At 71.9% G+C, this 112,015-nt stretch carries 111 protein-coding genes, 7 tRNA genes, 2 pseudogenes and 1 riboswitch (1 of these 121 cut by a window edge); of the genes and pseudogenes, 74 read left to right on the top strand and 46 right to left on the bottom strand.

What is annotated here, in order from left to right; all coding sequences use genetic code 11:
* Positions 1-513 carry the 5' end (the start) of an acyl-CoA dehydrogenase family protein gene (locus JT1_RS05850; RefSeq protein WP_369407437.1) on the bottom strand. It extends 1,023 nt beyond the left edge of the window, so 513 of the gene's 1,536 nt are visible here — the first part of the coding sequence; it begins with the start codon at positions 511-513; the stop codon falls past the left edge of the window.
* Positions 514-522: 9 nt separating this feature from the next.
* Positions 523-654, bottom strand: a complete 132-nt coding sequence (locus JT1_RS19135) for a hypothetical protein (RefSeq protein ID WP_255218268.1) — start codon at positions 652-654, stop codon at positions 523-525.
* 123 nt (positions 655-777) lie between these two features.
* On the opposite strand from JT1_RS19135, the gene JT1_RS05845 reads away from it, so the two are divergent.
* The 6 genes from JT1_RS05845 (at position 778) to JT1_RS05820 (ending at position 2,430) form a co-directional block, all read left to right on the top strand.
* Positions 778-853, top strand: a tRNA-Gly gene (locus JT1_RS05845).
* 1 nt (position 854) lies between these two features.
* A tRNA-Val gene (locus JT1_RS05840) sits at positions 855-929 on the top strand.
* A 134-nt stretch (positions 930-1,063) separates the two neighbouring features.
* Positions 1,064-1,870, top strand: a complete 807-nt coding sequence (locus JT1_RS05835; RefSeq protein WP_068324570.1) for a UbiA family prenyltransferase — start codon at positions 1,064-1,066, stop codon at positions 1,868-1,870.
* Between the two features lie 295 nt (positions 1,871-2,165).
* Positions 2,166-2,238, top strand: a tRNA-Gly gene (locus JT1_RS05830).
* A gap of 21 nt (positions 2,239-2,259) precedes the next feature.
* Positions 2,260-2,330 (top strand) — tRNA-Cys (locus tag JT1_RS05825).
* Between the two features lie 28 nt (positions 2,331-2,358).
* Positions 2,359-2,430 (top strand) — tRNA-Val (locus JT1_RS05820).
* A gap of 13 nt (positions 2,431-2,443) precedes the next feature.
* Here the strand turns inward: JT1_RS05820 and JT1_RS05815 are convergent.
* The 4 genes and pseudogenes from JT1_RS05815 to JT1_RS05800 form a co-directional block, all read right to left on the bottom strand.
* Positions 2,444-3,997, bottom strand: a complete 1,554-nt coding sequence (locus tag JT1_RS05815; protein ID WP_068324567.1) for an ABC transporter permease — start codon at positions 3,995-3,997, stop codon at positions 2,444-2,446.
* Positions 3,998-4,023: 26 nt separating this feature from the next.
* Positions 4,024-4,716: pseudogene (locus JT1_RS05810) on the bottom strand (ABC transporter ATP-binding protein); the annotation flags it as partial.
* Positions 4,717-4,817: 101 nt separating this feature from the next.
* Positions 4,818-6,194, bottom strand: a complete 1,377-nt coding sequence (locus JT1_RS05805) for an NAD-dependent succinate-semialdehyde dehydrogenase (RefSeq protein WP_068324564.1) — start codon at positions 6,192-6,194, stop codon at positions 4,818-4,820.
* 39 nt (positions 6,195-6,233) lie between these two features.
* A complete protein-coding gene (locus JT1_RS05800; protein WP_068324561.1) occupies positions 6,234-8,483 on the bottom strand; it encodes an MMPL family transporter in 2,250 nt (749 codons plus the stop codon).
* A 70-nt stretch (positions 8,484-8,553) separates the two neighbouring features.
* On the opposite strand from JT1_RS05800, the gene JT1_RS05795 reads away from it, so the two are divergent.
* From JT1_RS05795 to JT1_RS05780, 4 genes are all read left to right on the top strand, one after another.
* A complete protein-coding gene (locus tag JT1_RS05795; RefSeq protein WP_068324558.1) occupies positions 8,554-9,852 on the top strand; it encodes an ATP-grasp domain-containing protein in 1,299 nt (432 codons plus the stop codon).
* A 2-nt stretch (positions 9,853-9,854) separates the two neighbouring features.
* Entirely contained in the window at positions 9,855-11,900 is a 2,046-nt protein-coding gene (locus JT1_RS05790) for a CocE/NonD family hydrolase (RefSeq protein WP_255218267.1), read from the top strand.
* 16 nt (positions 11,901-11,916) lie between these two features.
* Positions 11,917-13,383 (top strand): FAD-dependent oxidoreductase, encoded by a 1,467-nt coding sequence (locus JT1_RS05785; RefSeq protein WP_068324556.1) that lies wholly within the window; start codon positions 11,917-11,919, stop codon positions 13,381-13,383.
* A 92-nt stretch (positions 13,384-13,475) separates the two neighbouring features.
* Positions 13,476-15,698: a catalase gene (locus JT1_RS05780; protein WP_068324553.1), complete on the top strand. Its 2,223-nt coding sequence runs from the start codon at positions 13,476-13,478 to the stop codon at positions 15,696-15,698.
* A 7-nt stretch (positions 15,699-15,705) separates the two neighbouring features.
* Here the strand turns inward: JT1_RS05780 and JT1_RS05775 are convergent, their stop codons facing one another.
* Positions 15,706-16,803, bottom strand: a complete 1,098-nt coding sequence (locus tag JT1_RS05775; RefSeq protein WP_169701874.1) for an FUSC family protein — start codon at positions 16,801-16,803, stop codon at positions 15,706-15,708.
* A 104-nt stretch (positions 16,804-16,907) separates the two neighbouring features.
* On the opposite strand from JT1_RS05775, the gene JT1_RS05770 reads away from it, so the two are divergent.
* The gene (locus JT1_RS05770) at positions 16,908-17,219 is read left to right on the top strand and encodes a flavodoxin family protein (RefSeq protein WP_174522857.1); all 312 of its coding nucleotides are present in this window, start codon (positions 16,908-16,910) and stop codon (positions 17,217-17,219) included.
* Between the two features lie 7 nt (positions 17,220-17,226).
* On the opposite strand, the gene JT1_RS05765 is transcribed toward JT1_RS05770, so the two are convergent.
* Positions 17,227-17,895: a GAF and ANTAR domain-containing protein gene (locus tag JT1_RS05765; protein ID WP_068324547.1), complete on the bottom strand. Its 669-nt coding sequence runs from the start codon at positions 17,893-17,895 to the stop codon at positions 17,227-17,229.
* 71 nt (positions 17,896-17,966) lie between these two features.
* A complete protein-coding gene (locus JT1_RS05760) occupies positions 17,967-18,293 on the bottom strand; it encodes a PRC-barrel domain-containing protein (protein WP_082807499.1) in 327 nt (108 codons plus the stop codon).
* Between the two features lie 195 nt (positions 18,294-18,488).
* Between JT1_RS05760 and JT1_RS05755 the strand changes: the two genes are divergently transcribed.
* Positions 18,489-19,280, top strand: a complete 792-nt coding sequence (locus JT1_RS05755) for a SigB/SigF/SigG family RNA polymerase sigma factor (protein WP_082807498.1) — start codon at positions 18,489-18,491, stop codon at positions 19,278-19,280.
* Between the two features lie 185 nt (positions 19,281-19,465).
* On the opposite strand, the gene JT1_RS05750 is transcribed toward JT1_RS05755, so the two are convergent.
* The 3 genes from JT1_RS05750 to JT1_RS05740 all read right to left on the bottom strand — a co-directional run bounded on the left by JT1_RS05750 (position 19,466) and on the right by JT1_RS05740 (position 22,695).
* A complete protein-coding gene (locus JT1_RS05750) occupies positions 19,466-19,969 on the bottom strand; it encodes a hypothetical protein (protein ID WP_068324537.1) in 504 nt (167 codons plus the stop codon).
* 336 nt (positions 19,970-20,305) lie between these two features.
* A complete protein-coding gene (locus JT1_RS05745) occupies positions 20,306-20,953 on the bottom strand; it encodes a response regulator (protein WP_422388937.1) in 648 nt (215 codons plus the stop codon).
* Between the two features lie 68 nt (positions 20,954-21,021).
* Positions 21,022-22,695, bottom strand: coding sequence for a GAF domain-containing sensor histidine kinase (locus JT1_RS05740; RefSeq protein WP_068324530.1), 1,674 nt, complete (start codon positions 22,693-22,695; stop codon positions 21,022-21,024).
* A gap of 171 nt (positions 22,696-22,866) precedes the next feature.
* Here JT1_RS05740 and JT1_RS05735 point away from each other — a divergent pair, with 171 nt between their 5' ends.
* Positions 22,867-23,466, top strand: a complete 600-nt coding sequence (locus JT1_RS05735) for a DoxX family membrane protein (protein WP_068324526.1) — start codon at positions 22,867-22,869, stop codon at positions 23,464-23,466.
* A 67-nt stretch (positions 23,467-23,533) separates the two neighbouring features.
* Here JT1_RS05735 and JT1_RS05730 read toward each other — a convergent pair whose 3' ends face one another.
* Positions 23,534-24,385, bottom strand: a complete 852-nt coding sequence (locus JT1_RS05730) for a helix-turn-helix domain-containing protein (RefSeq protein WP_068324523.1) — start codon at positions 24,383-24,385, stop codon at positions 23,534-23,536.
* Between the two features lie 236 nt (positions 24,386-24,621).
* On the opposite strand from JT1_RS05730, the gene JT1_RS05725 reads away from it, so the two are divergent.
* The 5 genes from JT1_RS05725 to JT1_RS05705 all read left to right on the top strand — a co-directional run bounded on the left by JT1_RS05725 (position 24,622) and on the right by JT1_RS05705 (position 27,647).
* Positions 24,622-25,014, top strand: a complete 393-nt coding sequence (locus JT1_RS05725) for an MmcQ/YjbR family DNA-binding protein (RefSeq protein WP_346006982.1) — start codon at positions 24,622-24,624, stop codon at positions 25,012-25,014.
* Between the two features lie 16 nt (positions 25,015-25,030).
* Complete coding sequence (locus JT1_RS05720; protein WP_068324517.1) at positions 25,031-26,053, top strand: chorismate-binding protein; 1,023 nt, start codon at positions 25,031-25,033, stop codon at positions 26,051-26,053.
* Positions 26,050-26,898, top strand: coding sequence for an aminotransferase class IV (locus tag JT1_RS05715; protein WP_068324514.1), 849 nt, complete (start codon positions 26,050-26,052; stop codon positions 26,896-26,898). The genes JT1_RS05720 and JT1_RS05715 overlap by 4 nt, the downstream gene beginning before the upstream one ends.
* A 26-nt stretch (positions 26,899-26,924) precedes the next feature.
* Positions 26,925-27,470 carry a PGPGW domain-containing protein gene (locus JT1_RS05710; protein ID WP_169701873.1) on the top strand — a complete coding sequence of 182 codons (546 nt, stop codon included), beginning with the start codon at positions 26,925-26,927 and terminating at the stop codon, positions 27,468-27,470.
* Between the two features lie 100 nt (positions 27,471-27,570).
* Positions 27,571-27,647 (top strand) — tRNA-Val (locus tag JT1_RS05705).
* A 52-nt stretch (positions 27,648-27,699) separates the two neighbouring features.
* Here JT1_RS05705 and JT1_RS05700 read toward each other — a convergent pair.
* Positions 27,700-27,879 carry a hypothetical protein gene (locus JT1_RS05700; RefSeq protein ID WP_169701872.1) on the bottom strand — a complete coding sequence of 60 codons (180 nt, stop codon included), beginning with the start codon at positions 27,877-27,879 and terminating at the stop codon, positions 27,700-27,702.
* Positions 27,880-27,952: 73 nt separating this feature from the next.
* On the opposite strand from JT1_RS05700, the gene JT1_RS05695 reads away from it, so the two are divergent.
* Positions 27,953-29,065, top strand: coding sequence for a methyltransferase (locus tag JT1_RS05695; protein ID WP_068324506.1), 1,113 nt, complete (start codon positions 27,953-27,955; stop codon positions 29,063-29,065).
* Here the strand turns inward: JT1_RS05695 and JT1_RS05690 are convergent.
* Entirely contained in the window at positions 29,058-30,173 is a 1,116-nt protein-coding gene (locus JT1_RS05690; RefSeq protein WP_068324503.1) for a cysteine desulfurase family protein, read from the bottom strand. The two genes, JT1_RS05695 and JT1_RS05690, sit on opposite strands and share 8 nt — an antisense overlap.
* A 30-nt stretch (positions 30,174-30,203) precedes the next feature.
* Here JT1_RS05690 and JT1_RS05685 point away from each other — a divergent pair, with 30 nt between their 5' ends.
* The 3 genes from JT1_RS05685 (at position 30,204) to JT1_RS05675 (ending at position 33,067) form a co-directional block, all read left to right on the top strand.
* The gene (locus JT1_RS05685) at positions 30,204-31,046 is read left to right on the top strand and encodes a PhzF family phenazine biosynthesis protein (protein WP_068324500.1); all 843 of its coding nucleotides are present in this window, start codon (positions 30,204-30,206) and stop codon (positions 31,044-31,046) included.
* A 30-nt stretch (positions 31,047-31,076) separates the two neighbouring features.
* Positions 31,077-31,310 (top strand): superinfection immunity protein, encoded by a 234-nt coding sequence (locus JT1_RS05680; RefSeq protein WP_068324497.1) that lies wholly within the window; start codon positions 31,077-31,079, stop codon positions 31,308-31,310.
* Between the two features lie 71 nt (positions 31,311-31,381).
* Positions 31,382-33,067, top strand: coding sequence for an ABC-F family ATP-binding cassette domain-containing protein (locus tag JT1_RS05675; RefSeq protein ID WP_068324495.1), 1,686 nt, complete (start codon positions 31,382-31,384; stop codon positions 33,065-33,067).
* A 17-nt stretch (positions 33,068-33,084) separates the two neighbouring features.
* Here JT1_RS05675 and JT1_RS05670 read toward each other — a convergent pair whose 3' ends face one another.
* The 4 genes from JT1_RS05670 to JT1_RS18265 form a co-directional block, all read right to left on the bottom strand.
* A complete protein-coding gene (locus tag JT1_RS05670; RefSeq protein ID WP_169701871.1) occupies positions 33,085-35,019 on the bottom strand; it encodes an acyl-CoA dehydrogenase family protein in 1,935 nt (644 codons plus the stop codon).
* 95 nt (positions 35,020-35,114) lie between these two features.
* The gene (locus JT1_RS05665) at positions 35,115-36,542 is read right to left on the bottom strand and encodes an MFS transporter (RefSeq protein WP_068324492.1); all 1,428 of its coding nucleotides are present in this window, start codon (positions 36,540-36,542) and stop codon (positions 35,115-35,117) included.
* The gene (locus tag JT1_RS05660; RefSeq protein ID WP_255218266.1) at positions 36,539-37,912 is read right to left on the bottom strand and encodes a M20/M25/M40 family metallo-hydrolase; all 1,374 of its coding nucleotides are present in this window, start codon (positions 37,910-37,912) and stop codon (positions 36,539-36,541) included. Before JT1_RS05660 ends, JT1_RS05665 begins: the two co-directional genes overlap by 4 nt.
* 22 nt (positions 37,913-37,934) lie before the next feature.
* A complete protein-coding gene (locus tag JT1_RS18265) occupies positions 37,935-38,609 on the bottom strand; it encodes a TetR/AcrR family transcriptional regulator (RefSeq protein ID WP_068324486.1) in 675 nt (224 codons plus the stop codon).
* Positions 38,610-38,691: 82 nt separating this feature from the next.
* Between JT1_RS18265 and JT1_RS05650 the strand changes: the two genes are divergently transcribed.
* The 4 genes from JT1_RS05650 (at position 38,692) to JT1_RS05635 (ending at position 42,627) form a co-directional block, all read left to right on the top strand.
* The gene (locus JT1_RS05650) at positions 38,692-39,981 is read left to right on the top strand and encodes an acetyl-CoA C-acetyltransferase (RefSeq protein ID WP_068324484.1); all 1,290 of its coding nucleotides are present in this window, start codon (positions 38,692-38,694) and stop codon (positions 39,979-39,981) included.
* A 32-nt stretch (positions 39,982-40,013) separates the two neighbouring features.
* Entirely contained in the window at positions 40,014-41,351 is a 1,338-nt protein-coding gene (locus tag JT1_RS05645; protein ID WP_068324481.1) for a 3-oxoacyl-ACP reductase, read from the top strand.
* Positions 41,351-42,196 carry a MaoC/PaaZ C-terminal domain-containing protein gene (locus JT1_RS05640; protein WP_068324478.1) on the top strand — a complete coding sequence of 282 codons (846 nt, stop codon included), beginning with the start codon at positions 41,351-41,353 and terminating at the stop codon, positions 42,194-42,196. Before JT1_RS05645 ends, JT1_RS05640 begins: the two co-directional genes overlap by 1 nt.
* A gap of 65 nt (positions 42,197-42,261) precedes the next feature.
* Positions 42,262-42,627, top strand: a complete 366-nt coding sequence (locus JT1_RS05635) for a VOC family protein (protein WP_068324474.1) — start codon at positions 42,262-42,264, stop codon at positions 42,625-42,627.
* Here JT1_RS05635 and JT1_RS05630 read toward each other — a convergent pair.
* The 3 genes from JT1_RS05630 to JT1_RS05625 all read right to left on the bottom strand — a co-directional run bounded on the left by JT1_RS05630 (position 42,600) and on the right by JT1_RS05625 (position 44,870).
* Complete coding sequence (locus JT1_RS05630; protein ID WP_082807496.1) at positions 42,600-43,358, bottom strand: MOSC domain-containing protein; 759 nt, start codon at positions 43,356-43,358, stop codon at positions 42,600-42,602. The two genes, JT1_RS05635 and JT1_RS05630, sit on opposite strands and share 28 nt — an antisense overlap.
* Before the next feature lie 33 nt (positions 43,359-43,391).
* Positions 43,392-43,691, bottom strand: coding sequence for a hypothetical protein (locus tag JT1_RS17725; RefSeq protein WP_174522856.1), 300 nt, complete (start codon positions 43,689-43,691; stop codon positions 43,392-43,394).
* Positions 43,692-43,763: 72 nt separating this feature from the next.
* On the bottom strand, positions 43,764-44,870 hold the full coding sequence (locus tag JT1_RS05625; RefSeq protein WP_068324468.1) for a sterol desaturase family protein: 1,107 nt from the start codon (positions 44,868-44,870) through the stop codon (positions 43,764-43,766).
* 149 nt (positions 44,871-45,019) lie between these two features.
* Here JT1_RS05625 and thrS point away from each other — a divergent pair, with 149 nt between their 5' ends.
* From thrS to JT1_RS05610, 3 genes are read left to right on the top strand one after another with little or no spacing between them, the layout of a single operon-like run.
* A complete protein-coding gene (gene thrS / locus JT1_RS05620; RefSeq protein WP_068324465.1) occupies positions 45,020-47,065 on the top strand; it encodes a threonine--tRNA ligase in 2,046 nt (681 codons plus the stop codon).
* 29 nt (positions 47,066-47,094) lie between these two features.
* Positions 47,095-47,556 (top strand): GNAT family N-acetyltransferase, encoded by a 462-nt coding sequence (locus JT1_RS05615; RefSeq protein ID WP_068324462.1) that lies wholly within the window; start codon positions 47,095-47,097, stop codon positions 47,554-47,556.
* 13 nt (positions 47,557-47,569) lie between these two features.
* Positions 47,570-48,127: an HIT family protein gene (locus JT1_RS05610; protein WP_068324459.1), complete on the top strand. Its 558-nt coding sequence runs from the start codon at positions 47,570-47,572 to the stop codon at positions 48,125-48,127.
* Here the strand turns inward: JT1_RS05610 and JT1_RS05605 are convergent.
* Positions 48,048-48,926 carry an HTTM domain-containing protein gene (locus JT1_RS05605; RefSeq protein ID WP_174522855.1) on the bottom strand — a complete coding sequence of 293 codons (879 nt, stop codon included), beginning with the start codon at positions 48,924-48,926 and terminating at the stop codon, positions 48,048-48,050. The two genes, JT1_RS05610 and JT1_RS05605, sit on opposite strands and share 80 nt — an antisense overlap.
* The gene (locus JT1_RS05600; protein WP_068324456.1) at positions 48,923-49,384 is read right to left on the bottom strand and encodes a hypothetical protein; all 462 of its coding nucleotides are present in this window, start codon (positions 49,382-49,384) and stop codon (positions 48,923-48,925) included. Before JT1_RS05600 ends, JT1_RS05605 begins: the two co-directional genes overlap by 4 nt.
* A gap of 64 nt (positions 49,385-49,448) precedes the next feature.
* On the opposite strand from JT1_RS05600, the gene pgsA reads away from it, so the two are divergent.
* Genes pgsA through JT1_RS05575 form a run of 5 tightly spaced genes read left to right on the top strand, consistent with a single transcriptional unit; the run spans position 49,449 to position 53,234 of the window.
* Positions 49,449-50,087 carry a phosphatidylinositol phosphate synthase gene (gene pgsA, locus JT1_RS05595; protein WP_068324453.1) on the top strand — a complete coding sequence of 213 codons (639 nt, stop codon included), beginning with the start codon at positions 49,449-49,451 and terminating at the stop codon, positions 50,085-50,087.
* The gene (locus JT1_RS05590; protein ID WP_068324450.1) at positions 50,084-51,019 is read left to right on the top strand and encodes a phosphatidylinositol mannoside acyltransferase; all 936 of its coding nucleotides are present in this window, start codon (positions 50,084-50,086) and stop codon (positions 51,017-51,019) included. The genes pgsA and JT1_RS05590 overlap by 4 nt, the downstream gene beginning before the upstream one ends.
* On the top strand, positions 51,016-52,191 hold the full coding sequence (locus tag JT1_RS05585; RefSeq protein WP_068324447.1) for a glycosyltransferase family 4 protein: 1,176 nt from the start codon (positions 51,016-51,018) through the stop codon (positions 52,189-52,191). Before JT1_RS05590 ends, JT1_RS05585 begins: the two co-directional genes overlap by 4 nt.
* Positions 52,188-52,760, top strand: a complete 573-nt coding sequence (locus tag JT1_RS05580) for a hypothetical protein (RefSeq protein ID WP_068324444.1) — start codon at positions 52,188-52,190, stop codon at positions 52,758-52,760. The genes JT1_RS05585 and JT1_RS05580 overlap by 4 nt, the downstream gene beginning before the upstream one ends.
* 45 nt (positions 52,761-52,805) lie before the next feature.
* Complete coding sequence (locus tag JT1_RS05575; RefSeq protein WP_068324441.1) at positions 52,806-53,234, top strand: hypothetical protein; 429 nt, start codon at positions 52,806-52,808, stop codon at positions 53,232-53,234.
* A 4-nt stretch (positions 53,235-53,238) separates the two neighbouring features.
* On the opposite strand, the gene JT1_RS05570 is transcribed toward JT1_RS05575, so the two are convergent.
* Positions 53,239-54,570 (bottom strand): aminotransferase class I/II-fold pyridoxal phosphate-dependent enzyme, encoded by a 1,332-nt coding sequence (locus JT1_RS05570; RefSeq protein WP_068324438.1) that lies wholly within the window; start codon positions 54,568-54,570, stop codon positions 53,239-53,241.
* A 126-nt stretch (positions 54,571-54,696) separates the two neighbouring features.
* Here JT1_RS05570 and pdxS point away from each other — a divergent pair, with 126 nt between their 5' ends.
* Positions 54,697-55,593, top strand: a complete 897-nt coding sequence (gene pdxS / locus JT1_RS05565) for a pyridoxal 5'-phosphate synthase lyase subunit PdxS (RefSeq protein WP_068324435.1) — start codon at positions 54,697-54,699, stop codon at positions 55,591-55,593.
* Positions 55,594-55,668: 75 nt separating this feature from the next.
* Here pdxS and JT1_RS05560 read toward each other — a convergent pair whose 3' ends face one another.
* A complete protein-coding gene (locus JT1_RS05560; RefSeq protein WP_068324432.1) occupies positions 55,669-56,001 on the bottom strand; it encodes a hypothetical protein in 333 nt (110 codons plus the stop codon).
* A gap of 83 nt (positions 56,002-56,084) precedes the next feature.
* Between JT1_RS05560 and pdxT the strand changes: the two genes are divergently transcribed.
* From pdxT to JT1_RS05510, 10 genes are all read left to right on the top strand, one after another.
* On the top strand, positions 56,085-56,696 hold the full coding sequence (pdxT, locus tag JT1_RS05555; RefSeq protein ID WP_068324429.1) for a pyridoxal 5'-phosphate synthase glutaminase subunit PdxT: 612 nt from the start codon (positions 56,085-56,087) through the stop codon (positions 56,694-56,696).
* A 44-nt stretch (positions 56,697-56,740) separates the two neighbouring features.
* Positions 56,741-57,502, top strand: coding sequence for a YebC/PmpR family DNA-binding transcriptional regulator (locus JT1_RS05550; protein ID WP_068324426.1), 762 nt, complete (start codon positions 56,741-56,743; stop codon positions 57,500-57,502).
* Positions 57,503-57,594: 92 nt separating this feature from the next.
* Positions 57,595-58,125 (top strand): crossover junction endodeoxyribonuclease RuvC, encoded by a 531-nt coding sequence (gene ruvC / locus JT1_RS05545; protein WP_439645743.1) that lies wholly within the window; start codon positions 57,595-57,597, stop codon positions 58,123-58,125.
* Positions 58,122-58,715, top strand: coding sequence for a Holliday junction branch migration protein RuvA (gene ruvA / locus JT1_RS05540; protein ID WP_068324423.1), 594 nt, complete (start codon positions 58,122-58,124; stop codon positions 58,713-58,715). Before ruvC ends, ruvA begins: the two co-directional genes overlap by 4 nt.
* Positions 58,712-59,833: a Holliday junction branch migration DNA helicase RuvB gene (gene ruvB, locus JT1_RS05535; RefSeq protein ID WP_068324420.1), complete on the top strand. Its 1,122-nt coding sequence runs from the start codon at positions 58,712-58,714 to the stop codon at positions 59,831-59,833. The genes ruvA and ruvB overlap by 4 nt, the downstream gene beginning before the upstream one ends.
* A 141-nt stretch (positions 59,834-59,974) precedes the next feature.
* Positions 59,975-60,283: a preprotein translocase subunit YajC gene (gene yajC, locus JT1_RS05530; protein ID WP_068324417.1), complete on the top strand. Its 309-nt coding sequence runs from the start codon at positions 59,975-59,977 to the stop codon at positions 60,281-60,283.
* A gap of 1 nt (position 60,284) precedes the next feature.
* Positions 60,285-62,156: a protein translocase subunit SecD gene (secD, locus tag JT1_RS05525; RefSeq protein WP_068324414.1), complete on the top strand. Its 1,872-nt coding sequence runs from the start codon at positions 60,285-60,287 to the stop codon at positions 62,154-62,156.
* Entirely contained in the window at positions 62,153-63,370 is a 1,218-nt protein-coding gene (gene secF / locus JT1_RS05520; protein ID WP_255218265.1) for a protein translocase subunit SecF, read from the top strand. Before secD ends, secF begins: the two co-directional genes overlap by 4 nt.
* 11 nt (positions 63,371-63,381) lie before the next feature.
* Positions 63,382-63,897 (top strand): adenine phosphoribosyltransferase, encoded by a 516-nt coding sequence (locus JT1_RS05515; protein WP_068324405.1) that lies wholly within the window; start codon positions 63,382-63,384, stop codon positions 63,895-63,897.
* Positions 63,898-63,906: 9 nt separating this feature from the next.
* On the top strand, positions 63,907-66,195 hold the full coding sequence (locus tag JT1_RS05510) for a RelA/SpoT family protein (protein ID WP_068324402.1): 2,289 nt from the start codon (positions 63,907-63,909) through the stop codon (positions 66,193-66,195).
* Between the two features lie 8 nt (positions 66,196-66,203).
* On the opposite strand, the gene JT1_RS05505 is transcribed toward JT1_RS05510, so the two are convergent.
* Entirely contained in the window at positions 66,204-67,577 is a 1,374-nt protein-coding gene (locus tag JT1_RS05505; protein ID WP_255218263.1) for a DUF349 domain-containing protein, read from the bottom strand.
* 56 nt (positions 67,578-67,633) lie between these two features.
* On the opposite strand from JT1_RS05505, the gene JT1_RS05500 reads away from it, so the two are divergent.
* Positions 67,634-68,338 (top strand): MBL fold metallo-hydrolase, encoded by a 705-nt coding sequence (locus tag JT1_RS05500; RefSeq protein WP_068324399.1) that lies wholly within the window; start codon positions 67,634-67,636, stop codon positions 68,336-68,338.
* The gene (gene hisS / locus JT1_RS05495) at positions 68,335-69,696 is read left to right on the top strand and encodes a histidine--tRNA ligase (protein ID WP_068324396.1); all 1,362 of its coding nucleotides are present in this window, start codon (positions 68,335-68,337) and stop codon (positions 69,694-69,696) included. Before JT1_RS05500 ends, hisS begins: the two co-directional genes overlap by 4 nt.
* Positions 69,697-69,706: 10 nt before the next feature.
* Here the strand turns inward: hisS and JT1_RS05490 are convergent, their stop codons facing one another.
* Entirely contained in the window at positions 69,707-70,114 is a 408-nt protein-coding gene (locus tag JT1_RS05490) for a helix-turn-helix domain-containing protein (RefSeq protein WP_169701870.1), read from the bottom strand.
* A 417-nt stretch (positions 70,115-70,531) separates the two neighbouring features.
* A complete protein-coding gene (locus JT1_RS05485) occupies positions 70,532-71,143 on the bottom strand; it encodes a hypothetical protein (RefSeq protein WP_068325391.1) in 612 nt (203 codons plus the stop codon).
* Positions 71,144-71,272: 129 nt separating this feature from the next.
* On the opposite strand from JT1_RS05485, the gene JT1_RS05480 reads away from it, so the two are divergent.
* The 9 genes from JT1_RS05480 to JT1_RS05440 all read left to right on the top strand — a co-directional run bounded on the left by JT1_RS05480 (position 71,273) and on the right by JT1_RS05440 (position 79,094).
* Positions 71,273-72,184, top strand: a complete 912-nt coding sequence (locus tag JT1_RS05480) for a site-specific tyrosine recombinase XerD (protein WP_068324390.1) — start codon at positions 71,273-71,275, stop codon at positions 72,182-72,184.
* 73 nt (positions 72,185-72,257) lie between these two features.
* Positions 72,258-73,133 (top strand): ParA family protein, encoded by an 876-nt coding sequence (locus JT1_RS05475; RefSeq protein ID WP_245634684.1) that lies wholly within the window; start codon positions 72,258-72,260, stop codon positions 73,131-73,133.
* A gap of 5 nt (positions 73,134-73,138) precedes the next feature.
* Positions 73,139-74,017: a segregation and condensation protein A gene (locus tag JT1_RS05470; protein ID WP_255218262.1), complete on the top strand. Its 879-nt coding sequence runs from the start codon at positions 73,139-73,141 to the stop codon at positions 74,015-74,017.
* Positions 74,010-74,633 (top strand): SMC-Scp complex subunit ScpB, encoded by a 624-nt coding sequence (scpB, locus tag JT1_RS05465; RefSeq protein WP_068325388.1) that lies wholly within the window; start codon positions 74,010-74,012, stop codon positions 74,631-74,633. The genes JT1_RS05470 and scpB overlap by 8 nt, the downstream gene beginning before the upstream one ends.
* Positions 74,630-75,541 carry a pseudouridine synthase gene (locus tag JT1_RS05460; RefSeq protein WP_068324385.1) on the top strand — a complete coding sequence of 304 codons (912 nt, stop codon included), beginning with the start codon at positions 74,630-74,632 and terminating at the stop codon, positions 75,539-75,541. Before scpB ends, JT1_RS05460 begins: the two co-directional genes overlap by 4 nt.
* The gene (locus tag JT1_RS05455; protein ID WP_082807494.1) at positions 75,538-76,665 is read left to right on the top strand and encodes a prephenate dehydrogenase; all 1,128 of its coding nucleotides are present in this window, start codon (positions 75,538-75,540) and stop codon (positions 76,663-76,665) included. The genes JT1_RS05460 and JT1_RS05455 overlap by 4 nt, the downstream gene beginning before the upstream one ends.
* Before the next feature lie 22 nt (positions 76,666-76,687).
* Entirely contained in the window at positions 76,688-77,386 is a 699-nt protein-coding gene (gene cmk, locus JT1_RS18875; RefSeq protein WP_068324382.1) for a (d)CMP kinase, read from the top strand.
* A gap of 36 nt (positions 77,387-77,422) precedes the next feature.
* Positions 77,423-78,943, top strand: coding sequence for a ribosome biogenesis GTPase Der (der, locus tag JT1_RS05445; protein WP_439645742.1), 1,521 nt, complete (start codon positions 77,423-77,425; stop codon positions 78,941-78,943).
* Between the two features lie 77 nt (positions 78,944-79,020).
* Positions 79,021-79,094, top strand: a tRNA-Pro gene (locus tag JT1_RS05440).
* 443 nt (positions 79,095-79,537) lie between these two features.
* On the opposite strand, the pseudogene JT1_RS19130 reads toward JT1_RS05440, so the two are convergent.
* The 3 genes and pseudogenes from JT1_RS19130 to JT1_RS05430 form a co-directional block, all read right to left on the bottom strand.
* A pseudogene (locus JT1_RS19130) lies at positions 79,538-79,624 on the bottom strand (integrase core domain-containing protein); the annotation flags it as partial.
* Positions 79,625-79,649: 25 nt separating this feature from the next.
* Complete coding sequence (locus JT1_RS05435; RefSeq protein WP_032491516.1) at positions 79,650-80,912, bottom strand: ISL3-like element ISTesp2 family transposase; 1,263 nt, start codon at positions 80,910-80,912, stop codon at positions 79,650-79,652.
* 228 nt (positions 80,913-81,140) lie between these two features.
* Entirely contained in the window at positions 81,141-82,418 is a 1,278-nt protein-coding gene (locus JT1_RS05430; protein ID WP_439645745.1) for an IS256 family transposase, read from the bottom strand.
* Between the two features lie 717 nt (positions 82,419-83,135).
* On the opposite strand from JT1_RS05430, the gene JT1_RS17715 reads away from it, so the two are divergent.
* Genes JT1_RS17715 through JT1_RS18865 form a run of 3 tightly spaced genes read left to right on the top strand, consistent with a single transcriptional unit; the run spans position 83,136 to position 84,550 of the window.
* Positions 83,136-84,038, top strand: coding sequence for a hypothetical protein (locus tag JT1_RS17715; protein ID WP_082807493.1), 903 nt, complete (start codon positions 83,136-83,138; stop codon positions 84,036-84,038).
* Positions 84,039-84,059: 21 nt separating this feature from the next.
* Positions 84,060-84,350: an NAD(P)-binding domain-containing protein gene (locus JT1_RS18870; protein ID WP_255218261.1), complete on the top strand. Its 291-nt coding sequence runs from the start codon at positions 84,060-84,062 to the stop codon at positions 84,348-84,350.
* A gap of 14 nt (positions 84,351-84,364) precedes the next feature.
* Positions 84,365-84,550 (top strand): NAD(P)-binding domain-containing protein, encoded by a 186-nt coding sequence (locus JT1_RS18865; protein ID WP_255218260.1) that lies wholly within the window; start codon positions 84,365-84,367, stop codon positions 84,548-84,550.
* 4 nt (positions 84,551-84,554) lie between these two features.
* Here JT1_RS18865 and JT1_RS05420 read toward each other — a convergent pair whose 3' ends face one another.
* A complete protein-coding gene (locus JT1_RS05420) occupies positions 84,555-84,803 on the bottom strand; it encodes a DUF3775 domain-containing protein (protein ID WP_068324374.1) in 249 nt (82 codons plus the stop codon).
* Between the two features lie 144 nt (positions 84,804-84,947).
* Between JT1_RS05420 and JT1_RS05415 the strand changes: the two genes are divergently transcribed.
* Both JT1_RS05415 and JT1_RS05410 read left to right on the top strand, forming a co-directional pair.
* On the top strand, positions 84,948-86,348 hold the full coding sequence (locus JT1_RS05415; RefSeq protein ID WP_068324371.1) for a MoxR family ATPase: 1,401 nt from the start codon (positions 84,948-84,950) through the stop codon (positions 86,346-86,348).
* Positions 86,338-88,350 carry a vWA domain-containing protein gene (locus JT1_RS05410; protein WP_068324368.1) on the top strand — a complete coding sequence of 671 codons (2,013 nt, stop codon included), beginning with the start codon at positions 86,338-86,340 and terminating at the stop codon, positions 88,348-88,350. Before JT1_RS05415 ends, JT1_RS05410 begins: the two co-directional genes overlap by 11 nt.
* A gap of 208 nt (positions 88,351-88,558) precedes the next feature.
* Here the strand turns inward: JT1_RS05410 and JT1_RS05405 are convergent, their stop codons facing one another.
* Genes JT1_RS05405 through JT1_RS05395 form a run of 3 tightly spaced genes read right to left on the bottom strand, consistent with a single transcriptional unit; the run spans position 88,559 to position 90,818 of the window.
* Positions 88,559-89,443 carry a 5-oxoprolinase subunit C family protein gene (locus JT1_RS05405; RefSeq protein WP_068324365.1) on the bottom strand — a complete coding sequence of 295 codons (885 nt, stop codon included), beginning with the start codon at positions 89,441-89,443 and terminating at the stop codon, positions 88,559-88,561.
* Positions 89,440-90,045 (bottom strand): 5-oxoprolinase subunit B family protein, encoded by a 606-nt coding sequence (locus JT1_RS05400; protein ID WP_218005572.1) that lies wholly within the window; start codon positions 90,043-90,045, stop codon positions 89,440-89,442. Before JT1_RS05400 ends, JT1_RS05405 begins: the two co-directional genes overlap by 4 nt.
* Before the next feature lie 5 nt (positions 90,046-90,050).
* The gene (locus tag JT1_RS05395) at positions 90,051-90,818 is read right to left on the bottom strand and encodes a LamB/YcsF family protein (RefSeq protein ID WP_068324359.1); all 768 of its coding nucleotides are present in this window, start codon (positions 90,816-90,818) and stop codon (positions 90,051-90,053) included.
* A 247-nt stretch (positions 90,819-91,065) separates the two neighbouring features.
* Between JT1_RS05395 and JT1_RS05390 the strand changes: the two genes are divergently transcribed.
* Together JT1_RS05390 and JT1_RS05385 are read left to right on the top strand one after the other, a co-directional pair.
* The gene (locus JT1_RS05390; RefSeq protein ID WP_218005558.1) at positions 91,066-91,755 is read left to right on the top strand and encodes a GntR family transcriptional regulator; all 690 of its coding nucleotides are present in this window, start codon (positions 91,066-91,068) and stop codon (positions 91,753-91,755) included.
* A gap of 55 nt (positions 91,756-91,810) precedes the next feature.
* Complete coding sequence (locus JT1_RS05385; RefSeq protein WP_068324356.1) at positions 91,811-92,713, top strand: SDR family oxidoreductase; 903 nt, start codon at positions 91,811-91,813, stop codon at positions 92,711-92,713.
* A 7-nt stretch (positions 92,714-92,720) separates the two neighbouring features.
* Here the strand turns inward: JT1_RS05385 and nhaA are convergent, their stop codons facing one another.
* The 4 genes from nhaA to JT1_RS05370 all read right to left on the bottom strand — a co-directional run bounded on the left by nhaA (position 92,721) and on the right by JT1_RS05370 (position 96,346).
* Entirely contained in the window at positions 92,721-94,001 is a 1,281-nt protein-coding gene (nhaA, locus tag JT1_RS05380) for a Na+/H+ antiporter NhaA (RefSeq protein ID WP_068324353.1), read from the bottom strand.
* 62 nt (positions 94,002-94,063) lie between these two features.
* Complete coding sequence (locus tag JT1_RS18255; RefSeq protein WP_169701868.1) at positions 94,064-94,234, bottom strand: hypothetical protein; 171 nt, start codon at positions 94,232-94,234, stop codon at positions 94,064-94,066.
* Between the two features lie 78 nt (positions 94,235-94,312).
* A complete protein-coding gene (locus JT1_RS05375; RefSeq protein WP_068324351.1) occupies positions 94,313-95,731 on the bottom strand; it encodes an MFS transporter in 1,419 nt (472 codons plus the stop codon).
* A gap of 123 nt (positions 95,732-95,854) precedes the next feature.
* The gene (locus tag JT1_RS05370; RefSeq protein WP_068324349.1) at positions 95,855-96,346 is read right to left on the bottom strand and encodes a DUF6328 family protein; all 492 of its coding nucleotides are present in this window, start codon (positions 96,344-96,346) and stop codon (positions 95,855-95,857) included.
* Positions 96,347-96,436: 90 nt separating this feature from the next.
* Here JT1_RS05370 and JT1_RS05365 point away from each other — a divergent pair, with 90 nt between their 5' ends.
* Entirely contained in the window at positions 96,437-96,991 is a 555-nt protein-coding gene (locus JT1_RS05365; RefSeq protein ID WP_068324348.1) for a type 1 glutamine amidotransferase domain-containing protein, read from the top strand.
* Positions 96,992-96,995: 4 nt separating this feature from the next.
* Here JT1_RS05365 and JT1_RS05360 read toward each other — a convergent pair whose 3' ends face one another.
* Positions 96,996-97,625, bottom strand: coding sequence for a cysteine hydrolase family protein (locus tag JT1_RS05360; protein ID WP_068324345.1), 630 nt, complete (start codon positions 97,623-97,625; stop codon positions 96,996-96,998).
* A gap of 106 nt (positions 97,626-97,731) precedes the next feature.
* Here JT1_RS05360 and JT1_RS05355 point away from each other — a divergent pair, with 106 nt between their 5' ends.
* The gene (locus tag JT1_RS05355; RefSeq protein WP_068324342.1) at positions 97,732-98,001 is read left to right on the top strand and encodes a DUF7218 family protein; all 270 of its coding nucleotides are present in this window, start codon (positions 97,732-97,734) and stop codon (positions 97,999-98,001) included.
* Positions 98,002-98,073: 72 nt separating this feature from the next.
* Here the strand turns inward: JT1_RS05355 and JT1_RS05350 are convergent, their stop codons facing one another.
* The 4 genes from JT1_RS05350 to JT1_RS05335 all read right to left on the bottom strand — a co-directional run bounded on the left by JT1_RS05350 (position 98,074) and on the right by JT1_RS05335 (position 101,353).
* Complete coding sequence (locus JT1_RS05350) at positions 98,074-98,463, bottom strand: ectoine synthase (protein WP_068324338.1); 390 nt, start codon at positions 98,461-98,463, stop codon at positions 98,074-98,076.
* A 43-nt stretch (positions 98,464-98,506) separates the two neighbouring features.
* A complete protein-coding gene (ectB, locus tag JT1_RS05345; RefSeq protein WP_068324336.1) occupies positions 98,507-99,787 on the bottom strand; it encodes a diaminobutyrate--2-oxoglutarate transaminase in 1,281 nt (426 codons plus the stop codon).
* 54 nt (positions 99,788-99,841) lie between these two features.
* Positions 99,842-100,348 (bottom strand): diaminobutyrate acetyltransferase, encoded by a 507-nt coding sequence (gene ectA / locus JT1_RS05340; protein ID WP_439645741.1) that lies wholly within the window; start codon positions 100,346-100,348, stop codon positions 99,842-99,844.
* 105 nt (positions 100,349-100,453) lie between these two features.
* Entirely contained in the window at positions 100,454-101,353 is a 900-nt protein-coding gene (locus JT1_RS05335) for an aminotransferase class I/II-fold pyridoxal phosphate-dependent enzyme (protein ID WP_255218259.1), read from the bottom strand.
* A gap of 294 nt (positions 101,354-101,647) precedes the next feature.
* Here JT1_RS05335 and JT1_RS05330 point away from each other — a divergent pair, with 294 nt between their 5' ends.
* The 9 genes from JT1_RS05330 (at position 101,648) to gcvP (ending at position 109,777) form a co-directional block, all read left to right on the top strand.
* Positions 101,648-102,646, top strand: a complete 999-nt coding sequence (locus JT1_RS05330; protein ID WP_068324333.1) for a DUF881 domain-containing protein — start codon at positions 101,648-101,650, stop codon at positions 102,644-102,646.
* Positions 102,643-102,975 carry a small basic family protein gene (locus JT1_RS05325; RefSeq protein WP_068324330.1) on the top strand — a complete coding sequence of 111 codons (333 nt, stop codon included), beginning with the start codon at positions 102,643-102,645 and terminating at the stop codon, positions 102,973-102,975. The genes JT1_RS05330 and JT1_RS05325 overlap by 4 nt, the downstream gene beginning before the upstream one ends.
* Positions 102,972-103,751, top strand: coding sequence for a DUF881 domain-containing protein (locus JT1_RS05320; RefSeq protein WP_068324327.1), 780 nt, complete (start codon positions 102,972-102,974; stop codon positions 103,749-103,751). The genes JT1_RS05325 and JT1_RS05320 overlap by 4 nt, the downstream gene beginning before the upstream one ends.
* Before the next feature lie 22 nt (positions 103,752-103,773).
* Positions 103,774-104,163, top strand: coding sequence for a glycine cleavage system protein GcvH (gcvH, locus tag JT1_RS05315; RefSeq protein ID WP_068324324.1), 390 nt, complete (start codon positions 103,774-103,776; stop codon positions 104,161-104,163).
* Positions 104,164-104,249: 86 nt separating this feature from the next.
* Positions 104,250-104,699: an FHA domain-containing protein gene (locus tag JT1_RS05310; protein WP_068324321.1), complete on the top strand. Its 450-nt coding sequence runs from the start codon at positions 104,250-104,252 to the stop codon at positions 104,697-104,699.
* A gap of 18 nt (positions 104,700-104,717) precedes the next feature.
* Complete coding sequence (ftsR, locus tag JT1_RS05305) at positions 104,718-105,419, top strand: transcriptional regulator FtsR (protein WP_068324318.1); 702 nt, start codon at positions 104,718-104,720, stop codon at positions 105,417-105,419.
* 32 nt (positions 105,420-105,451) lie between these two features.
* On the top strand, positions 105,452-105,940 hold the full coding sequence (locus tag JT1_RS05300) for a bifunctional nuclease family protein (RefSeq protein WP_082807490.1): 489 nt from the start codon (positions 105,452-105,454) through the stop codon (positions 105,938-105,940).
* Between the two features lie 143 nt (positions 105,941-106,083).
* The gene (locus JT1_RS05295; protein ID WP_068324315.1) at positions 106,084-106,665 is read left to right on the top strand and encodes a MerR family transcriptional regulator; all 582 of its coding nucleotides are present in this window, start codon (positions 106,084-106,086) and stop codon (positions 106,663-106,665) included.
* Between the two features lie 43 nt (positions 106,666-106,708).
* A riboswitch (glycine riboswitch) is annotated at positions 106,709-106,801 on the top strand.
* 72 nt (positions 106,802-106,873) lie between these two features.
* On the top strand, positions 106,874-109,777 hold the full coding sequence (gene gcvP / locus JT1_RS05290) for an aminomethyl-transferring glycine dehydrogenase (RefSeq protein WP_068324312.1): 2,904 nt from the start codon (positions 106,874-106,876) through the stop codon (positions 109,775-109,777).
* Positions 109,778-109,872: 95 nt separating this feature from the next.
* Here gcvP and JT1_RS05285 read toward each other — a convergent pair.
* Positions 109,873-112,015: SbcC/MukB-like Walker B domain-containing protein (locus tag JT1_RS05285; protein ID WP_068324309.1), on the bottom strand; the 2,143-nt coding region annotated here is incomplete at its 5' end.

Raw genomic sequence — 112,015 nt, 5'->3', positions numbered from 1 at the left:
ACCGGTGAGCCGATAGGTCTCGCCGGTGAGCGGGCCGCCGGGACTGCGCACCGCGAGGGTCGAGTTGGCACGGACGTCCGAGCCGCCCTGCTTCTCGGTCATGCCCATGCCGGCGATGGCGCCGGCCTTGGTCTGCACCTCGCGCAGCCCGAAGTCGTACTCGCGGGAGGCGAGCCTGCCCTCCCAGCGTGCGGCCAGCTCGGGGGAGTGGCGAAGGGCGGGGACTGCCGCGTTGGTCATGGTGATGGGGCAGACGTGGCCGGCCTCGACCTGGCTCCAGGTGACGAAGCCCGCGGCCCGGCGCACGTGCGCGCCCGTCCCGACCGGCTGGGTCCACGGGACGGCCGTGAGCCCGGCGCCGGCCGCCACGGTCATCAGCTCGTGCCACGCGGGGTCGAACTCGACCTCGTCGACACGGTGGCCCCACCTGTCGTGCGTGACCAGCCGAGGGGTGTTGCGCTGGGCGAGGTCGGCCCAGCGCCCGGCCTCGTCGGAGCCGGCGCGCACCCCCAGGGCGGTGAGCTAGGCCACAGCCGGCTCGCGCTGCCCGGCCGGGACCCAGCGGTCGACCCCCTCGACGAGGACCTGGTCGGTCGCGAAGACGTCGTGCCCGCCGTAGGGCGGGACCTGGTTGGTGACCTCGTGCGTCGGCATGCGGGCACCCTACGACCCCGATGGGGCGGCCTGCCGGGCGGCTGTTCACCCCCGGTTTGGATTCTGGTGAGACTGTGGGCTAATCTCGCTCAGCGCGGTCACCGCAGTGCGGGGACAGCGAGTGCGGATGTAGCTCAGTTGGTAGAGCGCAACCTTGCCAAGGTTGAGGTCGCCGGTTCGAACCCGGTCATCCGCTCCACGGGCGATTGGCGCAGCGGTAGCGCGCTTCCTTGACACGGAAGAGGTCACTGGTTCAAACCCAGTATCGCCCACCAGCAGGAAAGGCCCCTGACCCGCGGAGACGCCGGGTCAGGGGCCTTCCTCGTGCGTGACGCGCCTGCATCGGCACGTCGCGGAGGTGCTGGCCTCGGCGCCGCCCTGGTCAACCGTGCCGGGATAGGGTCGCGGTATGCCTGACCCGCGGGTCCCGGCACTCCTCCGGGCGGCTCACCCCCTGCCGACGACGGCGGTGACGGTGCTGGCTGCGGTACTTGCCCTCGCGACCCTCTCGGGTCCGGGGAGGGCGGTCCTCGTGACGGCCGCCGTGCTCAGCGGGCAGCTGTCGATCGGTTGGGGCAATGACCTGATCGACGCCCCCCGGGATCGCGCGGTCGGTCGTGTCGACAAGCCGCTGGCGACCGGCGAGCTCCCGACGTCGACCACCCGGGCCGCCTGCGTCGCGGCGCTCGTGGGCACGGTGGTCCTCTCCCTGGCCTGCGGGATCGTTGCGGGGATGGTGCACCTCGTGTGCGTCGCGGCGGGATGGTCGTACAACCTGGGCGTCAAGGCGACAGTGGTGTCCTTCCTCCCGTACGCCATCGCCTTCGGGGGTCTGCCGCTCTTCGTCGCGCTCGTCGAGCCGGGCGCGACACTCCCGCAGTGGTCGACCGTCGTCGCGGGCGCGCTCCTCGGGGTCGGTGCCCACCTGGTCAACGTCCTGCCAGACCTGGTCGACGACGAGGCGACCGGCGTCCGCGGGCTCGCGCACCGCATCGGGCCCCGAGCGGCGACTCTGCTGGCGGTGGGCAGTCTGACCGCGGCGACCGCAGTCATCGCGGTGGGCGCGGGTGCTGTCCCCGCCGGTGTCCTGGTGCTGGTCGTGGCCGCAGTCGTCATCTTGGCTGGTGTCGCCCTGTTCGGCAGCGGCCGGGCGCCGTTCCGCGCGGCGATAGGGATCGCGGTGCTCGACGTGCTGCTGCTCGTGGTCGCCAGATGACGCCGGTGAGCGAGCCGGGCGGCGGGTGGCCCCGGTCGCACCAGCTGGAAGGAGCGGCTGCTGAGGCACCACCTGCGCGCAGCCGCCACCCCGGATCGCGTGCGAGATCTGCTGATCAAGGGCCGGCTGCTGGCCGTCGGTGTGCCGCCGGTGCGCTGGCGGCCAGGTCACCGGCGACCGGCGCCCGGTCGCGCTGGCGACCCTCATGGCGGTCGCTCGTGCTCGGTTGGGAGACTGGACGGTCGATGGGCTAATGTCTCTTCGTGCCCTCGGCGTGAGCAACGCTCGGGGCCGCGCGGATGTAGCTCAGTTGGTAGAGCGCAACCTTGCCAAGGTTGAGGTCGCCGGTTCGAACCCGGTCATCCGCTCGGAAGGTATGACACCTTCGTGGTGGAGTGGCCGAGAGGCGAGGCAACGGCCTGCAAAGCCGTCTACACGGGTTCAAATCCCGTCTCCACCTCGACCATGCAGGACATCTGCATGCACCCGGGCGATTGGCGCAGTGGTAGCGCGCTTCCTTGACACGGAAGAGGTCACTGGTTCAAACCCAGTATCGCCCACCGACCACAGTGACTACTCGACGTCCCCTGCGCGGAAGACGAACCACGCGAGGGACACGAGGAGCGCGGCGAGCGCCGTCAGGACGAGCAGCGGGGGCCACCGCCACGGCTCGATCGGGTACATCGGTACCGCGGAGTACGGCGACAGGTCCTGCAGCCAGACCGGCAGCTCCAGCAGCTCCCCGACGAGCGTCAGCGTGAGCGACAGGACGAAGAAGGCCCACCCCAGCCAGGGCCGACCGACCGCGAGGCCGAGCAGGGCCACCCCGCCGACCACGCCCACTGCGGGGATCCAGCCGAGAGCAGCCGTCATGGCAGACGGCGCGTCGCCACCGCCGGCAGCCCCGTAGCCGATCGAGAGACCGAGCGCGCAGACGATCAGCAGGAACGCGCTGCCGGCCAGGGCGACCCCCGCGATGGCACCGAACCAGCGTGCTCGCGAGACGGCCGTGGCCAGCACGAGCCCGGTGCGTCCTTCGACCCGGTCGTGGTGTGCCGCGGCGACGACGGAGATCGCGAAGGGGGTGACGAGGACGGCGGTGACCGAGAGCAGGGCGCCGATGAAGGACCCGCCGAGCCGGTCGATGAGCTCCTCGCCGCCGGAACCGGCGAGCAGGTCGTCGAAACCCGGGGCCATGGCGCCGAAGGCCAGTCCCATGGCTGCCACACCCACGGTCCACAGGAGCAGGGACGTGCGCTGCAGCCGCAGGGTCAGTCCCCACGGCCCGGCGAGCCGGCTCTGCGCGGGCCCGGGGCGCATGGTGACCAGGCCGGCGCCGAGGTCACGGTGCGAGCGCATCAGCTGCGCCACGGCGACCAGTGCGGCAGAGGTGACGAGGTAGAGGGCGACCACCCACCAGCGGGGCTCGGACCAGGCGCGTAGCTGCGTGTTCCAGCCGAGGGGCGAGAGCCAGGACAGCCAGCCGAGACCCTCGACCGCGTCACCGACCGCCCGCACCGTGTAGGCACCGGCGAGCGCGCCCGCGGCGAGTGCCGAGCAGGTGCGCGCGCTCGCCGAGACCTGGCAGGCCACAGCCGCGACACCCGTCGCCACGACCCCGGTACCGGCCCACACGACGCCGAACCACACCGAGCCGGCCCACGGCAGACCGCCAGCCGTGCCCGCGAGGGCCAGGAGGCACCCCAGCCCGATCGCCAGGGCGGCGCACTCCATCACGGCCGCTGCCAAGGGGGCATCGCGCCCGACGACGGTGCCGCCGACGAGCTCGGCGCGACCGGACTCCTCCTCGACACGCGTGTGGCGTCTCACCACCGCGACGTAGAGGCCGGCGCTGAAGAGGGCGTAGAGGACCGTGAGCTTCGACATCGCCAGCTCGCCCGCGCTGTCGGGGTCGAGGATCGGTCCGTAGAGCGCGAGCAGCCCGGGCTGGCCGTTGATCTCGGTGGCCAGACGGACGCGCTCCGCGCTCGAGCCGAACAGCGCCGTCGTCGCACTCGCCGAGGCGTAGGTCATGACCACCAGGACGGCCACCCACCCCGGGACGAGGACCCGGTCGCGTCGCACCGCCTGACGCAGCAGCAGCGGAGCACCCGTCAGGGTGCTCATCGGTAGACCTCCAGGAACAGCTCTTCGAGGCTCGCATCGGACGTGGCGTGCTGGGTCAGTCGCAGCGAGGGGAGCGTGCCGGTCTCGACCGTGCGGCCCTCACGGATGATCGTGACCCGGTCGGCCAGGCGCTCCACCTCGCTGAGCACGTGGCTGGAGAGCAGTGCCGTGCCGCCACGGGTACGGTGCTCGGCCAGGCACTCGCGGAACACCTGCTCCATGAGCGGGTCGAGGCCGCTCGTCGGCTCGTCGAGCACGAGCAGGTCGGTGTCGACGGCCAGCGCCGCCACGAGGACGACCTTCTGCCGGTTGCCGCGCGAGTAGGCCCGCCCCCGCTTGCGCAGGTCCAGGCGGAAGCGCTCCACCAGCTCGTCCTTGCGACTGGCCACCGGGTCCACGCCGCGCATGCGCAGCAGCAGGTCGAGCGTCTCGCCACCCGAGAGGTTCGGCCACAGCGTGACGTCACCCGGGACGTAGGCGAGCCGGCGGTGCAGCTGCGGGGCCTCGGCCCAGGGATCCCTGCCGAACAGCCGCGCGCTCCCTGCGGTGGGGCGCATGAGACCGAGCACGATCCGCAGGGCGGTCGACTTGCCAGCGCCGTTGGGGCCCAGGAACCCGTGGACCTCCCCGGGACGGACGGAGAGGTCCAGGCCGTCCAGCGCCCGGACGTGGCCGAAGGTCTTGACCAGGGCGCTGACGTCGATCACGGGGTCACCCATCGCACGCCCTCCCTCGTCACCCGTTGCCGGCGATGACGTGCAGTCTTCGCCCGCTGGCGCGGCGGCTGTAGGGCCCTTGGTCCCTCGTCACCGCCCGGGGCCTACCTCGCGGCCACGCGCACCAGCTTGCGGTTGACGAACTCGTTCATGCCGTCCGAGGCGAGCTCTCGGCCGTAGCCGGAGCGCTTGACCCCGCCGAAGGGCAGCCCCGGCATGGTCGTGCCGTGCTCGTTGACGTAGGCCATGCCGACGTCGAGCCGGGCGGCGACCTCCGCGGCCCTGTCCGGGTCGTCGCTCCACACCGACCCGGACAGGCCGAAGGCGGAGGCGTTGGCCTGCTCGAGGGCGGCGTCGACGTCGGTCATCCGGTAGACCATCGCGACCGGGCCGAAGAGCTCCTCGTCCCACGCGCGCATGTCGGGAGTGATGCCGGTGAGGACCGTCGGGGCGTAGAAGGCACCCTCGCGGTCGAGGGGCCGGCCGCCGGTGTGGAGCGTCGCCCCCTTGGAGACGGCGTCCTGGACCTGCTCGTCGAGGTCGTCCCGGGCCTGGCTGGAGGACATCGGGCCCATCCGCGTGGCCGGGTCCAGCGGGTCGCCCACGGGTGTCTGCTCGACGTGGCGGGTCAGCGCCTCGACGAACTCGTCGTGGATCTCGTCCGCGACGAACATCCGCTTCGGCGAGTTGCACGCCTGACCGGCGTTGGACAGCCGGGCCCGCGCGGCCGTCTTCGCCATGGCGTCGACGTCGGCGGCGTCGAGCACGATCATCGCGTCGGAGCCGCCGAGCTCCAGGACCGACTTGGTGAGGTGCTTGCCCGCGGCCTCGGCCACGGAGGCACCGGCGGCCTCGCTCCCGGTGAGCGAGACCCCCTGCACACGCGGGTCGGCGATGACGTCCGGGATGAGCCGGCTCGAGGCGAAGAGGTTGACGTAGCCGCCCTCGGGCAGCCCGGCCTGGCGGAGGACCTCCTCCATGAGGGTCGCCGACGCGGCGCAGATCCCGGCGTGCTTGAGCAGGATCGTGTTGCCGAGCACGAGGTTGGGCGCCGCGAACCGCGCCACCTGGTAGTAGGGGTAGTTCCACGGCATCACGCCGAGGAGCACGCCGACCGGCTCCTTGCGGACGATGCTGCGCAGGGCGCCCTGGGCGTCGAGCTCCTCGTCGCGCAGCAGCTCGGGTCCGTGGTCGGCGTACCAGCGGTAGATGGACCCGGCGAGGGCGACCTCTCCCTTCGCCTCCTTGAGCGGCTTGCCCATCTCGGTGGCGATCGTGCGGGCCAGCTCGTCGGCGCGCTCGTCGTACAGGTCGGCGGTGCGGCGCAGGACCTCGGCGCGCTCCTCGGGCGACCGCTCGCGCCACCCCTCGTAGGCGGCGTGCGCGAGGTCGACGGCGGCGATCGCCCCGTCCCGGTCCACCTCGTCGAAGGTGCGCTCGACCTCACCGGTGGCAGGGTTCTCCGTGCGGTAGCTCGACATGGGTGCCTCTCGTGCTGGGTGTGTCCGGACCGGGTGGGCCTACCCGGTCCGTCCTCGCTCATGCGCGAGGGACTGCTCGGTGATGCCGAAGCGCGCGTGCAGGCCCTTCATCCAGCGGGGCGCCCACCAGTTCCACTCGCCGAGGACGGACATGGTCGCGGGCACGAGGAGCATGCGCACGAGCGTGGCGTCGATGAGGATCGCGAGGACGAGCGCGACCCCGGTCTCCTTCACGGCGAGGACCCGCGCGAGCACGAAGCCCGAGAAGACGATCACCATCAGCAGCGCCGCGCTCGTGATGATCCTGCCCGAGCGCTGCAGGCCCAGGCGCACGGCGTCGTCGGTGGGGTGCCCGCGCTCGTGCAGCTCGACGATGCGCGAGAGCAGGAAGACCTCGTAGTCCATCGACAGGCCGAAGCCGAAGGCCAGCACGAGGACCGGGATCGAGACCTCCACCGCGCCGACGGAGTCGAAGCCGAGCAGCCCCTCGAGGTGGCCGTCCTGGAAGACCCAGACGAGGACGCCGAGCGAGGCGCCGAGCGAGACGATGTTCATCAGCAGCGCCTTGACCGGCACGACGACCGACCCGGTCATGAGGAAGAGCAGGACGAAGGTCGCGAGCACGACCGTGCCCACGGCGAGCGGGGCGTTGTCGACGATGGAGGCGGTGAAGTCCCCGAGATCGGCGGCCTGCCCCCCGACGAGGGCGTCGAAGGGGGGACGCTCGTCCCGCAGCTGCGCCACGACGTCGCGGGTGCCGGGACCGAGCGGGCCGTCGTCGGTGCGCAGGTCGACGCTGCGGACCGTCTGCCCGTCCACCTCGCCGAGCGTGACCACCTCCGCGGACTCGACGTGCGGGAGGTCGGGGGCGGCCCCCTTCGCCCACGCCCCGACCTCGTCGGCGCCGGCGGTCGTCACGACGCGCACGTCCGGGGCGGCGAGCTCGGGGTAGTCCCGCCCGAGGTCCTCGAAGAACTGCCGCTGGTCGCTGTCGGTCGGCAGCAGCTCGACGCCGGAGGAGGTGACCTCCATGCGCGTGGCGGGCAGGGCCATCCCGACGAGGGCGGCGAGGACGAGGGCGACGACGAGCCACGGTGCCCGCTGCACCATCGCCGCGAGTGAGGCGAAGACGCCGGTGTCGGAGGTGCGCTCGGTGCCGCGCGCGAGCAGCCGGCGCGCCGACAGCGCGCACAGGGCGGGGATGAGCGTCACGGCGACGAGCAGGCAGACGAGGACGACCGACACCCCCGCGGCGCCCGCGGCCCGCATGAAGACGGAGGGGAAGAAGAGCAGGCCGGACAGGGCGATCGCGACGGTCACGGCGGAGAAGACGACGGTGCGACCGGCCCGGTCGACCGTGCGGGCCGTGACCTCGACGACGAGCTCCCGGGAGCCGTCCCCGAGCGGCTGCCCGTCGAGCAGCTCGCGGGCCTCCTCCCGGAACCGGGAGACCACGAGCAACCCGTAGTCGATGCACAGGCCCAGGCCGAGGACGCTCACGATGTTGACGACCGTGGCGTCGAGGTCGATGACGTGCGAGAAGCCCCACAGCGAGCCGAGCGCGCCGCCGATCGAGGCGAAGGCCCCGGCGAGGGGGATGCCCGCGGCGAGGAAGCCACCGAAGACGAGGACCATGACGACGAAGGAGACGGGCAGGGCCAGACCCTCGCCGAGCTTCATGTCGCTCGCCACCTGACCGACGATCTCGTCGATGAGCTGCTTGAGGCTGCCGCGCTGGCTGCTCGTCCCCTGCGACCCGGTGACGATCTCGTCGAGCTGGACGTCGACGTCGCGGCGCACCCGCTCCAGCTCCTCGTCCGAGAGGGAGCTGTCGTACTCGACCACGGTGAGGAAGCCGTAGCGGGAGCCGTCCTCCTCGACGACGAGCGGGGCGCCCTGCGGGCCCTCCACCCCGCCGTCGAGGACGAGCGGGTTGACGACGGACGCGACCCCGTCCATCGCGTGGATGCGTCGGACCGGCTCGGCGACCGCCCGCCGGACGAAGGGGTCGGTGGCGGGGGAGCCGGAGACCATCAGCGTGTCGGTGGCCAGCTCACCGCCGCCGGCGTCGACGACCAGGTCCCGCGCCTGCTGCGCCTCGCCCGGCGTCGTCACGTCGCCGCTGTGGAGCTGGTCGAAGAGCCCCTGGCCGGTGACCCCGCCGAGCGCGAGGGCGAAGGAGACGACGACGAGCCCCACCCAGGTGAGCACGACGGTCCGCGGCCGCCGGCCCGTGAGCGCACCCAGGCGGTGCAGGAGGGTGCGGCGCGGGGCGCGGTGTCGGCTCACCGGGACAGCCTGCCACTGCCGATCGACGCGCTGCGCGTGTCAGGCGCAGGTGAGTGGGTAGGGGCCGTGGATGACACACAACGTCTTCGTCCTGGGTCTGACCCCCATGCAGCGTGAGGAGCTCGGCACCGTCCACGAGACCGGTGGGCTGGAGTTCCACGACCTCCTCGACCACGAGTCCCTGGTCGCGACCGAGGAGATCGACTTCGACGCCCTCCTCGAGCGCGCCCGTGCCGAGCTCGACGCCTTCGACGGGAGCGTCGACGCCATCGTGAGCCACTGGGACTTCCCGACCTCCGTCCTCGGGCCGATGCTCGCCGCCGAGCGGGGCCTGCCCGCGCCCTCCCTGACGAGCCTGCTCAAGTGCGAGCACAAGTACTGGAGCCGGCTGGAACAGCGCCGGGCCGTGCCCGAGGTCGTCCCCGGCTTCGTCGCCTTCGACCCCTTCGCCGACGACGTCGCCCAGCAGATCGATCTCGACTTCCCGTACTGGGTGAAGCCGATCAAGGGGCACTCGTCCAACCTGGGCTTCGAGATCCGCGACGACGCGGACCTGCAGGCGGCTCTCGAGGAGATCCGCGCGGAGATCACCGACGTCGGCGACGCCTTCGACCAAGTGCTGGCGCGGGTCGAGCTGCCCGAGGAGCTGCAGGGACTCGGCGGGTCCGCCTGCCTCGCGGAGGAGATCATCCGGGGCACCCAGTTCGCGCCCGAGGGCAGCGTCTCCCGGGGCGAGTACTCGGTGCACGGCGTCTTCGACATGCTCAAGAGCGAGAGCGGCCTGAGCATCGAGCGCATCGACTACCCGGCTGCCACGGTGCCCGACCACGTCCAGCAGCAGGCGCGGGACATCACCGGTCGGCTGCTCGAGCACATCGGCTTCGACGACGGCTGCTTCAACTCCGAGTTCATGTGGGACGAGGAGGAGGAGCGCCTGCGCCTCATCGAGGTCAACACGCGCATCTCCCAGTCGCACAGCGAGATGTTCACCCTCGTCGACGGCCGGTCCAACCACCAGGTCGCCGTGGACGTCGCGCTCGGCCACGCGCCCAGCATGCCGAAGGGGGAGGGTGACCTCGCCGTCGCCGCGCAGTACGTCGTGGTCCACGAGGGCGACGCGATCGTGCGGGGCATCCCCGACGCGTCGGTGCTCGAGCAGCTCGCCGAGCGCTACCCCGGCACCAAGGTCGACTTCCCGGTCTCAGTCGGGGACCGGCTCTCCGAGCTGCCGCACCAGGACTCCTACCGGTACCTGCTGGCCATCGTCTACGTGGGCGCCCCCGACAGGGAGAGCCTGCGCCGACGGATCGAGGACATCGAGGAGACCCTGCAGTTCGACCTCGAGGACTGCGGCGAAGGGAGGAGCTGACGATGACGATGACGCTCACGGACACGGAGGTCCGTCACGAGGTGCAGATGGAGGAGAACGTCTTCATCCCCCTTCGCGACGGTCACCGGGTGGCCGCGCGGATCTGGCGCCCGGCCGGCGAGGTCGGGCCGCTGCCTGCGGTCCTCGAGTACATCCCCTACCGCAAGCGTGACCTCACGCGCGGTCGGGACGCGGTGAACCACCCGTACATCGCCGCCCACGGCTACGTGTGCGCGCGGGTCGACCTGCGCGGCAGCGGGGACTCCGACGGTGTGCTCGTCGACGAGTACCGCGAGCAGGAGCTCTCGGACGCCGAGGACGTCATCGCGTGGCTCGCCGCGCAGGACTGGTGCGACGGCGCCGTCGGGATGATGGGCATCTCCTGGGGCGGCTTCAACAGCCTGCAGGTCGCCGCGCGCCGCCCCCCGGCGCTCAAGGCCATCGTCAGCGCCTCCGCGACCGAGGACCTCTACGTCGACAACATGCACTACATGGGCGGCTGCCTCCTCGGGGACAACCTCTCCGAGGCGACGGTGATGCTGGCCTTCAACAGCCTGCCGCCCGACCCGGCGATCGTCGGCGACCGCTGGCGGGAGATGTGGCTGGAGCGGCTGCAGGGGAGCGGCCTGTGGCTCGACACCTGGCTGAGCCACCAGCGCCGTGACGAGTACTGGCGGCCGGCGTCGGTCAGCGAGGACTACTCGGCCATCCAGTGCCCCGTCATGGCGGTCGGCGGCTGGGCGGACGGCTACACCAACGCGATCTTCCGCCTGCTCGAGCACGTCGAGGTGCCCTGCCACGGCCTCATCGGCCCGTGGGGCCACAAGTACCCGCACCTCGGGGTGCCCGGGCCGGCCATCGGGTTCCTCCAGGAGCTCGTGCGCTGGTGGGACCACTGGCTCAAGGGCGAGGACACCGGCATCGACGAGGACCCCGCGCTGCGGGCGTGGATGCAGGACAGCGTCCCCCCGCGCGCCGCCTACGAGGAGCGCCCCGGACGCTGGGTCGCCGAGGAGCAGTGGCCCTCGCCGCGCATCACCGAGCGGGAGTTCCGCCTGACCAGAGCCAGCCTCGCGGAGGGCGCCCAGGGCGAAGGGGGGAGCGCCCCGCTCTCGCTCCGGTCGCCGCTCAGCGTCGGCATGTTCGCCGGCAAGTGGGCCTCCTACGCGGCCGTGCCCGACCTGCCGTACGACCAGCGCGAGGAGGACGGCGGCGCGCTCGTGTGGGAGAGCGAGCCGCTGACCGGGACGACCGAGGTCTTCGGCCTGCCGAGCCTCGACGTCGCGCTGAGCGCGGACCAACCGGTCGCCCAGGTCGCCGTGCGCCTGTCCGACGTGGCCCCGACCGGGGAGGCCACGCGCATCACGTACGGGGTCCTCAACCTCACCCACCGCAGCTCGAGCAGCGACCCCGAGCCGCTCGTCCCGGGTCAGCGGTACGACGTGCGGGTGCCGCTCAACGGGGTGGCCCACTCTCTCCCCGCGGGCCACCGGCTGCGGCTGTCGGTCTCCACGTCCTACTGGCCGCTCGTGTGGCCGGCCCCGCGCCCGACGACCCTGACGATCCTGCCGGCCGACAGCGTGCTGCGGGTCCCGGTGCGTCCGCCGCGCCCCGAGGACGGGGACCTTGCCCCCTTCCACGAGCCGGTCACCGCCCCCGAGATCGAGACGACGACGCTCGCCCCGAGCGAGCACGACTGGCGGGTCACGCGGGACCTGGCCACCGACGTCTCGACGCTGGAGATCGTCAACGACCAGGGCGCCTTCCGCATCGAGGAGACCGGCACCGTCGTGCGTCGCTCGACGACGGAGTGGTACTCCTTCCGCTGGGACGACCCGACGTCGGTGCGCGGCGAGACCCGCACCGTGCGCCGTCTGGAGCGCGACGACTGGCGTACCGAGGTCGTCACGACCACCGTCCTCACGTGCACGGAGGATGAGTTCATCATCCGCGCGGATCTCGACGCCTACGAGCTCGACGACGTCCGCGGGCACCGGCGCGTGCACTCCGAGAGCTGGGACCGGGCCATCCCCCGGGACCTCGTCTGACCGAGAAGGAGTCACCATGACCTCTGTGTGGCGCGCCTCCCGCGCAAGCACTCCCTCCGACGAGCCGGTGGAGCGGTGCGACGACGTCGTCGTCGGTGCCGGCATCACCGGGCTGGTGACCGCGCTGCTGCTCGCCCGGGCCGGCCGCGAGGTCGTCGTCCTCGAGGCGCGTGACCCCGGCGCCGTGACGACCGGGCACAGCACCGCCAAGGTCTCGCTGCTCCAGGGCACCCGCTACTCGCAGCTCCTGCGACGGCAGTCCGAGGAGGTGGTCGCGGGGTACGTCGAGGGCAACCGCGAGGGCCGGGACTGGCTGCTGCGGTACTGCGACGAGCACGACGTGCCGTACCAGGTGCGCTCGGCGGTGACCTACGCGGCGGACGACGGGCGCGGTCTGGAGCAGGCGCGGGCCGAGCTCGACGCCGCGTCGCGGATGGGGCTGCCGGTGCGCTGGAGCGAGGAGCTGCCGGTGCCCTTCGAGCACGCCGGGGGAGTGGTGCTCGACGAGCAGGCGCAGCTGGACCCGATGGACCTGCTCGACGCACTCGTCGAGGACCTGCGTGCTCACGGCGGGCGGCTGGTCACCGGTGCCCGGGTCACGGGGATGGGCCAGTCCCTGCGCCCCGTGGTCCGGCACACACGAGGTCGCACCCGCTGCGACCAGGTCGTCCTCGCCACGGGTACCCCGGTGCTCGACCGCGGCGGGTACTTCGCGAAGGTGAGCGCCGAGCGCTCCTACGCCCTCGCGTACGAGCACCCCGCCCCGCCGGAGATGATGCTCATCTCGACGGGTGGGTCGACCCGGTCCGTGCGCGACGCCCCCGGGTCGCGGCTCCTCGTCGGGGGGGAGGGCCACTCCGTCGGCCGCGCCCGCTCGGAGGAGGCGCACCTGGACCGGCTGCGCGCGTGGACCGCCCTGCACTTCCCGGAGGCGGTGGAGACCCACGCGTGGTCGGCCCAGGACTACCGCTCGCACGACGGATTCCCCTTCGTCGGTCCGATGCCGCGCGGCCTCGGTCACGTGCACGTCGCGACCGGCTTCGACAAGTGGGGCATGACCAACGGCGTCGCCGCGGCGCTGGACCTCAGCGCGTCCCTCCTCGGCGGCCAGATGTCCTGGTCGAGCCCCATCCACCGCCGGATCAGTCGGCCGGCCTCCGTCGCCCGCCTCGTCGGCATCAACGCCCGGGTCGGTCTCGACCTCGTCACGCGGGCCGCAGGGGTGGCGCTGCACCCCCTTCGTCCCGGCACGCCGGCAGAGGGCGAAGGGGAGGTCGGCCGCCGGGGCGTGGTCCCCGTGGCGCGCTCCACCGTCGAGGGTCGGACCTGCGCGGTCTCCGCGCTGTGCACCCACCTCGGCGGTGTCGTGGAGTGGAACGACGCCGAGCAGTCCTGGGACTGCCCGCTGCACGGCTCGCGGTTCACCGCGGCGGGGGAGGTGCTCGAGGGGCCCGCGACGCGTCCGCTGCCCGCCCGCGACTGACGCGGGCGGGAGACCCGCACCGGGGTGACGCGCATGTCACGACGTGGCAGGGGTAGTCGGGGAGCCCCCGATCCCACCCGCAGGAGAGATCCATGAGTGCCAAGCAGCCCCACGACGACATCCCCGTCCCCGGCTCGCCGGGGGCCGGTACGCCGGCGGTCGAGGAGCCGACCGAGCCTCGCGAGCCGCTGCCCCCTTCGCCCGACCAGCGGCCGGTCGCGCCGATCTCGCCGACGGGTCGCCCCAGCGGCGCCGAGGGGGACCGCACCCAGGCCGGTGCGTACCTCACGACCGCCCAGGGCGCCCGCGTGCGGGACACCGACCACTCGCTCAAGGCCGGTGAGCGAGGTCCCACCCTGCTCCAGGACCACCACCTGCGCGAGAAGATCACCCACTTCGACCACGAGCGCATCCCGGAGCGCGTGGTCCACGCGCGCGGTGCCGCAGCGCACGGGACGTTCACCGGGTACGGGACCGCGACCGGCGTGTGCCGGGCCGGCTTCCTCGCCGAAGGGGTCCAGACGCCCGTGTTCACCCGTTTCTCGACGGTCGTCGGGTCACGCGGCTCGGCCGACGCGGTCCGTGACACCCGCGGCTTCGCCACGAAGTTCTACACCGACGAGGGCACCTTCGACCTCGTCGGCAACAACATGCCGGTCTTCTTCATCCAGGACGCGATCAAGTTCCCCGACATCGTCCACGCGGCCAAGCCGCACCCCGACCGGGAGATCCCCCAGGCCCAGAGTGCGCACGACACCTTCTGGGACTTCGTCTCGCTGCACACGGAGGCCCAGCACCACGTCATCTGGCAGATGTCCGACCGGGCCATCCCGCGGTCGTACCGGATGATGGAGGGCTTCGGCATCCACACCTTCCGCCTGGTCAACGAGGCGGGGGAGAGCAGCCTGGTGAAGTTCCACTGGAAGCCGCGGCTCGGGGTCCACTCCCTTGTGTGGGACGAGGCGCAGCTCGTCAACGGCGCCGACCCCGACTTCCACCGGCGCGACCTCGCGGACGCCATCGAGGCCGGTGCCTTCCCCGAGTGGGAGCTCGGCATCCAGGTCATGCCCGACACCGAGGAGCAGACCCACGAGGGCATCGACCTCCTCGACCCGACGAAGATCGTGCCGGAGGAGCTCGTCCCGGTGCAGCCGATCGGCCTGCTCCAGCTCAACGCCAACCCGACGAACTACTTCGCGGAGACCGAGCAGGTCGCCTTCCACCCCGGCCATCTCGTGCCCGGCATCGACGTCACCGACGACCCGCTGCTGCAGGGTCGGCTCTTCTCCTACCTCGACACCCAGATCAGCCGGCTCGGCGGGCCCAACTTCGGCCAGCTCCCGATCAACCGTCCGCACGCGCCCGTCAACGACATGCTGCGCGACGGCATGCACCAGAGCGCCGACCATGCTGGCGTCGCGCCCTACCGGCCCAACTCACTCGACGGCGGCTGCCCCTTCCACGCCGGGACGCGGGACGGCGCGCTCATCGAGGTGCCGCAGGCGGTCTCGGGGACGAAGTCCCGGGAGGCAGGTGCCTCCTTCGCCGACCACTTCAGCCAGCCCCGCCTCTTCTGGCTGAGCCTGACGCCGACGGAGCAGGACCACATCGTCTCCGCGTACACCTTCGAGCTGGGGCGCTGCTACGAGCAGGCGGTGCGTGAGCGACAGCTGGCGGCCCTCGCCCAGATCGACACGGACCTGGCCGCCCGCGTGGCGCAGGGGCTCGGCCTGCCCGCCCCGAAGACCTGGGAGCTGGCCGAGGTCGAGCCGAGCCCGGCCCTGTCCCAGCTCGGTGGCCAGTGGCCGGCCGATGGTCGCACCATCGGCCTCGTGGTGGACGAGGACCCCGATCTCGCGGAGCTGGCCGGGGTGCGCGCCGCCATCCACGACGCGGGCCTCGTCCCCCTCGTCATCGCGCCGGTGGGCGGGGTCCTCGGCACCGGGAAGCAGGCCGTCCCCGTGCAGCGCACGCTCCTCACGGCACGGTCCGTGGAGTACGACGCCCTCGTGGTCATGGGTGCCCCGGCCTCGGCGGCGGACCCGCAGTCCGGGACGGACGCGCGGGCCTTCGACCCCTCGGGTGGGTCGGCGGGCCCGGCGATCGACCCCAGGCTGCTGCTGCTCGTCGCCGAGGCCTTCCGCCACGGCAAGGCCATCGGTGCCGTGGGACGAGGTGGCGACGTCCTGGCTGCCCTCGCCACGGACGGCGCCCCGGGAGTCGTCGTCGGGGAGGACCCGGCCGAGGTCTTCGCCCAGCTGCTGGCCCTGCTGGCCGAGCACCGGGTCTGGGAGCGACTCGCCCCCGCGGGGTGACCCGGGCTCAGCCCGCCCGAGTGGCCCCGGCCAGCGGGCCGTTGAGCACCTCGTCGACGATCTCGACGATGGTGCGGGTGCTGTTGATCAGTGCCCCGTAGACCGGCCACGCGACCTGCGGCAGGTCCTCGCGCGACATCTCGTCCGTGAGGGCCTGCAGGCGTGGCAGCAGGCTGGGCTGGTCCTTCGCCGGCGCGGCGATCCGCGCGCCGAGGTCGTGGAGCAACCGGAGCCAGACGTCGCGGAAGTGCGGGTCCCAGTTGTCCGGCTCGATGTGGGAGTTCTCGACGGTGCGAGCCATGGACCGGGTGTGCGTGAAACCCTCGTCGATGCGCCGCAGGAAGTTCTCGTAGGCCGCCGGGTCGATCTCTCGGGACCGCTTGCGCGGGTTGCCTCGCCGTGCCTCACGGGTGTGGCGCAGCAGCCCTCGCGCCTCGCCGACCTGCTCCTCCGCCCGCAGCGTGCGTTCCAACCACGCGGCGGGATCCACGTTCTTGGCGGTCGTCAGGGCGTCGGCCATCTCGTACAAGAGCTCCCCGAGCTCCGTGCGGAGGGCGTCGACCTGGTCCCGAGCGAGACGGTCGTCGAGGGGGGCGAGCACGAGGAGGTTGACGAGGATGCCCAGGGCGACGCCCAACCCGGTGCAGACCACCCGGTCGAGCAGGACCGGAGCCTGCTCGGCCTGGCCGGCGGTGATGACGAAGAGGGCCGTCGTCGCGACCGTGCTGCCCTCGTCGCGGATGGGGCGCACGCGGCCGAGCAGCATGCCGACGAGGAGCGCCAGCCCGAGGGCGGTGGGGGTCTGCCCGACGACCTCGACCGCCGCGTACGAGAGCAGGATGCCCGCGAGCGAGGCGATCATGACCTGTCCGCCGCGGGTGAAGGATCTGAACACCGTCGCGTGGACGGTGAGGAGCGCCGTCCACGGGGCCATGAAGGACTCCTGCAGGCCCAGGACGTGGGCGGCGACCAACCAGGCGAGCACCGCGGCCAGGACCGCCTTGAGGACCTGGGACAGGTCGGAGCGGGTCCGCAGGGAGGTCAGCGTCGGCACGAGGACCGGTCGCGCGCGGACGCGACGGCGTGCGGCACGGTCCTGGTCCACGATCACCTCTGTTGTCTTCACCGATGGGCAGCCACTCCTGTACCCCGTTGCTCGACATGCATGCGGGGTGGACCGCCTTGCCCCGCCGGGTCGTGATTGACGCGATGATCTCCGAGACGCGCGACGACGGGACACCGGTGGCCTACGGCAAGGTCGCGGGCGTCGTCGTCACCGGCAACGAGGACGGTGCGCACCACGTGGTCGCCGAGGTGGCCGGCGCCTTGGGTGACATCGGGTTCACCGTGCCGGGGCAGGCCTGGACCTACCGGAACATGGGGCCCGGTCCCGGGCCGACGTACTCGGAGACCGAGCACGGCCACGCGTGGTCGGAGCGCACCGGTCGGACGATGGCGAGCAACCTCGTCGCGGTCGCGCAGGCCCTGCGCGAGCACCCGGTGCCGGCGCCGCCGGCGTGACCGACGCTCAGTCGCGGATCTCCAGACCGTCGACGAGGCCCTGGGCGACGTCGTGCAGCTTGGTGTTGGTCTCGTTGGAGCGGCGGCGGAGGACCTCGAAGGAGCGGTTGAGGCTCAGTCCGTAGCGCTCCATGAGGATCCCCTGCGCCGCTCCGATGATGAGGCGGTTGTTCAGGGCGCTGCGCAGACCCGAGACCTCGCGGGCCTGCAGGGTCGCGACCGACGCCAGGCGCGCGTACACGACCGCGAGGTCGACGGCGTCACCGTCGAAGCTCCGAGGCTCGCGGGAGTACATGTTGAGGCACGCGAGGTAGGGCTCCTCGATCGCGAGGCGCAGGCTCAGCGAGGAGCGCACGCCGTGCTCCACGGCACCGTCGGACCACCGCGGCCAGCGGTCGTCGGTCGCGGTGTCGGGCACCGACGCGATCTCGTGCTCCTGCAGGACGGACAGGCACGGCCCCTCGTCGAACTCGAACTGGAGGTCGTCGACCCGGGTGGCCGACGGGTCGGTCGTCGCCGCGATCTCGACCGTCCCGTTGCGCCGCACGAAGACACTGCCCATGTCGCAGCCGGGCACGTAGCGTACCGCTTGGTCGACGACCTGCTGCAGCGTCAGGCTCTCCTCGGGCTCCATCGACAGCTGCTCGACGATGTGAGCGAGCTCGACATCCTTCATCCGTGGCACTCCTTCTTCCGGCAATCTCGAAGGGAGTGTGCTTCACGGACGGGGCCTCGCGCCACCTGCGCCTAATAGGTGGTCCAGTGGGCGCGCAGACGTCTTTCCTGCGACGCGGTCAGAGCCCCGCCCAGGCGCACGTGCGGCGCCGCGAGCAGCGTGTGCCGCGTGGTGGGGACGACGAGCTGCCCGCGGACCTCGATCGAGAGGTAGACGGGTATCGCACGATGACGTCGACGCATGCCGCGCACCCGGAGCACCAGCCACTGCACAGCGCCGCTCCGGGCGTCGACGAGGACGTCGTCGATGTCACCGAGGACCCGCCCGTCGATCGTGCGCACACGCCGACCGACATAGCGGTAGAGGACTCGCCTCGGTCCTTGTTCCGGTACGACCATGCTCGGTTCCTTCCGTCGGTCGTCCCTTCGTCTGGAGGCTCACCGGGGGCTACCCGCGCACTGCCGAGGTATGCGGGGATCGGCGCACGGCCTCGGTCCTCTGCATTGCGGCCCCTGCACCTGTGTGGTTGTCTGGACGAACGACACCGGCTCGTGACCGTGGCTGGCGCCTTCTTGATCGAAAGAGGCCGCTCCATGTCCGAAACCACCTCCGACGAACGTTCGTCGGCCCATCAGGACCGTGAGGCTCACGCTGCGGAGATGCTGGCCGCCGCCCGCCGTGAGGCCGATCCCGCCGAGGCCGCGCGGTTGCGGGAGCGGGTCGTGGTCGACAACCAGGGGCTGGCCATCGGCCTCGCCACCCGCTTCGCCGGCCGCGGCATCGAGCTGGACGACCTGGTGCAGGTGGCCATGCTCGGCCTCGTCCTCGCTGTCCGGCGCTACGACCCCGAGCGCGGGTTCGGCTTCACCGCCTTCGCCGCACCGACGATCACGGGCGAGCTCAAGCGCCACTTCCGGGACCACGGCTGGGCCGTGCGCCCGCCGCGGGGCGTGCAGGAGCTGCACCATCGGGTGCGCGAGACGACGACGCAGCTCCAGCAGGACCTCCAGCGCGAGCCGACGATCGAGGAGATCGCGGCCGCAGGGAGTGTCTCGCCGCAGGAGGTACGTTCCGCCCGGGCGGCGGGGGAGCGCTACCGGTCGACGTCGCTGGACCAGCCGGTCCACGACGACGCCGGCGCCTCTCTGGGCGATGCCCTCGCGGACGACGCGGAGGACGTCTTCGAACGGTCGGCGACGCTCATCTCCCTTCGCTCGGCGATGGAGGAGGAGCTCGACGAGCGGGAGCGAAAGATCGTCAGCCTGCGCTTCGGCGCCGACCTGACCCAGCGGCAGATCGGCGAACGGTTCGGCATCAGCCAGATGCAGGTCTCGCGGATCCTCTCGAGCGTCTGTCGGCGGTTGCGAACCCACCTCGAGGTCTGAGGGTGGGCGATGGCCGCCCAGGAGGCAGGACGGGACCGTAGGGGCCTCACGGTCCTGTCGGTCGCGTGGCCTTCACTCGGGACGACGAGGTCGGGCGTCGACAACATGTTCTGGGTCGTCATCACCCGTGAGATCGGTACGGGTCCGTCCCCTGTCGACGGGTGTCTCGGTCCGCGGCGCTGACCTCAGCGCACGGCACGTTCACCAGAGGGCGTGGTCGGTGCCGGCGTTCGCAGCGCGGCCGAGACCATGTGCTGACCGCTGGCGATGGTCTCCTCGAGCGTCGTCGCAGCCGCGTCGAGGTGACCGGACTCCAGGGACCACTTGGCGGCGGCCATGCCCTGGATCAGGGAGTCGGTGACCTCCGCCGCCTGCCGGTGGCGCAGCTGCGAGATCTCCAGCGCCTGTCGCTCCTCCTCGGCGTGGACGAGCCGGTCGGCGGCGTCCCCGATGAGCACCCCGAGGAAGAGCATCGTCCCCACCCGGGACACCCACCCGACCAGCGACGGGTCCACGCCGACGATCCACGTCCACGCGACGACGAGTCCTGCTGCGACGAGGCCGGCGAGCGAGCCGACCCGCGCCCCGAAGGTGAGGGCGAGCATGCTGATCGGGAAGATCAGGAGCATCAGCACCGCGTCACTGGCGTCGCCCAACCACAGGCTGGTCGCGAACACCGCGGAGTACATCGCCGCACTGGTACCGGCCACGGTCGCAGGCCTCGCTCGGAACCACGGGTTCGGTCGGTCCGTCCCTGCGGCTGGAGCCTGTCGCGTGCCCATCCGTTCAGTCTTCCGCGCCGCGGTCCCCACGGGATGGGTCGATGGTCCCGTGACGGCGGTGCGGAGAGCTCCGCACAGGTGTGAGGGGCTGTCTGGCGTCAGACAGCCCCTCGGTCTCCCCGTCTCCCCGCGGGAGAAGCGCCGGTACCGGTGCTGCCTCGTCCCCTGACTGGGCGACACCGGTGCCGGCCTGCTGCCACCATGGCCCCCCTCGGCGACCGTCGACAGGGCCGAAGGTCCCGATCAGCGGGGACCGCCCGAGGCACGGTTCTCCACCGCGTAGATGGCCGCCTGGGTGCGACGCTGGAACCCGAGCTTGGACAGGATCGAGGTGACGTAGTTTTTGACGGTCTTCTCCGCCAGGAACATGACCTCGCCGATCTGGCGGTTGGTGAGGCCCTCGGCGACGTGCTCGAGGATCAGCTGCTCCTGGGGGGTCAAGCGGCTGAGCAGCGCGTCAGGAGGGGTCGGTGGCGACCACTTCCTGCGCAGCTCGTCGGCGCGCTCGTCGTCCAGCAGGTTCTCGCCCGCGGCGACCCGACGGATCGCATCGATCAACCCGTTGCCCTTGATGTCCTTCAGCAGGTACCCCGAGGCCCCGGCGAGCACGGCGGCCGCCAGCGCCTGGCCGTCGTCGTACGACGTGAGGATGAGGCCCTTGATGCCCGGGTCCACCGACCGCACCTCCCGGCAGGCGTCGATGCCCGAGCCGTCCGGCAGGCGGGCGTCGAAGATCGCGACGTCGGGCCGCAGGGCGGGGATGCGACGGGTGGCCTCCGACGCGGACGCGGACTCGCCGATGACGCTGATGTCGGACGTCGTCTCGAGCAGCTCGCGCAGCCCGCGTCGCACGACCTCGTGGTCGTCCAGGAGAAACACCGTCGTGGCCACCATCGACTCCTTCGCTCTCTCGAGAAGTATCGCCCCGTCGGACCCCCGATCGCCCGGGCCCAAGGTCCTCAGTCGTCGCGGTCCGCCGGGACCGTCCACGACAAGGCGGTGCCGGTCGGGACCCGCTGGCCCAGCTCGAAGCTGCCCCCCCGGGCAGCGGCCCGCGTCCCGAGGTTGACCAGACCGCTGCGCGCGCTGGCTGGGTCCATGCCGATGCCGTCGTCCGTCACCACGACCCTGAGCTCGTCCTCGCACTGCACGTGCACCCGGACCTCCTGGGCGCGGGCGTGCTTGGCGACATTGGTGAGCGCCTCACGGACCACGGCGACCAGATCGGCCGACAGCCCGTCGGTCAGGCCGGTCAGCCTCCCCTCGATGACCAGGGCGGGCTCGAAGCCGAGGCTCTGCGCCGCATCGTCGATCAGCTCGCCGATCGCGTCACGGATCGTCCCGACCGGCAGGCGGTGGAGCGCGTAGATCGTGTGCCGGATGTCCTTGATGGCGCCGTCGAGGTCGTCGACCGCGTCGTCGAGCCGCTCCCGCACGGTGGGGTGCACCGCCAGGCGCGCCGCGGACTGGAGCGAGAGCCCGGTGGCGAAGAGTCGCTGGATCACGTGGTCGTGCATGTCCCGGGCGATCCGGTCGCGGTCCTCGAGGAGCGCGACCAGGGCCTGGTCGCGCCGCGAGCGGGCGGCGAGCAGGGCCACGCCGGCGTGCTGCCCGAAATCGGCGAAGGGCTGGATGACGTCGACCTCGGAGGGATCGTCGTCCCGCGTCCACACGACGACCAGGAAGCCGAGCCGGTCATGCTGCGGGCCCAACGGCAGGGCGGCGAAGCTGCCCGCCTCGGCACCCATCAGCTCGGCCACGCGCCGGGCCGCAGCGTCCGCCCCCGGCCCCGCACGTCTGCTCCGGTGCACCGGGCCACTGATCCCGTCCCACCCGTCGGCGTCCACTCTGCTGCCCACCGCGAGAGGTGTCTCGTCAGAGGGGGCGGGTGCACGCCGGTTCGTCGCCCGCACCACCAGGAAGTGCTCCTCCTCGTACAGCAGCACGAACGACACGTCAGCGCCGGTGCGTTCGCGGGCGAGGACGGCCATCTGCTCCAGTGCGGTCTGCTCCCCGGGGCCGGCGAGGAAGGCCTGGGTCAACGCGGCCTGGGCCTCGGACCACGCCCGCAGGTTCTTGCTCGAGGCGTACAACCGAGCATTGTCGATGGCCACGCCCGCGGCTGCCGCGAGCGCCGTGAGCAGGGCCTCGTCGTCCTGCGAGAACTCCGCGGCCCCCTCCTTCTCCGTCAGGTACAGGTTGCCGAAGACCTCGTCGCGGATGCGCACCGGCGCACCGAGGAAGCTGTGCATCGGTGGATGATGTGGTGGGAAGCCGTGGGACCTGGGGTGCTCCGACAGGTCCCTCAGCCGCTGCGGTCGCGGTTCCCGGATGAGCAGACCGAGGATGCCGTGCCCGTGCGGCAGAGCACCGATGTCGGACCGTTGCTCGGTGGTGATGCCATGGGTGACGAACTCGGCGAGGGAGTCGCCGTCCTGCCCGAGCACGCCGAGGGCTCCGTAACGAGCACCCACCAGCGCGCACGCCGAGCGGACGATGTGGGCGAGCACCTCGGACAGCTCGAGGTCGGAGCTGATGACGGCGACGGTCTCCAGCAGGTCGACCGCGCCCTTGGAGGTGCTGCCCGCGCCGCTCGTCCCGGTCGCGTGCTCGTCGTCCCCGGAGCCGCTCATTGGCCGATCCTAGGGCGTGGACCCGCTCCGACGGGGCAGGGAGTGACCCCCGGGACCTTGGTCCCGACCTGTCGAAGGGGGACATTGGTCCCTGCCCCGGAGGGCGCTCGGCGAGCAGGATCAGAAGTGTCCGACAGACGGGCGTACTGCCAGCGAGAGGGAGAACAGGTCATGAGCACCCATGCCAAGCACTTCTGGAGCGCTGCGCCCGCGCAGCCCCGGGTCGGGACGACGTCCGCGACGCTCACCGCGGAGCGCGCCGTGCCCTACGTGATGGCCACGCTGCGCCTCAGCCTCGGCTGGGTGTTCCTGTGGGCCTTCCTCGACAAGCTGTTCGCGCTGGGCTTCGCCACCGGCCGCAACCCCGAGACAGGCGTGGTCGACCGGTTCGGTCCCGACGCGTGGATCAACGGCGGCTCGCCCACCCTCGGCTTCCTGAAGTTCGGTACCGACGGCCCGCTGGCCGACTTCTACCAGAGCTTCGCCGCGGCCGCCTGGGCCGACTGGCTCTTCATGATCGGCCTGGCAGCGATCGGTCTGTCGCTGATGCTGGGTGTCGGGATGCGTATCGCCGCCGCAGCGGGCGCGCTCATGCTCGTGCTGATGTGGAGCGCGGCACTGCCTCCGGCGAACAACCCCTTCATGGACGACCACCTGGTCTACGCGCTGGCGCTCGTCGCGCTGGCCCTCATGGGGGCAGGCAGGACGTGGGGGCTGGGCAGGATGTGGGAGCGCCTCCCCTTCGTGCAGCGTCACAGCTTCCTGAAGTAGTCGCCCACCGCAGCACGGGGCCGGGGAGACATGGCCTCCCCGGCCCCGTGCTGCACCTGCGCGGCCGTCACCACCGCCAGGTGAACCCGAAGGCCCCCGGGCCGGCGTCCTCGAGCACGAGCGACGCCCGATGGTGCTCGTCCAGGGCGACCCCGCCGAGGAACCGGAAGTCCTGGCCCGGGGCGCGCTCCACGCGGATCACCTGCGCGGGCGGCACCTCGAACTCGACCGACACGACGAGGGACCGCGCGGTGTGCAGCGGTCCCCAGACGAAGCCGTCGGCGTCGCCCTCACCCGCGGGGCCCTCGTCGCTGATGTCGTACGCGTAGGCGTGGGTCGCCCCCTTCGCCAGCCGCGTGGTGAGCCCGACCTCGAAGACCGCGACATTGCTCTCGGGGAAGATCCGGCGGCTGATGAGGTCGCAGCCCAGCAGCGGCGTGAACCGCAGGTCTGCGGCGTCGGTGGTCGCGTCACCGTTCTGCACGTTGAAGACGCGGTCCAGACCGTCCGCGACGGCGGCGATGCCGCAGTGGCAGGCGGTGTGGACGAGGCGGCGACCAGCGGAGACCCGGGTCCGCCACATCTGGCTGATGACCCGGTACGACCCCAGGGCCGGCCTCGTGAGCGCATCGATCTGCTCGAGCTCGGGCTCGGAGGGGTCGACGAGCAGCTGGTCGAAGCCGGTCGGCTGGGGCGTGGCCCAGGCGTGCAGGAACTCCGCCTGCTCCTGCGGTCCGAGGTGCAGCGCGACTGCGAGCTGCTGCAGGGTCGCGATCTGGGGCCGGTGGATCTCGCCGCGCTCGAGGCCGCGGATCGTGCGTGTGCTCACGCCGGAGTCGTGTCCCAGGTCGTCCTGGGTGCGGCCCCGCTGACGTCGCAGCGCGCGCAGCATCGGGCCGCCGGCCGGTGCACGCGTCATGGGTCCCACCTTGCCAAAGACACCGGGTTCCCGCTCGGTGTCAACCGACCCCGGGTGGTCCCGGGCGCGGAGAAGGGGCCGCCCCCGGGTGCGAGGGACGGCCCCAGATCCCCCCGGAGCGTTGCAACATCAACGAAGTTAGACGGGCAGCTCGCCACACACCAGCATCTGCGTCGAAGTTGCCGCTGGCTTGCCGTTCCTGCCGTCGTCGGCTCGACCGCGCGTACGCTGGGAGCGTGGCGCACCCCCTGATGTTCGACCCGAGGGACCCGCTGCTCCTGCAGGTCCGGGAGATCGCTCTCGACCTGCCGGGGGCGGACGAGAAGATCAGCCACGGCCATCCCGCGTTCTTCACGAAGAAGGTCTTCGCGTACTTCGCAGGCTCCGTGAAGGTGGACGGGGCGTGGTCGCAGCACGAGCACTCCCTCGTCGTCCTGCCGGACGAGGAGGAGGCCCGGGCGCTGCTCGAGGAGCCGCGCTGCTACCGACCGGCCTACCTCGGTCCGAGTGGCTGGGTCGGCGTCGACCTCGACGAGGGTACCGACTGGCTGGAGGTCGCCGAGCTCGTCGAGTCCTCGTACCGGCGCACCGCGCGCACGCTGGACATCGCCCGGCTGGACGCCCGGTGACGCCTATCCTCGGCGGGTGGAGTTCGCGCGCTTCGGGTCGACGACGTGGTCCGACCCGGTGCAGGTCAGCCACGACCCGGCCGACCTGGAGTCCGGGTGCTGGGCGGTCGTGCTCACCTTCGAGGGCGAGCTCACCGCGGTCCGCTTCGCCCGCAGGGACGAAGGGGGAGGACCGCCCGGTGTCGCAGCGCGCTGGCCCGCGGTGACCGGCTGGACGTCCTCCCTCGACCGCGACGGGTACGTCGCCGGGGTCGAGGAGGTCCGCGCCCGCATCGCGGCGGGCACCGTCTACCAGGTCAACCTCACGACGGTCCTCGAGGCGGCCCTGCCGGACGAGGCGCACCTGCCCGACCTGGCGGCCGTGCTCGCGCGGGGCAACCCCGCCCCCTTCGCCGGGGTGCTGCACGTCCCCTCCGCGGGGGTCGACGTGGTGACCGCCTCGCCCGAGCGCTACCTGACCCGCACCGGCGACCGGTTGCTCTCGACCCCCATCAAGGGGACCGCGCCCACGCTCGGGCAGATGCTGCCCAAGGACGTCGCGGAGAACGTCATGATCGTCGACCTCGTGCGCAACGACCTGCAGCACGTCTGCGCGTCGGGCAGCGTCGTCGTCGAGCGGATCTGCGCGCCGGAGGAGCACCCGGGGCTCGTCCACCTCGTGAGCGATGTCGCCGGGACCCTGCGGCCGGGGACGACGTGGGCGGAGGTGCTCCGGGCAAGCTTCCCGCCCGGCTCGGTGAGCGGTGCACCCAAGTCGAGCGCGCTGACCACGATCCGCGACCTCGAACCGGTGCCGAGGGGTCCGTACTGCGGCGCGATCGGCTGGGTCGACGCCGACCACCCGGACGGTCCGCGCGGGGAACTCGCGGTGGGGATCCGCACGTTCAGCGCTGTGGTGGACCCGGACGGGGTGCGCCGGCTGCGCTTCGGGACCGGGGCGGGCATCACGTGGTCGTCGAGCCCGCAGGGGGAGTGGTCCGAGTGCGAGCTCAAGGCCCGCAACCTCGTGGGACTGGCATCTGGAAGAGTGGGGACATGAGCAGCGAGGTCAGGGTCTGGGTCAACGGATCACTCGTGGGGACGCAGGAGCCGGCGCTCGCCGCCCTCGACCACGGCATCACCGTGGGGGACGGTGCCTTCGAGACCTGCAAGATCGTCGACGGGGAGGTCTTCGCCGCCGACCGGCACTACGCGCGCCTGGACCGCACACTCGGTGGCCTCGGCCTCCCTGCCGCCGACCGCGACGTCATCGAGGAGGGCGTGCGCGCCGTCCTCGGGGCCGGCGAGACGATCGGCTTCGGCCGGCTGCGCTACACCGTGACCGCCGGGCTCGGCCCGCTCGGCTCCGACCGAGGCGACAGCGGGCTGACCTACATCGTCACGGCGGCGGAGGTCCCCCCCTTCGCCCCGAGCATCGCGATCGCGACGGTGCCGTGGACGCGCAACGAGCGCGCCGCCACCGCCGGTCTCAAGACGACCTCGTACGCGGACAACGTCATCGCGCTGGCCCACGCCAAGGCGAAGGGGGCGTCGGAGGCGATCTTCGGCAACACCCGTGACGAGCTCTGCGAGGCGACCGGCAGCAACATCTTCGTCGTCGTCGACGGTGTCGTGCGCACTCCGCCGCTGAGCAGCGGACCGCTCGCCGGGATCACCCGTGAGCTGACGATCGAGTGGGCGCGGGCGGCGGGCATCGAGGTCGTCGAGGAGGCCATGCCGCTCACCGTCCTCGAGACCGCCGACGAGGTCTTCCTCACCGGCACCACGCGTGACGTCCACCCCGTCCACGACGTCGACGGCCGCTCGCTCGAGGCGCCCGGTCCGGTCACGGCGCTCGTCCGCAAGGCCTTCGCCGAGGCCGCTGCGACAGACCTCAACCCGTGAGCACGACGGAGGCCACCATGGGGGACGTGGACACCACCGACGAGCACGTCGGCGAGGGCAAGGACGAAGGCGGCCACCGGCGGCCGTACGGGGACATCCGCCGGGAGCACCACGCGATCGTGCGCCAGGAGCTGCTCGACCGCTTCGGCGAGGACGGGCGGATCGACCCGCACGAGGACCCGGTCCGCTGGCGCCGGGCGATCCGTACGCACCCCGTCTCCGGCCCGCTCTACCGCGTCGTCGTCGCCGTGGTCGGCCTCGCGCTGATCATCGCCGGCATCCCGATGGTCCCGCTCGTCGGGCCGGGCTGGGCGGTGATCTTCGTCGGCCTCTACCTCTGGAGCACCGAGTTCTTGTGGGCCCGCCGGGTCACGCAGTTCGTCAAGGCCGAGGTCAAGGCCTTCGACCAGTACGTACGGGCGCTGCCGTGGAAGGCCAAGATCCCGATGCTGCTGCTCTCCGCGGCCTTCGGCTGGTTCTGCTTCTACCTCGCGCTGCTCGTGACCGGCGTCCCCGGCTGGACGCCCGACGCCGTCGAGCAGTACCTCGTGCAGGTCCCCGGCCTGGGCTGACGCCGACCGCCCCGCGAAGGGAGCCGATTGGCACCTTCGGGAGCGGTCCGGGTACTCTGCTCAGGTTGCCCGGCCGGGACGCTGGTTCGGGGAGCACCATGGACGTATAGCTCAGTTGGTTAGAGCGTTCGCTTCACACGCGAAAGGTCAGGGGTTCGAGTCCCTTTACGTCCACCAGCAAGCCCCCGCTCCGCTTTGCGGTCGGGGGCTTCTTCGTGTGGCTGTTTGCTCACTCCATCCCGGCGTCACGGACCTCACGGGCGTCGATCCAGGCCAGGCTTTCGTGACAACCGTTGGGGCAGACCTGCCGCGTGCTGCGGTCGTTGGCCTCGCCCGGCTCGGACCCGCTCCTCACCGGCTCGGTCTCGAGGCCGCTACCGCACACGGGACACTTCTCGAAGTCGCTCATGGTCGCCCCGTACCCGATGGCGCCTGCGCCATGCCCTGCGGGGAGCGCGAGCAGGTGCCATACAGTCACCGGCATGAGCAACATCCACTGGACCGAGGACGGCGAGCAGCGCTCGGCCCGGTGGCACTCCGAGAGCTCGGCGGCGCCCCCTTCGCGCGTCGTGGTCGTCGACGACACGCTCACCGCCGACCGGGCGTACCGGATGGCCAGGGCAGGCACCGCGCTGCTGTGGCGCGGTGACCACCACAACGCCCGCCAGCTGCTCAAGGCGCTGGACCGCCGACTCGACAAGGACGCCGCCCGACGTGGCGACGACGGCAGCGACTTCGCGACGCACCGCGCCGCCCGGGCCCGACGCGCGGAGGTCCTCGGCCGGCTCGTCGTCGAGCTCGAGGACGACCACTCCCTGCGGCTGCGTCGTGCCCCGGACGTCCGTGAGGCCGCGACCGCGGCGTACGGCGCGCCGCACCGCAAGGTCATCGCCCTGCAGGAGCTGCTCGGCGTGATCGGCGCCCACCAGTGGCAGACGAAGGGGGTGCCCGTCCCGGCGCTCGGCGAGAGCGTCCACCCGGGCTACGGGGTCTTCTCACCCGTGCGCGGCGAGTACGTCGACCTCGTGGCCGAGGCGCCGCTCGACCCGGTGCCGGCGACGGCCTTCGACCTCGGGACCGGGACCGGTGTGCTCGCAGTCCTCCTCGCGCGCCGCGGCGTCGGCCGAGTCCTCGCGACCGACCTCAACCCGCGGGCGGTGGCCTCCGCCCGCTCGACGATGGAGCAGTTCGACCTCGCCGACCGCGTCGAGGTGGTCGAGGCCGACCTCTACCCGCAGGGTCGCGCGGAGCTCGTCGTGTGCAACCCGCCGTGGCTGCCCGGCGCGCCCACCTCCGACCTCGAGGCCGGTGTCTACGACCGGGACTCGGCGATGCTCCGCGGCTTCATCAGCGGCCTCGTGGAGCACCTGGAGCCCGGCGGCGAGGGCTGGCTGGTCATCTCCGACCTCGCCGAGCACCTCGGCCTGCGCACGCGCGAGGAGCTGCTCGGGTGGTTCGCCGAGGCCGGGTTGGCGGTCGTCGGCCGACTCGACACCGCGCCGCGCCACGGCCGGGCCTCCGACGCCCGCGACGCGCTGCACGCCGCCCGGCGGGCCGAGGTCACCTCGCTCTGGCGGCTGGCGCCCATCAGCTGAGGGCCGCGACGATCGCGTCGGCCGCGGTGGCGACGTCCGCCTCGGTCGTCGACCGGCCGAGCGTCAGGCGCAGCGACCCGAGTGCGGTGTCGTGGTCGATCCCCATCGCGAGCAGCGCCGCCGGTGGGGTGTGCACCCCCGAGTGGCAGGCGCTGCCCGTGGACGCTGCGACGGCCGTGGCCGACTCCAGCACCTCGGCGCCGACGCGACCGGGCACCACGACCATGAACGTGTTGGGCAGGCAGCCGGTGGCAGGGGACACCCGCACGATGCCAGGGACGTCGCGAACGAGCCTGTCCCAGAGGCCATCTCGCAACCGGGACTGTCGACCCCCTTCGTCCTCGAGCAGGCGGGCGGCGAGCTCGGCGGCGACACCGAGCCCGACGATGCCCGCGACGTTCTCCGTCCCCGGCCGCAGACCACCCTCCTGGCCGGCGCCGCGCAGGACCGGGGCGATCGTCGTGCCACGGCGCACGTAGAGGGCACCGACCCCCTTCGGCCCGTAGAGCTTGTGGCCGGCGACGGAGAGCAGGTCCACGACGAGCTCGTCGACGCAGACGGGGACCTTGCCGACCGCCTGCGCCGCGTCCGCGTGGACCCGACCCCCGGCGTCGTGGACCCGCTCCGCGAAGTCCGCCACGGGCTGGATCGCCCCCGTCTCGTTGTGCGCAAGGATCAGCGTCCCGAGGCCGAGCGGCGTGACGGGGAACTCGTCGAGCCGCACGCGGCACGCGTCGTCCACGGGCAGCTCCTGGACGCGCCACCCCTGCTCCTGCAGGTGCGCCAACGGCGCGACGGTCGCCGGGTGCTCGACGCCGGAGGTGAGCGCCCGGTGCGTCGACGCCACCGCGGCGACCCCGCGGATCGCGAGGTTGTTGGACTCGGTGCCTCCCGAGGTGAAGACGATCTCGTCGGCGTGGGCACCGATCACCGCCGCGACCTGCTCCCGGGCCGCGGCGACAGCGGCCGCCGCGCGCCGACCTGACGGCGAGGCGCTCGACGGGTTGCCGAAGTGCTCCGTGAGGTACGGCCACATCGCCGCGGCGACCTCGGGCGCCAGGGGGGTCGTCGCGTTGTGGTCGAGGTGGATCGGGTCCTGACCGGCCATGCACCCATCCTGCCGCGCGATGATGGTCCTGTGCCGACCCACCTCCCCTTCGCCCAGGTCGACGTCTTCGCGGCCACTCCCTACCGCGGCAACCCGCTGGCCGTCGTCCTCGACGCGTCGGGGCTCACGGACGAGCAGATGCAGGCCGTGGCGCGCTGGACCAACCTCTCCGAGACCTCCTTCGTCCTGCCGCCGACGTCCGACGCGGCCGACTACCTGGTGCGCATCTGGACCCCGCAGGGCGAGCTCCCCTTCGCCGGGCACCCGACCCTCGGGACGGCGCACGCGTGGCTCGAGCACGGGGGGAGCCCCCGGGACGCGGACGTCGTGCGGCAGGAGTGCGGCCTCGGGATCGTCATGGTGCGAAGGGGGGCCGCCGGGCTCGCCTTCGCCGCACCACCGCTGCGCCGGACCGGGCCCCTGGACGACGCCGACGTCGAGCGCGTCGCGGAGGCACTCGGCATCGCCACCGAGCAGATCCTCGACCACCAGTGGGTCGACAACGGGCCGAGGTGGTGCGCGGTCCGCCTCGGCTCCGCGGAGCAGGTGCGCGCGGTCGAGCCGGACCTCACGCACGCGGGCGACCTCGAGATCGGTGTCGTCGGCATGCACCCGAAGGGCGGCCCCCACCTCTACGAGGTCCGGGCCTTCGTCCCCGGGCTGGGCGTCGTCGAGGACCCGGTGACCGGCAGCCTCAACGCCGGGATCGCCCAGTGGCTGATCGGCGCCGGCGTCGCACCGCGCCGGTACACCGCGACCCAGGGCTCCTGCGTGCAGCGCGACGGGGTCATCTCGATCGAGGCCGACGACGACGGCCGGGTGTGGGTCGGCGGGGCCACCACCACCCTCGTCCGGGGGGACATCTCCATCTGAGCGGGACGCTGGCGCCCGTAGGCTGGTCACATGCCCACGATCATCACAGACCAGAAGACGCGAGTGGTCAGCGCGCCCCTCGCGATCCTCGTCGCGATCCTGTCCGCCGGCTACATGCTGCCCTGGGCGATCGCCGCCGTGCGGGGCAACCGCAACGCCTGGTCGGTGTTCTGGATCAACCTGCTGCTCGGCTGGACCGTCGTCGGCTGGGTCGTCGCCCTCGTCATGTCGATCAAGGAGCACCGCGTCCTCGGGGTGCGCTGAGCCGCGTCCGAGGCTGGGCCCGTGGAGAACTCGCTGGTGCCCTGCCGCGCGATCGGAGAGGATCTCCCCTCGTGGGACATGTCGACGTGGCCGGGGTCCGGTACGAGCTCTCGGACGGGCGCGTGCTGCTCGACGAGGTCTCCTTCCGCGTGGGGGAGGGCGCCAAGGTCGCGCTCGTCGGTGCCAACGGCGCCGGCAAGACCACGCTCATGCGGATCGTCACCGGTGAGCTGACGCAGCACGCCGGCTCGGTCTCGCGCACGGGCGGGCTGGGCGTCATGCGCCAGCACGTGGGCGCCGGCCTCGGGGACCGGCCCACGGTCGCCGACCTGCTCCTGTCGGTGTCGCCACCCGCCGTGCGTGACGCCGCCGCGGAGGTCGACCGGCTCGAGCTGGCCCTCATGGAGACCGAGGACGAGCGCACCCAGATGCGCTACGCCACGGCGCTGTCCGACTACGCGGACGCCGGCGGCTACGACCAAGAGGTCGTCTGGGACGTGTGCGCGACCGCGGCGCTGGGCGTCCCCTTCGAGCGGTGCCGGTACCGGGAGCTCAGCACGCTCTCCGGCGGCGAGCAGAAGCGGCTCGTCCTCGAGTACCTGCTGCGCGGCCCCGACGAGGTCCTGCTCCTCGACGAGCCGGACAACTACCTCGACGTGCCCGGCAAGATCTGGATGGAGGAGCAGATCCGCGAGAGCGCCAAGACGATCCTCTACATCAGCCACGACCGCGAGCTGCTCGCCAACACCGCCACGCGCGTCGTCACCGTCGAGCTCGGCAGTGCCGGCAACCGGGCGTGGACGCACCCCGGCGGCTTCGGCAGCTACCACGCGGCGCGGCAGGAGCGGTTCGCGCGCTTCGAGGAGCTGCGCAAGCGTTGGGACGAGGAGCACGCCAAGCTCAAGGCGCTCGTGCTCATGTACAAGCAGAAGTCGAAGTACAACTCCGACATGGCCACGCGGTACCAGTCCGCCCAGACCCGTCTGGCGCGCTTCGTCGCAGAGGGGCCACCGAGCGAGCAGCCGCGCGAGCAGAAGGTCACCATGCGCCTGCACGGCGGACGCACCGGCAAGCGCGCGGTCGTCTGCGAGCGGCTCGAGCTGACCGGCCTCATGCAGCCCTTCGACCTCGAGGTCTGGTACGGCGAGCGGGTCGCGGTCCTCGGGTCCAACGGCTCCGGCAAGTCGCACTTCCTGCGGCTGCTCGCCGCCGGTGGGAGCGACCCCGAGCCGGAGAACCTCCCCGTCGGCGAGGCCGTCATCGCGCCGGTCGAGCACAGCGGGCGGGCGCGTCTCGGTGCCCGCGTGCGGCCGGGCTGGTTCGTCCAGACGCACGAGCACCCCGAGCTCGTCGGCCGCACGCTCCTCGAGATCCTCCACCGCGGCGACGACCACCGCTCCGGCCTGGGGCGTGAGGCGGCCAGTCGCGTCCTCGACCGGTACGAGCTCGCGCACGCGGGTGAGCAGGCCTTCGAGTCGCTGTCGGGAGGGCAGCAGGCGCGGTTCCAGATCCTGCTGCTGGAGCTGTCGGGCGCCACCCTCCTGCTCCTCGACGAGCCCACCGACAACCTCGACGTCGAGTCCGCCGAGGCGCTGGAGGAGGGGCTCGATGCCTTCGAGGGGACCGTCCTCGCCGTCACGCACGACCGCTGGTTCGCCCGGGGCTTCGACCGCTTCCTCGTCTACGGGGCCGACGGTCGAGTGCGCGAGACCGATGGCCCCGTCTGGGACGAAGGGCGGGTCGCGCGCCAGCGCTGACGGCCTTCGCGCCGGCCTCAGAGCCCGGCCAGGTCGTCCATCATCTCGGTGGTCAGCCACGCCCGCGGGATCGCGAAGGCGTCGACGAGCGTGCCGGCGTGGGGGCGGACCTCGCCGAGCAGCTGGTTGGTCCGGGCGACGACCCCCTTCGCCTGGCTCGAGCTGAGGCGACCGTGCTCGATGTACCAGGCGCGGTGTGCCTCCACGGTGCTGAAGACGTAGAGGTCGCAGACGGTCGCGAGCAGCTCACGGGCCGGACCCTCCGGGACGGTGTCGATCGCGGTGACGAAGGCCTCCAGCGCGATCCGGTCGACGTGGGCCCGGGCGGTCTCGAGCAGGTGGTCCTGTGCGTCGTTGAAGACCGCGAACTGGTCGGCCCCCTCGTCACCGGCCCGGCGCAGACGCATCGCGAGCGTCTCGGTCAGGTGCCGCTCCCGGTCCTCGAAGAGCGCGAGCTGACCGCCGCGGTCGTCGAGCGCGTCGTCCCCGTCCCTCCCCGGCGCGCCCGAGAGCAGGCGCTGGATGAGCGAGCCGCCGATGGTGTGCTCGATGACGGAGGTCGTCGCCTGCCGCGCACCGAAGAGGATCGCCCCGCGGGTGTCGAGATCGGTGAACTCCGTCCTGTAGCTGGTGAGCATGCCCTTGGCGAGCAGCTGCAGCAGGACGGTGTTGTCGCCCTCGAAGGTCGTGAAGACATCCGTGTCGGCCTTGAGGTCGGCGAACCGGTTGAGGCTCATGTACCCCGCGCCGCCGCACGCCTCGCGGCAGGCCTGGATCGTGTCGGTGGCGTGCTCGGTGGTCATCGCCTTCAGGCCCGCCGCCCGCGACTCCAGCTCCCGCTGCTCCTGCTCGGAGTCGATCTCGCCGGAGGCGATGGCCGCCAGCTTCTCCACGAGCGCGTTCTGCGCGAGGGCCAGGGCGTAGGAGCGCGCCAGGCGGGGGAGGAGCTTGCGCTGGTGACCGCGGTAGTCGAGGATCGCGACCTCCCGCTCGCTGTCGGGGTGGTGGAACTGCGTGCGCTCGAGGCCGTACCGGACGGCGAGGGTGAGGGCGCTGCGCGTCGCAGCGCCGGCGCCGCCACCGACCGTGACCCGGCCGCGCACGAGGGTGCCCAGCATCGTGAAGAAGCGGCGGTTGACGCTCTCGATCGGCGAGCTGTATGTCCCCTCGTCGTCGATCGCGCCGTACGTGTCGAGCAGGTTGTCGCGGGGGACGCGGACCCGGTCGAACATCAGCCGGCCGTTGTCGACGCCGCGCAGGCCCATCTTGGCGCCGCAGTCGCTGATGGTGACACCCGGCATCGGCTGCCCGTCCTCGTCCCGGATCGGGACGAGGACGCAGTGCACCCCCTGGCCCTCCCCGCCGACGACGAGCTGGGCGAAGACCGCGGCGAGCCGGGCGTCGCGGGCGGCCCCGCCGATGTAGTCCTTGCGGGCCGCGGGCGAAGGGGAGTGGACCACCAGCTCGTCGGTGGCCGGGTCGTACGTCGCCGTGGTGAGGATCGACTGGACGTCCGACCCGTGCCCCGTCTCGGTCATCGCGAAGCAGCCGGGCAGGGACAGGTCGGCGGCGCCGGACAGGTACCGCTGGTGGTGCCGCTCGGTGCCGAGCGCGGCGATCGCGCCCCCGAAGAGGCCGAACTGCACGCCGGCCTTGACGAAGACCGACAGGTCGCCGTGGCCGATCATCTCCAGCCCCGTGACGGAGGCGCCGACGTCGCCCGCCCCGCCCACGGACTCGGGCAGTCCCGCACGGACGAGATCGCTGCCGCCCAACCGGGTGCACATCTCGAGCGTGCGCCGACGGTGCTCCTCCAGCCCGAGCTCGAGGGCCGGCACGGCGACGGGGAAGTCGGGGTCCGCCCGGAGCTGCTGCCGGACCCCCGCCCACCGACCGTCGAGGACGGTGCGGATCTGCTCGGCGACGGGGTCCAGGGTCTGCTCGGCGCTCATGCTCGGCACTCTTCCAGACCCACCGGGCCCGGGCAGTGGCGTGGCGCACCCTCGCGGCGGGTCACGTCATGCACCACAACCACGGTCTTGCTGCATCACGTGACCCTCTGCGGGGTGGGGAGGGGCGAAGGGGACGTCGCCGGCAGGCGGGAGAGAGCGACCGCGGCCAGCAGCGCGGACACCGAGCAGATCCCCCAGACGACGAGGTAGCCGACCATGGGCGCGTGGCCGGTGGTCGGGTCGGAGATGCTGCCGGTCGACGCGAGGGCGACCGCGAAGAGGGCCGAGGCCAGGCAACCGCCGACCGTCTTGGTCGCGTTGGTCAGTCCCGCGGCCTCGGCGGTACCCCCGTGCTGTGCGGCCTGGGCCGCCGCAGCGGGCAGCGAGGCGACGAGCGCCCCGGACCCCACGCCGGCGAGGCCCATCGCCAGCATCGCGTGGACGAGCGCGTCGTGGAGTGGGATGAAGGTCCCGTAGCCGATCGCGACGAGCACCGCGGCGGTGACGAGCATCCACCGCACACCCAGCCGGCGGGCCGCCAGCGGCGAGAGCAGCGCGCCGATCGCCATGGCGACGACGTAGAGGCCGATGAGGTTGGCGATCGCGCCGGCGTCGACCCCGAGGCCGTAGCCGACCTCGGCCGGGTCGGTGCGGGCGAAGGTCGACAGTGGGATCTGGGCGCCGAGCACGCTCATGCCGAAGAGGGCCGCGGCCAGCTGGACCGGCCACATGCCGGGCGCGGCGAGCGAGCGGACGTCGACCAGCGGCGAGTCGCTGGCGCGCTCGACCCGGACGAAGAGCGCCATGACCGCGAGTCCTGCGACGACGAGTGCCCAGGCGAGGAGGCTGGCCAGCCCCTGCAGCCGCACGACGACCAGGCCGCCCAGGACGAGCAGCAGGCCCACGCTGAGCAGCCCGGTCCCGGCGAGGTCGAGCCGGCCCGTGGCCGGGGCGGACTCGTCGCGCACCCCGAGGACGATGGCGACGAGGGCGATGGTCGTCGCCGCCGCGGGGATGGACAGGATCGCCGTCATGCCCCAGACCGGTTGCAGCGCACCGGCGCTCAGCGCGCCGACGATGACGCCGACCTCGAGCGCCAGGACGAGCAGGGCGGCGCCCCGGCGGACCAGGGCCGGGCGGTCGGGGGAGTCGCGCGATCGCTCGTGGAGGATCGCGATCTCCATCGGCAGCCAGACCGTGTAGGCGCCCTGCAGCCCCCAGCCGACGAGGAAGGTCCAGAAGCCGGGCGCGAGGGCGACGAGCCACCCGCCCGCGGCGGTGACGAGCGTGGCGATGATGAGCACCCGTCGGTGGCCGTGGAGGTCGCCGAGCCGGGACAGCACGGGCACCGCGAGTGCCGAGACGATGAGCTGCACCGCCTCGAACCAGTTGACGTCGCCGTCGGCGATCCGCAGGTGGTCGGCGATGTCGCTGTAGATCGGCGTGTAGTAGCCCTGCAGGATGCCCGACGCGATCTCGACGGCGGCGAGGAAGCCGACGAGGCGCCAGATGATGGGGCTCACCGGCCCGCCGCCACGTCGCCCAGACCCTCGAGCAGCGTGCGGTACCAACGGATCCCGTCGAGGAAGTCCGCCACGCCCAGCCGCTCGTCGTAGCCGTGGATCGCCTCACGCTGCTCGGCGTCCATCCGGAAAGGGGCGAAGCGGTAGACCCGCGGGCAGATCGTCGTGAAGTGTCGTGAGTCGGTCGCCGCGTACATGACGTACGGCACGGGCACGGCCTCCGGGAAGACGGTGGTCACGGTGCGCTCGAGGAGGGCGAAGGCCGGGTCGTCGACGGGGGAGACGGGGCTGGGGTCGTGCGCACCCTCGACGTCGACCTCGATCTCGGACCCGACGATGCGTCGCACCCGGGCGGTCGCGGCCGCCGCCGTCTCGCCGACCGCGATGCGCAGGTTGAGCCAGGCGCGCACGGAGGTCGGGCTGACGTTGACCGCCGGCGAGCCGGACAGCATCGTCACCGCCACCGTGGTGCGTGCGAGCGCCGCTGCCTCCGGTCCGGCGGCCACGAGGAGGCGTGCCAGCGCGCTCGGGAAGCGATCGGCGTGCTCGGCGAGGGGCCGCACCGGCCGGGGCAGGAGCGGGGCCAGGCGCCGCAGCATCTCGAGGGCGGCGGGGGAGAGGCGCGCCGGGAAGGGGTGCCGCTCGAGTCGGGTGATGGCGCCTGCGATGCGGGCGGCGGGACCCCCCTTCGCCGGGCGTGAGGCGTGTCCTCCGCGACCGCTGGCGGTGAGGCGAAGGGAGAGGGTCCCCTTCTCGGAGACGCCCACGACCCCGAGCGGCCGGGTGACCCCGGGGAAGGCGTCGGAGGCGACGGCGCCCCCTTCGTCCAGCACGCACCACGGCGTGACGCCACGCGAGCGCAGGATCTCCACGGCCTGCTGCGCGCAGGAGCCCATGACCTCCTCGTCGCTGCCGAAGGAGAGCCAGACCTCCCGCGCCGGACGAATACCGTCCGCCAGGAGCGACTCCACCGCCGCGATGACCGCGACGAGCTGCCCCTTGTCGTCGAGCGTCCCGCGACCCCAGATGACGCCGTCGACGACCTCCGCGGCGAGCGGCGGGTGCGTCCACCGCGACTCGTCGCCCAGGGGCACGACGTCCATGTGCGCCATGAGGACGACCGGGTCGGCGGACGCCGTGGGGGAGGCGGGGTCGGGCGGCACCCGGATCAGCAACCCGTGGGGCGGGACGTCGAGGACCTCGCCGACGGAGTGGGTGAGCGGGAAGTGCTCGCGCAGCAGCCGGTGCAGCTCGAGGAAGGGGGCCGCGTCGGTCTCGCCACCGTCGGGCGCCGCGACGGTGTGCAGCCTCAGGAGGTCGCGAAGGGCGGTGACGCTCGCGGGCTCGGACGCGGCCATGGGGAGGGACATGCGCAGACACTACGCACGGGGGTCAGTCGGCGGGGCGCTTCCAGGCGATCGCGATGCCGGACCACGCGAGGTCGCTGAGGTGCTCGGTCACCTGCTCCCGGCTGAAGTCGGCGGCGAGGCCGGCGAGCCAGGCATCGGCGCCGGCCCGCACGAGCCCGACGAGGGACTGGCCCCACAGGATCGCCGGTGCCGGGTCGTTGCCGCGGTCGACGAGTGCGGAGGAGATCAGCTCGCTGATCTGGCCGGCCATCTTGCCGGTCGCGCTCGCCACCGCCTCGGCGGCGTTGCCGGACGTCGAGGAGCCCACGATCGGCGCCGAGACGATGAAGCGGTAGAGCTCGGGGTCGCGCTCGACGAGGGCGAGGTAGGCATCGATCGCCGCCCGGATCACCGAGCGCGGGTCGAGGTCGAGGGCCCCGAGCCCGGTGCCCCTGGTGTTCTCACCGAGGACATTGCCGATGTCACGGATGATGAGCTCGTCGACGCGCTCGGCGACCGCCAGGTAGAGACCGCGGCGGTCGGTGAAGTGGCGGTAGAAGACGGTCTTGGAGGTCCCTGCCTCGGAGGCGAGCTCGTCCATGCCGACGCCGGCGCCCCGGCTGCGGATGGTGCGCATCGCCGACTCGACGAGCTCCTTGCGTCGCTGCTGGCGATGCACCTCCCAGCGGGCGCTGCGGCCGTCGGTGGTGGTCCTCACAGGACTGGACGGTAGCAGGTACTCCCGGTACCTGCTACCGTCCGTATCGCATAAGTGCAGACAACGATCCAGGAGACCTGTCGTGCCCAACAACCTGCCGCGTCGCGCCGCCGTCCTCGGTGGCAACCGCATCCCCTTCGCCCGCCAGTTCGGCCCGTACGCCGAGGCCTCCAACCAGGACATGTTCACCGCTGCCCTCGACGGGCTCGTCGCCCGGTACAACCTCAGCGGCAAGCACCTGGACGAGGTCGTCGGTGGGGCGGTCATCAAGCACTCCCGCGACTTCAACCTCACCCGCGAGTCGGTCCTCGGCTCCGCCCTGGCCCCGACCACCTCGGCCTACGACCTGCAGCAGGCCTGCGGCACCGGTCTCGAGGCCGCGATCCTCGTGTCCAACAAGATCAAGCTCGGCCAGATCGAGTCCGGTGCCGCCGGCGGCGTCGACACCGCCTCCGATGCGCCGATCATGGTCACCGAGTCGCTGCGCAAGAAGCTGCTGGGGGTCAACCGCGCGAAGGGGGGCAAGGCCCGGGCCCTCGCCCTGGCCAGGGTCCGCCCGACCGATCTGGGCATCTCCACGCCGGCCAACGTCGAGCCGCGCACCGGCCTGTCCATGGGGGAGCACATGGCCATCACCGCCAAGAAGTGGGGCATCACCCGCGAGGCGCAGGACCAGCTCGCGGTCAACAGCCACAAGAATCTCGCCCGCTCCTACGACGAGGGCTTCCACGACGACCTCGTCACCAGCTTCATGGGCCTGTCCAAGGACCAGAACCTGCGTCCCGACTCCTCCATGGAGAAGTTGGCGAGGCTCAATCCGGTCTTCGGCAAGGGCGACGGCGCGACGATGACCGCCGGCAACTCGACGCCGCTCACCGACGGCGCCTCCGTCGTGCTCCTGGGCTCCGAGGAGTGGGCCGCCGAGCAGGGCCTGACGCCCCTCGCGTGGTTCGTCGACGGCCAGGCCGCCGCGGTCGACTACGTGCACGGCGCCGAGGGCCTGCTCATGGCCCCCGCCTACGCCATCCCGCGCATGCTCGAGCGCAACGGCCTGACCCTGCAGGACTTCGACTACTACGAGATCCACGAGGCCTTCGCGGCCACGGTGCTCTCCACGCTCAAGGCCTGGGAGGACGAGGACTGGTGCCGCGAGAAGCTCGGTCGCGACTCCGCGCTCGGCTCGATCGACCGCGACAAGCTCAACGTCAACGGCTCCTCGCTGGCTGCCGGTCACCCCTTCGCCGCCACCGGCGGTCGCATCGTGGCATCCCTCGCCAAGACGCTCCACGCGAAGGGCCCGGGCAGCCGCGGCCTGATCTCCGTCTGCGCCGCCGGGGGACAGGGCGTCGTGGCCATCCTCGAGGGCGCCTGAGCCCTCCTCCACACCTGATCAAGGAGACCCTCATGGGATTCGAGTACGGCAAGTTCGTCAGCTCCGGCCTGGGCAAGCAGATGGCCAACACCCTCGGCCTGCCGCGGCCGACGACCCTGCGCCGCCACAAGGCCGGTGCCCCGCTCATCAACGGAGCGGTGCTCCTCGCCGGGCACGGTGAGGCCCCTGTCGCCGGGCTGCTCACCGAGGTCCTCTCGGCCGACGGCGTGCAGATCGCGACCTCCCCGTCGACCTCGGTCGCCGGTGTCGTCGTCGACATGACGCAGGCGAGGACCCCGGCCGACCTGGAGACCCTCCGCGGGATCCTCGCCCCGGCCCTGAAGACCCTCGCCCCCACGGGCCGGGTCATCGTCCTCGGTCGTCCGGTCGCGGACACCGACGACGTCGCCGAGGCCGCGGCCCGCCGCGCCCTCGAGGGCATCGTGCGCTCCGTCGGCAAGGAGATGCGCGCGGGTGGCACGGCCAACCTCGTGTGCATCGCGGAGGGCGCCGACGCCGACGCCGAGGCCACCATCCGCTTCTTCCTCTCCGGCCGCTCGGCCTACGTCTCGGGGCAGGTGGTGACCGTCGGCACGCCCGTCGGCGAGGTCGTCGCGCCCGCGAGCTGGGACGCCCCGCTCGAGGGCAAGGTCGCGGTCGTCACGGGTGCCGCGCGCGGCATCGGTGCGGCCATCGCCGAGGTCCTCGCCCGTGACGGCGCCACCGTCGTGTGCGTCGACATCCCGGCCGCCGGAGGACCCCTGGCCGACGTCGCCAACAAGCTCGGCGGGTCGGCCCTGCAGGTCGACGTCACCGCGGAGGACGCCGGCGCCAAGATCGTCGACCACGCGACCTCGCTCCACGGGGGCTTCGACATCGTCGTCCACAACGCCGGCATCACCCGCGACAAGCTGCTCGTCAACACCGACGCGGACCGGTGGGGCTCGGTGCTCAACGTCAACCTGCTGTCGATCCTCAGGATGAACGAGGTCCTCGTGCCCGCCATCAACGAGGGTGGCCACATCGTCAACGTCGCCTCGATCGCCGGTATCGCGGGCAACCGTGGCCAGGCCAACTACGGGGCCAGCAAGGCCGGCGTCATCGGCATGACCTCGAGCCTGGCCAAGGACCGGCAGGTCCTCGCCAAGGGGCTCACGGTCAATGCCGTCGCCCCCGGCTTCATCGAGACCGAGATGACCGCCAAGATCCCGCTCGCCACCCGCGAGATCGGCCGCCTGACCAACTCCCTCTCCCAGGGTGGTCTGCCGATCGACGTCGCCGAGACGATCGGCTGGTTCGCCTGGGACAGCAACCGTGCCGTCACGGGCAACACGGTCCGCGTCTGCGGCCAGATGATGCTGGGCGCCTGATGGCCGTCACGACCGTCACGAGCGTCCCGGCGCTCGGTCCGATCTACGCCCGCGCCGCGCTCCCGGGCAGGCGCACCGGCACGGAGCTCCCGGACCGGGTGCTGCGCCTCGAGGGGCACGCCGTCGACCGCGGCGACCTGCTCGAGTACCAGCGCATCTGCGGGTTCAACAACAGCGACGTGCTGCCGCACACCTACCCGCACGTCGTCGGGTTCCCGCTCCAGATGCAGCTCATGGCCGCGAAGGGGTTCCCGCTCCCGCTCATGGGTCTGGTGCACGTCGAGAACGTCATCACGGTCCACCGGGGGATCCGCTTCGACGAGCCGCTCGACATCACGGTCTCCGCGGAGCACCTGCGGGCCCACCCCCAGGGCAAGTCCGTCGACCTCGTCACCGAGGTGGACATCGCCGGTGAGCGCGTGTGGGAGGGTCGCTCGACCTACCTCGCCCGCGGTCGCGGCGACGCCGACGCCGAGCGCGGCGAACAACCGCCGGCGATCCCCACGGGTCAGGCCGTCGCGAGGTGGAGCCTGCCGAGCGACCTCGGTCGCACGTACGGCCTCGCCTCGGGCGACATCAACCCGATCCACATGAGCGCCGTCACGGCCAGGGTGATGGGCTTCCCGCGGGCCATCGCCCACGGCATGTGGACGTACGCCCGCGTGCTGGCGGCGATCGGTCCCGTCACGAGCGGGACCAGCACCAGCCACGTGTGGTTCAAGAAGCCGGTGCTGCTGCCCGGCAAGGTGGACTTCTTGATCGACAAGGGCGGCGACCAGGTGGTGGCTGGTCTGCGCAGCTCGCGCAGCCCGGAGACCGAGCACCTCGTGCTCACCCTGATCTGAGTCAAGGGTCGACCGTTCGCGTCATGGACGTGGCGGCCGTCACACCCCGGTGCCATGCTCGAGCCATGGCACACGGAGACATCACGCACATCGACATCCCGGTCACGGACCTGTCGGCGGCCACGAGCTTCTACAGCGGCCTGTTCGGCTGGCAGATCGCCGAGGTCCCCGGCTACGAGGGGTACCCCATGTGGCAGGCGCCCAACAAGATCAGCGGTGGCGGCCTCGCGCCACGCGGTGAGGGGTTCGAGCACCCTCGCTCCTACGTCGAGGTCGACTCGATCGACGAGGTCCTGGCCAAGGCCAAGGCCACTGGTGGCACCGTCCTGATGGAGAAGTCGCCGATCAGCGAGACGAGCTGGTTCGCCGTGCTGGGCGACCCCGACGGCAACCCCATCGGGATCTACGAGGGCATGACCGAGACCGGCTGACCGACCGCGACGTCGCCGGCGACGAGCACCTCGGCGTCGACGCCGAAGGGTAGCTCGCCCGTCGGGCGCGGCTGGTCCACGAGCGCGGCGAGATGGCGGGTGTCCATGACGCCTGTCGCCGGGTTGATGTCGATGACCCGGCAGCGGGGGATGCGCGCGCGCACCCGCAGCGTGGCGTCCCCGAGCCGCAGCACCGTGCCCGGCGCGGGGTCCTCGTCCGCGCGCAGGGTCAGGGTGGCGCGGAACCTGGCGTCCTCGGTCTCGCCGAGCCGGGCCAGGGCGCCCGTGGTGACGATGCTGACCGGCGCGCCGTAGACGACGGCGCCGGGGTCGACGAGCGCCAGCCGGACCCGGCGACCCAGGTGCGCGCCGAGCTGCGCGGCGTGCGGGGAGTCCAGCAGGCGCAGGGTGGCCTCCCGTCCCCAGTAGTCGGCGACGAGCTCCTCGCCGGTGGCGGCGGGCGGAGCGCTCACCTCGCACCCGTCGGGGGTGCGGGTCGTGAGCGTCGTGCCGTCCCACTGCGCGTCCACGAGCAGCATCCCGGGGTTCTCGACGGTACGCAGCACGCGTGCCTCTGCGTCGTCGACCAGGCACAGCGCGCGATCGCCGACGGGCCCGTCGCGCTCGAGGCGCACCCGCCGCAGGTCGCGGTGGCGGGCGCCCTTGAGCGGGGTCAGGCCGATCCGGGAGATGAGCACCCGGCCAGTCAACCAGTCGGCTGCTCGACGCATTGCCCTAGGGGAATGCAGAGTCAGGGGCTCGGGTCAGGGGGCGACGGAGCGAAGGGCGGTGCCCACCCGGTCGAAGGGTCCGGTGAGGTCGTGCTCGATGGCCATCCGGCTCATCGCGACCGGGTCGACGATGTCCGGCGGCAGGTGCAGGTCGAGGTCCCCGACCGGCACGTCGTGCGCGACCCGGACGACGAGCGGGGCCACGTCGAGGTAGGCGGCCGCCTCCTCGAGGCGGGCGCGGCGTGGCCCGCACTGCCGTCGACAAGGTGATGTGGAGCGTCGTCGCGGCCGACCGGCTGGACTGACCTCCCCTTCGCGTGCCTGGACCCGCATTGCCCTAGGGGAATGCAGATCTGAACCCGCATTGCCCTAGGGGAATGCAGACCTGAACCCGCGCTGCCAGGCTCAGGCGACGAACGAGTCGTACTCCCGGTCCCCGCGGAAGGGCATCAGGTGCTGGGCGAGTACGCCGCGGGGCACCGTCTCGAGCGTGAGCACCCCGTACTCCTGTGGCCAGCTGCCGTCGCGCGGGAGCCTGAAGCTGCCCATCAGCATGTCGACGACTGGCAGGTGGATCGCGTAGTTGCGGTCCCAGTAGTCGACGTGCCGGGCATGGTGCCAGTGGTGATAGCGGGGGAGCACCACGAGGTACTCGAGCCACCCGAGGCGCACCCCGATGTTGGCGTGGGCCACGACCGCCTGGAGCCCGACGATGATCACGTAGGCGTTGACCGCGGGCGTCGAGAAGCCCAGGACCATGAGCGGCAGCAGCACGATGCTGCGGGTGAGGACCGTCTCGGCGAGGTGGACACGTGACCCGGCCAGCCAGTCGAGGTCCCTGCTGGAGTGGTGCACCGCGTGGAACCTCCACAGCGTCCTGGTGCGGTGGTAGGTCCGGTGCAGGACGGCCTGGGCCAGATCGGCGACGAAGACGGCGACCAGGACCTGCACCCACAAGGGGAGGTCGACGACGCGTGACTGGACCCGGTCGATCGCGATGGCCGAGGCCACGGTCGTCGTGGACGCCGTCACGACGATGAGGATGAGCTGCACGAGCACGTGGCTGAGGAAGAAGTAGCAGACGTCCGTCCGCCAGCCGGTGCGCAGCACAGGGTGCCTGCGGTGAGCCAGGTAGTGCTCGAGGGGGATGAACACGAGTGCCGAGAAGACCAGCGAGAGGATGAACCAGTCGACGCCCAGCGAGTACGGGGTCGCCTCGATCGGGTCCATCGGCACGTCCGGGCCGCCGAGCAGGAGCGCCACCCCCGCCGCCACGAGGCCGACGATCGCGAGGCGGCGGTGCTGGCCGGCCAGCACCGCCAGCGTGCCGACGACGAAGGTGGAGACGAGACCGAGGAGCAGCAGGCCGCGGGCGAAGTGCGAGGTGTACACGGTCCGGAACTCCTGGCTGGTGAGCAGCTCGGGGAAGTGGAAGCACAGGACGGCGAGCAGGCTGAGCGCGCCGAACCCGCAGGCGGTGTGGGGCAGGAGGCGTCGATCCGTGGCGAGCATGCCCCGACCCTAGGTTCGCGGGGCAGCGCGGACCTGAGACGTCGTACTCAACGGATGTGGCGAAACGGCGTTGGGGTGGCCCTCACCGCGGGGATAGAGTTCGACGGGTGCCCGGCCGGGCACCGCGAACCGTCCCCCAGGAGCTCCACGTGTCTGCCCAGATCACCATCAACGTCGCCGGAGACGAGCGATCGGTGGACCCGGGCACCACCACGGCGGACCTCTTCGAGGGAGACCGCGCCGTGCTGGTCGCGCGGGTCAACGGCGAGCTGCGGGACCTCGCGCACGAGGTCGCCGAGGGTGACGTCGTCGAGCCGGTGACGGCCGCGGAGCAGGACGGTCTCGACGTCCTGCGCCACTCCACGGCCCATGTCCTCGCCCAGGCCGTCCAGCAGATCAACCCCACGGCCAAGCTCGGTATCGGCCCGCCGATCCGGGACGGCTTCTACTACGACTTCGACGTCGAGGAGCCCTTCACCCCTGAGGACCTCAAGGCCCTCGACAAGGCGATGCAACGGATCATCAACGAGGGCCAGACCTTCGTGCGCCGGGAGATCAGCGACGACGACGCACTCGTGGAGCTGGCCGACGAGCCGTACAAGTGCGAGCTCATCGGGCTCAAGGGCGGCGCCTCCGAGGAGGCCGCGGAGGGCGCGTCCGTCGAGGTCGGCGGTGCGCAGCTGACGATCTACGACAACGTCCGCCGCGACGGCACCCGGGCCTGGGGGGACCTGTGCCGCGGCCCGCACGTGCCGAGCACCAAGGTCATCGGCAACGCCTACAAGATCATGCGCAGCGCCGCGGCCTACTGGCGCGGCAGCGAGAAGAACCCGCAGCTGCAGCGCGTCTACGGGACGGCGTGGCCGAGCAAGGACGAGCTCAAGGCCTACCTCGACCGTCTCGCCGAGGCCGAGAAGCGGGACCACCGCAAGCTCGGTCGTGAGCTCGACCTGTACTCCTTCCCCGACGAGATCGGCTCCGGTCTGCCCGTCTTCCACCCGAAGGGTGGCGTCATCAAGCGCGAGATGGAGGACTACGTCCGCGCGCGGCACATCGAGGAGGGCTTCGAGTACGTCGGGACGCCGCACATCGCCAAGGAGGGGCTCTTCCACACCTCCGGGCACCTGCCCTACTACGGCGAGGGGATGTTCCCCGCCCTCGACGTCGACGGCATGGACTACCGCCTCAAGGCCATGAACTGCCCGATGCACAACCTCATCTACCGCTCCAGGCAGCGCTCCTACCGTGAGCTGCCGTTGCGCCTGTTCGAGTTCGGCCACGTCTACCGACACGAGAAGTCCGGGGTCATCCACGGTCTGACCCGGGTGCGCGGCTTCGCCCAGGACGACAGCCACTCCTATGTCACCAAGGAGCAGGCGCCCGACGAGATCCGCCACCTGCTCGACTTCGTCCTCGGGCTGCTGCGCGACTTCGGGCTCGACGACTTCTACCTCGAGCTGTCCACCCGCGACGAGGAGGGCGACAAGAGCGCCAAGTTCATCGGCTCCGACGAGGACTGGGCGGAGGCGACCAGGGTCCTGGAGGAGGTCTGCACCGAGACCGGTCTCGAGCTCGTGCCGGACCCGGGCGGCGCCGCCTACTACGGTCCCAAGGTCTCCGTGCAGGCCCGGGACGCCATCGGTCGCACCTGGCAGATGAGCACGATCCAGTACGACTTCAACCAGCCCTCGCCCGACCGGTTCGCGCTGGAGTACCAGGCCGCGAACGGCTCGCGCCAGCAGCCGGTGATGATCCACTCGGCGAAGTTCGGCTCGATCGAGCGGTTCATCGGCGTGCTCGTGGAGCACTATGCCGGCGCCTTCCCCGTGTGGCTCAGCCCCGTCCAGGTCCTCGGCGTCCCGGTCGCGGAGGAGTACAACGACTACCTGTGGGAGGTGCTCCAGCGGATGCGGGCGAAGGGGATCCGCGTCGAGCTCGACGAGAGCGACGACCGCTTCCCCAAGAAGATCCGCAACGCCAGCAAGTCCAAGGTGCCGTTCACCCTCATCGCCGGCGAGGAGGACCGCAGCAACGGCGCGGTCTCCTTCCGCTACCGCGACGGGTCCCAGGAGAACGGGCTGCCGATCGAGACCGCCATCGAGCGCGTGCTCGAGGCGATCTCGACCAAGGCCCAGGTCATCGGTGCGCCGAGCCTGGTCAACCCGGGACCGTCGGCGGGGACCGACCCGGCCTGACCCCCGCCCGACCCCGGTAGGTTGCGGTCATGGACACGCGGATCCGGCCCGTCGAGCGGGACGACGCCTTCGCCCTCGCGGCGCTGCGGGTGCAGCAGGACCGGGAGCGCGGGCACGCCCCGCGCGACGGGTTCCTGCTGGCCTACGCCGACGCCTTCCTCGCCGACTTCGCGTCGTACCGCGGGTGGATCGCCGAGCAGGGCGACGGCCGCCCGGTCGGCTGCGTGCTCGCGCTGCGCGTGCGCAAGCTGCCGACGCTCGGCCTGCCCGGGCGCCCGGAGTGGTGGTACGTCCAGCAGGTCTACGTCTCGGCGGACCTGCGGCGAAGGGGGGTGGCCACCCGTCTCGTGCACGCGGTCCAGGAGGCCGCCGCGGCCGAGCGGGTGCGCTGGGTGCGCCTCAACGCGAGCGACGCGGGCCGTCCGTTCTTCGACGCGATGGGCTTCACGGCGCCGCGGGACCGGCTGCGTGAGTGGCTCCCTTCGTCGTGACAGGATCGGGGACATGACCCACTCCCACGACCGACCGCTCGAGGACGAGCGCTCCTTCGCGGGGGTGCCGGACGGCTTCGACCGGCTGTGGACGCCGCACCGCATGGCCTACGTGACCGGGGAGCGGCCGAGCGACGAGGCCGGTGACGGCTGCCCCTTCTGCGCTGCGCCCGACAAGGACGACGCCGAGGGGCTCGTCGTGCACCGCGGCGAGACCTGCTTCGTCGTGATGAACCTCTTCCCGTACAACGCCGGTCACGTGCTCGTCTGCCCCTACCGCCACGTCTCGCTCTACGTCGACCTCACCGACGAGGAGACGGCGGAGTTCACCGCGCTGACCAAGACCGCGATCCGGGTCCTGCAGACGACGTCCAGCCCGCACGGCTTCAACCTCGGCATGAACCAGGGCGCGGTCGCCGGTGCCGGCGTCGCGGCCCACCTGCACCAGCACGTCATCCCCCGCTGGGGCGGCGACATGAACTTCCTGCCGATCATCGCCCAGACGAAGGCGCTGCCGATCCTGCTCGAGGACGCGCGCGCCGCTCTCGTCGACGCGTGGCCCACGGACTGATCCGCTCCAGCGGCGCGAAGGCGGTCAGGCACACCACGAGCGGCAGGAAGTGGATGTGCAGCAGGTAGAGCGTCATGACGTGGAATCCGACGAAGAGTCCCACGCCGAGCGCGAGGAACCGGCCACGCAGCCACATCAGGAGCGGTGAGGCGAGCTCCAGCCCGAGCAGCGCCCACTGGCTGGCGTGGACGAGCCACGGGTAGCCGGCCATCCACTGCGCCAACCAGTTGCCGCGACGGCTGAAGGCCCACACGAAGGTCGCGCCGTTGGCCCAGCCCCACCCGCCGAAACGGAACTTCGCGAGCGCCGAGAGGAAGTAGACCGAGACCGCGCCCGCCTGGATCATCCGGACCGCCCAGCCGGCTGCCCGGCTCGTCACGTCGACCTCGGCCGTCGACGCGCGCCCCACGGTCGGCAGGACGAAGAGCGCGACCATGAGCGCGAAGTGGTCGTGGTCGACCTTGCTGTAGGAGAAGGCGTTGGACACCCAGTCGAGCATCCCGAAGGCGCAGACCCATCCGGCCAGGCGCGGCGCGCGACCCGTCATCGCCACGAGGGCGGCGACGAGGACCACCACCCTCAGAGCCTCGACGTACAGCGGCGTCGGTGCCGGCAGGTGCAGCAGCTCGCGCACGACGAGCGGCCGGTAGAGGTCGGCCGGCACGTCGCCGTGGGGGATGGGGTCCGTGACGTTGACGAGCACGTCGAAGACGACGAAGGCGTAGACGAACCGACGCAGCCACGCGACCCGGGCGAGCGGGACCTGCGGCATGAGCTGGTCCCACAGCCAGCGGCTCACAACCCCTGCTCCGGGTCCTGCGGGGAGCGGACCCGCCAGCGGGCGAGCAGCTCGTCGGTCTCCGTGCGCTCGGCCCCGAGCACGATGCGCCGGGTGCGCACCTCGACGAGTGCCCAGCGCGGCTCGTCGGGGCGGCGGCGCTGGTGGAGGACGGCGACGGCCTGCAGCTTCGACGGGTCGGCGACGATCGAGCCGAGCTGGCCCTCGATCTCGCTGCGCTCGATGCCGAGGGCCTCGCGGCTCAGCTCGACGCGGACCCGATCACCGTCCGTGGTCTCGGCGACCATGTACGGGGAGTCGATGACACCCCCTTCGTCGTCCACCGAGAAGGCGTACTGCGACATCGGGGCCATCGGCCACCACTGGTCGTCGCCGACGAGCGTCCCCGCGGCCACACCCCCGAGCACGAGGCCCCCGACGACGAGGCGCCACATCTGGGACGCCGGGGTCAGGTGCACCCGTTCACCCAACCGGAGTCGTTCGCCTTGGGCAAGCCCCACGCCGGTTACGCTGTCTCCCGAGATGCTCAATCGATACGCACGCGCCGCCGTCACCCGGATCCTGACCCCGGTGGCGAGACTGCTCATCCGCCTGGGCATCAGCCCCGACGTCGTGACCATCGTGGGCACGATCGGTGTCTGCCTCGGCGCCCTCGTCTTCTTCCCCCGCGGGGAGCTGCTCGTCGGCGTCCTCGTCATCACCGCCTTCGTCTTCTCCGACACCATCGACGGCGTCATGGCCCGCCTGCAGGGCCGCACGAGCAAGTGGGGGGCCTTCCTCGACTCGACGCTCGACCGCATCGGTGACGCGGCGATCTTCTCCGGCCTGGCGATCTGGTTCTTCCAGGGCGGCGACGACCGTGTCATGGCCTGGCTGGCGCTGGCCTGCCTCGTCCTCGGCAGCGTCGTCTCCTACGCCCGGGCACGCGCCGAGGGCCTCGGCATGACCGCCAGCGTCGGGATCGCCGAGCGCGCCGACCGGCTCGTCGCCGCACTCGTGACGACCGGTCTCGTCGGCCTCGGCCTGCCGGAGATCGTGCTCAAGGTCGTGCTCGCGGTGCTCGCCGTCGCCAGCGTCGTCACGATCCTCCAACGGGTGCTCTTCGTCCGCCAGCAGTGCATCGCCGCAGAGTCCGCCGACTCCACACCCGCGTCCTCGTGACCCGGCTGCGTCGACGGGTCACGGTCTGGGCCTTCCTCCTGGCGTGGCGGGTCCTGCGGGTCCTGCCGACGGGCGTGGCCTACCGGGTCTTCGACCTCGCCGCCGACCGCACGTACGCCGGCAACGGCACGTCGGTGCAGCGGCTGCGCGCCAACTACGCACGGGTGCGCCCTGAGCTGACCCCCGAGCAGCTCGAGGAGCTCGTGGCGAAGGGGGTCCGGGCCGCCCTGCGCTACTACGTCGAGGCTTTCCGCCTCCCCGCGGTCCGCGGGGACCGCGTCGACTCGATCGTCAGGTACGAGGGCGCGATGCCCGAGCTGAAGTCGCACCTGCTCGCCGGCCGCCCCGTCCTGTGCTTCCTCGGCCACACCGGCAACTGGGACCTCGCCGGCGTGTGGTGCGCCCGCCACCTCGGGACCGTCGTCACCGTCGCCGAGCGCCTGGAGCCGGAGGAGATGTTCCGCGCCTTCCTCGACTACCGCGAGGGCCTGGGCATGGTGATCCACCCGGCGGAGCGAGGCACCTTCGCCAAGCTGCGCGCCCAGCTCGAGACGGGGGACCCGGTCGTCATGCCGTTGCTGGCCGACCGTGACCTGTCCTCGAGCGGCATCGAGGTCGACCTGTGCGGGCACCGCGCCCGGGTGGCCGCCGGCCCCGCCGCGCTGGCGGTCGAGAGCGGCTACCCGCTCTACCCCGTGACGCTGCGCCACGAGCGCGTCGGCCGCACCTGGGGCATGGTCGTGACGATCCACGAGGCCGTCGACGTCCCTCCGCCCGGCGACCCGGGTGCCGTGGCCCGCGCGACCCAGGCCTGCGCCGACGCCTTCGGGCGGGCGATCACGGAGCACACGCAGGACTGGCACATGATGCAGCGCGTCTTCGTCGAGGATCTCGACCCCGCGCGCCCGGCCGCCCGCGAGGAGGCCGCATGAGGATCGGGCTCGTCAGCCCCTACTCCTTCGATGTGCCGGGTGGGGTGCAGTTCCACATCCGGGACCTCGCCGAGTACCTCATCGCCCACGGCCACCACGCGTCCGTCCTGGCGCCCGCCGACGAGGGGACGGTCCTCCCTTCGTACGTCGTGCCCGCGGGCCGGGCGGTGCCGATCCGCTACAACGGCTCGACCGCCCGGCTGCTCTTCGGCCCGGTGGCGGCCGCCCGCGTCGGCCGGTGGCTCGACGAGGGCGACTTCGACGTCGTGCACATCCACGAGCCGCTCGCCCCGAGCCTGTCGATTCTCGCGCTGTGGGCCGCCACGAGCCCGGTCGTCGCGACCTTCCACACGTCCAACGTCCGCTCGCGCGTCATGCAGGCGGCGTACCCGCTGCTGCGCCCGTCGCTGGAGAAGATCCACGGTCGGATCGCCGTCTCGGAGGACGCCCGCCGGACGGTGACGACCCACATCGGTGGCGACGCGGTCGTCATCCCCAACGGTGTCGACACCCGGGCCTTCGCGCAGGCCACCCGCGACCCGCGGTGGACCGGTGCTCCCGGCCGCCCGACCCTCGTCTTCCTCGGCCGGATCGACGAGCCGCGCAAGGGCCTGCAGGTCCTCGCGGCCGCGATGCCGGCGATCCTCGACGAGGTGCCCGGCGCACGGCTGCTCGTCGTCGGCCCGGGGTCCCTCGACGCGGCCAGGGCGCGGCTGACCGAGCGGGTGCTCGCCGCGACGGAGTTCCTCGGGGCGCTCTCCGACGAGGACAAGGCGGCCGCCCTCGCCTCGGCCGACCTCTACATCGCGCCGCACACCGGGGGCGAGAGCTTCGGGATCGTCCTCGTCGAGGCGATGGCTGCCGGGGCGCCCGTGCTCGCCAGCGACCTCGCCGCCTTCCAGCGGGTCCTCGACGGTGGCCGCTCGGGGATGGCCGGGGCCACCTTCGCCAACGAGCGCCCCGAGGACCTCGCCGCCCGCGCGGTCGAGCTGCTCCGCGACCCGGCGCGCCTGCGGGCACTGTCCGAGCTCGGGCAGGAGCGGGCGCGGGTCTTCGACTGGCAGGTCGTCGCCAAGGAGATCCTGGCCGTCTACGAGACGGTCCTCGACGCACGTCCCGCGCCGCGAGCCGTCACCCGCCTGCGGCCGGGGCTCGGCGGTGACCGCGCATGACCGCGCTCAGCTGGGTCGCCGTCGTCGTCTGCGTGCTCCTCGTGCTCGCCTGGTACCTCTCCTACAGCGCCGCGCGCCTCGACCGGCTGCACGCCAAGGTCGAGGGGGCCCTGTCCGCGCTCGACGCCCACGTGGTGCGTCGCGCCGAGGCGAGCCTCGAGCTGGCCAACAGCGGGGCGCTCGACCCGGCGAGCGGCTTCCTGCTCGCGGCCGCCGCGAGCCAGTCGCTGGAGCTGGTCAACGAGCGCACCTTCGAGTCCGACCTCCTCGAGGGCCAGCACTTCGCGGGCCGCGAGAGCGTCGAGAGCGAGCTGACCGAGATCCTCCACGCGGCCCTCCCGCCGGAGGTCACCCGCGAGATCCGGGCGAAGGGGGATCCCGGCGCGGCCACGCTCGAGCGGGTCCGCGAGGCGAGCCTGCGCGTGCAGCTCGCTCGCCGCTTCCACAACGAGGCGGTCAAGGAGGTCCAACGGGTGCGCACCAAGCGCGTCGTGGGCCTCTTCCGGCTCGCCGGCCACGCCGACCTGCCGCAGACCGTGGAGTTCGACGACACCCTGCCGGGGGAGTGACCCCCACCGCTCCCCAGCCGGCCGGTGACGGGGCATGATCGACCCATGACTCCGGCGGACCTGACCCTCGTCGCCCCCATCAACGAGCTGCTGACGCTCTCCGGACTGCCGCGCATCGGGCTGGGGCACCTCCTGGGTGCCCAGCTCGTCGTGCTGCTCGGGGACCAGGCGCTGAGCGCGGTGCCTGCCGCCAGGCGCCGTCGGCGGCGCCGACGCCGTGGCGGAGGTGGGTTCGGCTTCCTCCTGCTGCTGTGCTGCCTCCTGCCGCTCGCGGCCCTCGCGGTCGTGGCCTACCTCGTCTGGAACCGCCGTCGTGGCGGTGGCGGTGGCGGTGGCGGAGGGACGCCTCCCTTCGGGGGCGGGTCGGGACACCAGCCGCCCCCGTCGACCGGGACGCAGCTGCCGCCGCCCGCGCCGGGTGCGCCGGGGACGCCCCCGCCGCCCCCGAGCGGTCCGGGGCACCCACTGCCGTAGGCGCTCAGCCGCTCTCGTGGACGGCAGCGACGATGTCCGTGGCCAGCGTCGCCGCGTCCTCGTCGTCGAGGTCGTGCACGGTGAGGCGCAGGTGGCGCGAGGGCTCGTCGGTCTCCTCGAGACGGAAGTCGTCACCGGTGCGCACCAGCCAGCCCCGCCGGGTCAGCCGCTCGGCGACCTCGCGAGCGGCGACGGGCAGGCCGACCCACAGGCTCATCCCGTCGCCGGCCGCCGTCGCCAGACCCCGCTCGGTGAGCAGCGCTGCGAAGGCGGCATTGCGCTGCGCGTAGTGCGAGCTCGCGCGGTCGATGAGGGCCAGGGCGGCCTCGTCCGTCATGACCGAGTGGGTGATGCGTTGCAGCAGGTGGCTGACCCACGTGGTGCCGGGGCTGAGGCGCATCTCCAGCCGTGAGGCCGTGTCGGCGTCGCACGCCGTCACGGCGAGGCACATGTCCGGTCCGGCGAACTTCGAGACCGAGCGCACGAGCGCCCAGCGCTGGTGCTCCGGCCCGATGATCGAGTGGAAGGGCCGGCGGGACAGGTAGGAGAAGTAGTCGTCCTGCACGACGAGGACGTAGGGATGCGCGGCCAGCACGGCCCGCAGGGCCTCGGCGCGGCGGGCGCTCAGCGACGCGCCGGTCGGGTTCTGGGCCCGGGGCGTGCACACCACCGCCCGCGCCCCCTGCTCCAGGGCGCGGCGCAGTCCGTCGACGGTCATCCCCTCCGCGTCGACGGGGACGGGAACGGCGCGGTAGCCCCCGAGCTGGGCGAGGTGGATGCTCGCGAGGAAGCAGGGGTCCTCGAGCGCGACCGTGTCGTCGCGCAGGAGTGCCTGGGCGAGGAGCCGCTCGACGGCGTCGACCGCACCGCTGGTGAGCGTGAGGCGCAGCTCGTCGGCGTCCGCCGGCACGTCCGGCGCCATCCACTCGCGGGCCCAGGCCAGCAGGTCGCGGTCGATCGTCGGTTCGCCGTAGAGCACGTGCCGTCCGGCAGCGGCCGCCAGGGCCGGACCGAGGTCGGGGATCAGGCGGGGGTCTGGGTTGCCGGTCCCGACGTCGCGCAGGGAGCCCGCGGCCGCGAAGCCCTCCTGCGGCACCCGGGAGCGCCGGGCGACGCGGGTGCCGGCACGGCCCTGGGAGACGACGACACCCGAGCGGGCGAGCACGCGGTAGGCGGCCACTGCCGTGTTGCGGTTGACGCCGAGCTGCTCGGCCAGGGCACGCACCGGCGGGAGGACCTCGCCGGGGGAGAGGTGGCCGCGCTCGACGAGACCCCGCACGCTGTCGGCGATCTCGGCGGCCGTGCCACCCGTGATCAGTGCTGCCTCGGTACCCACGCCCGCAGTCTAGGTGTGGTTCCCACGCCGCGGACGGTCAAGCCTGGTTTGACCTGTGCCGTGCTAGTTTCTGGCCTAGATCAAACAATCGGCCTGCGTGCCGGGCCACGGACGAGGGAGAAGACCATGGGCGACGAGACGACCGAGACCGGGACCGCGCGGGTCAAGCGCGGCATGGCCGAGATGCTCAAGGGCGGCGTCATCATGGACGTCGTCACCCCGGACCAGGCGAAGATCGCCGAGGACGCGGGCGCGGTCGCCGTGATGGCCCTCGAGCGTGTCCCGGCCGACATCCGTGCCCAGGGTGGGGTCTCGCGGATGAGCGACCCGGACATGATCGACGGGATCATCGAGGCCGTCTCGATCCCGGTCATGGCCAAGGCGCGCATCGGGCACTTCGTCGAGGCGCAGGTCCTGCAGGCCCTCGGCGTCGACTACATCGACGAGTCCGAGGTGCTCACCCCGGCCGACTACGCCAACCACATCGACAAGTGGAACTTCACCGTCCCCTTCGTCTGTGGTGCGACCAACCTCGGGGAGGCGCTGCGGCGTATCACCGAGGGCGCGGCGATGATCCGCTCCAAGGGTGAGGCCGGCACCGGCGACGTCTCCAACGCCACCACGCACATGCGCCAGATCCGCCAGCAGATCCGCCATCTCCAGGGTCTGCCCGAGGACGAGCTCTACGTCGCAGCCAAGGAGCTGCAGGCGCCGTACGAGCTCGTCAAGGAGGTCGCGACCGCGGGCAAGCTGCCGGTCGTGCTCTTCACCGCTGGTGGGATCGCGACCCCGGCCGACGCCGCGATGATGATGCAGCTCGGCGCCGAGGGCGTCTTCGTCGGCTCCGGCATCTTCAAGTCCGGCAACCCGGCGCAGCGCGCCGAGGCGATCGTCAAGGCGACGACCTTCCACGACGACCCCGACACCCTGGCCAAGGTCTCCCGCGGCCTCGGCGAGGCGATGGTCGGCATCAACGTCGACGAGATCCCGCAGCCGCACCGCCTCGCCGAGCGCGGTTGGTGACGACGGGCCGAGCGACGACGCCGGCCGGGACGTGCTGTCCCGGCCGGCGTCGGCGTCCGCCCTGCGTCGCGGGCATCAGGCGAAGGTGCCCCCGCCGGGCGTGTCGCTCCCCGTGGTGGGGCGGTGGACATCGCCCTCGCCCATCGTGCCCGTGCCCGGGGTCGGGCTCGTCGTGGTGCCCGAGGAGTCGCCCCCCGTGTGCTCCTTGACCTTCGACGTGACCTTCTCCTCGGCCTTGTGACCCAGGCCGACGGCAGCCTCCTGGGCCTGACCGGCCTTGCGCTGCACCTTCGGGTCACGCCAGACGCGCTTGGCCTGCGTGCTCAGCTTGTCGTACTGCTCGCGGCCGGCTCGGGTACCGAGCACATAGCCCACGGCTCCTGCGGCCAGCATCGTGATCTTGCCCATGACGTCCTCCAGAGGGGTTGGTGTGGGGTGGTGCGCCCTGTCGCTACCCGACGGCACCGACCTCAAACGGTTACATTCCGCCCATGACAGACCGCACCCGTCCCGTCATCGGCGTCCTGGCCGTCCAGGGCGACGTCCGGGAGCACCTGGCCGCGCTGGAGGGTGCCGGCGCGCAGGCCGTCGCGGTCCGCCGCCCCGAGGAGCTGGCGAGCGTGGACGCGCTCGTCCTGCCCGGCGGCGAGTCGACCACCATCGACAAGCTGACCCGCATCTTCGACCTGCGCGACCCCCTTCGCTCCCGCATCGCGGAGGGGATGCCGGTCTACGGCAGCTGCGCCGGGATGATCCTGCTCGCCGATCGCATCCTGGACGGGCACCGGGACCAGCAGACCCTTGGGGGCATCGACATCACGGTGCGGCGCAATGCCTTCGGGCGTCAGGTGGACTCCTACGAGACCGACCTCGACGTCGTCGGCGTCGACGGCGGTCCGGTGCGTGCGGTGTTCATCCGCGCCCCGTGGGTGGAGGAGGCCGGGCCGGGAGTGGAGGTGCTCGCGTCCGTCGAGGCGAAGGGGGAGACCCACCCCGTCGTCGTCCGGCAGGGCCGTCTGCTCGCCACGAGCTTCCACCCCGAGGTCACCGGTGACCACCGCGTGCACCGTCTCTTCGTCCAGATGGTGCACGGCTCCGCGTAGGATCGATCCTCGGACCACCTGCCAGCCAGTACGAGGAGACCAACGTGTCCGGCCACTCCAAATGGGCAACCACGAAGCACAAGAAGGCGGCGATCGACGCCAAGCGCGGCAAGCTCTTCGCCAAGCTCATCAAGAACATCGAGGTGGCCGCCCGCACGGGCGGTGGTGACCTCTCCGGCAACCCCACGCTCTACGACGCGGTCCAGAAGGCGAAGAAGAGCTCGGTCCCCAACGACAACATCGACCGCGCGGTCAAGCGCGGCTCCGGGGCCGAGGCCGGCGGCGCCGACTGGGAGAACATCACCTACGAGGGATACGCACCGGGCGGGGTCGCGATCCTCATCGAGTGCCTCACCGACAACAAGAACCGCGCCGCGACCGAGGTGCGGACCGCGCTGTCCCGCAACGGCGGCAACCTCGCCGACCCCAACTCCGTCGCCTACCTCTTCAACCGCAAGGGCGTCGTCATGGTGCCCAAGACGGAGAAGAGCGAGGACGACCTGCTCGAGATCGTGCTCGAGGCAGGCGCCGAGGAGATCAACGACTTCGGCGAGTCCTGGCAGATCGTCTCGGAGGCGACCGACTTCGTCGCGGTGCGCACCGCGCTGCAGGAGGCCGGCGTCGACTACGACTCCGCCGAGGCCTCCTTCCTGCCGAGCATGCAGGTGCCCCTCGACAAGGAGGGCGCGAAGAAGATGATGCGCGTCATCGACGCCCTCGAGGACAGCGACGACGTGCAGGACGTGTACACCAACGGTGACGTGTCCGACGAGGTCCTCGCCGAGCTCGAGGCCGAAGCCGAGTGACCCCGGCGTGTCGACGGCGCCGCCTGCGCCGTCGACACGTAGTCTCGAGTAGAACAGGTGTTCTAGTCGACGACAGGAGGGTGCACGTGCGCGTGCTTGCCGTGGACCCCGGCCTCACCCGGTGCGGCCTCGGCGTGGTCGAAGGTGAGGCCCGGGCCCTGCGCATGGTGGCCGTGGGCGTCGTGCGCACCTCCAGCGACCGCGACACCGGGGACCGGCTCGCGTACGTCCAGGACGAGCTCGATGCCTGGCTGGACCGCTTCGACCCGGACGCGATCGCGCTCGAGCGGGTCTACGCCGCCGACCACGTGCCGACCGTCATGACCACCGCCCAGGTGAGCGGGCTCGTGCTCCTCGCCGGTGCCCGCCGCGGCCTGCCGGTGGCGCTGCACACCCCGACCGAGGTCAAGGCCGCCGTCACCGGCTCCGGGCGGGCCGACAAGAGCCAGGTGACCTCGATGGTCACGCGCATCCTGTCGCTGCCCGAGGCCCCGACCCCGGCCGACGCCGCCGACGCGCTCGCCCTGGCGATCTGCCACCAGTGGCGCGGGGCCGGCTCGGCCCGCCGCGAGCTCGCGGCGGCCAGCGAGCGGGCACGGCTGCGGGCGGTGGCCGGCCCGTGATCGCCTCCGTCACCGGCACCGCCCGGCACGTCGGGCTCGACCGGGTCGTCGTCGACGTCCACGGCGTCGGCCTGCTCGTGCACACCCCGCCGTCGGTCGCCGCCGGCTGCCGCACCGGAGCCCCGGTCGAGCTCGCGACGACCATGGTCGTGCGCGAGGACTCGATGACCCTCTACGGCTTCGCGACCGTGGGGGAGCGGGACACCTTCGAGCTGGCGCAGACGGTGAGCGGGGTCGGGCCGCGCGTCGCGCTGGCGATCCTGTCCGTGCTCAGCCCCGACGACCTCGCCGCGGCCGTGGCCGGCGACGACATCGCGACCCTGACCAAGGTGCCCGGCATCGGCAAGAAGGGCGCCGAGCGCATCGCCCTCGAGCTGCGCGACAAGCTCCCGCAGGTGCCCGGCGGCGGGGCCGGCCCCGGGGCGAGCGCCCCCGTCGGCTCCTGGCAGGACCAGGTGGCCGAGGCCCTCGTCGGCCTGGGCTACTCGGCGAAGCAGTCCGCCGACGCCGTGGCCAGGGTGGCCGACGACCACGCCGGAGGCGATGTCTCCAGCGCGCTGCGCGCGGCCCTGCAGGTGCTCGCCCGATGAGCGGCTTCAGCTCCGAGATCAAGGTGGCCGACGAGGACCCGCGGCAGGGCGACGGCTCCTTCGACGCGACCGCCCGCATCGTCGACGCCGGCGGGACCGACGAGGACACGACCGTCGAGGCGGCCCTGCGCCCGAGACGGCTCTCCGAGTTCCCCGGCCAGCCCAAGGTGCGAGACCAGCTCGGCCTCGTCCTCGAGGCCGCGCGTCGGCGGGGGTCCCCGCCGGACCACGTGCTGCTGTCCGGCCCGCCGGGGCTCGGCAAGACGACCCTGGCGATGATCGTCGCCGCCGAGCTCGAGCAGCCGATCAGGGTCACCTCGGGCCCGGCGATCCAGCACGCGGGCGACCTGGCCTCGGTGCTGTCCTCGCTCGCGGAGGGCGAGGTGCTGTTCCTCGACGAGATCCACCGCATGTCCCGGCCGGCCGAGGAGATGCTCTACCTCGCCATGGAGGACTTCCGCGTCGACGTCATCGTCGGCAAGGGGCCCGGGGCGACGGCCATCCCGCTCGAGCTGCCCCCCTTCACCGTGGTCGGCGCCACCACGCGTGCCGGGCTGCTGCCCGCGCCGCTGCGCGACCGCTTCGGCTTCACCGGCCACCTCGACTTCTACGAGGTCGCCGACCTCGAGCGGATCCTCGCCCGCAGCGCGCGCCTGCTCGGCGTCGTCGCCGACGAGGACTCGCTCGCCGAGATCGCCACCCGGTCGCGGGGCACGCCACGCATCGCCAACCGGCTGCTGCGTCGGGTGCGCGACTGGGCGCAGGTCCACGGCAGCGGTCAGGTCGACCTCGACGCGGCCCGGGCTGCCCTCACGCTCTTCGACGTCGACGCCGCCGGGCTCGACCGGCTCGACCGGGCCGTGCTGGACGCGCTCTGCCGACGCTTCGGCGGGGGACCGGTCGGTCTGTCGACGCTCTCGGTCGCGGTCGGCGAGGAGACCGACACCGTCGAGACCGTCGCCGAGCCCTACCTCGTGCGACAGGGGTACATCGTGCGCAGCCCCCGCGGGCGCATCGCGACCGCGACGGCGTGGGAGCACCTGGGCCTCACCGCACCGGCGGGCGAGCAGGCCCCCCTTCGCCTCGACGACGGGCCGGAGACCGGGCGGCTGGGCTGATCCCGAACCGGAACCGGACGGGGTCGCGTGTCCGTTGGTGAGGGCAACGGCCCTGACCTAGACTCGGCCACTGGCTCGGGCCTCCCCGAGCCACTGCAACGTCGTGCCGACCGACCAGTCCCGACCCAGGAAGTCCTCCTCATGAACCAAGGCTCGCAGACCGCCAGCCTGCTCCTCCTCGTCCTGCCGCTGGTCCTCATCGGATTCATGCTCTGGTCCGCGCGCAGGCGGCAGAAGACCATGGCGGAGTTCTCCGCCTCGCTGCAGGTGGGGGACGAGATCTTCACGACCTCCGGGATCCTCGGTCGGATCACCGAGCTGGACACGGACCGGGTGCGCCTCGAGGTCGCGCCGGGCACCGTGCTCACGCTCGACCGTCGCGCCGTGGGCATGAAGGCGGAGCCGACCGGGCCGACCGGGCCGGTCGACGACCAGGCCGGGCAGGGCTGACATGGCGGAGCGTCGACGCACGCGGGACGTGGCCCGCAAGGACCACGCCAAGCGCACCCTGATGTGGCTCTTCGCCATGGTCGTCGTCATGACCGGTGCCCTGGGCTACGGCGTCCTGCAGAAGGACGCGAGCTGGGCCCCGCGCCTCGGACTCGACCTCGCAGGGGGCACCCAGATCGTCCTCGAGCCCCGCGTCGGCGGCGGCGGGTCGGTCTCCCAGGAGCAGCTCGCCGAGGCGCGCGACATCATCGTGCAGCGCATCGACTCGCAGGGCACCACCGGCGCCGAGGTCACCACGCAGGGTGACTCCAACATCGTCGTCGCGATGCCCGGCACCCCGACCAAGGAGCAGGAGGACGCCATCGCGGCGTCCTCGCAGATGCAGTTCCGCCCGGTCCTGGCCACCGACATCGGCAGCCCTGAGCTCCTCCAGCCGCAGCCCTCCGCGACCGGCTCGGGCTCTTCGAGCCCGACATCGGGTGCCGCGGAGCCGAGCGGGAGCTCGACCTCCCCGCGGCCCAGCGCCAGCCGCAGCAGCGAGACCTCTGCATCCCGCGACCGTGCCCGCACCGCGGCGACGACGTCCCCGAGCACCAGTCCCAAGAGCACCAGCAGCAAGAGCACCAGCAGCAAGAGCACCAGCGCCGCGCCCACCGAGGCGCCCACGCAGGGCTGGACGCCGTCCGGCAAGCCCACCGGCCCATTGGACCCCAACAACATCACCCCCGAGGTCTGGAAGCAGTTCCAGGAGCTCGACTGCTCCAAGCCGCCGGAGCAGCGTCCCGACACCAAGACCACCGAGCCGATCGTCGCCTGCAAGCAGGACGGCTCGCTGAAGTACGTGCTCGGCCCGGTCGTCGTGGCCGGTACCGAGATCGCCGACGCCGAGGCCGGCTACCGGGTCGGCCCGCAGGGCCAGCAGACCAACGAGCCCGAGATCTCCCTGACCCTCACGAGCAAGGGTCGCGGCGAGTACGGGGACATCTCCACGAAGATGGTCCAGCTGCCCGGGCTGTCCCCGGCCTCCCCGACCAACCCGCCCGGCTCCTACAACGCCCTCGCGGCGGTCCTCGACTCGCAGGTCCTCATCGACCCCGGCTTCAACGAGGCGATCCCCAACGGGCAGGCGAGCATCTCCGGCTTCCCGATCGAGGAGGCGCGCGCCCTCGCCAAGTCGCTGAAGTTCGGCGCACTGCCGCTCTCCTTCGACGTGCAGACCCGTCAGGAGATCAGCCCGACGCTCGGCTCCGAGCAGCTGCGCTACGGCGTCATCGCCGGCATCATCGGCCTCTTCGTCGTGCTGCTGTACTCGCTGCTGCAGTACCGCGCGCTGTCGGTCGTCGTCATGGGGTCGATGCTCATCGCCTTCGGCATGACGTACCTGTCGATCGCCCTGTTGGCGTGGGGGTACAACTACCGTCTCGACATGGCCGGCGTGACCGGCCTGATCATCGCCATCGGTGTCACCGCCGACAGCTTCATCGTCTACTTCGAACGGGTGAGGGACGAGCTGCGCGAGGGACGCAACCTGCGCGCCGCCGTCGAGGCCGGCTGGGCCCGCGCCAAGGGCACGATCCTCGTGGCCGACGGCGTCAACCTCATCGCCGCCGTCGTCCTCTACGTCCTCGCGAGCTCGGGCGTGCGTGGCTTCGCCTTCACGCTCGGCCTCACGACGCTCATCGACCTCATCGTCTTCTGGCTCTTCACGCACCCGCTGCTGACGATCCTCGCGCGCAACAAGTTCTTCGCGTCCGGTCACCCGTGGTCCGGCTTCGACGTCGACACCCTGCGTGAGGTCAAGCTGCGCTACCGCGGCCGGGGGCAGGTGGACGTCCCGCCCGCAGTGTCCGCCGCCGAGGGGAGCGTGTCATGAGCAGTCGGATGGCCCAGTGGGGCAACGACCTGTACACCGGCGACCGGTCGATCAACTTCGTCGGCAAGTCCAGGACCTGGTACATCATCTCGGCCGTGATCATGGCCGTCGCCGCCCTCGGGTTCCTCGTGCAGGGGCTCAACCTCAGCCTCGAGTTCACCGGTGGCTCGGAGTTCCGCGTCGCCACCTCGGGTGCGCCGGCCGACTACGAGGACGAGGCGACCGCCGCGGTCCGCGAGGTCGCCGGCAACGCCGCCTCCGCCAACGTCTCCACCCTCGGCGGGACGACGATCCGCGTCCAGACCGAGGAGCTCGACGGTGACCAGGCGCGCGAGGTCGCGCAGCAGCTCGCCACGACCTTCGGGGTCGAGAGCAACAAGGTCAGCTCCAGCTTCATCGGCCCCTCGTGGGGTGCCTCGGTGAGCCAGCAGGCCCTGCGCGCGCTCGTCGTCTTCATCATCATCACGACGGCGCTCATGGCGCTGTACTACCGCAACTGGAAGATGGCCGTCGCCTCGATGGTCGCCCTCGCCCACGACATGCTCATCACGGTGGGCATCTACACGTGGACCGGCTTCGAGGTCTCGCCGGCGACGCTGATCGGCTTCCTGACCGTCCTCGGCTACTCGCTCTACGACACGGTGGTCGTCTTCGACCACGTCAAGGAGAACACCCGAGCGGCCTTCCAGAACAAGCGCTCGACCTTCGCGAACGCGGCCAACCTCGCCGTCAACCAGACGCTCGTGCGCTCGGTCAACACCACGGTCATCGCCGTGCTGCCGATCCTCGCGGTCCTGGTCATCGGGTTCGCCAAGCTCGGTCCGGGCACCCTCCTCGACCTCTCGCTCGCGCTGTTCATCGGCATGACCGTGGGCGCCTTCTCCTCGGTCTTCATCGCGACCCCGCTCCTGGTGGACCTGCGGCGCAAGGACCCGGAGGTCCTCGCCCTCGACAAGGCCGCGGCCAAGCAGCCGGTGCGGACCCCCCTTCGCGAGTCCGTGCCCGCCGGCGCCGCGCCCACGACGACGAAGGGGGCGACCCCCGCCGCCTCCACGTCGGCGCCGAGCACGTCGGTCTCGTCGAGAGATGCGGAGCCGGTCGCCGGGGAGACCCCGCAGACCGTCACCGGTCGCGCCGTGCACAAGTACGCCCAGTCGGCCGGTCCGCGCAACCAGCCGAAGAAGACGCCGCGCAACCGACGGGGCAGCCGGTGAGCCGGACCCCGATGGAGCAGCGGATCCTCGTCGCGCTGCGGGACGTGCCCGACTTCCCCGAGCCGGGCGTGACCTTCAAGGACATCACCCCGCTGCTCGCGGACGCGGCGCTCTTCGCGGACGTCGTGCGGGCGCACGCGCGGCCCTGGCACGGCCGGGTCGACCTCGTCGCCGGTCTCGAGGCCCGCGGCTTCATCTTCGGGGCCGCGGTGGCCCTCGAGCTGGGCGTCGGGTTCGTGCCGGTGCGCAAGGCGGGGAAGCTGCCGGGGACCACCGTGGGGCTCGACTACGCGCTCGAGTACGGCTCGGCCAGGATCGAGGTCCACGAGGACGCGGTCGCCGCGGGCTCGCGGGTCCTCGTCGTCGACGACGTGCTCGCGACCGGGGGCACCGCGCGCGCGGCGTGCGAGCTCCTCGAGTCCTGCGGGGCGGTCGTGCCGGCGGTGGAGATCCTCGTGGAGATCGCGGTCCTCGACGGGCGGGCAGCCCTCGTGGGGCGTGACGTCCGGGCGCTGGTCACGGTCTAGGCTCACTCCATGAGCGAGCGCAGCACGGGCAGCGGAGGCGGGTTCTCACCCCGCTCGCTGGCGCGCGCCTCGCTCGCACGCATCGGCAGTGGTCGCGCCCCGACACCCGGTGTCCTCGACCCGCTGCTGACGATCGTGCGGCAGTCGCACCCCAAGAGCGACCTGTCGATCATCGAGCGCGCCTACGAGGTCGCGGAGCGCGCCCACCGTGGCCAGGTGCGCAAGAGCGGTGACCCCTACATCACCCACCCGCTCGCGGTGACGACGATCCTCGCCGAGCTCGGCATGACGCCGGTGACCTTGGCCGCTGCCCTCCTGCACGACACGGTCGAGGACACCGACTACAGCCTCGACGACCTCGAGGCCGAGTTCGGCGCCGAGGTGGCCAAGCTCGTCGACGGCGTGACCAAGCTCGACAAGGTCACCTACGGGGAGAGCGCCCAGGCCGAGACCGTGCGCAAGATGATCGTCGCGATGGCCCGCGACATCCGCGTCCTCGTCATCAAGCTCGCCGACCGGCTCCACAACGCCCGGACCTGGCGCTACGTCTCGGCGGCGTCGGCGCAGCGCAAGGCGCAGGAGACCCTCGAGATCTACGCGCCGCTGGCGCACCGCCTCGGCATGAACACCATCAAGTGGGAGCTGGAGGACCTGTCCTTCGCCACCCTGTACCCCAAGGTCTACGAGGAGATCGTCCGCCTCGTCGCCGAGCGTGCCCCGGCCCGCGAGGAGTACCTCGCGACGGTCCGCGCCCAGGTCGTGCTGGACCTGCGGGAGGCGCGGATCAAGGCGACGGTGACCGGCCGCCCCAAGCACTACTACTCCGTGTACCAGAAGATGATCGTCGGGGGTCGGGAGTTCGGGGAGATCTACGACCTCGTCGCGGTCCGGGTGCTCGTCGACACCGTCCGTGACTGCTACGCGGCCCTCGGGGCGCTGCACGCGCGGTGGAACCCGCTGCCCGGGCGCTTCAAGGACTACATCTCCCTGCCGAAGTTCAACATGTACCAGTCCCTGCACACGACCGTGATCGGTCCGCAGGGCAAGCCGGTCGAGATCCAGATCCGCACCCACCAGATGCACCGCCGCGCCGAGTACGGCGTCGCCGCGCACTGGAAGTACAAGGACCAGGCGCGACCCGACGGCGGCAAGGTCGACGACGGCCAGATGGGCGAGATGGCCTGGCTGCGCCAGCTGCTCGACTGGCAGAAGGAGACCTCCGACCCGAGCGAGTTCCTCGACTCGCTGCGCTACGAGATCAAGACCCAGGAGGTCTACGCCTTCACGCCCAAGGGGCAGGTCATCGCCCTGCCTGCGGGCTCGACCGCCGTGGACTTCGCCTACGCGGTGCACACCGAGGTCGGGCACCGGTGCATCGGCGCCCGGATCAACGGCCGCCTCGTGCCCCTGGACTCGCCGCTCGAGAACGGTGACGCCGTCGAGGTCCTGACGTCCAAGGCCGAGGGCGCCGGGCCGTCGCGGGACTGGCTGAACTTCGTGCGCTCGGCGCGCGCCCGCAACAAGATCAAGCAGTGGTTCACCAAGGAACGCCGCGAGGAGATGATCGACTCCGGCAAGGAGGCCATCGCCAAGGTCGTGCGCAAGCAGAACCTCCCGCTCCACCGGCTGGTCACCGTCGAGAGCCTCACGGCGGTCGCGAGCGAGCTACGCCGCCAGGACGTCGACGGCCTCTACGCCGCGGTCGGCGAGGGGCACGTCTCCGCCCAGCACGTCGTCGAGCGGCTCATCGCCGCGGCCGGCGGCAAGGAGGGGGCGACGGAGGACCTCGCCGAGGCCACGCTGCCGGGACCGGTCGGGCAGCGCCGCAGCCACGGTGACCCGGGCGTCGTCGTCAAGGGCATGGACGACCTGTGGGTCAAGCTGGCGCGCTGCTGCACGCCCGTGCCCGGCGACGAGATCATGGGCTTCATCACCCGCGGCAACGGCGTGTCCGTCCACCGGGTCGACTGCCCCAACGCCGACTCCCTGCAGAAGGAGTCCGAGCGGCTCATCGAGGTCGAGTGGGCACCGAGCAGCTCGAGCCTCTTCCTCGTCCAGATCCAGGTCGAGGCGCTCGACCGCGCGGGGCTGCTGTCGGACGTGACCCGGGTCCTGTCGGAGTCCGGGGTCAACATCCTCTCGGCGGCCGTGCACACCTCGCGCGACCGGGTGGCCGTGCTGCGGTTCACCTTCGAGATGGGCGAGGTGGCGCACCTCAGCCACGTGATGCAGCAGGTGAAGCGGATCGAGTCGGTCTTCGACACCTTCCGCATCACCGGAGGCAGCTCCAGGGGCTGAGGGGCGCGTCAGCCGCCGAACTCGTCCAGGCCCTTGCGTGCCTGGTCCAACCACGCCTGCTGGGCGTCGATCTGCTCCTGGATCTTCGCGGCGCGGGAGGTATCCCCCTTCGCCTCTGCCGTGGCGAGGTCGTCACGCAGGTCGGTGACCCTGGACTCGAGCTGGGCGACCATCGAGGCGGCGCGGGCGGACAGCTCGGGGTTGGACTGCGACCACTTCTTGTCCTCGGCGTCGCGCACCGTCTGCTCGATGCGTCGCATGCCCTTCTCCATCCGGTCGATGTCGGCACGCGGGACCTTGCCCGCGGCCTCCCACCGCTCCTGGATGTCCCGCAGTGCGGCCTTGGTCTTCTCGAGGTCCTTGACCGGCAGCAGCGCCTCGGCCTCGGCGAGGATCGCCTCCTTGACCTGGAGGTTGCCGCGGTGGGCCTCGTCCTCCTTGGCCGCCTCGGCGTCCTTGGCGTTGAAGAAGGTGTCCTGGGCGCTGCGGAAGCGCTCCCACAGGCGGTCGTCGTCGGCACGGCCGGCGCGGCCGGCCCGGCGCCACTCGTCCATCAGGCGCTTGTAGGCACCGGCGGTGGCATTCCAGTCGGTGGAGGTGGAGAGACGCTCGGCCTCGGTGGCCAGCTCCTCCTTCGTCGCCTTGGCGTCGCCGCGGGTCTGCTCGACGTGCGCGAAGTGGGAGCGACGCGCCTTGTCGAAGCCGTTGCGGGCCTTGGAGAACCGCTGCCACAGGGCGCCCTCGACGTCCTTGTCCAGACGGACCTTGCCGCGCTGATGGGCCTTCCACTCGTCGAGGAGAGCGCGCATGCGGGCGGTGGACTGCTTCCACTGCACCTTGTCGACGGGTTGGGCGGCGATCTGCTCTGCCTCGGCGACGAGCGCCTCGCGCTCCACCGCTGCGGCCTTCTTGGCCTCGGCGCGCACGGCGGACTCGGCCTCGCGCTTGGTGGCCAGGCCTCCCTCCAGCTCGGCGATGAGGGCGGCGAGGGCCGGCAGGTCACCGACGACGTTGGGTTCCTGCGCGTGCTCGCGCAGGGACTTCAGGCCGTCGGCCAGCTCCTTGGCGGAGACGTCGGGGGAGTCCAGGCGGTGGCGCAGGAGGGTGGCGGAGGCGAAGAGCTCGTCGTACTTGCGGGCGAAGTACTGCAGGGCCTCGTCCGGCGTCGCACCGGGGTAGGAGCCGACCTCGCGCTCGCCCTCGCCGTCCTTGACGAAGACCCTGCCCTCCTCGTCCGCGCGGCCGAAGGCGGCCGACGCGGAGTGGTCGTTGGTCACCGTTGGGACCTCCGCAGCGGGGGTCGCGGGCGGCCGGGGAGCCATGCGGGCCAGGGCCGCAGGCGAGGGCGCCGAAGGGCGCGGGGCGTTGGTCTCGTCACTCACAGGCTCGAGGTTACCCATTCGCGGGGGAGGAGCGGGGGCGCACGTAGGGTTGGACCGTGCTGACCATCTCGTTCCCGGCGCAGGCGTTCGGGACCAACTGCTATGTCCTGGCGGATGCTCCCGGTGAGGAGTGCCTCATCGTCGACCCCGGGATCGGGATCGAGGAGACGCTGCGCGAGGTGCTCACGGAGCACCGGCTGAAGCCCGCTGCCGTGCTCCTCACCCACGGGCACGTCGACCATGTCTTCTCCGTGACGCCGGTCTGCGGCGGTGAGCTCGCGGCCTACATCCACCGCGACGACCGCTACCGGCTCGTCGACCCGCTCGGTGGTTCGTCGCTCGGCCCGCAGCTGACGGGGATGCTCGAGCAGCAGTTCGGCAAGCGGGTCACCTGGCGCGAGCCCGAGCGTGTCGTGGAGGTCACCGACAGCGAGACCGTGACGGTCGCCGGCCTCGACCTCGAGGTCGTGCACGCGCCAGGCCACACGGAGGGCTCGGTCATGTTCGCGACGGGCCGGGTGCCCGAGGGCATCCCCGCAGAGGCGGAGGTGGACCGGACGCTCATCACGGGCGACGTGCTCTTCGCCGGGTCGATCGGCCGCACCGACCTGCCGGGCGGGTCGCACGAGGCGATGCAGGACTCCCTTCGTCGGGCCGTCCATCCGCGCCCCGACTCCAGCCTCGTCCTGCCCGGACACGGACCCGCGACGACGCTGGGCCGCGAAAAGGCGACCAACCCGTACCTGCAAGGACTGTCATGAGCACCCCCCGCGCCACCAAGGTCACCCCGCTGTCGGGCTTCCCCGAGTACCTGCCCGAGCAGCGGGTCGTCGAGCAGCACTTCATCGACGTCATCCGCAGCACCTTCGAGCTGCACGGCTTCCCGTCGATCGAGACCCGCGCGGTCGAGCCGGTCGAGCGCCTGCTCGGCAAGGGCGGCGACGCGGACAAGGAGATCTACGGGATCCACCGCCTCGCGGAGGACGAAGGGGGTGCCTCCGGTCGCGAGTCCGAGCTGGGGCTGCACTTCGACCTCACCGTGCCCTTCGCGCGCTACGTGGTCGAGAACGCCGGCCGCCTGAACTTCCCCTTCCGGCGCCACCAGATCCAGAAGGTCTGGCGCGGCGAGCGCCCGCAGGAGGGCCGCTACCGCGAGTTCACCCAGTGCGACATCGACGTCGTCGACGTGGGGGAGCTGGCGCCGCACTTCGAGGCCGAGATGCCGCTGGTGATGGCGGAGACCTTCGCGAAGCTGCCGATCCCGCCGATGGTCATCCAGGTGAACAACCGCAAGATCCCGGAGGGCTTCTACCGCGGCCTGGGCATCGAGGACGTCGCGGGGACGCTGCGCACCGTCGACAAGCTGGACAAGATCGGCCCGGACAAGGTCGCCGCCCTCCTCGTCGAGGCCGGGCGGACGACGGAGCAGGCACAGGCCGTGCTGGCGCTGGCCGAGATCCGCACGCAGGACACCTCCTTCGTCGACCGCGTCCGCGCGCTCGGGGTCGAGCACCCGCTGCTCGACGAGGGTCTGGAGGCCCTCGCCGCCGTGATCGACACGGGGGCGGCCGCCGCGCCCGGCGCCATGGTCGCGGACCTGCGCATCGCCCGCGGTCTCGACTACTACACGGGCACGGTCTACGAGACCCAGCTCGTCGGCTACGAGTCGTGGGGTTCCTTCTGCTCCGGCGGCCGCTACGACGAGCTGGCGAGCGACGGCAAGAACACCTATCCCGGCGTCGGCATCTCCATCGGCCTCTCGCGCCTGCTCGGGCTGCTCCTCGGCAAGGGCCTGGTCGGCGCGAGCCGCAAGTCCCCCTCCGCGGTCCTCGTGGCCGTGACGGACGAAGGGAGCCGCCCCGCCTCCGTCGCGGTCGCCACGGCGCTGCGTGCCCGCGGGATCCCCTGCGAGGTCGCCCCGGCCGCGGCGAAGTTCGGCAAGCAGATCCGCTTCGCCGAGCGGCGCGGGATCCCGTACGTGTGGTTCCCCGGCGCCGGTGAGGGAGACGGCGACCAGGTCAAGGACATCCGCTCGGGCGAGCAGGTCGACGCGGACGCCGCGGCCTGGGAGTGCCCGGCGGCGGACCTGCGCCCCCAGGTCGTCGCGCTGGGGGAGTAGCCCGCGACGCTCAAGAGCGCAGACGGCGCCAGGTCCACTCTCGGCCCCGCAGGTCGACGTCCTGCCGGAGCTCGCCCTCCGGGTGCCAGGTCACCTCGCTCGACGGGGGAGGCCGCCGGCGCGCGCCGTCGCGGGCCAGCAGGTCGGCGGCCGGCCACGACAGGTCGTCCGGTTCACCGACCGCCGCCGGTCCGGTGTCGGGCACGATGGCCAGGCGGTAGCCCACGTGCTGCAGGAGCGTGTCCGCCTTGGCCAGCGCCAGGGCCGACGCATCGCTCTCCGCGCGCCCGAGAGCGGCCCTGCTCCATCCCAGCTCCGCCGCGAGCTGGCGTTGGGTGAGCCGCCTGAGCCGGCGGAAACGACGGCTGACCAGCCCTACCCGGCGGCTGAGGACGAGGCCCCGCCGAGCGGCTGCCATCTCGGCTGACTTCGCCGGCAGAGCGTGGCCCCGCGCCGGTCCCGGTACGAGCGGCTCGGGGACCTCCGGCCAGTAGAGGCAGATCAGACAGTCCACGCAGTCGTCGGGCTCCCGGCAGATGTCGCAGTCCGTGGGACAGACGATGGGGGGCTGCGCAGACGAGTCCGGCGACGGCGGCTCGGGCGGCGGCGGGTCCATGCCGACCAGCCTGCCCCGGACGCGGTGCTGTCGGCTGGCAGCGACGCCACCTGTGGACGGACGGGTCCGGCCCGGCGGGACTGGGGATCGACATCTCGAGACCATGGTCCCGCTCGGTCCCGCTCGGTTCCGCTCGCTGTTCGACACTGCTCCGTACTCTGGGCCCGCGTGCTCAGAGTACGGAGCAGTGTCGAAGGGCTCGATGAACCAGGTGTGCGCTCAGCGCGCGTCCGGGGGACGGAGGCCGCAGGCGGCGAGCTCGAGGCCGGCGAGCTCGCGGATCGTCTCGGTGTCGCCGCGGCGCCAGGCGCCGGCGGGGTCGGGGCTGATCCGCGCGAGGCGTTGGAGCGGCTGGTTGGCCATCGCCCGCAGGGCGAAGAGGTCGAGGTCGTCCACGGAGTCGACGAGCGACTGTGCGGCGGTCGCGCGGCGCACGAAGCGCAGGCGCGCGGCGAACCAGAACGCACCGACGATGACGACCGGGGTGAGAGCGGTGACCCATCCCAGGGTCGTGGCGAGCCGCTCGACGGCGTCGACGAGGTCGCGCCCGGCGTCCTCGATGCTTGTCCCGGCGCCGGCCGCGTCCCGGAACGGCTCGGCCACCCGGTCGTCGAGGAGCGGCAGGTCGTCCACACCCTCGCCCGCGGTCTTCAGCCGTTCACGGAAGCTGCTGCCCGCATCCTGGAGCCGGTGGCCCGGCTCGGCGAGGGACAAGGCCGAGTCGTGGACGGCGTGACCGACCTTGGCCCACAACAGGATCCACGCGACCATCAGCAGGTCGGCGAGGACCTGGCCACGACGACGGGCCGGGAGATCCGCATAGAGCTTCATGCGGGCCATTACACTTGCCCGCAGTGGCCCAGGCCACCCGTGGGCACAACGGCGTGCCCGCGGTTCAACACCCACCGCGCCACACCACACCGCCCCGATGGAGGCCACGGCCCCGTGAGCACGACGCCGATGGAGCGCGCCGTGCGGACCTGGCTGACCCAGATGGACGTCGAGCGAGGGGTCTCCGCGCACACCCTCTCCGCCTACCGCCGCGACGCCGGACGGTACGTCGAGCACCTCGCGGGGCACGGCATCACCAGTCCCGAGGACGTCACCGAGCTGCACGTGTCCGGCTTCCTGGCGGCGCTGCGCACCGGTGACGACGCCCACCCTCCGCTCGCCGCGAGCTCGGCTGCCCGCACGCTCGTCGCCGTCCGCGGGCTCCACAAGTTCCTCGCCCTCGAGGGTGAGACCACGCACGACCCGGCCGAGGACGTGGCGCCGCCGGCACCCCCTTCGCGCCTGCCCAAGGCCATCGCCCTCGACGAGGTGACCCGGCTGATCGACGCCGCCGGGCTCGGCGACGGGCCCGCACCGCTGCGCGACCGCGCGCTCCTGGAGGTCCTCTACGGCACCGGCGCCCGCATCTCCGAGGCCGTCGGGCTCGACATCGACGACCTCGACCTCGACGTCGGTGCCGCCCGCCTGCTCGGCAAGGGCGGCAAGGAGCGGGTCGTCCCGCTCGGCTCCTACGCGGTGGAGTCCGTGCGCGCGTGGCTCGTGCGCGGCCGGCCGACGCTGTCGGCCAAGGGGAAGGCCGGCCCGGCGGTCTTCCTCAACCAGCGCGGCTCCCGGCTCTCCCGGCAGAGCGCCTGGGGCGTCATCACCACCGCCGCCGGCCGCGCGGGCCTCGAGGGCCACGTCTCGCCGCACACGCTGCGACACTCCTTCGCGACCCACCTGCTCGAGGGCGGCGCGGACGTGCGGGTGGTGCAGGAGCTGCTCGGGCACGCCTCGGTGACGACCACGCAGATCTACACGATGGTCACCGTGCAGCAGCTGCGCGAGGTCTACGCGCAGAGCCACCCCCGTGCCCGCTGATAGGGTCGTCGCTGATCAGCGAGAGGCTGACCGACCGCAGACCCGATGGAGTGATCCGACCTTGGCATCCGAGGTGACGCCACAGCTCGACATCGAGCACGACCAGGCACAGCCCGGTCCCACCGGCCGACCCCTGCCCACCTTCCCGGAGCCGCCGCCGCTGGCGTCGCACGGCCCGGCCCGCATCATCGCGATGTGCAACCAGAAGGGTGGGGTCGGCAAGACGACGACCACGATCAACCTCGGCGCCGCCCTGGCGGAGGCCGGGCGCAAGGTGCTGCTCGTCGACTTCGACCCGCAGGGCGCGCTGTCCGTGGGCCTCGGGGTCCCCACCCACACGCTCGACCTGACGATCTACGACCTGCTCGTCACCCGCGGGCACGAGATCACCGAGATCATCCAGCGCACCGCGGTCCCCGGGCTCCACGTCGCCCCGGCCAACATCGACCTCTCCGCCGCCGAGGTCCAACTCGTCGGCGAGGTCGCGCGCGAGCAGATCCTGGCCCGCGTGCTCCGGCCGGTCCTCGACGACTACGACGTCATCCTCATCGACTGCCAACCCTCCCTCGGCCTGCTGACCGTCAACGCGCTCACCGCGGCGCACGGCGTGGTCATCCCGCTCGAGACCGAGTACTTCGCCATGCGTGGCGTCGCTCTGCTCGTGGAGACGATCGACAAGATCACCGACCGCCTCAACCCGGGCCTCGTCGTCGACGGCATCCTCGCGACGATGTACGACGGCCGCACGCTGCACAGCCGCGAGGTCGTCGGCTCGGTCGTCGAGCACTTCGGCGACAAGGTCTTCCACACGGTCATCTCGCGCACCGTGAAGTTCCCCGACGCGACCCTCGCCGCGGAGCCGATCACGACCTACGCGACCGGCCACTCCGGCGCCAACGCCTACCGACAGCTGGCCCGCGAGCTCATCTCGCGCGGCGGTGCTCCCTGACGACCGTGGAGGGGACTGACACCGCCGTCCCCGGTGGCGTCATCACCAAGCGGGGCGCAGAGCAGGCCTTCACCGTCCACCTGGACAACTTCGAGGGACCCTTCGACCTGCTGCTGGGTCTGATCAGCAAGCACCAGCTGGACATCACCGAGATCGCGCTGGCCAGGGTCACCGACGAGTTCATCGCCCACCTGCGCGCCCTGCAGGCGAGCGACCCGGCGTGGGACCTCGGCCAGACCAGCGAGTTCCTCCTCGTCGCCGCGACGCTGCTCGACATCAAGGCCGCCCGGCTCCTGCCCGACATGCGGGAGACCGACGAGGACGACCTCGAGCTCATCGAGGCGCGGGACCTGCTCTTCGCGCGCCTGCTCCAGTACCGCGCCTTCAAGGACGTCGCGGCGCACTTCGGCGAGACGATGGCGACGACCGGTCGCATGACCCCGCGGCAGGCCGGTCTGGAGCCGCACTTGGCCTCGCTGCTGCCCGAGCTGGTCATCAGCGTCACCCCCGAGCAGCTGGCCATGGTCGCCGCGCGGGCCCTGACCCCCCGGGAGCCCGAGACCGTCGGTCTGGCCCACCTGCACGCGCCCGCGGTGAGCGTGCGCGAGCAGGCCGTCATCGTCGTCGACCGCCTGCGGGAGCAGGGCGCGCTCTCCTTCCGCGAGCTCGTCCGCGACGCGGACTCGACGCTCGTGGTCGTGGCGCGGTTCCTCGCCCTGCTTGAGCTCTTCCGCGACCGGCAGGTCGTCTTCGACCAGCCGGAGGCGCTCGGTGACCTCGAGGTCAGCTGGACCGGCAGCGAGGAGGGCACCGTCGACGTCGGTGCCGAGTTCGACGAAGGGGAGGACCCCCCTTCGTCCGATGAGGAGGATGACGATGAGTGAGGCGCCCCCGGAGCCCGAGGTGGAGGGCGACGACGTCCAGGTCGCCTTCGACGTGGGCGACCTGCCCGGCGGTGCGCGCGGGGCGATCGAGGCCGTGCTGATGATCGTCGAGGAACCGGTCACCGACCACGCCCTCTCCTCCGCGCTCGAGCTGCCCGTGGAGGAGATCCGTGAGCACCTCGCCGCGATCGAGTCCGCCTACGCGGACGGCACGCACGGGTTCACGGTGCGCAACGTCGGTGGGGGATGGCGCTTCTACAGCCACCACGCGTACGCGCCAGTCGTCGAGCGCTTCGTCCTCGACGGCCAGCAGTCCCGCCTGACGACGGCCTCCCTCGAGACGCTCGCCGTGGTCGCCTACCGCCAGCCGATCTCGCGGGCGCGGATCGGCGCCGTCCGCGGCGTCAACGTCGACGGCGTCGTCCGCACGCTCCTCACCCGCGGCCTCATCACCGAGGTCACCAAGGACGAGGAGTCGGGTGCGACCCTGTACGGGACGACGCCCTACTTCCTGGAGCGGATGGGTCTGAACTCGCTCGACGACCTGCCCGCCCTCGCCCCCTATCTCCCCGATGCAGCACTACTCGACGATCTCGTGAATGAGGCCCGGCCATGACCCCTCCCACCAACCGCCGACTCGGAGGCCCCCAGGGCGCGCCCCGGGGCAAGGGACCCCGCAAGCCCCCGCGGCCCGGCCGCCGCAACCAGCCGGAGCGGGGCACGACCGGACGCAGCCGCCAGGGCCAGCCCGACCTCGCACCCGAGCCGCCGCAGGCCCCGACGATCGACGTCCACGACCCCGAGGGCACCCGCCTGCAGAAGGTCCTCGCCGCCGCGGGCATCGGCTCCCGCCGGGCCTGCGAGCTGCTCATCCAGGAGGGTCGCGTCGAGGTCGACGGGCAGGTCGTCACCGAGCTCGGCCTGCGCGTGGACCCCCTGCGCCAGACCGTGCACGTCGACGGTGAGCGCGTCCACCTCGACGAGTCGCGCGTCTACCTCGCCTTCAACAAGCCCGTCGGCGTCGTCACGACGATGTCCGACGAGCTGGGCCGGCTGAGCATCGGCGACTACGTCGCCGGGCGCCCCGAGCGGCTCTTCCACGTCGGTCGCCTCGACGCCGACACGGAGGGCCTGCTCATCCTCACCAACGACGGCGACCTCGCGCACCGGCTGCAGCACCCGGCGCACGGCGTGCTCAAGACGTACATCGCCGAGATCCCCGGCCCCGTGCCCAAGGACCTCGGCAAGCGCCTGCGCGAAGGCGTCCAGCTCGAGGACGGCCCCGTCGCCGTCGATTCCTTCCGGGTCGTCGACTCGCGCCCGGGCAAGGCGATCGTCGAGGTGATCCTCCACGAGGGCCGCAAGCACATCGTGCGGCGCATGCTCGAGCACGTCGGCCACCCGGTCCTCTCGCTCGTGCGCACCCAGGTCGGACCCATCACGCTCGGCACGACCAAGTCCGGCCGGTGGCGCGCCCTCAGCCGGGCGGAGATCGCCGACCTCTACAAGGCTGCGGGACTGTGACGGCGACCTCCGAGGCGAAGGGGGCTGCGTCCGCGCTGCCACCCGTGCACGTCATCGGGACGGGCCTCATCGGGACGAGCATCGGGCTGGCCCTGACGTCCGTCGGCGTCGACGTCACCCTCGAGGACCAGTCCGAGACCTCGGCCGCGCTGGCGCGCGACCTCGGGGCGGGGCGCACCACGGGGGAGGTGCGACCGGGCCTCGTCGTCGTCGCCGGGCCGCCGGACGTCTCGCCCCGCCTCGTGCTCGGCGCCCTCGAGCGCTGGCCCGAGGCCGTCGTCACCGACGTCACCTCTGTCAAGCAGGTGGTCCTCCTCGACCTCATCCGGTCCGGGGTGCCGATCGACCGCTACCTCGGCAGCCACCCGATGGCCGGCCGCGAGCGCTCGGGCGCGATCAGTGCCCGGGCCGACCTCTTCACCGGCCGCGCGTGGGTCCTCTGCCCGCACGACGGCAGCGACCCGAGCGCGACGGCGCTCGTCGCCCGGCTCGCGCAGGCCACCGGCGCCGCGGTCACGACGCTCAGCCCGCAGGAGCACGACGAGGCGGTCGCCGCGGTCTCCCACGTGCCCCAGGTGGCGGCCTCGCTCGTCGCCGCCCGGCTGGAGCACCTCAGCGACCACGCCATCGGCCTGGCCGGCCCGGGCGTACGGGACGTGACCCGCATCGCGGCCAGCGACCCCGGCCTGTGGACCCAGATCCTCTCGGGCAACGCACCGGCCGTCGCCGCCGTCCTGCGTGACGTCGCTGCCGACCTGGGCCGCGTCGTCGACGCCCTCGAGGCGCTCGGCGCGGGGGAGGACGACGTCGCCGACGCCCCCGGCGCGCGTGCCGTGCTCGCCCGCAGCATCGCCGACGGCAACGCCGGCCACGCCCGCATCCCCGGCAAGCACGGTGCCCCGCCCGCGACCTACGCGGTCGTCAGCGTGGTCGTCGACGACCGGCCCGGCGAGGTCGCCCGACTGCTCACCGACATCGGCGCGGCGGGGGTCAACATGGAGGACCTGCGCCTCGACCACGGGCTGGGCCTCCCCTTCGGCCTGGCGGAGGTCTCCGTCCTCCCGGCGGCCGCCGGACCGCTCACCGAGGCGCTCACGGCACGTGGGTGGCGGATCCACAGCTGAGCGACGACTAGGCTGACCCCTCGTGACCAGCCAGCCCGCCCCCTTCGTCATCGCCATCGACGGACCCTCGGGATCCGGCAAGTCCAGCGTCTCGCGCGCCGTGGCCACGCAGCTCGGCGCCGGCTACCTCGACACCGGGGCCATGTACCGAGCCCTCACGTGGTGGTGCCGGCACACCGAGGTCGACCTTCAGGACCCCGCGGCGATCGCCCACGCGGCCCGCGAGCTGCCGCTGCACATCGGTGACGATCCGCAGGCCCCGACGGTGCGCGTCGCCGACATCGACGTCGCCGAAGGGATCCGCACGAGCGAGATCTCCGCGCTCGTCTCGACCGTCGCGACCGTCCCGGACGTGCGCACCGAGATGCAGCAGCGCCAGCGCGAGCTCATCGCCGACATCGCGGGCCGCCACGGTGCCTGCGTCGCGGAGGGGCGTGATGTCACGACCGTCGTCGCCCCCGAGGCACCCGTGCGGATCCTGCTCACCGCGAGCGAGGAGGCCCGGCTGCGCCGCCGCTCGCTCGAGGTGCACGGCACGAGCGACGCGGCAGCGATCGACGCGACCCGCGACCAGGTCGTGCGCCGGGACCGTGACGACTCGACGGTCTCCCAGTTCACCGTCGCCGCGGACGGGGTCGTCGTCGTCGACACCTCGGACCTCGACTTCGACGGGTCGGTCGACGCGGTGATGGCCGTCGTCATCGCCGCGCGCACGAGCTGACCCACCCCGCGGCCCCGGCCGCTGACGGCTGCGACAATGGCCGTGACCACCCCACAGACCAGGAGCATCGTGGACACCACCCCTGACCCCACCGACCCCACCGGGACGGAGGCCGCGGACGCCGAGGGCGTCGAGCGGGTGCTGCGCGCCGGTCTCGAGGACTTCGAGCTGACGCCGGAGGACCGCGCGATCATCGACGGCTTCCAGGAGGACGCGGACGAGACGCCCGCCGGCCCCTTGCCGGTCGTCGCGATCGTCGGCCGACCCAATGTCGGCAAGTCGACCTTCGTCAACCGTGTGCTGCGGCGCCGCGAGGCCGTCGTCGAGGACACCCCCGGTGTCACGCGCGACCGCGTCGCCTACGACGCCGAGTGGTCCGGTCGCCGGTTCACCCTGCTCGACACCGGTGGCTGGGAGATCGGCGCCGAGGGCATCCACCTGCGCGTCGCCGAGCAGGCCGAGGTCGCGATCGAGATGGCCGACGTCGTCGTCTTCGTCGTCGACGCCATCGTCGGCGCGACCGATGACGACGAGGCCGTGGTCAAGCTGCTGCGCAAGTCGGGCAAGCCCGTCGTGCTCGTCGCCAACAAGGTCGACGACCAGCGCTTCGAGGCCGACGCGTCCGCCCTGTGGAACCTCGGCCTGGGCGAGCCCCTCCCCGTCTCCGCGCTGCACGGGCGGGGGAGCGGCGACGCCCTCGACGCGATCCTCGACGTCATGCCGGACGTCTCCGCGAGCGGCAAGGCACAGCCCGAAGGGGGTCCGCGCCGCGTGGCCCTCATCGGCCGTCCCAACGTCGGCAAGTCGAGCCTGCTCAACAAGCTCGCGGGGGAGGATCGGGTCGTCGTCGACGACGTCGCGGGGACCACGCGCGACCCCGTCGACGAGATCATCGAGCTCGGCGGGCGTCCCTGGCGCTTCGTCGACACAGCCGGCATCCGACGCCGCGTGCACCAGACGCGCGGGGCCGACTTCTACGCGTCCCTGCGCACGCAGGCCGCCCTGGAGAAGGCGGAGGTCGCGGTCGTCCTCATCGACACCCACGAGCCGATCACCGAGCAGGACCTGCGCATCATCAGCCAGGTCACCGAGGCCGGGCGCGCGCTCGTCATCGCCTACAACAAGTGGGACCTGATCGACGAGGAGCGTCGCTTCTACCTCGAGCGGGAGATCGAGCGCGATCTCGTCCAGGTGACGTGGGCGCCTCGGGTCAACCTCTCGGCCCACACGGGCCGGCACGTCGACCGGCTCACCCCGGCCCTCGACACCGCTCTCGACTCCTGGGACCGCCGCGTGCCGACCTCCCGGCTGAACTCCGTCCTCGGCGAGATCGCCTCGGCGCACCCGCACCCGATCCGGGGCGGCAAGCAGCCCCGGATCCTCTTCGCGACGCAGGCCTCGACGCGCCCCCCGCGCTTCGTCATCTTCGCCTCGGGTTTCATCGAGGCGGGCTACCGACGCTTCCTCGAGCGCCGGCTGCGCGAGGAGTTCGGCTTCGAGGGCACACCCATCGAGATCAGCGTCCGGGTGCGCGAGAAGCGCGGTCGTCGCTCGTGATCCGGTGTGCCGGGGGCCGATTCGGTACCTGTGGCTGGCGTGGGATAAGGTGACGTTCGCTCCTGAGGGAGCAGCCACGGGCTGTGGCGCAGCTTGGTAGCGCACTTGACTGGGGGTCAAGGGGTCGCAGGTTCAAATCCTGTCAGCCCGACGTTTGTCCTGAGTCGCGACATCGTTGACACGGTGTCGCGGCTCAGGACTTTTTTCGTGGGTTCGCGGGCTTGTCGTCGATGTCGCGACTCACCGGGTTAACGATCACGGGTGGGTGGTTGATAGTCGCGTTCGGGGTCGATGTGGTGCTCGGCCAGCACTTCGCCGGTGTCGGCGTGGCTGGTGATCACGTGGTCGTCGTGGATGAGCATCAGCACGGGTTGGCCTGCGTGGGGGGCGGCCGATGCCCAGGTGGCGCAGCTTGCCGGCGTAGCGCAGGGACACGGTTCCCGAGGTGGCGATCTTGTCGGTTCGGGTGCGCCATTCGGGTTCGCTGGCGGGGGCGGCGGGGGTGGCCTTGGGTAGCGCGGTGTAGGCCGTTGCCGGGGTGCGCCGGCTTATCGATCGGTGTGGCCGTTGGCGGTTGTACCAGTGGGCGAACTCGTCGAGCAGGGCTTGTAGGTCGGCGATGCTCGGGGGGCGGGGACGGGCGCGGAGCCAGCGTTTGAGGGTTTGGTGGAAGCGTTCGATCTGGCTCTCCTGACTGATCCGTGGGTCATTTCCGGCCTGGGAGGACGGGTCGGTGGCCGCCGAGGTTGAGCATGGCGAGGGCGATGAGGGCTTCGGGGGACTTGAAGCCGAAGGCGACGCGGGTGATGAGTCGGATCTTGGTGTTCACGGATTCGATGCGTCCGTTGGACAGGCCGTGCTCGATGGCGGCGAGGATCGAGGCCTTGTGCTTGACGATGCGGCGTTGGAGCTCGACGAAGGCGGGGATGCGGCAGCGTCGGGCCCAGCCGATCCAGCGTTCCAGGGCCGTCTCGGCCTCGTCGGCGGGTAGCTGGAAGACCAGGCGCAGTCCTTCCTTGAGCAGGTAGGCCCGGTGCAGGCGCGGGTCGGTCTTGGCGACCCAGGCGAGCTTGGCCTGCTGCCGGGTGGTGAGGTTCTCGGGGTTCTTCCACAGCGCGTACCGGGCGTGCTTGAGCGCCTTGGCGTGCCCGCTGGCCCGCCCGGCCCGGCGCTGCCGGACGGCGCCGCGGGCTTCGTTCCACGCCTGGCGACGGACCTCGTCCAGGGCGTCGGTGGCCCACTTGACGATGTGGAACGGATCGGCGCAGCGCACCGCGTTCGGGCACCGCTGGGCGACCACGGCGGCGATCCAGTCCGCCCCGTCGGCGCTGACGTGGGTGATCGCGGCGCACCGGTCGGGCCCGAGGGCCTCGAAGAACCTCGCCAGGGTGGGCTTGTCCCGGCCCGGGGCGGCCCAGACGAGCCGGCCGGTGTCGTGGTCGACCACGATCGTGAGGTAGCGGTGGCCCTTCTTGTAGGAGATCTCATCGATGCCGATCCGTCGCAGGCCGGCGAACCGGTCGCCGAGGGCCTCCACGTCGGTCCAGACCCGGGTGATGATCGCCCCGACGGTGCGCCAGGCGATGCGCATCAGCTCGGTGACCGCGGACTTGGAGCACTGCGTGGCCAGCCAGGCCACCTGCTCGTCGAAGACCAGGGTGTGGCCGGCCCCGTGCCTGGCCCACGGGACGGCGGCCACCGTGGGGCCGTGCTGGCGGCAGGCCACCCGCGGGGCGTCGGCCTCGAGGTAGACCTGCACCGTGCCCAGATCCAGGGCCCGCCACCGCCGCCGACCCTCGCCACGGTCGTACCCGGGCGACCTGCGCCCGCACCGTCCGCACCGGCCACGCACCCGAGCCCGGGGACGGACATGAGCCACCAGCAGCTGGTCGTCCTCATCGAACTCGATGTCCTCCACGACCGTCTTCTCGACGCCCAGCAAGGACCGCCATAGGCTTGCGTTCCGCACGCCGTTCTCCGCTCTTCAGGTAACTGACCTCAACAGCCAGAAACCTAGGCAGAGAGCGGCGTGCCCTCGTCAACGGCTCGCGAAAACACCCACGGAAGCGTCAGGAGAGCCTTCGATCTTGCCTTGGGTCTGGGGGTGTCCCGGGTGGCCGTTCTTCTGCTGGATCCAGTGGGCTTCCAAGAGAGCCTGTCAAGTTGTCTGTGTAAGCGATCTGGATCTCGTCGGTTGTTACAGGTAGGCGTTGATGCGGTCTGGATACACGAGGGCGAGTTCTCCCAGGGCGGCTTTCCAGCCTTGGATGACGGAGCCCTCGACGAGCTTGCCGGGGGCCTTGCGGGGAGCGCCTCGGGGCAGTCCGGCTTCCTTGGCTCGTTCGCGGGCCCTCTTGTCCTCGATGTTGCGGATGGCCAGCCACAGCAGCTTGATCGCGGCCGCGTCGCTGGGGAAGTGTCCGCGGTTCTTGATGATCTTGCGCAGCTGGAAGTTCAGCGACTCGATGCTGTTGGTGGTGTAGATGACCTTGCGCAACGCGGGCCCGAACGCCAGGAACGGGGTGAATCGATCCCACGCGTTCTCCCAGGAGGCCACCGCAGCGGGGTACTTCTTGCCCAGATTCGAGTCGGCGAAGGTGGCCAACGCGATCAGCGCCGCGTCCTCGTTGACCGCGGTGTAGATCGGGCGCAGCAGTGCCGCGACGGCCTTGCGGTCGCTGTAAGAGACGAATCGCATCGAGGCTCGGATCAGGTGCACCACGCACGTTTGGACCATCGCCTGGGACCAGGTCGCCTCGATGGCCTCGGGGAAGCCGGTCAGACCGTCGCAGCAGACGATCAGCACGTCCTTGATGCCGCGGTTGGCCAGCTGGGAGCACACGCTGGCCCAGAACTTCGCGCCTTCGCTGGCTTGGACCCAGATGCCCAGGACGTGCTTGACGCCGTCCATATCCACCCCGACGGCGATGTGCGCGGCGCGGTTGGTCACGTGTGCGCCGTCGCGGATCTTGACCACCAGAGCGTCGAGGTAGATCACCGGGTAGAACGCCTCCAACGGGCGGGTCTGCCACGCGGTGACCTCCTCGGCGACGGCGTCGGTGACGTTGCTGATCGTCTCGTGGGACAGCTCGGTGCCCAGCGTCGCGGCCAGGTGGTGCTGGATGTCGCGGATGGTCATCCCGCCGGCGTACAGCGAGATGATCATGTCTTCCAGGCCACCTAGGCGTCGGGCGCCCTTGGGCACCAACGCCGAGGCGAAGCTGGAGTTGCGATCCCGCGGCTGGTCCAGGCCGATGTCCCCGACCTCGGTGCCTACCGTCTTCGGTGTCCTGCCGTTGCGCGAGTTGCCCGAACCATTCCCTCCCGGGTCGCCCTTCTCATACCCGAGGTGGTCGGTCAGCTCGGCGTCCATCCCACGCTCGAGGACGGCCTTGATCATCTCGGGCAGGAACCCGCCCTCACCCGTGAGCGAGACGCCTCGTTCATCGGTGGCGGACATCAGTTTGTCGAGCATCTCGTCGTCGAAGAGCTCACGACGAAGCCGTCGAGCCTCCGGCTCCTGCTCGGACTCGCCCTTCTTCGGCCTGGTCATAGCCATAGTCAATCTCCTCAGTAGGAGACCCGCCCCTTACACAGACAATCTGACACCCCCTTCCAAGAGTTTCTCGAAGCCGTTGCGCCCCGCGGCCTCGTAGGTCAGACAGGCCGCGCGCCGTGGCCCGCGAGGCATCCCGGCGGTTCTCGTGCCGGGAGCGCCAACGACCCCGCCCGTGTGAGCCGATGGCGCCCCGGACCACCGCGACCGCACCAACCGCCCCCGAGTCGGTGACGACGGCCGCGGGCAGAGCAGCACGACGAGACCTCGACGCTGTCCTCGACGAGGTGGCCCACGCTGGGCGCCTGAGGCCCTGCCAGAGGTACCCCGACTCGTTGACCCATACCGGCCGAGTCGCGCCGTCTCTGTGGGCGGTAGCGACGTCCCTGTGCATGGTCTACTCGGCCCTCGACGCCTGTCACGCCTACGCCGAGGAGGCGGGCGAGGCGTGGCACGTGTCGGGCGCCGGGACCGGAGCGCGAGCGACGGCCGGGAGGCGGACGGCGGGTGACGCCCGGCTGCGTGGTCCCGGGTCAGCCGGGACCGGGGTGGGGCGTTGGAATGTAGGTGACCTGTATCACGTTCGTAGGACGTTGGGCGCACCGGGCGCCTCCCTACGAAAGTTTGGGTGAGTACATGGACGACAACGCCGTGATGGACAGGCTGCGTGGCACGGAGGAGGAGGCGGCCCTCTTGGCCGTGGCCGAGGGCGGGGGTCAGGTCTGGCCCGGCGCAGTGGACAAGGTGACGGGCGGCCGTCGGGCGACGGTGGGCGCCGTGTCGGCCTTGCAGGATCTCGGGTTGGTCGATCGCGAGCAGTCCGCCGCCTATGAAGTGACACTGACCCGGCGGGGCCGCCGCGTCGCCGAGCGGATCACTGACAGTCGAACGGACGGGCGGGACAGAGCGGACGCTGTCAGGCTCGGTCTGCTGCGGTGGTTGAAGGCACGCACCGAGCGGCCGGGGACGGCCGACCTGTACGCCGAGGACGAGGAGGCGACGGCCTACGGAGTCCCGTTCACGGTGGAGGAGATCCGGCACGCGGTCGCCTTCCTCCGAGAGCACTCGCTCATCGTCGGGACGGGGTCCATGCAAGGGCCGTTCCTGCGTCCCGGGCTGACGCCCGAGGGGCGCAACGCGGTGGACTCGGGGTTGGCCGTCTCGGACCACGTCCGCGGTGGTCCGTCCTCCCAGACGTTCAACAACACCGCGAACTTTCACGGCGGCAACGTCGCAGGGGTGCAGGTCGGTGGACAGGGCAACAGCATGGACGTCGTCATGACTGTGACGAACGAGGAGCGGACCCAAGTCCTCGCAGGGCTCGCCGAGGTGTGCCAGACGCTCGACGACGCCGGGGTGACCTCGCCGGAGGTGCGCGAGGCGGTGGAGGCGATCCACGAGGAGGCAGCCAAGCCCGACGCGAGTCGGCCCGCGCTGCGCGAGCGGATCACCGAGGCGGTGGCCGTCGCGGCCGTGACCGAGGGTGCGCCAGTCATCCTGCAGGGGCTCGGCGCGCTTCTCGCGATGATCCCCATGTGAGCCTCACAGGGCCTCTCACAAATGACCGTGGTGCTGGACACGGACAAGCCCATCACCGGGGACATCATCGTCCTGGCGGTGCCCTACCCGGCCGTCGCCGACGTCCTCGCGCAGCCCGGTGCCGAGCTCGACGGCAAGATCGTCGTCGACATCACCAACCCGCTGAACTTCGAGACCTTCGACCCGTTGGTCGTCGCTGCGGACAACTCTGCCGCCGCCGAGATCGCAGGGAAGCTGCCGCGCTCCCGAGTGCTCAAGGCCTTCACACCACATTCGCCGCCACGCTGGCCACGGGTGATGCCGGGCCGCTGACCACGACGGTCCTGGTGGCCGGCGACGACGCCGACGCGAAGGCCACGCTGACCGGTGTCATCACGGCAGCCGGCCTGAAGGTCATCGATGCCGGTGGCCTGAAGCGGGCACGGGAGATGGAGGCGCTCGGCTTCCTGCAGATCAGCTTGGCGGCCGCGGAGAAGATCCCGTGGACCGGCGGCTTCGGGATCGTGGACTGAGCGGTCAGCGCGGCGAGGCGGCCCGCACCGTCGGCGTCCCGACCGACTCGTCGGCCGCGACGGCGTCGATCTCGGTGACGAGCCGGGCGAACTCCTCGTCGTCCACCGTCACCCCGGCGGCGTCGAGGCCCTCGCGCAGCTTGTCGGCGATCTTCGCCTCGCCCGCGCTGTAGTCCCACGACGTCGCGGTGTCGACCGCCTTCTGCGCCGCCTCGCGGGCGGCGTCCATCTCCTCGGCAGAGTGCTGGGTCATCGGCTTCGTCCTATCGCTCGCGTGTGGTCGCCCTCGACCTACCCCCGACCCCGCGATCCATGCACCGCTGCCCCGGCGGCGGGTGCCCGATCTCGTGCCTCGCGGAGGGGTCGCCTGTCAGCACAGGGGTCTAGCCTCGGTGCGGTGAGCACCTCGACTGCCGCCCCGACCATCTCGACCGTCGGTGGGCTGCGTGCCGCCGGCCACGTCGCCAAGCCCCTGCGGGTGGAGCTGCGCGACAACCTCCTCGCGCGCCTGCGCGCCGGCGAGGACCCGTGGCCCGGGCTGCACGGGTACGCGGACACCGTCATCCCGCAGGTCGAGCGAGCCCTGCTCGCCGGGCACGACATCGTCCTCCTCGGCGAGCGTGGGCAGGGCAAGACCCGGTTGCTGCGCACGATCGCCGGGTTGCTCGACGAGTGGACCCCGGTCATCGAGGGCTCCGCGCTCGCGGAGCACCCCTTCGAGCCGATCACCCACGCCTCCCGGCGGCGCGCGGAGGAGCTGGGCGACTCCCTTCCCGTCGTGTGGCGCCACCGCGACGAGCGCTATGTCGAAAAGCTGGCCACCCCCGACACCTCCGTGGCGGACCTCATCGGTGACGTCGACCCGATGAAGGTCGCCGAGGGCCGTGCCCTCGGCGACCCCGAGACGATCCACTTCGGGCTCATCCCGCGCAGCCACCGCGGCATCGTGACGATCAACGAGCTGCCGGACCTCGCCGAGCGCATCCAGGTCGCGATGCTCAACGTCATGGAGGAGCGTGACATCCAGGTCCGCGGGTACGTCCTGCGTCTGCCTCTCGACGTGCTCGTCCTGGCCAGCGCCAACCCCGAGGACTACACCAACCGCGGGCGGATCATCACGCCGCTCAAGGACCGCTTCGGGGCCGAGATCCGCACGCACTACCCGCGCGAGCTCGAGTCGGAGATCGCGGTGACCCGGCAGGAGGCCCACCTCGTCGCGCACGTGCCCGACCACCTCCTCGAGGTCCTCGCCCGGTTCACCCGCAACCTGCGCGAGTCCTCGGCCGTCGACCAGCGCAGCGGGGTGAGCGCGCGGTTCACGATCGCCGGGGCGGAGACCGTCGCCGCGTCCGCCCTGCACCGGGCGGCCCGGCAGGACGAAGGGGAGGCCGTCGCCCGGGTCGTCGACCTGGAGACCGCGGTCGAGGTCCTCGGCGGCAAGATCGAGTTCGAGAGCGGCGAGGAGGGGCGGGAGCACGAGATCCTCACCCACCTGCTCCGGACCGCGGTCGCGGACACCGTTCGACACCTCGTGCGGGGGATCGACTTCGGGCCGCTCGTGCGCGCCGTCGAGGAGGGGGCCGAGATCGCCACCGGTGAGCAGGTGACCGCCCACGACTTCCTCGACGGGCTGCCCGCGCTCGGGGAGTCCGATCTCTACGACGAGGTCTTCGAGCGACTGGGCTCCGACTCCGAGGGGGAGCGTGCAGCGGCCCTCGAGCTGGCCCTCGAGGGGCTGTACCTCGCCCGCAAGATCGGCAAGGACACGGCGGGGGGCGAGACCGTGTATGGCCAGTAGCAGTCGATTCCGCCGCTACGACGGCGGCGACCCGCTCGCCCCGCCCGTCGACATCGCCGAGGCCCTCGACGCCATCGGCGACCGGGTCATGGGCGGCTCCTCGCCCGAGCGCGCCCTGCAGGAGTTCCTGCGCCGTGGCGGGAGTGGCCGGACGGGGCTGGACGACCTGGCGCGACGGGTCAACGAGCGCCGGCGCGAGCTCCTCCAGCAGCACGGCCTCGACGGCACCCTGCGCGAGGTCCGCGAGCTGCTCGACCGCGCGGTCCTCGAGGAGCGCAAGCAGCTGGCCCGCGACGCGCACCTCGACGACCTCGAGCGCGGCTTCGCCCAGATGCGCCTGGACAACCTCCCCTCCTCGACGGCCGCAGCAGTGGACGAGCTGCAGGACTACCCGTGGCAGTCCTCGCAGGCACGAGCCGACTACGAGCGGATCAAGGACCTGCTCGGCCGCGAGGTCCTCGACCAGCGGTTCGCGGGGATGAAGCAGGCGCTCGAGGGCGCCACCGACGAGGACCGGGCGGCGATCGACGCGATGCTGCGCGACCTCAACGAGCTGCTCGAGAAGCACGCCCGCGGCGAGGACACCCCGGAGGACTTCGCGCAGTTCATGGACCGGCACGGGGACTTCTTCCCGGAGGGGCCGCAGGACGTCGAGGAACTGATCGACGCCATGGCGCAGCGGGCCGCCGCAGGCCAGCGCTTGCTCAACTCGATGACCCCTGAGCAGCGCGAGGAGCTCATGCAGCTCTCGGCACAGGCCTTCGGGTCGCCGGCACTCATGGAGTCGTTGAGCCGGCTCGACGGCAACCTCCGGGCCCTGCGACCCGGTGAGGACTGGGGTGGCGCCGAGCAGCTGTCCGGCGACGAGGGCCTCGGGCTCGGCGACGGCACGGGTCTCCTCCAGGACATCGCCCGGCTCGACGCGCTGGGAGAGCAGCTCTCCCAGTCCTACGGCGGTGCCCGGCTCGACGACATCGACCTCGACGAGCTCGCCCGGCAGCTCGGCGAGCAGGCGGCCGTCGACGCGCGTGCCCTCCGCGACCTCGAGCAGGCCCTGCGGACGAGCGGCTCCGTGCGCCGGGACTCGCAGGGACAGCTGCGCCTCACCCCCAAGGCCATGCGCCAGCTGGGCAGGTCCCTCCTGCGTGACATCGCCCAGCGCATGTCCGGGCGCCAGGGCCAGCGTGACCTGCGTCAGGCCGGCGCGGCAGGGGAGCGGTCTGGGGCGACCCGTCCGTGGGAGTTCGGCGACACCGAGCCGTGGGACATCCCCCGCACGGTGCTCAACGGGGTCCTGCGCCGGGCTGCCGACGGCGGCACCCGGGCGATCACCACCGACGACATCGAGGTCTCCGAGACCGAGGCCCGCACGCAGGCAGCCGTCGCGCTGCTCGTCGACACCTCCTTCTCCATGGCGATGGACGGGCGCTGGGTCCCGATGAAGCGCACGGCCCTGGCGCTGCACACGCTCATCCGCACCCGGTTCCGCGGGGACCACCTGCAGCTCATCGGCTTCGGCCGGTACGCCTCGGTCATGGACGTCGAGGAGCTCACGGAGCTCGATGCCTTCTGGGACAAGGGGACCAATCTCCACCACGCGCTGCTGCTCGCCAACCGTCACTTCCGCAAGCACCCGTCGGCGCAGCCGGTCCTGCTCGTGGTCACCGACGGTGAGCCGACCGCGCACCTCGAGCCGGGGGGTGAGACCTTCTTCGACTACCCGCCGCACCCGCTGACGATCGCCGTCACCGTCCGCGAGCTCGACAACGCCGCGCGCCTCGGCGCCCAGACGACCTTCTTCCGCCTCGGTGAGGACCCTGGACTGGCACGGTTCGTCGAGACCCTCGCGCGACGCGCCGGTGGCCGGGTGGTCGCCCCGGAGCTCGACGACCTCGGGGCGGCCGTCGTCGGCTCCTACCTCGGCTCGCGTCGTCCGGGCGGCGCCGACGAGTCGAGGTACGGGGACTGGTTCGGCGGACGCGGGTTCTGGTTCGGGACCTGACGTCGCGTCACGGCACCAGGTAGTCGCTGTCCCGCGCGTCGGTGACCGCCATCATCCTCGGGGCATGGCCGACGGCGAAGGGGGGACGATGCCTCATGGCGGCCGCGTGCGGGTGGCCCCGCGGGCCCCGATGAGGCAGGCCACCAGCTCCTCGCGCCGGACGTCGCGCACGAGACCTCACCGGGCTCGGTGACGTCGGGCGTCGGGATCAGCCACGGGGGCCGCCTCCGGTGAGGACGAAGCGCAGGTGCTGGCCGGGCTGCGCCTGGGCGGCCAGACCGATGTCCTCACTGAGGACGACGCCGATGACGGGGTAGCCCCCGGTGACCGGGTGGTCGGCGAGGAAGAGCGTCGGTTGCCCCGTCGGGGGGACCTGCAGCGCGCCGGGCACCATCCCCTCGCTCTTGAGCTCCTCGGTGCGCGCGCGCTCGAGGACCGGCCCGGCGAGCCTCATGCCCACCCGGTTGCTCTCGGCCGTCACCTCGTAGGTGCCGCCGGTGAGCACGTCGAGGGCGCCGGCGACGAACCAGTCGGTCCGGGGTCCCGGAGCCACCCTGAGCCGGACCAGGCCGGTGCTCGGGTACCGCACCGGGGCCAGGTCCACCAGGAGCGGCGTGGTCGGTGCCGGGCCGACCGGCAGCAGGTCGCCGGGGGCGGGCACGGCTGGGCCGAGCACGGCCATCGTGTCGGTGGACCGCGAGCGGAGCACCGGCCCGACCGCGATGCCGCCGCGCACGCCGAGATAGCTGCGTAGGCCCGCCGTCGCCGGTGCCAGACGAACGGAGGACCCGTCCGGGACCCAGGTCACGCCCGCGTGGCCCACCGGCCGCCCGTCGACGGTCATGGGAGTCGTGGCGCCGGTGACGGTCACCCACATCCCTCCGCGCGCCCGCAGCTCCAAGCCCCCGAAGGTCACCTCGAGTGCGGCCGTCCCCTCGGGGTTGCCGAGGAGCCGGTTGGCCAGACGCAGGGACAGCCTGTCGGCGGCCCCGGAGCGACCGACCCCGAGGCTGGCCAGTCCCTCACGACCGAGGTCCTGCACGGTCGTCTGTGGTCCCGTCGTCACGACCTCGAGGGCGCGCGGCCGGCTCACGACCGGACCTCGACGTACCGCACGACGGTGCCGGGCACGAGCAGCGCCGGCGGTTCCCGGTGGATGTCCCACACCTTGAGGGAGGTGCGGCCGATGAGCTGCCAGCCGCCGGGCGACTCGCGGGGGTAGACGCTGGAGAACTCGCCGGCGAGCGCGACGGAGCCCGGCGGGACCCTGGTGCGGGGGTTGTCGCGCCGGGGTACCTGCAGCCGCGGGTCCCCGCCGACCATGTAGCCGAAACCGGGCGCGAAGCCGCAGAAGGCCACCGTCCAGGGGGTCCCGGTGTGGGCCTCGATGACGCCGCGCTCGTCCAGGCCGGTGAGCCGCGCCACCTCGGCGAGGTCCTCCCCGTCGTACCTGACGGGGATCTCGACCTCACCGGTCATGACCAGCTCGTGGGCCCCCACCGTGGTCGTCGAGATCTCACGCGAGAGCCGCTCGACGTCCGTGCGCGAGCGGTCGATCGTGATGAGCAGGGTCGTCGCCGCCGGGACCATGTCGACGACGCCGTCCGGCGGGTCCTCGTCGAGACGGGCGTAGAGGGCCAGCACCTCGTTCATGCCGGCCATCTCGACGAGGACGCCGGCGTCCGCGCAGGGCATGATCCTCACGTCGCCTTCCCGACGAAGGGGGTGAGCTCCACACCGGCCGCCTCCAGGCCCGCCCGGACCTGTCGGGCGATCTCCACGGCCCCCGGGCTGTCCCCGTGCACGCACAGCGAGCCGGCCGGCGCGGCGACGACCGTCCCGTCCACGGCGACGACCTCGCCCTTCGTCGCGATGCGCACGCAGCGCCTGGCGATCTCGGCAGGGTCGTGGAGGACGGCTCCGGGCTCACGGCGGGACACGAGGGTGCCCTCGGGCGTGTATGCACGATCGGCGAAGGCCTCACCCACGGTCGTCAGGCCGGCCTCCTGCGCGAGACGCAACCAGACCGACCCGGGCAGACCCATGACCGGCAGCGTCCGGTCGTAGGCGAGCACGGCCTCGACGACCGCGGCCGCCTGTGCCTCGTGGTGGACGATCGCGTTGTACAGGGCGCCGTGCGGCTTGACGTACTTCACGCGCGTCCCGGCGACGCGGGCGAATCCCTCGAGCGCCCCGATCTGGTAGATCACGTCGTCCGTGAGCTCGGCCGGCGCGACGTCGACGAAACGGCGACCGAACCCCGGGAGGTCCCGGTACCCGACCTGGGCCCCGACGGCGACACCCCGGACTGCGGCCTGCTCGCAGCTGTGCCGCAGCACCGACGGGTCTCCTGCGTGGAAGCCGCAGGCGACGTTGGCGCTCGTCACCACCTCGAGCATCGCGTCGTCATCACCGAGGGTCCATCTGCCGAAGCTCTCGCCGAGGTCGGCATTGAGGTCGATCTGCATCACTGCTCCTGTCGTCGGGGTTGGTGGAGAGGTCTACGTCCAGAGGTCGACGCTGCCGCTGGCACCCGCACCCACCATCGCGGTGGCGCCGAGCCCGGTCCCGCCGATGACCCGCCAGTCGTTCCGAGGAGAGCGCGCCTGCCCGGGTTACCCCATTGTGCGCCTGGCGATCACGGTAGTGATTGTTCAACAATCCCGCAATCTCCATTCGATAGGGTCGGTCCACTGGACACGAAGGGTGGTCGCCGTGGGGCGGGACTGGATCGCGGCGCTCGAGGGCGACCGAGCGACGATGGGGCGGACGAGCGCGAGCGAGAAGGTCGCGGACGCGCTGCGCACCCGCATCATCGAGGGCGACCTGCGGCCGGGGACGCGCCTGTCGGAGGAGCGCATCGGCGCAGCGCTCGGCGTCTCCCGCAACACCCTGCGCGAGGCCTTCCACCTCCTCGGGCACGAGCGTCTCGTCGTCCACGAGTTCAACCGCGGGGTCTTCGTGCGCGCCCTCGGCGCGGACGACGTCCGCGACCTCTACCGCTTCCGGCGCATCCTCGAGACCGCTGGGGTGCGACAGTGCGCGATCGAGTCGCCGGACCTGCGGGGACTGCGGTCCGCGGTGGACGAAGGGAGGGCCGCCGCGGGTGCCGAGGACTGGCTGGCCCTCGGCTCGGCCAACATGCACTTCCACCTGGGGCTGGCCGCCCTGGCCGGCAGCCGACGGGTCGACGAGGCGATGCGTCAGGTCCTCGCGGAGATGCGCCTGGTCTTCGCGAGGATGGCCGACCCGCGGACCTTCCACGAGCCGTACCTGGCCGGCAACGCCGAGCTGGTGTCGCTCCTGGCCGCCGGCGACCACGTGGGCGCCGAGGACGCACTGCTCGCCTACCTCGATCGAGCCGAGGCCCAGCTGCTCGACGCGATGAGCGCACCTGTCGTTTGACCACCTGCCTCGGGGGTAGTCCCGCTCCGACCACCCCCGACAGCAGGAGCGTGCCATGAGCGAGTCCGATCTGAGCGTCCGCGCCGCCCGGATGGCCACCGGCCCCGACGGCGGATTCCCGGCGCAGCAGCAGTCCCTCCCGGGCTCGACCGAGCGCATGGACCCGTTACCCGACCACGGCGAGGACACGTGGGTGGGGTCCGGTCGCCTCGAGGGCCTGCGTGCCCTGATCACCGGCGGTGACTCCGGCATCGGTCGGGCCGTCGCCATCGCCTTCGCCCGCGAGGGCGCCGACGTGGCCATCGGGTACCTGCCCGAGGAGCAGCAGGACGCGGAGACGACGGCCGGCTGGGTCCGCGACGCTGGTCGCACGGCCGTGCTGTGCCCGGGCGACCTGAGCGAACGCACCACGTGCACCGACGTCCTCGACGCCGCCGTCCAGGGTCTCGGCGGTCTCGACGTCCTCGTCAACAACGCCGGCGTGCAGATGGCCCGTGACGAGGGCCTGGAGGACATGAGTGACGAACGCATCGAGCGGGTGCTGCGCACCAACCTGCACGCGCTCTTCTGGCTGACCCGTGCGGCCCTGCCGCACCTCGGCAGCGGCTCCAGCATCATCAACGTCAGCTCGATCCAGGCCTACCAACCTTCGACCTCGCTGCTGGACTACGCGTCGACCAAGGCCGCCATCAACAACTTCACCGTGAACCTCGCCGCCGAGCTCGGCCCGCGCGGGGTGCGGGTCAACGCCGTGGCACCCGGGCCGATCTGGACACCCCTGCAGCCGGCCACCCAGCACGAGGACAAGATCGAGGCCTTCGGCGCCGACACCCCCCTCGGCAGGGCCGGCCAGCCGGGGGAGTGCGCGGGGGCCTTCGTCTTCCTCGCCTCACCTCGCGAGGCGAGCTACGTCTCGGGCACGGTGCTCGGCGTGACGGGCGGCAAGCCCGTCTTCTGACACCGGGTCAGGCGGCGGTCGCACCCGCCCGCTGGGCCCGTCGGCTGCGCATGGCCAGCAGCGCCCCCCCGACGAGCGCGGAGACGAGCGAGCCGAGGAGGACGCCGATCTTGACGTGCTCGTCGGCGACGCTGGCGGCGCCGTAGGAGAGCTCACCCACGAGGAGCGAGACGGTGAACCCCACACCGGCGACGAAGCCCATGCCGATGATGTCCGGCCAGCGGAGCGACTCGTCGAGCTGGAAGGCCGGCAGCCGGCTGAGGACGTAGGTCGTCGTCGTGATGCCGATCGGCTTGCCGATGAACAGGCCGGCGATGATCCCGAGGGTGATCGGGTCCTGCAGGGCGGCGCGGAACCCGTCGAGGCCCCCCACGGTCACGCCGGCGGAGAAGAAGGCGAAGACCGGCACGGCGATGAGCGTGGTGAAGACGCCCCACTGGTCCGCCAGGTGTGCGGCGATCCCGTCGTAGACCGGTGTCCCGTCCTCGTCGGTCGACGCCAGGACGCGCGCCCGCTCGCTGGCGACGACCGGCACGGTGAACCCCAGGAGGACCCCTGCCACCGTCGCGTGGATCCCGGAGGCATGGACGAGCGCCCAGGTGAGCACGCCGAGGGGGACGAGCAGCCACCAGCTGATGACGCCCCGCTGGACGAGGACGGCGAAGAGCGCGAGCGGGACGAGCGCGAGCAGCAGCCACTGCAGCTGCAGGCCCTCGGTGTAGACGATCGCGATGATCGTGATGGCGATGAAGTCGTCGACGATCGCCAGCGTCAGCAGGAAGACCCGCAGTGCAGGTGGCAGGAAGCGTCCGACGACGGCGAGCACGGCGACGGCGAAGGCGATGTCGGTGGCCGTCGGGATGGCCCAGCCGCGCAGCGCGCCCTCGGAGTCCGAGGCGAGCGCGATCGCCGTGAAGATCAGCGCGGGGACGGCGACGCCGCCGAATGCGGCGGCGATGGGCAGCGCCGCCTGGCGCGGGTTGCGCAGCTTGCCGGCGACGAACTCCTCCTTGAGCTCCAGGCCGACGACGAAGAAGAAGATCGCGAGGAGCCCGTCGGCGGCCCACTCGCCGACGGTGAGGTCGAGGTGGACCGCGTGCGGGCCGAGGGTGAAGTCGCGTACGGAGGTGTAGAGGTCCGCGAGGCCGGAGTTGGCGAGCACGAGCGCGACGACGGTGGCACCGAGCAGGAGCGCACCGCCGACGGCGTCGCTTTGTGCCGTCGCGTGGACACCGCGCCAGATCTCGTGGGGAGCCAGCCGGCTGGGGGTCTGGGAGGACTGGGACATGCGTGACGACCTTGTCTGGGGAGGAGAGGGGCTGCCCGGGAGGCGCCGCCGTCGGCGGGACCTCAGCCGGTGGGTGGCGGGCAGCCGGCGATCTCCCCGTGGGCATTGGTGCCCCAGGTGCTGATCCAGCCGTTGGTCCCCGGGTGACGCACGGTGCGCATGTGCATGCGCATGCGTGCGGCCTCCGCCAGCAGGCGGGGGTGCGCAGCGGTGCGCGTCGTGGGACCGGTCACCCGACGAGTGTAGGGACATGGCGAAGGGGGGTGAGCACGGTGTCCGCGCTCGCCCCCCCTTCGTCCGTGCTCGCCCGATCAGCGGCCGACCGCGTCCATCGCCGCGACCTCGTCGGCGATCGCGTCCGAGCCGTAGTCCTCGGGCCCGGACTGCGGGATGTCGGTGCCGTGCAGCGACGCCCCCGCGGTCTCCTTGAGGAAGAGGAGGGCGACCATGCCGATGACGCAGGCGATCATCATGTAGAGGGCCGGGAACTCGAGGAAGCCGGTCCTGCCGACCACCGCCTCGTTGACCGGTGCCGCCGTGCCACCGAAGGCCGCCGTGAAGACGTTGTACGTCACCGCGAACCCGGCAAACCGTACGTGGGCCGGGAACATCGCCGGGAAGGTCGCCGAGATCGTCGACAGCTGCGGGATGTAGAGCAGCCCGAGCACGGCGAAGCCGATCAGCGCGCCGACGAAGCTGCGGCCCATGAGCCAGTACATCGGGAGCGCGAAGACGAAGAGGCCGATCATCGAGAACCACCACATCCTGCGGCGTCCGATGATGTCGGAGTAGTGCCCGCAGAAGGGCAGCAGGGCCATCATGAACAGCTCGCCGACGAGTATGACGATGAGCGACTTGTTGGCGTCCAGGCCGATCTTCGTCTCGAGGTACGTCGGCATGTACGTCAGCAGGGTGTAGTTGACGACGTTGAGCGGGATGACCAGGCCGGCCATCGTGAGCATGGGCTTCCAGTACTCGACCATGAGGGCGCGCAGACCGTGCGTGGCGGACGGCTCGCTCTGACCCGACTCCTCGAGGTCGGCGAAGACAGGCGTCTCGTCGAGCTGGGAACGCAGGTAGAGGCCGATGGCGCCGAGCGGGCCGGCGACGAAGAACGGGATGCGCCAGCCCCAGTCCTCCATGGCCGCCTCGCCGAGGACGACCTGCAGGACGAGCACGACGGCCGTACCGAGGGCGAAGCCGCCCAACGTGCCGAACTCGAGGAAGCTGCCGTACAGACCGCGACGCTTGTCGGGCGCGTACTCGGCCATGAAGGTCGCGGCGCCGCCGTACTCCCCGCCGGTGGAAAAGCCCTGGACGAGGCGCAGGACGACCAGGAGCGCGGGCGCCCAGAGGCCGATGGACTCGTACGTCGGCAGCAAGCCGATGCAGAAAGTCGCCGCCGACATCAGGATGATCGTGAGCGCGAGGACGCCCTTGCGCCCGAGCCGGTCACCGAGCGGGCCCCAGAAGAAGCCGCCGAAGGGTCGGGCGACGAAGGACACCGCCAGGGTCGCGAGGGTCAGCAGCGTCGCGTGCTCACCGGGGAAGAAGTGGCTGCCGATGTACGTCGCGACGACCGCGTACGCGCCGTAGTCGTACCACTCGGTCGCGTTGCCCATGGCCGACGCGGCGACGGCCTGCTTGATCGTCCGGCGTGGCGGCAGGTCCTCGAAGGCCGGGCCGTCAGCGCCTGCTGCGGGCCCGCCCGCAGTGGTGTGCGTGCTCATGGATCTCCTTGGGGTTGATCGTCTGCCGCGTCCGGACGCGGCTTTGCACGTCAGGCGACGTTACGTAGATCCACAGGCACTCGCCATCCGAAACGCGCGTGCCCGCGTTTTGGGACTCTTGTCTCATTCCTCGGATCGGGGCGGTCGACCACCGACGACGAGGGGGAGGAGCACCAGGGACCCCAGGACGAGCAGCACCATGGCGCCGCCGACGACGAGGGCTGCCTCGCGCCCGACCACCACGTCGAAGACGAAGGTCGCGATGCCGGTGACGAGGAGCGAGACGAGCGCCAGGACGAACCTGGCGATCGTGTGCCCGGCCGCGACGAGCCGATCCTTGCGCTGCCACCGGAAGACGCGGCGGTGGACGGCGATCGGGGCGACGAGGAGCGTCGTGGTGACGGTCGCGAGCAGGACGAGCCCGAGGTAGAGGTTGCGCTGGAAGGAGTCGAGGTCGGCGAAGGCCGACTGGAAGGGCAGCGTGAGCAGGAAGCCTCCGAGCACCTGGACCCCGGTCTGCAGGACGCGGAACTCCTGCAGCAGGTCGTTCCAGTTGCGGTCGGCTCGCTCGGACGCCGTCTCGTCCCTGTCGGTGGGCTCGTCGTGCTCGCTCATCCGGCCATCCTGCCCGCTGCGGACGGTGCATGGGGGGCGTGCACGCGGGTAGGGCGGCGGGGACAGTCACCCCGACGACAGGAGCAGACCATGGCGTCCAACGACGACCGGACCACTCGCCGCATCGCGGTGCTCGTGGCCATGGAGGGCATCGAGCAGGTCGAGCTGACCAGCCCGTGGAAGGCACTGGAGGAGGCGGGCTGGGAGCCCGTGCTCGTCGCCCCGGAGCAGGGCGAGGTCCAGGCCTTCGAGCACCTCGACAAGGCCGACAGCTTCCCGGTGGACCGCACCGTCGCCGATGTCTCCGCCACGGACTTCGCGGGGCTCGTCCTCCCCGGCGGGGTGGCCAACCCGGATGCGCTGCGTCTGGATGCCGGAGCGGTCGGCCTGGTACGCGACTTCGTGCAGGGCGGCCGCCCCGTTGCGGCGATCTGCCACGCCATCTGGCTGCTCGTGGAGGCGGACGTCGTGCGCGACCGCACGGTGACCTCGTGGCCGAGCCTGCAGACGGACGTGCGCAATGCCGGGGGCACGTGGGTGGACCAGGAGGTCGTCACGGACGGGATGCTCGTGACGAGTCGCAAGCCCGACGACCTGCCGGCCTTCAACACCGCCGTGCTCGACGTCCTGGGCGCCACCCCCTGACCGCTCACCGGGCCTCTTCGGCAACCAGGCTCGTGACCCGGCACAGGGCGTCCGCGGACAGCACCGGGAAGCGGTACTCGTCGCGCAGCGCGTCCAGGGTCAGCTCGTGCAGCTCAGGGCGGTGCGAGGCGATGGCGTCACGCACGAGCACGACCTCGAGGTCGACCGCGAAGGCGTGGGCCGCGGTGAGCAGCACGCACGAGTGCGTCGAGACGCCGATGACGACGAGCGCCTCGACACCGAGCCCGCGCAGGGTCTCCTCGAGGTCGGTGCCGACGAAGGCGTCGTCGCGGGTCTTGACGACCTGCGTGGCCGCCGAGAGGTCGAGCTCGCCGAGACACGCCGTGTGGTCGTCGCCCTCGAAGAGGTACCCCTGGTCGTCCTCGAGCATGGTGATCGTCCACGTCGACCGGTCTCGCTGGTGGACGGTGCGCACCGTGACCACCGGCAGCTGCTCGCGCTCGGCCCACCGAAGGACCTGGCGGCACCGGGCGACGAGCGTCTCCCGGCGCGCGGCGAGGGACGGGTCCTCGAAGAAGGCCTCCTGCAGGTCGATGGCGAGCACGGCCGTGCGCTGCAGGGGCGCGCGCCACGGTGCGCGGTCGCGTTGCGGCTCTAGGGTCGGGGTGTCCATGAGGGCCCATCTACCCCGTGGGGGGAGGAAACATGTCTCGCGGCCGATGCATGCAGCCGATGGCCGGGGGTAGGGCCCAGCCACCTGACGACGAGAGGAGCACGTCATGCCTGAGCGCAAGCCGGGACCGAGCGTCAAGGACGCCGAGCTCTACGAGGAGCTGCGCGACGACGGCGCCAGCAAGGAGAAGGCGGCGCGCATCGCCAACGCCGCTGCCAACACCTCCCGCTCCGAGGTCGGCCGGCGGGGTGGGGAGTCCGGCTCGTACGACGACTGGACCGTCGACGAGCTGCGGGAGCGCGCCAAGGAGCTGGAGATCGAGGGGCGGTCGTCGATGGACAAGGCCGAGCTGATCGACGCGTTGCGCAACCACTGACGTCGCGTACCCGCCCACGCACGACGAAGGGGGGCGGACCAGCTGGTCCGCCCCCCTTCGTCCTCGTGGTGCTCAGTCCTCGGTGAGGACCGGGTACACGCCGTTCTCGTCGTGCACCTCACGGCCGGTGACCGGCGGGTTGAACACGCACGCGCAGTGGATGTCCTCCTCGACGGTCACGGTGTGCTTGTCCGCGTCGTCGAGCATGTACATGACGCCCGGCTCGAGGACGAACTCCTCGCCGGTGTCGCGGTCGAGGAGCGTGCCCTTGCCCTGGTAGACGTAGACCGCCTCGACGTGGTTGGCGTACCAGAACTCCGAGGACGTCCCGGCCTTGAGGATGGTGATGTGGAAGCTGAAGCCGACCTTGTCCTTGGCGAGGACCATCCGGCGGCTCTGCCAGTTGCCGTGCTGGACGTCGTACTCGGTGCCGTCCAGGTCGTTGACGTTCAGGACCTTCATGTGGGTCTCCTTGTCGTGTCGGGTGCGGTGGAGCGAAGGGGGATCAGGCGCCGGCGCGTGCGGGTGCGCCGAGCACCTCGCGGACCGCGTCCTCGAGCTGGTCGAGACCGGCCGCCAGCTCCTCCTCGGTGATGGTGAGGGGCGGCATGATCTTCACGACCTCGCTGGACGGCCCGGAGGTCTCGACGAGCAGCTTCCTGGCGAAGGCCGCCTTCGCGATCTTCTCGGCCGCCTCCTTGTCCGCGAAGGCGACGCCGGCGAGGAGGCCTCGGCCGCGGACCTCGCTGCCCTCGGCGAGACCGGCGAAGAGCTCGAGGCGCTCGTGGAGCTGGGCGGCCCGGGCCGCGACGTCCTGCTGCAGGGCGTCGTCGGACCAGTAGGTGCGCAGCGCCGTGGTCGCGGTGACGAAGGCCGGGTTGTGGCCGCGGAAGGTGCCGTTGTGCTCGCCCGGCTCCCAGTCGTCCACCTCGGGCTTCATCAGGGTCAGCGCCATCGGCAGGCCGTAGCCGGAGATCGACTTGCTGATCGTGATGATGTCGGGGTCGAGGCCGAAGGGCTCGAAGGAGAAGAAGGTCCCGGTGCGGCCGCAGCCGGCCTGGACGTCGTCGACGATCAGGAGCACGCCGTGCTCGCGGCACAGCTCCTGCAGCTCCTTCAGCCACTCGCCGCGCGCGGCGTTGAGGCCGCCCTCGCCCTGGACGGTCTCGACGATGACCGCGGCAGGCAGGTTGTGGCCGGAGCCGCTGTCGGCCCAGATGCGCTTCAGCCAGGCGAAGTCCGAGGTCTCGCCGACGATGTAGTCGTCGTACGGGGCGGACGTGGCGTGGTAGAGCGGCGTCCCTGCCCCGGCCCGCTTGAAGGCGTTGCCGGTGACGGCGAGCGCGCCGAGCGTCATGCCGTGGAAGGCGTTGGTGAAGGAGACGATCTCCTCGCGGCCGGTCACCTTGCGCGCGGTCTTGAGCGCGGTCTCGACCGCGTTGGTCCCGGTCGGCCCGGGGAACTGGATCTTGTGCGTCATGCCGCGCGGCTGGAGGATCAGCTCGGTGAAGGTCTCGAGGAACTCGCGCTTGGCCTTGGTGTGCATGTCCATCGAGTGGGTGACGCCGTCGCGCGAGATGTACTCGACGAGCGCCTCCTTGAGCACGTCGTTGTTGTGCCCGTAGTTGAGCGCACCGGCGCCGGAGAAGAAGTCGGTGTAGCGCTCGCCGTCCTCGGTCGTCTGGTACACGCCCTTCGCGGTGTCGAAGACGACGGGCCAGTTGCGGCAGTAGCTGCGCACCTCGGACTCGCGCTCGGTGAAGATGTCGGTGGCGGGGTTGCTCATGGGGTGGTCCTTCCGTGGAGGGATCTGCAGGGGTGGTCTCTCGTGGCGGCCGGGTCAGAACGGTCCGATGCGGTGCAGCACCTCCGGCTCGTGCCCCTCGTCGGGGAACTGCTCGAAGAGCGCCAGCTCCTCGTGGTGGGCGTCGCGTGTCCGGGCGAACCGGGCGAAGAGCGCCCGGGAGGCGGCGTTGTCCTCGGTGATCGTCGTCTCGAGCATCGTCACGCCGGGCACGGACCGCGCCAGGTGGTCGAGCATGCGGCCGGCGAGGCCGTGGCCGCGCTGGTCGGCGTCGACGGCCACCTGCCAGACCATGAGGGTCTCAGGTGCCTGTGGCCGCAGGTATCCGCTGACGAACCCCACGACCCGGCCCTCGCGCTCGGCGACGACGCTCGTCGCGGCGAAGTCACGCGCCCACAGCAGGTAGGCGTACGAGGAGTTGAGGTCGAGGGTCTGCGAGTCCCTGGCCACGCGCCACATGTCGCCGCCGTCGGCGACGTCGGGGTGACGGAGTGTGAACGGGGACTGCTGGCTCTGGGCGGGCATCTCTGGGTCGGCGATCACCTGTTTCAACCTAACGTGACCAGCGTGGAGATCAAATCGCCGTCCACGCCGGGTGGCGGATTCCGTTGTGGCGCAAGGGGATTCATCCCAAAGTGAGACATCCCACTAGACGGACCGGGCGATCCTGGTCACCGCCTCGGTGAGGATCTGCGGCGACGTGGCGAAGTTCAACCGTGCGTACCCCGCACCCGCCCCGAAGGGGGGTCCGGGGGAGAGGGCGACCCGCGCGACCTCACGCAGGTGATGGGCCGGGTCGTCGCCCAGACCGAGCTCGCGCAGGTCCAGCCACGCGAGGTAGGTCGCCTCCACGGCCTGCCAGCGCACCCTCGGCAGGTGCTCGGCCAGCAGCCCCGCGAGCAGCGTGCGGTTGGCGTCGAGGTCGAGCACGAGGTCCGCCAGCCAGTCCCGAGCACCGACCAGGGCCGCGGTGTGGAGGCGCACGCCCAGGTGGCTCGTCGTGTACTCCAGACCCGGCGGCAGCGCGCGCATCGCCGCCGCTGCCTCCGACCCGCCCATGAGGACCGCCGACTTCGCCCCGGCGAGGTTCCATCCCTTCGCGGGGGAGAAGACCGCGAGCCCGGACTGGCCCTCCGGCAGGGAGAGCAGAGGGGTGAAGTCCGCGCCGGGCAGCACGAGCGGGGCGTGGATCTCGTCGCTGACAATCCGCACGCCGTGGCGGGCGGCAGCCCTCGCGACGTCGGCGAGCTCCTCGCGCGTCGGGACCGTACCGGTCGGGTTGTGGGGGTTGGACAGCAGCAGCGCGCCGCGGCCGCCCTCGACGAACGCGGCCTCGAGAGCGGCTGCGTCGAGGCGCCCGCGGGTCCGAGCGGGACCGGCACGAGCCGGCGGCCGACCTCGTGCGCGGCCGCGTGGAAGGGAGGGTAGACGGGCACGGTGATGTACACCGGGTCGTCCGGCCCGGTGAGCACGGCGAGCCCGGCGCGGACCCCCGACATGACGTCGGCCACGGGGCGGGCGCGGGATGGCTCGACCTGCGCACCCCACTCGGCGTACAGGGCCACCACGGCCTCGACGTACGGCTGCGTCACCGGGTACCCGAGGTCCCCGTCGCGGGCGATCCGGTGCAGCTCGTCGACCACGGCGGGTGCCGGCACGACGTCCATCTCGGCGATCCACAGCGGCAGCACGTCGGGGTCGTGGAGCCGCCACTTGATGCTCGTGCGCCGCCGCAGGGCGGCTTCGTCCAGGGTGAGGACACGTCGTTGCATGCCTCCACTCTGGCAGGACGCCCAGCGCCTACGCTGGAGATCCACCCCCTCGGCAGGAAGGAGCAGGCCCGTGCGTCCCGACGACGACGAGCACCCCCGGCGCGACCGGCCGGCGAGCCTGCGCGAGGAGGACCTCGGCGAGGACGAGGCGGACTACGCCGACGCCAAGGGCGTGGCCCACCCGCGACGACGGCCCGACGCGTCGATGACCCTGCTCACCTCGATGCTCGAGCGACCGCTCGACCCCGGTTATGCCGCGGCCGCGGAGAAGCGCCTGGCCGCCGGCCAGCCCGCCTCCAGCGGCACCCGGCGCCCGCTCCTCATCGTCTGGCTGCTCATCATCGGCCTCGTCATCGGCGTGAGCACCGCCGAGCTGCGCGGCCGCGACGGCGCACGCAACGAGGCCCGCCGGGACCTCATCACGCAGATCGAGGCGCGCCAGCAGACCGTCGACGAGCGCGACACGCAGGTGCGCTCCCTGCAGCGCGAGATCGACGCCGTCACCGCGCGGCTCGACCCTGAGCTGGTGGGTACACGAGCGGCGGAGCTGGACTCCCTTCGCGTCAGCAGCGGCCTCGCGGCCGTCACCGGGCCCGGTCTGCGGATCACGCTCGACGACGCCGCCGGCACGCGCACGTCCGCCGACGGCGATCCCCGCACGGGCGCCTCCTCGGAGGGGCGTGTGCAGTCCAAGGACATGCAGATCCTCGCCAACGGCCTGTGGGACGCCGGCGCCGAGGCGATCAGCATCAACGGGCAGCGACTCACCTCGCGCACCGCCATCCGCTTCGCCGGCGAGGCGATCCTCGTCAACTTCCGCCCGCTCACCCGGCCGTACACGATCGAGGCGATCGGCGACCCGGCCGCCATGCAGACCCGCTTCGCCGAGGGGACCGCCGGGTCCTACCTCACGGGGCTGCGGAGCAACTACGGCATCGAGACCTCGTTGACGACGCAGGACGAGCTGACGCTCCCCAGCGCCGTCAACGTCAGCACCCGAGAGGCGCAGGTCGTCCCCCCGGGGGCCGCCCTGCCGCGGGTCACCCCGTTGGACAAGGAGAACTCATGATCCCCGCCCTGGGGCTCGTCGTCGGGGTCATCCTCGGCCTCGTGCTGCAACCGGACGTCCCGATCTGGTTGCAGCCCTACCTGCCGATCGCGGTCATCGCCGCCCTCGACGCCGTCTTCGGCGCCGTGCGCGCGACGCTCGACGGGATCTTCGACGACAAGGTCTTCGTCGTCAGCTTCCTGTCGAACGTCGTCGTCGCGGCCTTCATCGTCTTCCTCGGTGACCAGCTCGGCGTCGGCTCGCAGCTGTCGACCGGTGTCGTCGTCGTCCTCGGCGTGCGGATCTTCTCCAACGTGGCCTCGATCCGCCGCCACCTCTTCAAGGCATGAGCGCGCAGGGCGGCGGTCCGGAGCCGCGGGAGAGCCCGGAGGAGACGAGCGCCTGGCGGCGTGTGTACCTCATGGCGCGGCCCCGGGCGACCCGCGCGAACGGGTTCGCCCTGCTGCTCGCCTGCCTCCTCGGCTTCGCCATCGCGACCCAGGTGCGCCAGACGCAGTCCCAGGGGCTGGAGGACCTGCGCCAGGACGAGCTCGTGCGCATCCTCGACGACGTGACGCAGAACGGCACCCGCCTCGACGACGAGATCGCGGAGCTGGAGACCACCCGCGACGGCCTGGCCAACAGCGAGGACAACTCGCCCGAGGCGATCGCCGCCGCGCAGGAACGGGCGGACACCCTCGGGATCCTCGCCGGCACCCAGCGGGCCACCGGCCCGGGCATCCGGCTGACGATCGACGACGCCGACGGCCAGGTCGACGCGGCCGCGCTGCTCGACGCGGTGCAGGAGCTGCGTGACGCCGGCGCCGAGGCGATGCAGGTCGGCGACGTGCGCGTCGTCGCGAGCACCTGGTTCCGCGACGGCGAGCGCGGAGTCGAGGCGGACGGCCAGCAGCTGGAGCAGCCGTACGAGTTCATCGTCATCGGCGACCCCCAGACGATGAGCTCCGCGATGGAGATCCCGGGCGGCGTGTCGGAGTCCGTGCGCAGCAAGGGGGGCGAGGTGACGATCAAGGAGTACGCGTCGATCAACGTGGACGCGTTGCACACCGATTCACCCCCTCGTTACGCTCAGCCCGTCCCGGAGCCGACAGACGGCTCGAAGTGATCCGGGCTCGATGAGGAGAGAGATGAGCGACGCGACCTACCCCGAGGACCTGAGGTACACCACCGACCACGAGTGGGTGCGTGAGATGGACGGCGGCTCGGTGCGCGTGGGCATCACCCACTACGCCCAGGAGGCCCTCGGCGATGTCGTCTACGTCAGCCTCCCGACCGTCGGTGACACGATCGACTCCGGCGACTCGTGCGGGGAGGTCGAGTCGACCAAGTCGGTCAGCGACCTGTACGCGCCCCTCGCCGGCAACGTCACGGCGGTCAACGAGGCCCTCGACGCCACGCCGGAGCTGGTGAACTCCGACCCCTATGGTGAGGGCTGGATGTACGAGCTCGAGCTCGCCGAGGGCACCGACCTCTCCGGGCTGCTGGACGCCGCGGCGTACCAGTCGGAGATCGGCTGACGCACCGCCCAAGGACAGACCGTGACCGGCCCGATGTGGGGCCGGTCACGTAGGCTTGACACGGACACGACAGGAGGGAGCGTCGGATGAACGGCGACGACCAGGAGCGCCCCGGGCGGCAGGACCCCGCCACCCAGCAGTTCACGGGGATCGGGGCCAATGTCCCCGGGGACATCTCGGAATCCGACTACCACCTGACGCGGGACGAGCAGGCGACCGTCGATGCCCTGCACCCGGGCACCGCGCTGCTCATCGTGCTCCGTGGACCCAACACCGGCGCCCGCTTCCTGCTCGACGACGCCGAGGTCACGACCGGCCGCGGCCCGGAGAGCGACATCTTCCTCGACGACGTCACCGTCTCGCGCAAGCACGCCGTCTTCTCCCGGGAGGAGCACGGCTTCGGGGTGCGCGACGTGGGCTCGCTCAACGGCACCTACGTCAACAAGGAGCGCATCGACCAGACGGCGCTGCGGACCGGCGACGAGGTGCAGATCGGCAAGTTCCGCCTCGTGTACTACGCCAGCTCCGCGGCCTGACGGGCCGCGCGAGTCGCCGTGCCTGACGACCGCATCGGGATCGGAGCCCTCATCGCCCGGCTCGAGGGCGAGTTCCCCGAGGTGACGATCAGCAAGGTGAGATTCCTCGAGAGCGAGGGTCTGATCACCCCCGCCCGCACCGCATCCGGGTACCGCCGGTACGCGCCCTCTGACGTGGAGCGGCTGCGGTTCGTCCTCGCGGCCCAGCGCGACCGCTTCTGGCCGCTCAAGGTCATCCGTGAGCGGTTGGACGCGCTCGACCGGGGCCTCGAGGTCGACGGCGACGGTGCAGCGGTCGCCCCCACGCGACCCGAGGCGGAGGAGGGGCGACTGGCGGCGCGGGGGCGGACCCCCCTTCGCCTCACCGCGATCGAGCTGCAGCAGGCCGCGGACATCGACACCACGACCTTCCGCGAGCTCGTGTCGTACGGGCTGCTGCCCAAGGCCCGCGAGCACTTCGACGCCGACGACCTCGAGGTGGCGAGGGCCTGCGGCTCACTGGTCGACGCGGGGATCGACGTGCGCCACCTGCGCCCCTTCAAGAGCGCCGCCGAGCGCGAGGTCGGGCTGGCCGAGCACGTCCTCGGGCAGCGGTCGCTGCGCGGGCGGGCCGAGGCCGCGGAGGGACTCGACGACGACGCCGTGCAGCGGCAGGTCCTCGAGGACTGCCTGGGGCTGCACGAGGCCCTGCTCCGGCGGGCTCTGGGCGCCACCTCCTGACCGGGGCCCGGCCGGCGGGATACGGTAGGAGGGTGAAGCCGCTCGACGTCCTCGGGGTCCGGGTGGAGATGCCCACCTCCCAGCCGATCGTGCTCCTGCGGGAGCGTGATGGTGGCCGGCACGTGCCGATCTGGATCGGTGCCGCCGAGGCCACCGCGATCGCCTACGCGCAGGAGGGGGTCCAGCCGCCCCGGCCGCTGACCCACGACCTCCTCGTCGACGTGCTCGAGGCGCTCGGCCGCACCCTGACGACCGTGCGGATCGACGCCGTGCTCGAGGGCGTCTTCCACGCCACGCTCGTCCTCGACGACAGCACCGAGATCTCAGCGCGCACCTCCGACGGCATCGCCCTGGCCCTGCGCACCGACGCCGAGATCCTCGCCACGGACGAGGTGCTCGACGAGGTCGGGATCGAGTCCTCGGACGAGGAGGAGGACGAGGTCGCCAAGTTCAAGGAGTTCCTCGACGAGGTCTCCCCGGAGGACTTCGAGGCCCCCGACGAGGGCCCCTCCGCGACCTGATCGTTACCGACACGCGTCGGGCCACCCCGCGCGGGGTGTTTGACGACCCCCTCGGACCGCCGTAGCGTCGAAGACATCACCGGAGCACACCGGTGTCATTCCCATCCGCTCGGGATGGGGCGACAGCGAAGCAGGAGGGCGCAGTGGACGCCACCAACGACGAGGGCCCGGTGACCGGCCGCGCCCAGGGCGTGCTCTTCGACGACGACCTGCCCGAGCTGTCCGAGGACATCGGGTACCGGGGCCCGGCCGCGTGCAGCGCCGCCGGCATCACCTACCGCCAGCTCGACTACTGGGCCCGCACCGGTCTCGTCGAGCCCTCGCTCCGGGGTGCTGCCGGCTCCGGCAGCCAGCGGCTCTACGGCTTCCGCGACATCCTCGTCCTCAAGGTCGTCAAGCGCCTGCTCGACACCGGAGTCTCCCTGCAGCAGATCCGCGTGGCCATCGCCCACCTGCGGGAGCGCGGTGTCGAGGACCTGGCCCAGATCACCCTGATGAGCGACGGAGCCAGCGTCTACGAGTGCACCTCCGCCGACGAGGTCATCGACCTCGTCCAGGGCGGTCAGGGCGTCTTCGGCATCGCCGTGGGCCGGGTCTGGCGCGAGGTCGAGGGTTCTCTGCTCGAGATCCCGAGCGAGCGCCTCGGAGGCGACACCGAGGGCGGTTCGCCCACCGAGCTGCCGGGCGACGAGCTGTCGGCCCGACGCCGCGCCAAGCTGGCCTGAGTCCCTGCCGGGTCGCCCGGCGCTGATAACCTGTGGCCGCTGCTCACCCCATGGGGGAGAGTCCTCGCGCACCGCGCGAGGCGCCGAAGGGGCAAACTCCCCGGAACCTCTCAGGCGCCAGGACCTCGTGGATCAGGCACCTCTGGAGCGCTCCCGCGTGACAGAAGGGGAGGCTGGCTTTGTGTCCACCCACGCCCAAGGGAGCCTCATGAGCGCCTCGTCCCCCCTGTCCGAGTTCGTCGGTCGTCACGTCGGTCCCCGCGAGGACGACGTCGAGCAGATGCTGGCCGCGATCGGCCAGCCCAGCCTCGAGGCCCTCTGCGACGCCGCCGTCCCGGGCGCGATCCGGCAGACCGACGCGCTGCAGATCCCGGCCTCGCCGAGCGAGCTCGCCACCATCGAGGAGCTGCGCGCCCTCGCCTCCCGCAACACCGTGCTGACGTCGATGATCGGCTTGGGCTACTACGGGACCATCACCCCGTCGGTCATCCAGCGCAATGTCCTGGAGAACCCGGCCTGGTACACGGCGTACACGCCCTACCAGCCCGAGATCAGCCAGGGCCGCCTCGAGGCACTGCTCAACTTCCAGACGATGGTCGCCGACCTCACCGGCCTGCAGACCTCCGGCTCCTCGCTCCTCGACGAGGGCACGGCGGCCGCGGAGGCGATGACCGTCATGCGGCGCTCGAGCAAGGTGGCCAAGGACGCCGTCCTCGTCCTCGACACCAACACCTTCCCCCAGACCCAGGCCGTGATCCGCACCCGTGCCGTGCCGCTCGGGCTCGACGTCGTCGTGGCCGACCTCTCCGGCGTGGGCTCCGCGGCCGAGCTGCGGGCCGCTGCCGGCGACCGCGAGGTCTTCGGCGTCCTCGTGCAGTACCCGGGCGCCGACGGCATCATCACCGACTGGCGGGCGCTGACGGAGGCGGCCCACGAGGTCGGGGCCCTGGTGACCGCTGCCGCGGACCTGCTCGCACTCACGCTGCTCACCTCGCCGGGGGAGTGGGGCGCGGACGTCGCCGTCGGCACGACCCAGCGCTTCGGTGTCCCGATGGCCTTCGGTGGCCCCCATGCGGGCTACATGGCCGTGCGCGAGGGCCTCGAGCGCACCCTGCCCGGGCGCCTCGTCGGTGTCTCGGTCGACGCCGCCGGTCGTCCCGCCTACCGCCTCGCTCTGCAGACGCGCGAGCAGCACATCCGCCGTGACAAGGCGACGAGCAACATCTGCACGGCGCAGGTGCTGCTCGCGGTCATGGCATCGATGTACGCCGTCTACCACGGTCCTGACGGGCTCCGGGCGATCGCCGAGCGCGTGCACGGCACCGCGGTGAGCCTGGCCGACAAGCTGCGTGCGGCCGGCCTCGAGGTCGCCGACGGACCGTGGTTCGACACGCTGCGGGTCACCGTGGCCGGTGGCGCGGACGCCGCCGTCGCCGCGGCACTCGAGGCGGGCGTCAACATCTGGAAGCACGACGAGCAGACCGTCCTGCTGTCCGTCGACGAGACGACGGACCCGGGCGAGGTGGCCGCGGTGGAGCGGGCCCTCGGCGCGACCACCGACTCCGTGGACCCGCTCGAGGTCGACGGCTCCCACGCCCCCCGGGTCACCCCCGACTGGCCCAGCCAGCTGCTGCGCACGAGCGAGTACCTCACCCACCCGGTGTTCCACGCGCACCGCAGCGAGACGGCGATGCTGCGCTACCTGCGTCGCCTGTCCGACCGGGACTTCGCCCTCGACCGCGGCATGATCCCGCTCGGTTCGTGCACGATGAAGCTCAACGCGACGACCGAGATGGTCTCGATCACGTGGCCGGAGTTCGCCGGGCTGCACCCCTTCGCTCCCGACGACCAGACGGTCGGGATCCGTGAGCTCATCGCTCAGCTGAGCGGCTGGCTGAGCGAGGTGACGGGCTACCACTCGGTCTCCCTCCAGCCCAATGCCGGCTCCCAGGGCGAGCTCGCTGGCCTCCTCGCCATCCGGGCGCACCACGCGGCCAACGGGCAGGACCAGCGCACCATCTGCCTCATCCCGGCAAGTGCGCACGGCACCAACGCCGCGTCGGCGGTGATGGCGGGCATGAAGGTCGTCGTCGTCAAGACGGCCGACGGCGGCGACGTCGACATGGACGACCTGCGGGCCAAGATCGACAAGCACCGGGACGAGCTCGCGGCCATCATGGTCACCTACCCGAGCACGCATGGCGTCTTCGAGGACACCATCAGCGAGCTCTGCGCCCTCGTCCACGACGCGGGCGGCCAGGTCTACGTCGACGGTGCCAACCTCAACGCGCTCGTCGGGCTCGCCCAGCCCGGCAAGTTCGGTGCCGACGTCAGCCACCTCAACCTGCACAAGACCTTCTGCATCCCCCACGGCGGCGGCGGTCCGGGCGTGGGTCCGGTGGGGGTGCGCGAGCACCTCGCGCCGTACCTGCCCAACCACCCGCTCGCACCCGCTGCGGGCCCCGGGACGGGCGTGGGTCCGATCAGCGCCGCGCCGTACGGGTCCGCGGGCATCCTGCCGATCTCGTGGGCGTACGTGCGCCTCATGGGCGGCGCGGGTCTCTCCCGCGCGACGCAGGTGGCCGTGCTCAACGCCAACTACATCGCCCACCGCCTCGGCGACGCCTACCCGGTCCTCTACACCGGTCCGGGCGGCGTCGTCGCGCACGAGTGCATCCTCGACCTGCGCGGCCTCACCAAGGAGTCCGGCGTGAGCGTCGACGACGTCGCCAAGCGCCTCATCGACTACGGCTTCCACGCGCCGACGATGAGCTTCCCCGTGGCGGGCACCCTCATGGTCGAGCCGACGGAGTCGGAGGACAAGGGCGAGATCGACCGGTTCTGCGACGCGATGATCGCCATCCGCGGCGAGATCGATGCCGTCGCGGCCTCGGGGGACGTCGAGTCCTCCGTGCTGCGCCACGCACCGCACACCGCCGCCGAGATCGCGGGGGAGTGGACGCACGGGTACGACCGCGCGACCGCGGTCTTCCCCGTCGGTGTCGACGCTGCCGACAAGTACTGGCCGCCGGTGGCCCGCATCGACGGCGCCTACGGCGACCGCAACCTCGTCTGCTCGTGCCCCCCGCCGGAGTCCTTCGAGCAGGACTGACCGGCAGGTCCTGCGGGTCGAGGTATGAGCGTCCGGCTATCCGGTCGTTCACACCTCGACCCGGTCGTCAGGCGACGCACACCTCGACCCGGTCGTCAGGCGACGTCGGCGGCAGGCACGCCCTCGACGCTGATGCTCGAGCCGTGAGCGGTCTTGTCGACCCGTACCCGGGTGGCGATGCGGGAGCGCATCTCACCGACGTGGCTCACGACGCCGACGGCACGACCACCGTCGCGGAGTCGGTCGAGGACGTCGAGGACCTGCTCGAGCGAGTCCTGGTCGAGGCTGCCGAAGCCTTCGTCGACGAAGAGCGTGCCGAACTCCTGCCCGCCCGACTCCTCGCGGATCGCGTCGGCCAGACCGAGGGCGAGGGCGAGCGAGGTCGTGAAGGACTCCCCGCCCGAGAGGGTGCTCGTGGGGCGTTCACGGCCGGTCCACAGGTCCCGGACGAGCAGACCGAGCCCTCCGCGGCGCTGGCCGCGGGCCGAGGCGTCGTCGTGGACGAGCTCGTACCGGCCATCGGCCATGACGGCCAGGCGCTCGTTGGCCAGCTCGGCGATGCGCTCGAGGCGGGCCGCGAGCACGTAGGTCGACAGGCGCATCCGCTTGTCGTTGTCGCTGCTCGTGCCGGTCACGAGGTCGGCCATGCGGCGCACGAGGGCCGCCTCCTCGATGGAGGGGCCGAGCGCGGCGCACTCGTCGCGGATGACCTGGGCCAGCCGGTCGAAGCGACGCGTGGTCGCCTCCCACGTCGCCTGGCGGCGTGCGGCCGCGTCGGCCACCTGGCGGGCGGTACGGGAGGCGACCTCCAGGGACTCCAGGTCGGGCTCGTCGTCGGCGAGTGCGGCGACGACGTCCTCGTCCTCGAGCACCCCGCGCTCCGTGGCCAACCGCTGCTCGTGCTCCGCGACACGATGCTCCAGGATCGCCAGCTCGTCGCGGGGGAGGGCAGCGGCGAGCGCCGCGTCGATGTCGTCGAACGCCTGCTCCGTGAGCGCGGCCGCGAGCAGCTCGGCCGCCTCGGCCAGGGCGTCCTGGCGGAGCGCGTGGGCCCGGCTCACGTCGGCGAGCCGGTGGACCGACCCCACCACGTCCGCGTGGTGCCTCACCCGGACCCCGATCTCGCGCTCGGTCGTCGGGTCGTCCGTCGCCGGGTCCTCGGCTTCCGGCTCGACGAGGGCACAGGGGCAGCCGTCGGCGTCCGCGGTGAGCAGCTCGCGGATCCGCTCGGAGCCCGCGGCGAGCTGCTCGGCGATGCCGTCCCGGCGGGAGACCAGCGAGCCCCGGGCCTGCTCCGCCGCCGCGACGGCGTGCTCGGCGGCCTTGACCGCGGTCTCGCTCCTGCCAGCGGCGTCATCGACCTCCTCGGCGAGGGCGATGACGCCGTGGAGGGCATCGCGCTCGACGGTCAGCGCGGCCAGGAGGTCGGCCAGATCGGTGGCGGCCGGGGTTGACTCGCCGGCCTCCTCTGCGTCGGCGGCGACCGCGTCGGCCAGCTCGACGACCTCTGCCTGCACGATCTCCACCCGGGTCGCGAGCTCGGCCCGGTCGGACTGCACCCTCTCGAGGCGGGCCCGGGACCGCTCGGCCACCTGCTGGGCCACCTCGATCTCCTCGGGCGTGACGAGGCGGGCGGACCGGGCCGGGCGCGGGTGCTCCAGGGATCCGCAGACGGCGCACTCCTCACCCGCCCGGAGTCGTCCGGCCAGCTCGCCGGCCATGTTGTCCAACCGTGCGGTGACGAGGGCCTGCACCTCGTCGCGACGGTCCTGGGCGATCTCGCGCTCGTCCTGGGCCAGGTCGGTCGCGTCCCTGAGCTCGCGGGTCAGGACCGACTCGCGCGCGAGCGCCTGCTGAAGGCGCTGGAGGTGCTGCAGGCGGGGGGCGACCCGGGCCAGCGTGGTGCGGGCACGCTCGACACCCGTGGCGAGCGCCTCCACCCGGACGGCCTCGGCGCGAGCACGCGCGAGCTCCTCCGCACGCTGCTCGTCGAGCGCGACGTGGCGCTCCAGCCGGCGGTCGAGGCCGGCGGCCTCGTCGCGCAGGCGGGCGAGCGACTCGGCCTCGTGCACCGCCCGGTCGAGGCACGCGCCGTGGGCCTCGGCCGCATCACGGCAGTCCTGCGCGTCGAGCCCCCGCGCACCGGCGGGCACGGCTGCGGTGGCGGCCGCGACGTCCTGCGCGACGTCCTGCGCGGCGGCCTCCAGCGCGCGCCGGGCACGGGCGTGCGCCTCGACG

It is taken from the genome of Janibacter terrae NBRC 107853, from assembly GCF_001591405.1.
GTDB lineage: Bacteria > Actinomycetota > Actinomycetes > Actinomycetales > Dermatophilaceae > Janibacter > Janibacter terrae.
This window is presented reverse-complemented; position numbering and strand designations above follow the sequence as displayed.

Excerpts from the sequence above, each read along its gene's own strand:
- JT1_RS19135 (WP_255218268.1), bottom strand. The coding sequence starts at position 654 with ATGCCGACGCACGAGGTCACCAACCAGGTCCCGCCCTACGGCGGGCAC.
- JT1_RS05835 (WP_068324570.1), top strand. The coding sequence starts at position 1,064 with ATGCCTGACCCGCGGGTCCCGGCACTCCTCCGGGCGGCTCACCCCCTG.
- JT1_RS05815 (WP_068324567.1), bottom strand. The coding sequence starts at position 3,997 with ATGAGCACCCTGACGGGTGCTCCGCTGCTGCTGCGTCAGGCGGTGCGA.
- JT1_RS05805 (WP_068324564.1), bottom strand. The coding sequence starts at position 6,194 with ATGTCGAGCTACCGCACGGAGAACCCTGCCACCGGTGAGGTCGAGCGC.
- JT1_RS05795 (WP_068324558.1), top strand. The coding sequence starts at position 8,554 with ATGACACACAACGTCTTCGTCCTGGGTCTGACCCCCATGCAGCGTGAG.
- JT1_RS05790 (WP_255218267.1), top strand. The coding sequence starts at position 9,855 with ATGACGATGACGCTCACGGACACGGAGGTCCGTCACGAGGTGCAGATG.
- JT1_RS05785 (WP_068324556.1), top strand. The coding sequence starts at position 11,917 with ATGACCTCTGTGTGGCGCGCCTCCCGCGCAAGCACTCCCTCCGACGAG.
- JT1_RS05780 (WP_068324553.1), top strand. The coding sequence starts at position 13,476 with ATGAGTGCCAAGCAGCCCCACGACGACATCCCCGTCCCCGGCTCGCCG.
- JT1_RS05770 (WP_174522857.1), top strand. The coding sequence starts at position 16,908 with ATGATCTCCGAGACGCGCGACGACGGGACACCGGTGGCCTACGGCAAG.
- JT1_RS05765 (WP_068324547.1), bottom strand. The coding sequence starts at position 17,895 with ATGAAGGATGTCGAGCTCGCTCACATCGTCGAGCAGCTGTCGATGGAG.
- JT1_RS05760 (WP_082807499.1), bottom strand. The coding sequence starts at position 18,293 with ATGGTCGTACCGGAACAAGGACCGAGGCGAGTCCTCTACCGCTATGTC.
- JT1_RS05755 (WP_082807498.1), top strand. The coding sequence starts at position 18,489 with ATGTCCGAAACCACCTCCGACGAACGTTCGTCGGCCCATCAGGACCGT.
- JT1_RS05750 (WP_068324537.1), bottom strand. The coding sequence starts at position 19,969 with ATGTACTCCGCGGTGTTCGCGACCAGCCTGTGGTTGGGCGACGCCAGT.
- JT1_RS05740 (WP_068324530.1), bottom strand. The coding sequence starts at position 22,695 with ATGAGCGGCTCCGGGGACGACGAGCACGCGACCGGGACGAGCGGCGCG.
- JT1_RS05735 (WP_068324526.1), top strand. The coding sequence starts at position 22,867 with ATGAGCACCCATGCCAAGCACTTCTGGAGCGCTGCGCCCGCGCAGCCC.
- JT1_RS05730 (WP_068324523.1), bottom strand. The coding sequence starts at position 24,385 with ATGACGCGTGCACCGGCCGGCGGCCCGATGCTGCGCGCGCTGCGACGT.
- JT1_RS05715 (WP_068324514.1), top strand. The coding sequence starts at position 26,050 with ATGAGCAGCGAGGTCAGGGTCTGGGTCAACGGATCACTCGTGGGGACG.
- JT1_RS05700 (WP_169701872.1), bottom strand. The coding sequence starts at position 27,879 with ATGAGCGACTTCGAGAAGTGTCCCGTGTGCGGTAGCGGCCTCGAGACC.
- JT1_RS05695 (WP_068324506.1), top strand. The coding sequence starts at position 27,953 with ATGAGCAACATCCACTGGACCGAGGACGGCGAGCAGCGCTCGGCCCGG.
- JT1_RS05690 (WP_068324503.1), bottom strand. The coding sequence starts at position 30,173 with ATGGCCGGTCAGGACCCGATCCACCTCGACCACAACGCGACGACCCCC.
- JT1_RS05680 (WP_068324497.1), top strand. The coding sequence starts at position 31,077 with ATGCCCACGATCATCACAGACCAGAAGACGCGAGTGGTCAGCGCGCCC.
- JT1_RS05670 (WP_169701871.1), bottom strand. The coding sequence starts at position 35,019 with ATGAGCGCCGAGCAGACCCTGGACCCCGTCGCCGAGCAGATCCGCACC.
- JT1_RS05660 (WP_255218266.1), bottom strand. The coding sequence starts at position 37,912 with ATGTCCCTCCCCATGGCCGCGTCCGAGCCCGCGAGCGTCACCGCCCTT.
- JT1_RS05645 (WP_068324481.1), top strand. The coding sequence starts at position 40,014 with ATGGGATTCGAGTACGGCAAGTTCGTCAGCTCCGGCCTGGGCAAGCAG.
- JT1_RS05640 (WP_068324478.1), top strand. The coding sequence starts at position 41,351 with ATGGCCGTCACGACCGTCACGAGCGTCCCGGCGCTCGGTCCGATCTAC.
- JT1_RS05635 (WP_068324474.1), top strand. The coding sequence starts at position 42,262 with ATGGCACACGGAGACATCACGCACATCGACATCCCGGTCACGGACCTG.
- JT1_RS05630 (WP_082807496.1), bottom strand. The coding sequence starts at position 43,358 with ATGCGTCGAGCAGCCGACTGGTTGACTGGCCGGGTGCTCATCTCCCGG.
- JT1_RS17725 (WP_174522856.1), bottom strand. The coding sequence starts at position 43,691 with ATGCGGGTCCAGGCACGCGAAGGGGAGGTCAGTCCAGCCGGTCGGCCG.
- JT1_RS05625 (WP_068324468.1), bottom strand. The coding sequence starts at position 44,870 with ATGCTCGCCACGGATCGACGCCTCCTGCCCCACACCGCCTGCGGGTTC.
- JT1_RS05615 (WP_068324462.1), top strand. The coding sequence starts at position 47,095 with ATGGACACGCGGATCCGGCCCGTCGAGCGGGACGACGCCTTCGCCCTC.
- JT1_RS05610 (WP_068324459.1), top strand. The coding sequence starts at position 47,570 with ATGACCCACTCCCACGACCGACCGCTCGAGGACGAGCGCTCCTTCGCG.
- pgsA (WP_068324453.1), top strand. The coding sequence starts at position 49,449 with ATGCTCAATCGATACGCACGCGCCGCCGTCACCCGGATCCTGACCCCG.
- JT1_RS05585 (WP_068324447.1), top strand. The coding sequence starts at position 51,016 with ATGAGGATCGGGCTCGTCAGCCCCTACTCCTTCGATGTGCCGGGTGGG.
- JT1_RS05580 (WP_068324444.1), top strand. The coding sequence starts at position 52,188 with ATGACCGCGCTCAGCTGGGTCGCCGTCGTCGTCTGCGTGCTCCTCGTG.
- JT1_RS05575 (WP_068324441.1), top strand. The coding sequence starts at position 52,806 with ATGACTCCGGCGGACCTGACCCTCGTCGCCCCCATCAACGAGCTGCTG.
- pdxS (WP_068324435.1), top strand. The coding sequence starts at position 54,697 with ATGGGCGACGAGACGACCGAGACCGGGACCGCGCGGGTCAAGCGCGGC.
- JT1_RS05560 (WP_068324432.1), bottom strand. The coding sequence starts at position 56,001 with ATGGGCAAGATCACGATGCTGGCCGCAGGAGCCGTGGGCTATGTGCTC.
- pdxT (WP_068324429.1), top strand. The coding sequence starts at position 56,085 with ATGACAGACCGCACCCGTCCCGTCATCGGCGTCCTGGCCGTCCAGGGC.
- ruvB (WP_068324420.1), top strand. The coding sequence starts at position 58,712 with ATGAGCGGCTTCAGCTCCGAGATCAAGGTGGCCGACGAGGACCCGCGG.
- yajC (WP_068324417.1), top strand. The coding sequence starts at position 59,975 with ATGAACCAAGGCTCGCAGACCGCCAGCCTGCTCCTCCTCGTCCTGCCG.
- secD (WP_068324414.1), top strand. The coding sequence starts at position 60,285 with ATGGCGGAGCGTCGACGCACGCGGGACGTGGCCCGCAAGGACCACGCC.
- secF (WP_255218265.1), top strand. The coding sequence starts at position 62,153 with ATGAGCAGTCGGATGGCCCAGTGGGGCAACGACCTGTACACCGGCGAC.
- JT1_RS05515 (WP_068324405.1), top strand. The coding sequence starts at position 63,382 with ATGGAGCAGCGGATCCTCGTCGCGCTGCGGGACGTGCCCGACTTCCCC.
- JT1_RS05510 (WP_068324402.1), top strand. The coding sequence starts at position 63,907 with ATGAGCGAGCGCAGCACGGGCAGCGGAGGCGGGTTCTCACCCCGCTCG.
- hisS (WP_068324396.1), top strand. The coding sequence starts at position 68,335 with ATGAGCACCCCCCGCGCCACCAAGGTCACCCCGCTGTCGGGCTTCCCC.
- JT1_RS05490 (WP_169701870.1), bottom strand. The coding sequence starts at position 70,114 with ATGGCAGCCGCTCGGCGGGGCCTCGTCCTCAGCCGCCGGGTAGGGCTG.
- JT1_RS05485 (WP_068325391.1), bottom strand. The coding sequence starts at position 71,143 with ATGAAGCTCTATGCGGATCTCCCGGCCCGTCGTCGTGGCCAGGTCCTC.
- JT1_RS05480 (WP_068324390.1), top strand. The coding sequence starts at position 71,273 with ATGGAGCGCGCCGTGCGGACCTGGCTGACCCAGATGGACGTCGAGCGA.
- scpB (WP_068325388.1), top strand. The coding sequence starts at position 74,010 with ATGAGTGAGGCGCCCCCGGAGCCCGAGGTGGAGGGCGACGACGTCCAG.
- JT1_RS05460 (WP_068324385.1), top strand. The coding sequence starts at position 74,630 with ATGACCCCTCCCACCAACCGCCGACTCGGAGGCCCCCAGGGCGCGCCC.
- der (WP_439645742.1), top strand. The coding sequence starts at position 77,423 with ATGGCCGTGACCACCCCACAGACCAGGAGCATCGTGGACACCACCCCT.
- JT1_RS05430 (WP_439645745.1), bottom strand. The coding sequence starts at position 82,418 with ATGCTCGACAAACTGATGTCCGCCACCGATGAACGAGGCGTCTCGCTC.
- JT1_RS17715 (WP_082807493.1), top strand. The coding sequence starts at position 83,136 with ATGGACGACAACGCCGTGATGGACAGGCTGCGTGGCACGGAGGAGGAG.
- JT1_RS18870 (WP_255218261.1), top strand. The coding sequence starts at position 84,060 with ATGACCGTGGTGCTGGACACGGACAAGCCCATCACCGGGGACATCATC.
- JT1_RS05420 (WP_068324374.1), bottom strand. The coding sequence starts at position 84,803 with ATGACCCAGCACTCTGCCGAGGAGATGGACGCCGCCCGCGAGGCGGCG.
- JT1_RS05410 (WP_068324368.1), top strand. The coding sequence starts at position 86,338 with ATGGCCAGTAGCAGTCGATTCCGCCGCTACGACGGCGGCGACCCGCTC.
- JT1_RS05400 (WP_218005572.1), bottom strand. The coding sequence starts at position 90,045 with ATGCCCTGCGCGGACGCCGGCGTCCTCGTCGAGATGGCCGGCATGAAC.
- JT1_RS05395 (WP_068324359.1), bottom strand. The coding sequence starts at position 90,818 with ATGCAGATCGACCTCAATGCCGACCTCGGCGAGAGCTTCGGCAGATGG.
- JT1_RS05385 (WP_068324356.1), top strand. The coding sequence starts at position 91,811 with ATGAGCGAGTCCGATCTGAGCGTCCGCGCCGCCCGGATGGCCACCGGC.
- nhaA (WP_068324353.1), bottom strand. The coding sequence starts at position 94,001 with ATGTCCCAGTCCTCCCAGACCCCCAGCCGGCTGGCTCCCCACGAGATC.
- JT1_RS05375 (WP_068324351.1), bottom strand. The coding sequence starts at position 95,731 with ATGAGCACGCACACCACTGCGGGCGGGCCCGCAGCAGGCGCTGACGGC.
- JT1_RS05370 (WP_068324349.1), bottom strand. The coding sequence starts at position 96,346 with ATGAGCGAGCACGACGAGCCCACCGACAGGGACGAGACGGCGTCCGAG.
- JT1_RS05365 (WP_068324348.1), top strand. The coding sequence starts at position 96,437 with ATGGCGTCCAACGACGACCGGACCACTCGCCGCATCGCGGTGCTCGTG.
- JT1_RS05360 (WP_068324345.1), bottom strand. The coding sequence starts at position 97,625 with ATGGACACCCCGACCCTAGAGCCGCAACGCGACCGCGCACCGTGGCGC.
- JT1_RS05355 (WP_068324342.1), top strand. The coding sequence starts at position 97,732 with ATGCCTGAGCGCAAGCCGGGACCGAGCGTCAAGGACGCCGAGCTCTAC.
- JT1_RS05350 (WP_068324338.1), bottom strand. The coding sequence starts at position 98,463 with ATGAAGGTCCTGAACGTCAACGACCTGGACGGCACCGAGTACGACGTC.
- ectB (WP_068324336.1), bottom strand. The coding sequence starts at position 99,787 with ATGAGCAACCCCGCCACCGACATCTTCACCGAGCGCGAGTCCGAGGTG.
- JT1_RS05325 (WP_068324330.1), top strand. The coding sequence starts at position 102,643 with ATGATCCCCGCCCTGGGGCTCGTCGTCGGGGTCATCCTCGGCCTCGTG.
- JT1_RS05320 (WP_068324327.1), top strand. The coding sequence starts at position 102,972 with ATGAGCGCGCAGGGCGGCGGTCCGGAGCCGCGGGAGAGCCCGGAGGAG.
- gcvH (WP_068324324.1), top strand. The coding sequence starts at position 103,774 with ATGAGCGACGCGACCTACCCCGAGGACCTGAGGTACACCACCGACCAC.
- JT1_RS05310 (WP_068324321.1), top strand. The coding sequence starts at position 104,250 with ATGAACGGCGACGACCAGGAGCGCCCCGGGCGGCAGGACCCCGCCACC.
- gcvP (WP_068324312.1), top strand. The coding sequence starts at position 106,874 with ATGAGCGCCTCGTCCCCCCTGTCCGAGTTCGTCGGTCGTCACGTCGGT.